Here is a 115,343-nt window from a genome sequence, read left to right as displayed (position 1 = left end):
TATTATTTTGGGTTAGCTGCCAGCGAAATTGCTGAGAGTTATTTTTTAGAAACTGTCAAAACGAATTCCGATTTTAAATTCAACTCCTTTTGAGCGGCGTTCCCATCGAAGAGGCGACTGTCATTATAAATGATAACCATAAGTATTATACGACGCATTATTGGTCATGAAAAGTCTTTTAGAAATCATCCGGTTCCACTAAATAATGGAAATTTAATTGTCCGCAGAAATTGATCAGATCGTTGAAACGCTAAGCTGTATATTCGGATATTTTATTTGGCAGGCTGCATCCTGTCAACCTTATCTGTGATCCTTCCGATCTCTTTAAAAATAAAATCAGGATCAAATTATTGGCCTGAAGATTCATACAGCTGGTTTAAATAACCTTCCAATGTTGCCAGACTATCTGAAGGAAAATAGCTTGTTGCAGAAAAGGCCGGAATGCGCAAGGACTTGGCAATTACATCCTGTCGCTGCCAGTGGTGTTGAAGATCCAGAAATGTATTCTGGGCTACATCAAACTCACCGCGTCTGCATCCGTTGTTGAGATGGAATAAATATTGCTGGATTTTAATGATGCCTGACTGATATTGGGATTCAGTATGGTTCAGGTTATTGTTCGGCCAGAAAAAGGATAAATTTGAAATTATCATGAATAAGAAAATTAGTGCAATTGCGATTAGATATCCCGAAAAATTTTGAATTAATTTTTTGTAGCTCATTTTTTAAATTGTCGCCCGGTTGTCCCTCACGTTTTATTAGAGAGCAAAGGATAATTTTTTTCATGGCTAATAGTTTGGGCAAGCGGCATTATTTTATGGTCAGATTTCCAAATTCTGCACTGATCTGCACGTTGGCAATCTGGTTTTTAGAAAAGAAAGCGTCTTTAAAATCGCTGGTATTTCGTTTCCATTTGAAACCGTTCGGAAGTTTCATCGTTGTGTAAGCGCTATTGATGTCGTAATCAAATTGCTGCCAGTTCTTTGAAAACATTGTCACCACAGCCTTTTTGGATTGTATCGCTAGACTTGTCAAGCCGGAAGATGGCTGTATGTCTACATTTCCATACAAAGTATTCATTTTCACTGCTCCGCCGATATTTTCAAGACGAAGGTTCGTGTGATCACTGGTGAAGGTAAAGTTTCCCGAAATTTCAATCCCCCTCAGTTCTCCAAAAGTGGTTTCCAACAATCCGATTCCTTTGATATTTAATAGTGTAGTCGTGCAAAAATCCGCGTTCAGTTTCAGATTGTTTGTTAGTCCTTTCATCTGAATTGTCCCAAAAGTATTTTTCAAATCAATTGCGCAGGATGCCGGCAGATGGATGGTATACCGCGCTTTCAGGTTGGACAGCGGTTTGCTCTCTCCTTCTTTGAGCAAAATGTAATTTCTCAGAAAATAATCCTTACCGCTGCGGTCGGCGATGTATTGTAGCTTGGCCAGATCATTCGTCGCCGTTATTTTGTCGGGATGTCTTGCCGAAAGCTCCATCACAATGGAAATTTCCGTTTTATCCCAGGCAATCAGCTCTATATCGGCTTTTTCTGCATTGATGTGAAGTGTGCGTATAGCAGGGGCTGCCACGGTTTTTTCAATAGCTTTGGTAGCAACCTGCAACACATTTTGCGCCTCAGCCCATTGAAAACCATTTGAAACAACCCAATAGAGGAGGATTGTAAAAAGCGGTATTTTCTGAAAAATATTTTTGTCTTTCGGTTTCATAATTTTGTCCTAAATCATCTTAGCCATTTCATTCAAAACCTCTGTCTTTTCCTGTTCCACAATACTAAACTGACGGGTCAATTCCGGCTCTGTATTATAACTCCCCATCGCCTTTTGCAACTGCTGGGTTGCCGAACGTAGCGTCTCATATTCCTGCTTTAAACGCCTGAAATTTTCGTCTTTACAAACAACCGTTTCCGCCTCACAGTAGGAAACCAGTTTTTCGTACTGCTGATCAGTAACAGGTTCAGATTTAGTTTGCAAACGGATATCAATAACTTCCTGCGAGTATGAAATTTTAGAATCCGCCTTATTGGATTTGTATAAAAATCCGGTAAATCCGGTTGCCAGCAAAACGGCTGCTGCATACCACCAAACATTATTTCTGCTGTATGTTCTGCCAATTTTGTTTTCGATATTCTCCCAAATAAAATCCTGTGGCTCCTGCGTTGGAAGATTTTTTAAAGCATTCTGCAAAGGTTCTTCATTAAGATTCCTTTCGATTTCAGTCCAGATAAAATCAGCTGGCTGAAAAGAGGGAAGTTTTGCCAATGCGTCCTTTAAATTATTATTATGATGTTCCATATTCTTCAAATTCATCTCTGGGTTAACATGCTTCTTAATTTCCTCTTCGCGTGAAACAGCTGCGATTTGGATGTACCTTCCGAAATGTTGAGCATCACCGCTATTTCCCGGTGTGTGTAACCTTCAATTTCGGCCAGTACAAATATGGTCCTGAAACCATCGGGTAAAGCCAGAATCGCTGTTTGCAGATGTGCCACATTGATATCTATTTCTCCCCAGTTAATACTTTCTGCCGTTTCCTCTTCCACATTTTGCCAGATAACAATCCGCTTCTTTTTGGTGGATTTGCGCACAACAATCTGTTTGATCCAGGCCCCCAGTTTTGCTTCTCCCCGAAACTGGTCCAGGTGACGAAAAACCTCCATAAACGAATCCTGCAACACATCATTGGCATCATCGTAATCACCTGTAATCCGGTAAGCAAGTGTGTACATAGCGTTTTTGTAAAGGTCATACAAAAGCCGCTGTGCTGTTCTGTCGTGTAATAGGCAACCCGTTATCAATTCTGCCTCCGTCGTCATAGGAAGGGTTTAGGTGTTTTATAGTAAAGAGGCAAGTTAAGGAGGGAATGGTTGTATGGAGTTTGAAAAAAATTTACACCTACTTCTCGTTAAGCAATTGCAAGTAAGGTTTTTTTGACTCGTCTGTGGCTTTTTGGATTTTACTTGCCTCCGATTTCTGATCGACTAAAAAGCAAGTCGACTGCAAAGTTGGTTTTTAACCTGATGTGAGTAAGGTGGCTTAAAAAGAGCAGAATGGTTGTATGCAGAAGATTTATTTTAAATTTTTGTTTACTGCGTTAAAAGCAGAAGCGGTTAAATGCAGTAGCTTAATGAGTTATTTAATTCTTATTCGATACTGGATATAAAAAAACCAAAAGATTCCGGCTTGAATCATCTGAATAAGTTGAGCTGCTAGCTAATCAGCTTCAGGCTATATGGATAAACGTCCTCGTCGCCCCGTGTTATCTTGCTGTTTGTAAAAATGATAAAAATAGTATTGCCTGCAAACAGTGCCAGCATTATAAATAACATCGTAGAAGTATTGATCTGAATCTTGCCGCCAAATACACTAAAGTATGCCAGCCCATAGGTGATTAGAGACCAGGTAATCTGGAAGTTGACAATGCGTTTGCCGAGCTCTCTTACACCTTGAATTTGGTTTTTTCTGTAAATCCAGAGCGCCAGCGGAATAAAGATGTTGCCTAGCGGAATAAACCAGAATACTAATGCAGAAAGATTCATAAGTTTTAAGAAACCAGGATCTTCCTCAATCGATGGAGAAAGCGGAGTGTCAACAGGCAGCAGCTCTTCAATTGTAACATTCAGGGCTTGTGCCAGCATTCGTAAGGTTTCTCCTCTCGGTTCTACATTACCAGTTTCAATGCGCTGCAAAGTACGCAGATTGATTCCTGCATTTACTGCCAGTGCTTCCTGTGATAGTCCTTTGTTTTTACGCAAAGTCCGGATTTGATCGGAGGTGGTTAATCTGCTCATTTGTAAAATTTTTTGAACCAAATGTAGAGATTCCTGAGTGATTTGATTGCGGCGTTTTTACGGCATTTATACGAAACTGTGCATTCTGAGATATAATGTAGTTAAAATGGTGGATTGAATTATCCATGTGTTCTTTATATCTATATAGGAAAGGTCATAAATCTGGTTTTTTAATAGTGTTTGTTCTGTCGTTTATTGAGAAAAATGACGATATCCTCAACCTAAATAACGGTCTTTGAAATGCTGCTTATCAAACTTATTAGTTTGTAAGTCTGACAATATTTTATCAAAGCTGACATTCTGTTTTTTCGCCATAGGTTTCGAATCATGAACCAACGAATAAACTTCTAACCTTTCATTAACTGCTAAATAGTTTCCATCTTCCAAGTCATTAAACGCATAATAGACACGACCATTGAACTCAATTTCAAAAAGATCACTTGGCATAATTCTCTGTTTGATATTTAAATCTAACGAATTATAAAAAAGATCAATTTTTTCAGGCATAAACTGAAAATCCAGTTTATGGATGCTATCTGATTTAAACTTAAGGGTACCAAATTCACTTAGGTAATATTCAGAATTAGTGATCTTCAACCCATTCACCAAATTGTTTTTTACTAAAATCTCAATATCCTCAAATTGATTTGTACGACTTGAATAAAGCTGAAATCCTAAAATTTTAAAATTCTCTCCCCTCTTATTCCCGCTAGTCCATTGTGTTTGAGAATAACTCACCTCACAAAACTTGAAGTCCGGATATTCTTTCCATTCACTAAATCCAAAAAATTTCCCGGAAAGGGCCACTTCCTTAATCGAGGCCATGCTTTCAGGTAGAACAGAAATAATTGCAGTAAAAAGTTGGCCCTGTTCCCTGCGAAGAACAGCAAACTTGTATGGCGGAAAAATTATCCCCAATATTTTTTGAAAAACATTCATTTGCGGTGGTTTGTCATCTGAGTCGGTACATTATCCCAGGTAACTAATTCATTCCCCTATGCGAAGGTGACTAAAATGAATCAGCTTTATCATATCTGTCTCATCCTTATTTTGATTCACTCCTTTTAAATTAAAAGACATAAAATTCTAAATGACCCAATAACACTAAGTAACAAGTCAGGCAAGCTTGATGACTCAGCTATATTAAGCTCCGTATCACACAGGCTTAATACTATTGTTACTATCATTTAAACACACTTTCATTTCGCCGTTTAAAGTCCAAGCGAATGACGATTTCTCAGATATTTAGATCAATTTCAATTGAATCATCATCAAATTTTCCGTATTCAAAAGTATACGTTTTGATATGATGACCTATCTGCTGTTGAAACAAGGGAACTCCTCTTTTAACCAAAGAATCGCCCCAAATCGGTAAATCTCTTTTATCAACAGATCCTTTCGACTCATATCCACATCTATATTTACCCTTTATCCCTTGCTTAAATATGAATATCAACTGCTTTTCTGAATGTGCTTTTAAAAAAATAATCTGAGGACAGTCTTTGCGATTAGTTATATATTGATAAAAGTTCTCAACAAATGTTTCTAAAGAAAGACCATTATGGATATTTTTAGCCTGGGTATGAAGTGAATAATCCAATTTAAAATCAGGTATTTGCCTCAAATACCTGTAAGGAACTGTAACTATTTTCATCAAACCTATAGGAGTGTCTTCCTTAAAAGTATAAGCTTTATGGTCTTCACCGTCCAGACGACGGAATGTAAACAAAGTAGGAACAATAAGATTACTATCAGTAGAATTTTTTAAATTCCATTTAAGAAACATTGTGTCACTAACCAATTATATCGTTGGTTTAATGGAAACATTTTTCAGGTAATTATCCTCATTGCAACTAAATGTTAGCAACATTACTACCGGAAATAGTACAGTAATTCTCATAAACTTAATTCGTCTTCTTACAAATTTATCACTTATTGCATTGCAGCAATCAAAACCCAAGCTAGGCCCAGGCCAAAGGACCAAGAATTTCCGTCGCTGCGTACCCCCCAATTACATAAAGCGAGATATAATCTCCAAGAAATAACCAACTATACAATAACACCAAAAACTGTCTGTACTTGCTTCAAAAATCATATAGAATATTGTTTGAAACTATTTAAATAAAATTAGTCTTCGTTTTTTGATATTATATAACATCAACCTAAACCGGTTCTTCTTTGTTTAAACATTTGTTACGACCGGCCAATTAGTTACGTATCGTTTCCGCGGGATTTTTATTTGCCGCTGGGTCCATGGGATTATATATACAGGAAATCAAAAATAAGTATCCAGCTATAACTATTGTCACTATCGTTGAAAGGATACCAAGTCCCAACAGACGGATCCAATTCACCCCTTTGTCCTGACTTTTACTCAATAATTGATTTCCCAAAAAGGTTAAACTAGCGATACAAACTAATACTCCAATAAAATATGCATAGAAAAGAAATCTAAAAAAGTATACAGAATACCATGTCATATCACCTCCGATTAGCGCCGTCGCAAAAATCGAAAAAAGCAATCTTGTTCGAGGTTTGTCTTGTATGCCCAACTTAAAAGTTACCAATGCCAGAAGGAAAACACAAATTGTAGGAAAAATTACAAATGCTTTCATAAACTTTCAAAAGTCTTTGACTTAAAAAATATAGGCAGCTCTTTGCTTATCCTCATATTAAGTCACTGCGAGTTAGCCTGATGATTATCCATTTTGAGAGGCCTGTGCTACTTATAATTACCCTTCTATTGCTCCAATTCAACAATTGAAAATTGCTTTTTATGTGCCATTTGTTTTTATACAATTTCTGTCCAAGGAAACCTTTTTTAATAAGATGGTCAAATATAAATATGGTTATGTAACCGCTTTCTTTCTTCAATTCATGTTTTCCCGAATTTCCCCTAATCCATATTCGACCCTCCCTCCTATAATACGGGCTGCTGAGTGAGGAGGTTTTTTTACCTCCAATATCTTTAATAATAATCATCAAAGCACTTATGACGCGAAGACCCTCACAACCCAAATCCATCATCATAGGTTCTCTCAGCCCAATAAGTCGGCTTCACTTGTATTGAATGCCAGAAACGGAACCAATAGTCGTTTCAATTCTCACTTTGAAATAATTCTTTTAACTCTGCTTTTGAGGACGACTTTCAAATTCATGTAGCTTATCCGTTGCCAGTTCACGCAGATCAGAAAGTCGATGGCTTATTCGATTATCTCAATATCCAAAATCCAACGAGCAAGGCACAACGCCATAAAAATCACTCAACCGCTTCGGCTTAACTTTATATCTTTTGTTAATATTCATGAAATTTTATGAGATAATGAAAAATCCAACTTTTGAACGACTATTCTCTTCCGTGGCCAGCTAGAATAAGCTTGATAAATTCCCAAATACTTCCAATGGTTACTGCAATTCCGATTCCGCCAAGCAAAAAATACAACACAGCAAAATGTCGGACATTATCTGATCCTAAAAGAAAGGCTCTGTCACTGCCCTTGTCATAGTAAACCTGAATAGTATCAACGCCAAGCAAACTTCGATAATACTTTCTTCCCATTTCAAATTTGTAAGTTTTGCCCTGGTACTCAGCATAAATATTGTCAGGATATTTCACCGTTCCAGCCCCCTTGGTACCATATGCAATTTTCATGCAAACCGTCGGACTACGGGTTGACATTTTATCTTTCCAGGCAGAATCACGATACATTCCACACGTGATTAAAAGCAAAGATGGCCCTAATCCAAACATCATAAGGAAAAACCATATCCCTGGTTTCCGCCTATTTTGATCTTCTTGCGTCTCCATACTTTATCGAATTTTAATAAAAGGGAGTAAACCTTATTTGCAACAAAGAACTTCGCTAAAAGTGATTTTTAAAATTACCGTCTGTAAATCTTATTACTTAATTTGGAAGTATTGTATTCGCTGAATAAATTTTGCCTATACAATTTCATTCGAACCGGTCCTTTCTAAATAGGCTTAACTAGCAATTTTCACGACGTAGTTGATGTATTTATAACGATTAAGGCTAAAATCATACTCAATCGTAAAATTATTTCTACAAATCCATACCTTTGGCCCCGAGTTTTATCTACATTTTCTTCCATCATTTTATTTTTCAATTCATTTTATGAAGCGTTATTTACTCTTTTGCCAGCTGGCCCTATTATGTTCTTTCAATGTCACGGCTCAATTTAGCACAGGAGCAGAGGGCTTTTACGCTTCAGTAGGTACGGACGTTTCTATCAATGGGCTCACATTCCGGCCGATGGCAGCTTTCAGTATCGAGAATAAGACACTGACAATCTCTCCAACGGCACTATCAGGAATTCCTCCCAGTATTGCACGCGTGTACTCTTTTGATTCTCCGGTTTCTTTTGTGGGCCGGCTCGGACAGTTCTATCGTACCTCAGAGCTCAATGGGAATACTGAAACGATGCTGCAGATCGTTTACCAAAATTCAGCGCTTGTTACCATAGCTGGCAGCGTCGTCAATACGACTACACATTACATCTATAATGATCTTCAAGCTCCAATTACATTTAGTGCCGTAACAGCAGCACAGACAGGGCCTCTTCCGGTAACTCTATTAGAATTTACAGCTAAAAAGGAAGGATCAGTTGCCAATCTTAACTGGTCAACTACTTACGAGTCGAACAGTGACTATTTTAACGTGGAGCACAGCAGTAATGCCAAAGACTGGAAAACGCTTTCAAAAATCACGGCAGCCAATCAGAGCAGTGGCTTGAAACATTATGATTTTTCGCACGGTTTGCCTGCAGCAGGTGCTAACTACTACCGGCTAAAAATGGTGGATAAAGATCAATCATATGCATACAGCACAATCCGTGAGCTCCATTTTGAGCAATCTTACCAGGCCGCTCTCTTCCCTAATCCTGCCGTTGAGAAAGTCGGGATCAGCATGGATCACTGGGAGGACATTGCCACTGTCAAACTTTTAAATGCTCAAGGAACCACTCTTTTAGAGTTTCACAAAAAACCGCTGTCCAAAGAAATCAATATGAAGGATTTTTCTGCCGGTCTGTACGTAGTACAACTGCTTTTGAACGATGGCAGTACAGCAGCAATTAAAGTCATCAAACAATAATTATTTTAACTTATCAAAAATGCAAAATTTATATACAGCACATTTTCAGGCTGAAATGCGTCTTAAGTCATTAAATCATCTGGCAGCACTACTCATGCTGCTACTTATTTCATTGCAGGCCCAGGCGCAGGTTGGGATAGGTTTAACAGAACCCAAAGCCTTTTTAAACGTTCTGGAAGGAAAAACAGTGCTATTTGGAGCCGATACGGCGGGTGTACAATCACAGATACCAAGAACCTCTCCAAAAATGATCTGGTATGCAAACGTCGGTGCCTTTCGCGCAGGCGGGATCTCTAATAGCGAAAACACATATACTAATTGGGACAAAGCGAATGTCGGCCGTTATTCCTTCGCCAGTGGTCAAGATACCAAAGCAAATGGGGATTATTCAACTGCTACGGGGTTTAACACGCAGGCAAGCGGGTTATTTTCAACTGCCACAGGTAATAATACAACTGCCAGCGGAGACTTATCAACGGCTATGGGTTCTTCTGTTTATGCAGATCATATAGGGTCATTTATTATTGGAGATGCTAGCAGTAGTTTGGGTTCCTATTACAGCACCACAGCCAACAACCAGATGATGATGCATTTTGCCGGTGGCTATTTTTTGTATACGTCGAGCGCACGTCAGGATAACTTACCATCCGGTGTACAGCTCTTTCCCAATGGCAATGCATGGTCCGTGATATCCGACTCAACACGGAAAGAAAACTTTCGTGCCACCGATGGGCCACTGTTTCTCAAAAAGATTAGCGGAATGCGGCTGGGAAGCTGGAATTATAAGGGACAGGACGTCAAGCGAGACCGTCATTACGGCCCAATGGCTCAGGACTTTTTTGCAGCCTTTGGGCACGACGAGTTGGGGATAATCGGTGAAGGTAAATCTATTAATCAGGCCGATTTCGATGGTGTAAACCTGATTGCAATTCAGGCTTTAATCAAAGAAGTTGAAGCTTTAAAATCAGAGAACAAAAACCTGAAACAAGCAGAGGCGTCAATAAAAGCTGAAACTGAGATCCTTAAAGCGAAAATGCAGCAATTTGAAAATCAGCTTTCCACATTAATGGCCTCAGGCACCATTTCAACGATATCGAAATAAAGAATAATTAAAGAATTGCGGGGCTGAACGAATAGCCAGCCCTACGCAAAATCTTACACGACTTCAGTTAGATACAGAGGAAAGTGAGATATACATTAGTCCCTGAGAGATTCAGTAGTTTATATAATAATTGTAGTTTATAAAACTTCCAACTATTTACCACAATACGGCAATTTCAATTGCTCTCCTTGTCTTTGGTAAAATCTGAAACTTTTCTTAAAGACTAATGTATATTTTTCGCATCATCTTATATATGTACTTAAAATCAGACAGTTTCAAATTACACGGAAACCATGATTTCTTAAAATTGTAATTCTCCGCTATCAATCTTAAAAAACAACCGTTAGGAATTAAGCATTATTCAATAATTCACTCAGCAACCGCCTTTGCGAGGGGCACGTTTATAAATTATGTTACCGTCTTGTTCTACATAGTCGCCTGACACTATTGGATATGAATATTTCGGCGCGTGCGATACGTTATGGCTTCTAATAATTATCTTGTCGTTAACTTTCAGGCTGTGCAATTGCTTAAATTCATTATTAGAGTTCAAAAAGTTCTGGTCAAACTTTTCTGGCCCAAAACTAAGAATATAATCATCCCCATTAATTCTGACCATCATTCCGAAACCTAATCGTGAGCCTGGCGGAAGAGAAAGCGAGGTTACGACAGCCTCCATATTGGAAAAAGCGCTTAAATCCCTCCTTATTTTCGCTTCACCGGCAAAGACTTTTCTTCCTTCGGGAGACGCCTCCCATTTCTTGTACTTTATACCGTCAGGGGTAGCCTCCCATTTTTTCAATGCAGCTTTTCTTTCAGCAGCAGAGAGTGGCTTTGAGGTTGACTTTTTAGAAGCCTCATTTTCAATTTCACGATTGGCAAATACCAGTCCGCTTACCACAACCAGCGGTAAAATTACCGCATAAACGATTTTTTTCATGTTTTTGTAAGTTTAAATAGATAGATATCCTGATAAATCGGATCCTTTAAGGAGTTCTTTTTGTTTTCAAGAATTTCAACCACAGGGGTGGCCACCAGTGCGGTAAGCCACAAAACTACAAGTTTCTAACTCGTAGGCTTTTAATTACCTGTAAAAGAATGTCAACGAAATGTAAAAGTTGTTTGGGTACCCTAAAAACTCAATCAAATAGGGCTAATTAAGTATATGACATCGATTAGAGTCAACCCAAATCTTGTAAAGCGGAGGCTGGCTTTTAAGGAATAGCCATATTTCGAACATTTCTGCATAATTTGTTTCAAATAGCTTCTATTTTTCAACGAGATCGCAATCTGTCACTAACCCATCGGAGGTCAGATGGACAAGTATATAGATGTCCGGTTGATTGGACTTTAATTGATAAGTTATAATTTCGCTCACGTCGCTGTCATGGCGTTTAATTCCCCGGCCTGCGACGTTTTCTGAATGAATAAAAGTTAATGATTTCAACGTTTCCGGCTCTCGCATGCCTCCTGCAAAATCGCGTTTGGCTCCCAAGGTTATGCCTGATGCTTCTTCCAATATTTTACCACCTTTTACCATAGCCTGCAAAGCAGCTATGATTTTGGGAGTGCGTGAAGGATCATGATCGGCATTGGCTTTATGTGCATGGGCAAGCGGCCCAATACGTGGTACTGTTCGCTCATAATGTTGATCATTGTCCTGAAGCGTGAAGCCAGTTACTTTTCCATTAGCGTCGGGATTGAAGGTCACAGAAATATTGCGGTCAGTCGATGTAAACTTATTGTTAGCGACGGGCACAAATTCTTCATCAACAAAACCATCTTCCAGGGTGTAGAGTCGCTGATTATCAGCTTCAAAAGTGATAATTCGATTGTTAAATAATTCATATCGACCTTCGAAAGCCGTTAAAGTTTTGGAATCCACATCCACCGCGATCGGTTTAGCGGTCTTTACCGGAAACCCGTTCCAATGGTAATAGTCAGCGATAAAATCAACAATTCTGCCCATCATATGCGAGTTGTCATTCGCATTGATCATGATCACAATTCCTTGTCCTTTGTCCACGCTAGCGGTAAGTAAAGCATCAAAACCCTCGTCGCGCCCACTGTGACTGAAGCGTAGTGTAGTACTGTCACCCTGCAAAAAAACACCAAGTCCATCCCTGTTTTTCTGATCTGTCAACATTTGGCGGGTCATGTAACGGGATAATACACCCCCTGATTTTCCAGCATAGGCATTCTGAATACTGATCGCGAATCGGGCCAGGTCGGACGGCGTAGTCCACAATCCCGCTGCTGCCATCTCAGGATAAATATGCCAGCGGCCTTCCACTAAACTTCGATTGTTGTAGTGACCGGTTGCCGTCAATTTTGCCAGTTCCGGAGGTAAGGGTTGCTGGTAGGTACTGTTTTTCATACCCAGTGGCGAAAGCACATTGTTTTTCATGAACTCCGGAAAAACAGTGCCGGTCACATCCACTATCAGTTGCTGCATAACGGTATAACCGCCGCCTGAATACCTCCAACGGGAGCCCGGAACAAAGTCTACGCGAACCGGTGGTGTATTGGCCGGGGCTGTCCCATCCAGAATCTGAGCTACCGAAGGGATCTTCGCGCCCACAGCGTACCCTGGGAATCCGTGCACTGTAAGACCGGTAGTATGACTGAGTATTCCGCGCAGTGTAACCTTTTTGTCAGTTGTAAATTCATTATCAGGAACTTTCCAACTTGTAAGTTTTACGTTCACATTCTCATCCAGAACAAGTTTATTCTGTTCAACAAGATACAGAGCGCCTATGGCCGCAACCGATTTACTAACCGAGCCTGCCTGAAACAAGGTGTTCGTCGTAACAGGCACCTTTCCATTCTTATCAATAAATCCGTATGACCGAGCCTTCAGGATTTTTCCGTCCTGAATGATAGCCAGGGACAAACCGGGAATGCCGCGCTTCTGCATTTGGCTCCGGATAAAATCGTCCAGATCATCCGCCTGAACGTGAAATGCAACTAGTAGAAAGAAAAGAATCAGAAAGAGAGGTTGATTTTTCATGGATGGTCTAATTGGAATGGTCATTTATCTTAAATGTTAAATTAATTTCCTTTTTTATTTTTAAGGATTTCCACCACAGCGGTGGCCGCAAAGCTAAAAGTTTCTATGTTTTCGTGCGTTAATGACCTGTAAAAGAAGGTCAACGAAATGTAAAAGCCACTTTTACGGACTGCTACGAATTTTCGCTCCCCAGGAAGTTGGGGATATTATTCAAAATGTTTCCTATGTAACTGTCTTGCACAAACGTTGATTTTTTGAAAGAATACTTCTTCATAATATATCTCTCAAATACAACTATTTTTAAGTACCTATATACCGATTTGTTGTAAGGTTAAATCAGGAATATTGAACACAAGCGAGATCTGTCGTAACTATACACTAACATTTTAATGAAAAAACACCCTGTCCTACTGTTTTCAAGTTGTTGATATTCGTTATGAAATACCAGATATGTCTGCTTTTTATGGTTTTTGGATGTGCTGGAAGGATCACCCACCCTGAAAAGATTGACAAAAAGGTATCGTTCTCAATCATATTTGGCTCTTGTTTTAGGAATGATACCGTCTCACTTTTTGTGAATGACAATCTGTTAGTTAATAATTTAACCATCCAGTCGGATACTGTAACCAGACTTGCAAAGTTGTATAAATCCCAAAGGTTAGACACCAACTCTATCCTGATCCGGTATAATACAAAAGATTTTTTTTAACCACCCATTTTATTCATGCCTGCTTTTAATCTAAAAATCTTAAAAGGGCAGGAAACCTATTATTTTAAGATAAATCTAAAATCAGGTCGATTAATTTTGGTAGACGGGTGTCAAAGTAAAATAATGATCCGACAGTCGAAAAAGGAACTTTGGTTTGAATGAAATAGTCTCATCATATTCCTAGATCATGAAACAGTAATTCTCCGCCGGATGTCTCAAAAAGTCCCAGCTTGCATCGAAGTTTGAAGAGAAAATTATGTACATCATTTCTGATCCTCTTTCTTTTTAAAGTCGGTAATGGTATTTCCATCATACCGATATACTCCACCGGAACCGAACCAAATACTGCCATCATTCGCTTCCGATATCCCGAAAATCATTCCTAAATTTGGCCTTATTTCCTTTACTGCGGGCTTTTCAGATGACAACGAATTTTCATCATAACAGGAAAGTATCCAACTTCCGTCCTTAACATTTCGTGAACTGGTCCAGATATTTCCTTTTTTATCTTCGATGATATAACCAACAAAATCCTGTGTCAAATTGGTAAATGTGCCGCCATCATAGCGCCAAAGCCCATCACTGCCACCCAGCCAAACAGCCCCCTTTTTATCTTCGATGATCGAACGAACATTTGTAAAAGGTTTGCCATCATGGGTTATAACGGTAAATGTTTTTCCATCATACTTGCAGGCACGGCCCTTGGTGCCAAACCAGAATTTTCCCGTTTTGTCTTCAATAATCGAATTAACTTCATTATGGTCATTGGGGCGAAATCCTTCAAAGTCTTCATTCATCAGATAGTTCCGAAAGGATTTCCCATCGTACCTGCTTGCTCCGCTTACAGTACTAAACCAAACGGCACCGGTTTTATCTTCATAAATATAAGTAACCTGATTACTGGCAAGGCCATCCCTGGTTGTAAAATTTTGAAAGGCTTTGCCGTCTGCCTGTCTGGGATCGTAATAATAAACCCCTGATCCAACCGAACTAAACCAAAAATTTCCTTTTCGGTCTTCCAAAACAGAAAAGAAAGGGGCTGAGCTCACTTGACTGGTGATATTGGTAAACGATTTTCCATCGTACCGAAAAACACCACCAAATGTGGCAATCCACATATTACCCTTTCGGTCTTGCGTGATCGTACGAGTGACGCTGCTAAATTCGCGGGAAGTGATATCGGTTTCTGAATTGGTAGTAGCCTTTGGCAGGTCAGTTTTGTTTTGTCCTTGACAGGAATTGTAAAAAACAGCTATCACCAACAACACATAGACGGGTGCGTATTTCATTGTTCTTTTGTTTAGTACCAATCCGTTATAACAAACTTACTATTTTTTGTAAAGTGCTTTAGTTAATAGTCTGTTAATGAATTGATGAAGCATACAAACCACTTTTTGCCGGCTGCCTGGAATTTTTGCTACTAAATGGTTGACCTATGGTTCAAAAATGTTGTTCAATCCACATGTTTTCTTATGTATTTTGTGTTAACCAAGAATGGTTTTATTAAAGCAACTTCCTTCAGATTAAGCAAATATATTAAGCTGCAAATTTTAGGACGCAGTCCGTTCAGCCATTTTATCATCAGTAAAGCTACCTGGGACGACTACTTCTTTATTCCAACTTGCTTTGTTGATACAGTGGCTTTTTTGGGTCATTACGATTCTGCTCTGGGCATCCTTCCAAATTCGACGTGAAACAATTACTAAAAGACCAACCGGCTTTAAAATTTAACCAAAAAATCCTTTTTTCTTCCGAAAAATAAATAATTCCTAATGAATTAGGAATACTCCTAATCGATTAGTAGTATTGAATAAAAAAAGCTATTATGCTAAAATTAGGAAAAAGAGAAGAGCAAATCATGCAGGTAGTCTGGCAGCTCCAGCATGCCTTTATCAAGGATATCATTGAGCAGCTTCCCGCTCCCCAGCCGCACTACAACTCGGTGGCAACCATGGTCAAAATCCTAACGGATAAGGGCTTTTTAAGCGCTGAGAAAATAGGAAATACGTATCGGTATTCGCCGGTTGTAACCCTGGCCGAATACAGGGAGCAGGACGTAGCCACCATAAAACAAAAATACTTTGGTAACTCCCTGACTAAAATGATAACACATTTCGCAAAGGAGGAAAACTTGTCCGATCAGGAATTAGACGAGCTGATACAAGTCATAAAATCGCAAAAATCATCTTAAAACTCATTTGTTATGAACGAGTTTCTATACAAAGCTTCTATTATTACAGCAGTCGCTTTTTTATTTTATAAGATCTTTCTCCAACGGGAAAGCTTCTTTACCGCCAACAGAATTTACCTGATTGGCTGCCTTGTCCTGACTTTTACTTTGCCCTTTTTGAGCTTGCCCGCGCTTATCAACCATCAAGGCTATTTGGCCACCGTATTGCCGCAGAATAGCTCAACTGAGGAAAACAGTGCAAGGGTAAATGCAAGGCAGTTGGCTGCGGAGCGTTCCGTTCAGCATACTTCCGCTAACCCGTCTGTTGCTGCGTCAAAGTTGATTTATCAGGATCCAGCCTTGCCGCAAGAAGCCAGCCAGCAACCCATTGCGACAACAGAATACAGCTTTGGTTTTTGGCTTTTTACCCTTTATCTGTTTGGAGTGGCTGTTTTCAGCGGAAGCCTGTTAGTCCAGCTGGGCAATATTCTGTACAGGATTAGACAATCTGCTGATAAAATTCAGGATGGTACCATCGTAATTGTAAATGCGACACAGCCGCAAGCACCTTGTTCTTTCTTCAACTTTGTTTTCATCTACCCAGATGTTTACGATTTTGAGACCTATGAGCACATCATTTCCCACGAGAAAATACATGCCCGGCTTTACCACAGTCTTGATCTGCTGCTGGCTGAAATTGCCGCTATATTACTATGGTTCAATCCCTTTATCTGGTTACTGAAAAAAGAAATAGAAAAGAATAACGAGTATCAAACCGATGCCTTTATGGTGGAGAAAGTGCAGGTGAACAAACAACAATACCAACTGAATCTGCTTCAAATCGCCGTGCCGAACAGACCACTTTCTATTACAACCAATTATAATCAATCTGTACTTAAACAAAGAATTATGATGATGAACGCAAAAAGATCTACTCCGCATGCGTACTGGAAATACAGCTTTCTGGTGCCGGTGTTTTTTGGAACGCTGCTGCTGCTTAATAAACCTGCTTCCAGCAGGGAAATGTCCGGCAATAACATTCAAAACAACCCTTTGCCCGTAGAATCCGCTGACCCGCTACAAAAAGCAAATCCGCAAAGTGAAAAGCAGCCTAATGCCCGTGATGAATCCAGCATTGGGAATTACACGGATTCCAAAACCGATATGTCATCCGGTTACTGGTACAGCCATCAAGACAAAGAGAATTATTGTCTGGAATTTAAAGGCAGCCAGGGCAACTCTCAATGGAATATGAGTCGGTGTTTTCGGAAAGATAGTTTTAAAAAAACCGGAGATAACAGTTTTGTATTGACAAAAGATGCTGGTACGATGCAATTAAACGGAAACCTGTTGGCCGAAGTAAGCCAGGGAAAATATACTTTCACAGAAAACAAAGATTTTGCAAACTACTTAGCTGCCAATAGTACGCCCTCCCAGGAGAAGAATCTTGTACTCTTTTTGTTCTTTGCGGACGTGAACCGTCAATATTTAGAATTCCTAAAAAGCCATTATCAGACGCTCGATGGGCAGCGGCTGCTGGAAATTGCCATTCACGACATCGGCCTTACCGAATTCCAGGGGTATATTGCTTTATTTGAACAATACAACCACAAAAAGCCTTCAATGTCCGAAATAATTGAAGCAAAAATACATGGCGTCGATCAGCAGTATGTACAACAAATGGAAAAGATGGGCTTTTCCGGACTTAGTATGAAAAAAATAATTGAGGCTAAAATTCATGGCATTGAGCCTGGTTACGTACAGCATTTAAAAGACGCAGGCCTGGCCAACCTTTCCCTGGATAAAGTAATCGAGGCCAAAATACACGATGTCAACCCAAACTCAGTGAAAGAATTGAAGGCATTGGGCTTTGCAGATCTGAACCTTACTAAAATGATAGAGCTGAACATTCATGGGGTTACTCCCACTTACATTCAGGAACTTCAATCGGCCGGCTTGAAAAATATAACGCTTCAACAGGCCCTGGAAGCTAAAATACATGGACTGGATGCTGGTTCAATCAAAGAACTCCGGGCTTTGGGATTTACAAATGTAAGCTTTGATGAAATCAGAAATGCGCGGATTCATGGGGTAGATGCATCTTTCGTTAAAGGACTTAAAGAAGCGGGCTTGCCTGGTCTGACCATCGAAAAAGCAATAGAAGCTAAAATTCACGCGATTGACGGAACGTTTATTCAGGCTGCCAAGAAAAAGGGATACGATTTTACCAGTATTGATAAATACATTTCACTCAAAATCCACAACCAGGCCATTGAATCATTAAAAGAATAAAGTATTATCCGGATGCATTGCAGCCAGATTAATTAACAGAAAAGTCTGTTGCGGACTGCCCGCAACAGACTTTTCTGTTAAATTCTTCATTATAAAAACAACAATTGTGCTGGTGAGCATTCTGTTTTCTGGTTCTATTATTAAACCGTATCAGAATGAGTGGAGAATGAATGCGTAATCAACCCGTCATTAAGCCAATTAGATATCCAGAATGGCGGTGAGTCTATCAGAACTGACTGGAGCTGACGTATGCTGATGAATCACCTTCCAGCCGTATTCAAATTTTGAAAATCCAAGTGTTATCCGATTCTTCATACTTCGTAAAATGGCACCATTATCTGAGATGGCTTGGAATTGAATCAAAGCGCTGGCAAAACCTATTTTATCTGACTGATGAATCTGTACCATTTCAAATTCAACTTTTACATTCTCTTCGTTTAAGGAACCAAGCCAGTCTTCAATAATTTTAAACCATGCCAAGGCGTTTAATTCATAGCCCCGATCCCACATATCAAATACAATGACCTGTTCATCGTAAAGATTGATCATTGCCATTGTATCCTTATTCCAAGCAGAGGTTTGGTAAATTTCGAAAAATTCTTTGATCTCTGTGAACCCTGATTTACCTTTCATAAGCATATATTATATTGACTACCAACAACTAAGGACTGCACCATCCTTCTTTATTTGACCACCTCACTTACAAAAATGACAGGACTAATGTTGGTATAATTGGAAAAATCGGCACGAATGGAATCTCTTTTGGGCCCAATAGCCGCTTGATAGTCACTTAAACTTTGTACATAAAATGTGCCGATTGCCATAAAAGGCAGCGGTTGGTTAGGAACGCCATTGGCAAGCCCCTTTTCGATTGTGTATTTAACCAAATTTGGTCCTAAAAACCCGGCCACCATCGGCATATGTCTGGTTTCGTAGTACTCCATATTAAAGGTTTTACCTTCAGCATACGGATACATGATGGCAACTTTTATAATACCTTTTTCAACAACAGCTGTGGTGGGCTTTCCCTGACTAAGCGCAGCAAAACCAGTAGTTAAAAGAACAAACGTTACAATCAGTTTGAATGTCATATCTACTTGATTTAAAGGATAAAATCTTCGATTTGGCGCACAAAATTAACTTCCTACTCTTCTTGTAAATCCCTTCAAAACTACTACTGCTTTAAGAAAAGAGAACATGTAGAATGAGACAAATTAAGGGGGCGATTGCGCCATCTTCCTGGCATGTTGTGCCAGGAAATTGAATACCCTCTTTCCTCAGCTGACTAGTTCTCATGGCAGCCTTTGGTAACTGAAAACAATTATAGAGGTTCCAATACAGATTGCAGTTACGATTATTACCTGTTAATCTTTCTATGCGTAAATTCTAATAGCTAGTGTTTGAACGAATGTCTGAATGCCAGGGGTGAAAGCTGCGTTTTCGCTTTAAACAACCGGCTAAACGATTGCAAATGTTCAAATCCTAATTCATAAGCGATTTCGCTAATAGAAAGCTCACTGGTCGATATTCTTTCCTTGGCCTTTTTAATCAGATTTTCATGTATGTAGTGCTGGGTATTTTGCCCCGTATGAATTCTTAACAGGCTACTCAGGTATTTTGGGGTGATATGAAGCATGCTGGCCATATCGTTTACGGTCGGAAGACCTTTAATAGCAGGTTGGCCGCTGTTTAAATAATCATTCAATGCTTTTTCGAGGCGATCAAGTATCTGGTGATTAGCCTTTTCACGCGTAATAAACTGGCGGTTATAGAAACGCTCAGCATAGTTGAGCAGGCTTTCCAACTGTGATATGATGATCTGCTTGCTGAATTTGTCAATATTAGCATGTGTTTCGCCATGTATATTCTGAATGATCCTGATGATAATATCTTCTTCTTTTTCCGAAAGAAATAAGGCTTCGTTTGCAGCATAATCCCAAAACTCATATCGTTTTATATTTCCGGCTAACGGTGTGTTCCAAAGGAAATCAGGATGGATAACCAGATACCATCCCGACTGCTTCACTTCGATGTCTCTTTCGATGGCAAGGCTTGTTACCTGGCCGGGTGACAGAAAAGACAGAATCCCTTCATTAAAATCATAGATCTGCTGTCCGTATTTCAATTTGAGATCTTCTGCGCCCGTAACCCGTTTTAAAGCGATACAAAAAAAGTCGCAAAAAGAGGTCACTGTATCGCCACTGCGCATCATGGTGGAAACATCTACCTTGATCACACTGATGAGCGGGTGTTCAGGCTTTGCCAGATGCCAGGCCTGAAACCATTCGCTAATAGATTTATAGTGTACCATATATTTTATTTTTCCTGACGAATTTCCAGCACAATTTTTCCCCGGGCATGTTTCGTTTCTATATCCCGGTGTGCATCGGCTGCCTGCTCCCATGGATAAACCTTACTGATTACGGCCTTCACTTTTCCAGCGTCAACAAGCTTTGCTACTTCGTTGAAAATTTGCTGGTGATTAATATCAACCCCAGCCATGGAAACAGTCGCATTTTTACGGGCCAATAATTCCTTAAATTCCTCGCTAGGCCACCCCCCATGCGTGCATACAAAGATACCGCCTTCTTTTAAAACTTTAACAGACCTTAGACGTAATGCTTCATCAACAGTGGTGGTATGGGTCGCATTGAATACCACATCGATATCTCTTAAAATTTCCTCAAAGTTTTGGGTGTTATAGTCAATTACTTCATCAGCACCCAGCTCTTTTAAAAATTCAGCATTATGCGCAGATGCCGTACCAATAACATAGGCACCATAGGCTTTTGCAAATTGCAGCGCCAAATTTCCAATACCTCCTGCCGCACCATGAATCAGTACCCGCTGGCCGGGTTGCACCTTTGCCTTCTGTACCATACCGTTATAGGCCATACGCGCGCAGGCCGGTAATGAACCGGCTTCGTTGAAGTTTAACGTGCCTGGCATAAGCCCGAATTGGTTAGATTTCGCTGCAAGATATTGTGTGTAGCTGCCATCCAAATAATTAGGAACTCCATAAACCCGGTCACCCTTTTTAAATTCTATTACTTTGCTTCCCACCTCTTCTATAATGCCTGCCGCATCAAGGCCTAGTCCCAAGGGTAATTTCAAAAGTGGTTTCAGACCCTCATTTCCACCTTGTCGTACAATGTAATCTGCCGGGTTTACACTTGCAGCGTAAACTTTTACCAAAATCTCATCTGCTGCGGGAACAGGACGTTCAACCTCAACAATTTTCATCACTTCCGGTCCTCCAAACTCCTCAATTCTAATTGCTTTCATCATTGCTTTTTTTATACAAAAGTCCGCAATGACATTGTGATAAATTCAGCCAAAATGCCCTTTGTTTTAACCAAATAGGTGACTGTACTTGACTTATACAATTAAGTTTATTCAAAGCCTTCCGAGAGGTTGTTGTAATAATGTCGGTATTTTAGTGATATGTAATGATCGCAAAAAGCTGAGAAAGACACATTGAAAATATTAAATGCCAACCATTCGGTTGAGTCATAATCCTACCCGTTCCAGATTGGTTTAATAAACTCAGGGAATAATTGACAACGAACAGAGTTGGTTCCCTGATATAACAGCTTATTGTAAGCACTGAGAACAAGTGACCTTCCCTTAAAGACCCCAGGACTTCCCGAAACTGTCTTCTTCAAAAGCAAGAGATCAACTCAGTCTCTACTTTCCGGATCAGTAGCAATCCATCATTCCTGTTGTCTGCCAGCGAACAGTCCCTGTGGATTCAATAAAGTAGAGCCCATTTTTTGTACGGAAGTTATGTTTAATTAGGAAGTAAATTTGCTTTCATTGTTAATATATTGATCAACAATGGCTAATGATCGGGCTGGCTGTAAACTTGAAATTTAAAAAAAATGAATTTCTAATGATCTCATTTAATTCATCATCCGGTAATCATTTGGCGTAACGCCTGCTTTTTGTTTGAATAAACGGGTGAAATGCTGCGGGTATTTAAAGCCAAGTTCGTAGGCAATTTCACTCGAGGATTTATTCATGTCAAAAAGCCTCTCTTTGGCCACATCTATAACTTTTGACTGAATATATTCAAGAGCAGATGTCCCGGTTTCTTTCTTGACCAGGTCACCAAAATAGTTGGGTGATAAATGTAAGGCTTCGGCGCAAAAAGCTACGGAAGGCAAGCCTTCGTTCTGCGGTTTATCGGATGAAAAATAGTCTTTCAACAAAGATTCAAAACGTTCCAGAATTCCTTTGTTTGCCATGTCGCGCGTAATGAACTGACGATCGTAAAAACGGGTGCAGTAATTGAGCAGCAACTCTATGTTGGATGAAATCAGTACTTTGCTGTGCTTGTCTATATTTTGATCGAGTTCATACTGGATTTTTAAGAAGCAGTCAATCACAATACTCTTCTCTTTATCCGACAAATGAAGCGCTTCATATACATCATACGAAAAGAAAGAATAATCCTGAATGTGTTTGCCCAGCGGAGTTCCGTTTATCAGGTCAGGATGAAAGAGCAATACCCAGCCTTTTGGGGCAAATGGTTCAACGCCGGGTTGCACGCCTATCACCTGTCCCGGCGCTATAAATATCAAACTTCCTTCCTGGTAGTCATAGTGCTTTCTTCCATAGCGCAACTGGCCATAGTCTGTTTCTTTCAGGCCCACTGCATACAACCCAAAGTTGAATGTTTTGGCAGGCATCGGCTGCGCTTTCGAGAGGTCAATCACTGTAACCAGGGGATGTTTAGTCATTATGCCCCTTATGGCATTGTATTGCGCGACGCTGCGAATTTTTACAATCTCTTCCATGTCTTATTCTTTTAACGTTACAATATTACAAGTTCCCGCAAGCTTTTTTACGCCTGCCTTTCCAATCAGTAAAACTGGTAGTAAAACCCGTAATCTGTATACAAAACGGCTCGCCCTACTTTCACTATTTTGCCAGCAGGAAAACATACAAAATTACAAATGAAAACACGACAACTAGGAAGCTCAGGACTAGAAGTGTCCGAAATAGGTTTTGGCTGCATGGGGCTTAGCGTTGGCTATGGTCCTGCAACAGATGGAAACGATGCAATTGCACTTCTTCAAAAAGCTTATTTTTCGGGCGTTACTTTCTTTGATACCGCAGAAGTGTATGGACAAGGAGCCAATGAACAGTTGGTAGGAAAAGCATTGCATGATGTACGTGACAAGGTAATCATCGCTACCAAGTTTGGCTTTAAAAACGGCAAGGTCACAGCTGGTTTGGATAGTCGTCCGGAGCGCATCAGGCAGGTAGCGGAAAATTCGCTCCGAAATCTGCAAACTGATTATATCGACTTGTTTTATCAGCACCGCGTAGATCCGGATGTGCCTGTTGAAGACGTTGCCGGAACCGTAAAAGATCTTATTGCCGAAGGCAAAGTAAAATACTTCGGCATGAGCGAAGCCGGTCTGGAAAGTATACGAAGAGCGCATGCGGTACAACCCGTGACTGCCCTGCAAAGTGAATACTCCATGTTCTGGCGCGAAACTGAAACAGAAATCATTCCATTGCTTGAAGAATTAGGTATTGGTTTCGTTCCGTTCAGCCCGTTGGGAAAAGGATTTTTAACCGGTAAGATGAATTCAGAAACTGAATTTGACAAGACCGACGCCAGGAATATCTTTCCCCGGTATTCCAAAGAAAACCGCGAAGCAAATCAAACCATTGTTGACCTGGTAACTAAGTTAGCGGAGGAACAGAAAGCAACGCCGGCGCAGATTGCATTGGCCTGGCTTCTGGCTCAAAAGCCATGGATTGTACCGATTCCAGGAACTACAAAAACGACTCGCTTGGAAGAAAATATCGGTGGTGCAAACATTTCCTTAAGCGGTCATGATTTAGCCAATATCCAAAAGGCTCTGGACAATATCATCCTTCAGGGAGAACGCTATCCTGCAAGCATGGCAGGCTTGCAAGGCAGGTAGGCAAATCATAAAAATTTATAGAAAAACATACAGATACCAGTAATATGATGAACATAACGTTAAATAACGGCATAAAAATGCCGCTGCTTGGTTTTGGTACTTACCTGCTCCGGGACGGCTTAAAATGTGAACAGTCTGTGCTCAATGCTTTAAGCTTTGGGTACAGACTAATCGACACAGCTGCGGCATACTATAACGAGGAACCAGTGGGCAGAGCGATTAAAAAAAGTAATATTAAACGAGAGGAAATCTTTGTGACCACCAAATTCTTGCCCGTGAATCCCGGCTATGAAAACGCAAAGCGCGCCTTTGAAACATCGCTAAAAAAATTGGGTCTTGACTATATTGATCTGTACTTGATTCACCTCCCACAAGGAGACGTAAATGCCGCCTGGGCAGCGATGGAAGATTTGTATAGAGAAGGTAAAGTAAGGGCTATCGGTGTAAGTAATTTTAACATGAATCAGATTAAGGATTTAATTACACAGCATAGGGTCATACCAGCAGTCAATCAAGTGGAGACACATCCATTTTCCCAGAAAACAGAAATGCAGAAAGATTTGAAATCTGAGGGCATACAGCTGGAGTCATGGGCTCCCTTTGCCCAGGGCAAAAACAATCTTTTTAATAATGAACTTTTAAAAGCGCTTTCAAACAAATACAATAAGAGGGTTGCCCAGGTGGTTCTTCGGTGGTTGGTTCAAAAAGAAATTGTGGTTATTCCTAAATCAGCAAATGCAAAAAGGATAAAAGAAAATTTCAATGTATTTGATTTTGAGTTATCCTCCGATGATATGACAACTATCAAATCGCTGGATAAAGGTAGCGGGCTTATTTATCATGTTTAAAAAACCAGCTCGTCCTGTTTTAAATCGGGATTGCTATGACTTTGCGTTTAACGCGCTATAAACATCCACTATATTCCGCCGGTTGAAGCGGCTTTTCTCGGGCCGAAGTTTTCCAGTTCAACATTTTCATTAAATAAGCCTATCTAAAATCAACAGCTTCTGTAGTCGGATAAAACGCGAATTACGCACCGCCGGGGCAAAGCTCTATAAATCATCCCGAATCATCCGGATTTTATTATGACGCTCCTGGTTGCACCCCCGAATTATGGATTTGGAACGAGCGACTGCAAAAATTCATACAAAAGAAGGCGAGATAAACTGCCGCAATTAAAAAAGAGCAGCGAAATATTCGCTGCTCTTTCTAAACCCTCCTCTATCAGAAATATTGCTCTGATAAACGTAAAGGTAGCATTATAATCAAAGATTAATAAATTCCAGCTTTTAACTGTTTATAACAGTATCAAAGAAACCAAAGCTTTTCTTTTTGCGCCGCAAAATATAAAAATTGGCTTAGGCCAAAGCTTACTCCTATTTTTATTGTTGGTCATTTTAGTCTCAGGGATGCCCATTACCACCGGCAGCACCATAGATCTGCCCGGTTGCAAAACTCGCCTCTGCATCTGCCAGCTGCACAAAAATAGAAGCTAGCTCGGCCGGCTGTCCCGGTCTACCCAGGGGCGTGGCCCCGCCGAATTTTGTTATTGCTTCTTGTGGTTGGCCTCCGCTTACTTGGAGCGGTGTCCATACCGGGCCAGGCGCTACACCATTCACCCGAATACCCTTGGGACCCAACTGCTTGGCCAGTGATTTGACAAAGGCAACATTGGCAGCCTTTGTCTGGGCATAGTCAAATAAATTTTCGGATGGATCGTAAGCTTGTACCGACGAAGTGGAAATGATCACAGATCCTGCTGCAAGGTGCGGCAGTGCGGCCTTGGTAATCCAGAAAGGAGCGTAAATATTCGTCTTGATTGTAGCATCGAAACCCTCTGATGTAAGGTCGAGCAAAGAGTCCACCGCCTGCTGGTGCCCTGCATTGTTGACGAGGATGTCCAAACCACCCAATTTCTGTACCGCTTCTTCTACTAGTTGTTGACAAAAAGTCTCGCTTGTTATATCGCCGGCGATTGCATATCCATTTTTACCTTCCGCTTGAATGAGGGCAATCACTTCGTCAGCATCTGACTGTTCCTGTGGCAAATAATTGATAACAACATCAGCACCTTCGCGGGCATAAGCAATGGCGGCCGCCCGCCCTATCCCGGAATCACCTCCGGTTATCAGCGCTTTTCTACCTGATAGCCGTCCTGATCCTTTGTAGCTTTTTTCGCCGTGATCAGGCCTTGGATCCATTTTCGAAGCCAAGCCCGGCACTTGTTGGGGTTGTTTATTAAAAGGCGGTTTGGGGTATCTATCAACCGGATTTTGAAGTGATGCGTTTATTGAATCAGCCATAATTATTAAATTAAGTTAAATAAATAGGATATAATTATCCACATGTTAAAAAAGCCATGCGCTTAAACTTGGCATTACAACTTAAACCCTCTGAAATCGAGGCGCGGTTTAAGGATGAACCTCTCTGGGCCTGTCCCTTAATAAAACTTTGCCAGTCGTTTAAGGGATCATCAAAAAATTTTATTGGCGGCTGTCGCCCGGTAAATATTTATTTCTAAACTAAAACCATTAAGCCTTTCCGAATAGAAACAATAGTTGGAGATGAGTATACTACTCAAATATGGCGGCAGCATAAAATCCTGCATCTTCGGGAGTAATAACATCATTTACCAAAGTGTCTAGAAATCAAGTATTTATCATTGTTCCAGTGAGTTGATCTTGGCACTGTAACTGGTTTAGTTCCGTCAGTATAGTTCTTTCCGTTGGCGCCTATTTACCAGGAATGAACAAGATAGATTCGGATGGCAGCAAAGTTCACACGACAAAGAATTTTTTGTTGGACCTGCTCATTTATACAAATTGTTCATAGTTTTACGTGCTATTAGGGTTTGAAAAGATGATGGCGAAGCGCAAAATCAAATAAAATGAGTGAAATACGATGGAAATTTAAACTATACACTTTTGGGAATAGTCATAAATCCATAACAGCTTTTGAAAACTTGAAACTTTACTGCAAAAATTACCAGATAAATTATGAGATAGAAGTCATTGATTTGAGACTATCGCCACAGTTAGCAGAAAGGGACAGTATAGTGGTCATTCCGACACTGGTCAGGCTAGCGCCCTCCCCCGCAATCAAACTTATCGGGGATTTATCTGATGAGCAAAAAGTTGTTAAGCTATTAAAAGTGGTTTAAGTATGAACCGCTGCTGGATTTGCTGGATGGTAGTTCCTTGAACCTGAACCGTCTTTTAATCGATCATTCAACGAACGGTTGGAAATGCCGCCCTTCGCAATTACAGGTTTTCATACCCGGCAAATAAGAGAATTACCCTCAGGGAAAAATACTCTTGACGCCCAAGATCAGCGGTTGATGAATCAGGATTTTAGCGCGATGATTTGTGAAAGATTTATCCACGCAGTTTTTCAGGTGATCTGATTGCTCATTGTATAAAAGATCGGCTCATGCTTGCAGTGCTCTTCGTTTAAGTCCAAATGTTTACCTTCGCACTACTACCACAACGCCCGTTATGAAAAAATACAAACCTGTCCTTGGCGTGCTCATCGCCACTTTACTAACGGTTGCAGTACTTCCAGTCAGGATTTCAGAAGGACAGGGAAACGACCCATCCAATCTGGTTGGATCCGAGCTCGTGATTTGGACAATGTGCTTTACTACCTGGTGCGTCACTTATTTTGCCCAACTTCAATCCAAGCTTCAAAAATGGCAGAAGATTGCTCTTTCGCTTTTATTGTGTGCTGTCATCTCAAACATATTTTATTGGACATTCAATCCTTTCTTTGAAGATTACCCGACAACGCCAATGCGGCATTACCCACTTGCTTTTGCCACACTTCGTCTTTCAATCCGAGGGTTATTGGTGGGTTTGGTGATCGTTCCAATAGCTTTTCTTTTTGAAAATGAGCGTCAGTCACACTTAGCAGAGCTCGATGCAGAAAAAAGACGTATGAAAGCCTCAGAAGAGCAAAATAGGTTGCTTGAAACCGTGGTAAGCGAACGTACGAGAACGCTTGAGAATACACTTTTTTCACTAAGGGAATCAGAAAGCAAACTTGACAATCAGGTTTATTTACTTTCCCGTTTGGTAGCATCGGTAACACACGATGTGGGCTCACCTTTGACTTATGTGATCATTGTTGCGAACAAAATAAATCAACTTTTAGAGACAGGCCGGTTTAATGAAGCAAGCCAGTTTAGCAAGGAATTACACAAAACATTGATCAGCATGTCCGCTTTCATGAATAATCTTCTTGAATTTACAAAAACACAGGTACGCAGCGAATCGATCTTGTTGACACACATTGATCTTCCTGCACTTATCAATGAAAAAGTCCTGTTGTTTGAAGGAATAATTAGCCAGAAAAACAACAGACTTCTTTTAGATTTCGAAAATGACCTAACCACATATACCAATTACAACCTGCTTGCAGTGGTGCTACATAATCTTCTTGACAATGCTGCCCGGTATACCCAAAATGGAGTCATTTCGATAAAAATGAAGACAATAGATGGAAAATATACACTGTTTATTGAAAATAGTGTCTTAACAATTCCAGAAACGTTTGTAGAAGACTTAGATACCAGAGCCGCTTCACAATGGCAAAAAAGACCTGACCAAAACGAAAATCAGGGCATTGGTCTAATTCTGGCCAGAAACATCTGTACGCTGCTTGGTATCAACTTTTCAATCGGGATCAGCGAAGGTTTGGTAACCGCCCAATTAACTTTTAACGAGATGGGGAAGAAGGTTATTTAATCAAACATTTTTTAATCTGCTGTTAAAATTAAAGTCAAAGACGAACAGTTTTAACGTTTTTTTAAGCTTGGATTCACCATCTTTCCGGCCGTGTCTTCGCTGCCTAATCGTTTCACACCAAAACAAATATTCCTTATAATTTTCCAACGTATCCTGATTACCGGCAGCAAAATCCGGGACAAATCGTAATCAAATGAAATCTACAAAACTGTGCGTTTTTTGTCGCAAATACTATCAGAAATATTTCTATTTAAGTCATAGTCATATGACTATTTATTTAGAGCATAAACGTTAATAAGTTTGCCTGGTCAGATCCAAACTAGCGCTAATACATCGCGGGTGGCTGCAAATCTCACAGATAAAAGTCCGTGCACAAATCCTTGCTGGTTTTGTAATTAAGCGGATATTGGTTCCTTTTTAAAACAAACGATTAATTCAGCGAACAAGGATACTGATATTAGAATGCCACTGTTTACACTACTCAACGACACTATGAGACAATTATTTCCCGGCAAGGCAGCAGAGCTCATCTCCCAACCTTATTGTGATCCATTTCAGCAGCCAAGCTCAACGCGGAACGTTGCTACTGAAAACTGTACTTTCCAAGTTCCCGTATTCAAATATGTCTCAAATTGGCGCTGAAGGGGATGAGGGAACACTTAAATTCTTTTCACTGGACAGACAGTAGCGCTGTGATTACAAACGCAAGGTACTTGTCTGCCAAGTACATTTATAGAGTTCGGATCATGTGCGGCAAACTCATTCAAATGCACCAGTTTGAGAATTTTCAGCGCAAAAATTATTCCCTACTTCACATATTTTAATCTTTCCATTTTTTACTTAACACTTATGAGAAAACATTTCCGTCGAAAAAATAGCATAGCGCTAAGGCTGGCATTTCTATTCCTTATTCTATCAAGTCCTTCTTTTGCCTTGCATTATATTGATGTACAAGTTGAGGGGAAAAGACAAATCTTAGAAGCATTAAAAGCAGCACAAGCTGGTACACTGCATTTCGTCTCACACGGACGGCCCGGACAATTACTGATTGACGGCCAATGGCTCGATGCTCCAAAAGTTGCCACATTGCTGTGTAAGGAAATCAAAAAGAACCCAGGTATCAGACTGATCAATATTTATGGATGTGAGTATGGAAAGGGCATTGATGGTCACGCAGCTGTTGCATATTTGCAGAAAACCCTAAAAGTAGCTATTGCCGCCTCGGATAATATTACCGGCAAAAGCGGGGACTGGGACCTGGAAGTTGGTTCGCCCGGCGACCAGGTATTGAATCCTGGCAACTACCCATTTGATTTACAGCAAATTCCTAATATTGATTCTGATCAAGACGGTATACCAGATTCGCTGGATCTTGATGATGATAATGACGGCATATTGGATAGCGAAGAATCGGTGACGCCGGCACTGGTCTGCAGTCTGCACTATCCGGCCAGTGCAACAACAGATATTGTTTCGTCCACTACCGAATTTCCGGTTGGAAGAGAGCTGGTCAATACCTATGACAATGACCTTGGAACGTATGGCGGCGCGGCGCAAAGAACAGCTCAATTAACAGGAACTGTTCGATACACCTACAACACGCCACTTAATAATGTAACAGAGTTTCAATTCTTTTCCAATGGCGGCAGCGTTCTTAATGACGGGCAAGTAACAAACATCGCATCAATCAAATTTTACAACAGCGCCGATCAGTTGCTATACCAGGAAGATAATGTGATCATTCCTCAGGCCAGCGTATCAACCCCTTATGTGCTTACCTTTCCTACCCCTATACAGGGGGTGTCATCATTTACCCTGACTGATTTATCAGACCAGACACATGGAGGCTCGAGTGAAGCCATCTGGAAAGAGGTCAATATCAAGACCTGCGTCATGTCCAGCGGAGACATCGACACAGACAACGATGGTATCGTCAACCGGCTTGATCTGGATAGCGACGGTGACGGTTGTCCGGATTCCCAGGAAGCAGCCGTAGTGGCTAGTTTCACACGAATTCCTTTTGCAAGCACCAATGTAACCAACATTGGCGGAACACAGGCTGCGCTATTGTCGCAAATTAATCTAGGCACTTTCCAGGATAAAAACAGCAATGGGTTTGACGACAGACTTGAGACCTCAACCGCTGGCTCGTATGCAGGGACCTACACTTACACAAAGGCCACCGATAACTCCAACGCCGCCTGTATCACACAGCTCGACAGCGATGCAGATGGAATTGCAGATTCAGTCGATCTGGATGACGACAATGATGGCATACTGGACCTGGCCGAATCGACAGTATCTCCGTGCAGTTTACATTATCCGAGTAACGCCTCAGCGGCCATTGTTTCCCCGGTTAATGCCTTTCCGACAGGAAGGGAGCTAGTTAACACCTATGATAATAAACTGACTACCTTTGGTGGCAGCCCGACCAATAACGCAAACCTGATCGGGACGATAACCTATACCTATAATACACCGCTTGATCAGGTTACCGAATTTCAGTTCTTTTCCAATGGCGGCAGCGTTTTGACTGACGGGCAGGTAACAAACATTGCTTCAATCAAATTTTACAACAGCACAAATCAGCTGCTCTACCAGGCTGACAACGTAGTTATACCACAGGCCAGCGTAACCACTCCCTATATCCTGACATTGCCAACAACTTTACAGGGTGTGGCATCCTTTACTCTGACTGATTTGTCCGACCAAACCCACGGAGGTGCTAGTGAAGCCATCTGGAAGGATGTAAATCTTAAGAGTTGCCCGCTGCCAGCAGACCTGGATACAGACAATGACGGTATAGTCAACCGACTTGATCTGGACAGCGATGGTGATGGTTGCCCGGATTCGCAGGAAGCAGCCGTAGTGGCTAGTTTCACAAGCGTGCCCTTCTCAAACATCAGCGTAAGTAATGCTGGCGGCGAATCTGCTGCATTGTCCTCACAAGTTGCCGCTTCCAGCTTCCAGGATCAGAACGGTAATGGGTTTGATGACCGCTTTGAGACCGGGGCCGCGGGGGTTTATGCGGGCAGCTATACTTACGAAAAGGCCATCAACAATGCCACTGCTGCCTGCACACCTTTGCCAGTGACGCTGATTTCGTTCACGGCCAAAACCAGTACGGAGGGCAACATGCTCGAATGGGAGACGGCTCAGGAAAAAGGTTTTGACAGGTTTAGTATCGAAAGAACTTTGGATCTGACCGCAGGTTTTACAAGTATCGGCAATGTCAACGGCGGTTTGAACCGGTACAGATTTACTGATATTTCAGCCGGTAGGGGCCATAGTTATTACCGTCTCAAAATGATCGATCTCGATGGCAGCGCGGCTTATTCGCGGATTGTGCAGGTCTACCGGCCGTACGGAGAAAATGAACACACCATCTTTCCGAATCCGGGTATAAAGCACACAGTGTATATCTATAATTATTTCGCAATTGAATCTGTGCAGATTAACGATCTAAAAGGAAACAAAGTAAAGGTAAAAACCACCAAACATGCCGACAAATACCAGTTTGATATTGATCCAGTAGCATCTCCGGGCATTTACATTATTCAGTACCGTGTGGGTTCAGACCTGATACGGCGAAAGTTTAGCTTAAACTAAGCATAGTCAGATTAATTAATTTCTAAAACCGAGCAGACTCAATTATCTGCCTGGTTTTAGAAATTAACCAGAGCTGTTAACATTACGGTGGTTAAGATTGATAGCGATCCACTATTCTAACCATATCCACTATGTTTTCTACGGCCAGCTTTTGAAAAATTTTCGTCTTCTGGGTACTTACGGTTGAAAATTTCAGATTCAGCTCATCGGCAATTTCCTTGGTCCATTTCCCGGCTAATAGAAGCTGAAGAACCTGATTTTCACGTGCGGAGAGTGATTCAAGCGGGTTTTTCTCTTGATGGCCTTGAAGGGCGTCTCTCAATATCTTTTGCTGAACCAATCCGCTGACATACTGTCTGCCTTCTATCACCATACCGATAGCCATTAGAACTTGTTCATCGCTGCTGCTTTTATGAAGAAAGCCGTTCACACCAGCTGCTATATAAGGTACCGCAAAAAGCAGTTCATCTCTGCCAGTACAAACCAGAATCCGTACATCAGGCTGCTGTTTGCGCAGAGCTTCTATCATCGCCGTACCATGGCCTCCCGGAATTCCAAGATCAAGAATAACCAGCTCCATTTGAGTTGTTTGAAGCTGAGCAAGGGCACCCATAAAAGAATCTGCAAAGAAAACCTGAGCCTTTTCGACCACTCTTTCTAAAAGTATCGCCATGCCCAGGCAAGTCATTCGATGGTCATCGACTATTAATATTTTACGCATAACAGCTAATGTCCCTTATGAGACCAATCCTTCAATATGATAAATTAATACGCGCTATTAAAAACAACGTGTCCTTTTAAATTTTCACTTTGTAGCCAGTCAGGAAGAAAGAATCCAATCCTGTATTACAAAAATTAGCTATTTGAGACAACAGTGAAATGCTCACTTCAAAATTGCTGGCTACAAAAAGCAACGATACGCAATATAGATTTTGTTCCTAAACCTACAACTTTAAGTTGTAAAATTGCGCTAAAAATCCTGTCGTGAAAACTACCTCAAAATTTTAAACAGCTTTTCGGCCTTTTATTTTGCAGCAAAATCAACTTGAAATCGCCATCTTTAACGACAGGCCCCGCGCCGCCAAAGCCGAATTTTGTGAAAGAAATTTATAGGATGCTGATCAGATCATAATTTGTAAAACGATAATTTCACGAACTGAGCCGCAGCGGGTGTCTGCAATTTTACTTATTTATTGAATTAATGAAGAATTATCAAAACAAGGCTGGTTTAATTCTTGCCGCCTCTATTCCAATTTTTGTATTACCTGCCAGAATTTCAGAAGGACAGTGGAAAGATCCCGTTAATTTATTAGGGTCCGAGGTTGTGATTTTTTTAATGAGCTTAACCTGTTGGCATTGTATTGTTGCCATCCAGAAAAACCTAAATCTTGCTCTATGGCAAAAAATAGCCTTATCGTTACTTTGCTGCTGCGCACTTTCAAATATATTTTTCTTCACCTTCAATCCTATTTTTAAAGATTTCCCTTTCAGAACAGCAACTAATCCCTTATTTGTGAGAATTCTGATGTTATCCAGCAGGGGTGTTTTAATGAGCATCATACTAATTCCGGGCGCGTATTATGTCCAAAAAGATTTGGAGGCCCGCACGGCTCAGAAGGAAAAGCAAAAATTAGCGATGCAAAAAGTTCAGATACAAAACCGTTTGCTGGAGAACGCTGTCTTAGAACGGACACGAGCCCTTCATCAATCACTTGTTTCTGTACAAAACTCCCAAAAAGAACTTGAACATCAGTTGTACATTCAATCCAGGTTGCTTGCCTCGTTTAATCATGATATTAAAGGGCCATTTAAATTTGCTGTAACTGTCTCAGAAAAGATTGCTTATTTGGCAGCTGCAAAAGAAGATTCTGCTACAATTCAACGATACGCTGACGAGTTAAGCAAATCACTTAAAAATATGCTGGTTTTGATTAAAAATAATTTGGACTTTGTAAAGCTGCCAGTCAAACAGCACCTGGAAACGGCAGAAAACATTATTTTAAGGGATCTGATCGAAGATAAGGCTTCGGTTTTTGAGGGGAGCATCTTAACCAATAAAAACATACTGGTTATCAAGGTAGATCCTACCACAATCGTTCAGACTAATAAAAATCTTTTGGGAATAATTGTTCACAATTTGATTGATAACGCCAACAAATACACTATTGAAGGCAGTATAAAAATTCACTCAACGACTACTGACGATTTTACCTTGCTTACCATAAGCAATCCAGGAATTGAGATCTCCAGCCAAATCGTGGCATGGATAAATATGAAGACCAATACTGATAATACCATTACCCCAAGTGATTTAACCGAGATTCAGGGCATAGGTCTTTTACTTGTTAAAGAAATTGCCGGCATATTGAACATAGGCCTACATATGTATTCTGATCCGGAAGGAATTCATGTTGCACTTCGTATTCCAACACCAGGCGAAAATAGCTGATGGCATTATCTCCTGGTATATAAATTAGTAAGCCAAGTGATGAAATCGATTTCGCGCATTTGACAGAGGAAGATCTTAATACTGTGGTTGCAACCCGGATTTTGCAACCACCTTCGGGTATGGTGGTTCTCAGGGTTAACTTTGAAAACCACCAGACATAAAAACCCTGATGTGTTATTTCTTCACTGCCTTTAACTCAGCAATAAGTTCCAGCGCTTCACTACCATCCTCCCCTTCCGCCCTGGCCACCGTTACAGCTTCTTTCGCTGCTTTTAAGGCCAGGTCTTTATTCCCGACTCTGTTTTGTAGAGTTGAATAAATGCATAAATGTTCATAGTTTTTGTGCAGTTGTAATACCTTGTCCATAATCTGCACACCGATTTTTAAGGTTTCTTTATCTTTGGCAAAATGTTTCAGATATGCGCCTGTCTCATACATCGTCTGCCAATCATTGGCACCGGCTGTTTTTCCATACTGCAAAGTTGCCTTTGCATAACTTTGCCAATCCTGTTTTCCTCCATAAAAATAAATCCGGGTCAAAGACAGCAGTTTGGATGTATCTGTAAAGCTGGTGGCAGCAGTGTTTTTCAATTCATTCAGCAGGGCCAAATTATTTTCTCTTCCTGCTGTGAATGCCGCCTGCGTTATGATTCTTTGGCCTCTCTTATCCACATCGGCTTTTCCAAAAATCGGAATAAATTTTTCCTGGGATTTTAAAAAATATTGACTTGCAGGCGTTTTAAAGTTCGTCGAATTTGCAAAAATGAATTTGAGATTTTTTTCCGATTCCAGTTCCTCTGCCGATTGTGTACCCAGGTACTGCGCTACAACCTTTTCTTTCGGACTGTCTTTTACCATATAATAGCTCAGCGCATTGCTTAAATTTAACAGCATCTGCGGAGATCTTTCACCCAACTCGTATTTTGATAGCAACGGAAACAAGGCGGTAGCTGGATCAGAAGCATTTTTACCATCCTGAATGAAATCGACCGATGGTTTGAAAGCTCCAGTCTGATGAGACCTCTTGCCCTCTTTGTCAAAATACACATAAGTAGGAAATCCCATAATTCCATATTGTTTCGAAAGGGCTTGACCAATCCCTTCTTCTTCAATATCTATTTTAAAACTGATAAAATTTGTGTTGTAAAAGTCAATGACCTTTGGATCGGTAAAAACTTCCCGCTCCATTTGCCGGCAAAAACGGCAGGATTTGGTCTGGGCATAAAGAAAGATCTGCTTTCCACTTCTCTGTGCATTCTGCAAAGTCTCATCCCAGGAATCTTCTGTAAAATTAATGCCAGCCTTGGGCTGTGCGTAGGAAACAAAAACGGAAAAAATCAGGATAATTGTGTAAAAAACTCTTTTCATGGCGATGACTTTATAGAATATTGGCTATTAAATAAAGCTAGCGAAAAAATTTGTAATTAGGGCGTATTGATCTTTTTTGGTAACAATAAATTTACTCCCTTTGTCGGTTTTTTTTGACGAATCCGCTTTTGTAAAGTTTATAACGCGCCGCTTTTGGTTCATTGATTTTACACCGCTGCAAGACTTCACAAATTGTTGATTTTTGAGATCATTTATTAATATACAGATAAAACAGGTAACCGTAATTTTGTAGAAACTTAATCCGGTCTACAAAATATGAAACTTAATTTACCTTCGCTTCTAACGTTTTCAACCGTTATGCTGTCTTTGGGATGCACAGATCACAACATTGAAAACACTACTTATCCAGAGATGGCAGAAGCCACCAACCCGGTTGTGCTCACCACTGCCAATGGCATCAATGTTTACAATGGCGGCTTCGGCTCAGCGCTGGTTCAGGACCCAAAGGATCATAACGTCTTTTATCTTTTGACGGACCGCGGCCCAAATATTGATGGTACGGTTGCTAATTCCAAAGTGTTCGCTTCGCCAGATTTTGCCCCACAAATCGGAAAATTCAGATTGTCAGCAGATCAGCTTACGCTGGAAAAAGTAATTGAACTTAAAAATGAAAACGGAAACAAACTAAACGGTCTTCCTAACCCGGTCGGCCAGGGATTTAGCGGGGAGATAGCGCTGGATCTGGCAGGAAAAACACTCTCTAACAGCGCAGATGGTCTGGATTCGGAAGGTATGGCTATGGCGCAGGATGGAAGCTTCTGGATCAGTGACGAGTATGGTCCGCACCTGGTTCATTTTGATGCCGATGGTAAAACCATCGAGCGTATCAATCCTTTCGGAAGCGGTAAAGGCGGCCGCAAAATCCCTCTGGTTTTTGCCAGCAGAAGACCCAACCGCGGTATGGAAGGCTTAACCATAACTCCGGATGGCAAAACACTTGTCGGGATTATGCAGTTTCCATTGTACAATCCTTCTGCTGCGGCTGTAACAGGATCTTTGGTAACCCGCATTCTTGCCTACGATATTATGGAAGGAACAAGCAAAGAATATGTGTATCTGATTGACCGCGCTAATCTTCAGGCCAACAGCGAAATTGTAGCAATCAGTAATACTGAATTTTTGGTACTGGAACGTGACGGTGAATACGCAACAGACGCTAACAGATCAACGGTTATTAAAAAAATCTACAAAATTAACATTTCCGCTGCCACAGATATTTCCGATCCTTCCAATGGCGCGAAAGGTAAACTATATGGCAGCTCCACTGTTGAAGAGCTAAAAACAGCAGCCGCTCTATCATCAAACGGTATTACCCCAGTGACCAAGACGCTGGTAGCAGATCTTATGACTGATATTTCTTCCCTTTATCCTCATGATAAGGCAGAAGGTATGGCAATCATTAATTCAACCACAATCGCAGTTTCAAATGACGATGATTTTGGTGTTACAGGAACTGGCACCTACATTTCGAAAATCCTTCCGGCGACGGGAAAAGTCGATAAAAACAGGATCTATTTTATTAAATTAAAACAGCCGCTTTGGTAAAAACACTGGTTTGAAAAAATGATCATGACCGCTGGCGAAAATGATTCATCAGCGGTTTGATCTTTCTGATGTACCTGAATAAAAGCTGTGACCGGATGTTTTTGCGCCTTGGTGAACGTCCGCAGACGATGGTAAAATAACCTTATTCAGGATACTCACATTACCAGGGCATGCAGGCTGCAATAGGATCACGATTTTTCAATTCCCGCATTAATAATCAAATGATCAAGCCTTTCATTTATCTATTAGCCTGTATTACGGCGGTCACAGCTATTTACCTGCTCTGGAAAGCTCCCAAGTGGCCCTGGCAGCAAAAATCAGCTATCCACCTGCGTACAGATCCTGAAAAATTCTCCGGGGCAGATATAGTCATATTTTCAAAAACAAATGGATATCGCCATAAGTCCATTGGTGCTGGCATCATGTCCATTACCAGCGAAGCCTACAAGCGCGGATGGTCTACCTATGTGACAGAGGACGCGGCCTTTTTTAGCAGAAGCAACCTGGCATCTGTAAAGGTGGTCGTCTTTTTGAACACAACAGGTTCCATATTAAAAGACGATCAAAAAAGAGTATTTGAAAATTACATCGAATCCGGAGGTGGCTATGCAGGAATCCATTCCGCTGCTGACTGCGAACACCATTGGATCTGGTATACGAGCCTGCTGGGCACACGCTTTAAAAGTCATACCCTGATTCCAAGTCAGATTACTTCCGCTGAAATTATCACCGAAGAGAAAAACCATCTGGCGACTAAACATTTACCGGCACGTTGGTATAAGAAAGATGAATGGTACAATTTTAAAGACGTGATCAGAAACAGAGCCAACATTCAAATTCTGCTTTCACTAAACGAAAGTTCATACCGCTCGATCTGGCCACAAAATATGAAAGGAGATCACCCGATCTGCTGGACTAATTTAATCGGAAAAGGACGAATGTTTTACTCCGCAATCGGGCACACCTCCCAAACATTTGAAGATAAGTATTCACTGGAACATATCATGGGTGGTATACAGTGGGCAGGGGATTTATGATTAGCAATCAGATTATTATAGCTTCTGGGCTCAGCTGGACCACAGGCCAAAAACTTTATAAAAATGAAAAAAAATACTGGACAAAACTGCCCAGTATTTTCTCATTACTAATTTCCTCTGAATTTATTTTAATTGGCCTGATAGAACTTCACTGTCCCATCGCCCTCATTACTTGAAACCAGCATTACTTTTCCATTTGGACTTTTATCGGCGGCTACAAACAAAATTCCTTCCGGAGCGTCGCCCGTTTTAATCATCTGCAAAAATTTAGGACTTGCAGGATCACTCAGATCATAAACTGCGATGGCATCAACGCGCTCAAGCGCGATGAATGCAATTGGTTTCCCATTCATCACACTCACAGTAACGCCCTCAGGCTCTACGCCTTTATCGTCAGAACGGTCATCATCATAGATATTAGCCTTGATTACTTCCTGCTCCAGACCTTTTCCTGACTCATAGGTAAGCTGGCCGCTGGCTGCATTAAAAATGCTAAAACCCCTGCCTCCAAAACCATAAAGAACATCATAGTCGCCGTCCTTATCTGTATCACCCATGGTACTGGTTACACGAAGACGACCGAGATTTTCAGGTAATTTAAGTGCTGCTGCGTTAGGGAAAACCGTAGCATCAAGCTTTAAAGTGCTCACCCGGGCCTGCTCATCGAAAGCGGCATATTCACGGGCATCTCCTTCATTGGCTGTAATAAGATATCCGGCTCCGTTGACAGAAAAATACGATATTGCGTCAGGTAAAAAGAAAGATTTTACCGGCCATTGTCCCAGCTCAACTTTGTTGTCCTTGTCACTTGGGTCAACTGCATTTGAAAGAATATTAAAGTCCTTGGTACCCAAGGGATTGATTTTTAAAATGACTCCATTGACAAGATCAATTTCAGCAATTCCGTTATTTTCCTGAAGCGTGACAAATGCCTTCTTCGAATCGGAAGAAATTGCAACGTATTCTGGTTCTACGTCCTGTGCAAAACTGGCTTCCGGACCATAAATGCGGAAGCCGTTTGCAGCCAGCTGGGTGTAAGAACTGGCAAAACCACCAAATGTTAATGTTTTAACAGCGTAGTTATCCTGAATGTCAATAATGGAAACAGAACCTTCCGGATCAACGCTGTAATCCGCGCTGGGTTCACCTTCATTTGCAGTCACGATATACCTGCCATCAGGACTGAATGTTACCATGTCAGGTAGAGCGCCTACTTGAATTTGTTTGATCTGAGCAAGCGTTGAAGTGTTCACAACAATAACACTTCCGTTAGCCTGTTTGTTGGTTGCTTCCAAAGCGATTGCCAGTTTCCCCTCAGAAATGGCTACACTATTGGCAACACCACCTAAGGCCGAAACATTGATTGGCTGCAGTTTGGTAATATTAGGAAAAGATGACAGGTCCAGCACATCCACAAGCGCAGAGGCCTCGTTATTAACTGTAAAGAGCCGTTTGGTCGACGGATCATAAGCTGATATTTCAGAAGCCGCGGTGCCGCCAAGGTCTATGGCCGCCACTTCTTTAAAAGAAGCCGGATTTTCATTGACAGGCTCCTCGATATGATGATCGGTACATCCGATCACTAAAAGGGCAAACAAAGTAATGCCAGGAATGGTAATTTTTTGCAACATGAGATTTGTGAGTAGTTAAGTCTCAAAAATACTCATGGTGCAGTTTGAAATATTTGAATCTCAAAAGCGTAACAATTTTTTAATCTTACTAAATCTTTTTGACAGGCTTTGCTATCTTTTAATTAACCTGTTTATCAATCAAGATAGTTCAGCTAGATTTAAAACAAAAATTAGTTTCAAAACATACGCTGCAAAATCTTTATGGCCTCAGCCTGGCAGTGCACCGAATCTTAAAAAGACAAAGCTTAACTGCTGCAACCATTACAAAATACGCATAAAAGCAATCAGCGCATTTTTTTCGGCGTTTGACAGATTCAGCCGGTCAAACGGAAGGGTTTGATTTGAGAGTTTAAATCCAAGACCATTTCCCCCACCCTGGTCATAAAAGTCTACCACCTGCTGGAGTGTTTTATATACGCCGTTATGCATGTAAGGGCCTGTCTTTGAAATTTGTCTTACTGTCGGTGTCTTGAAAGCATAGCGGTGAGGTTCCCTTTTGGTAAGCATAAATTTGCCAAGGTCCGCATCGACGTTTTTGCCGGAGACAGTCGCGGGAACACCCAATACCTCACTTTCTGTCTCCTGGTAAAATGGTGGTACAGTCCCGTTGAACAAGGGAAAAAAGTGACAGGTGGCACATTTGCCTTTACCCATAAAAACGTTAAAGCCCTTTTTTTGCTGGATGGTTAACATGTCTGGCCCGCCCTGAAAATACGTATCAAGACTGGACTGTGGCGCAGTAAGCGAACGGATATAGCTGGCAATTGCATTCTTAAGGTTTGATTCAGTCACCCCATCCTTGTAGTGTTCAGAAAATAAACCAGCGTACTCAGGGTTCTGTCTAAGCGCTTTTACTGCCAGGGGAAGCGAGCCATGCATCTCCTGTTTATTCTGTATCACATCTGTTGCCTGGTCTTCCAGAAATGCGACCCTGGAATCGGCAAACTGAACCGCCTGCAGTCCTGCATTCAGAAGCGTCGGCGCATTACGGCTGATACGCCGCCCGTCGGTGCCGATTGCAAAACTTTTCGTTTCGCCATCACTAAAAGCCTTCTCAGGCTGATGACAACTCGCGCAGCTGCGGCCCGCACCTGAGGAGAGAACCGGGTTAAAAAAAAGCATCCTGCCCAGTGTAACTTTACCCGGCGTGGCACGCTGCTCATCCAGATTGACGAAATAATTGGTGTTGTAAACACCCGAGTCTGTGAGCGTTCTGGCCGATGGAGCCAAAAGACGGTTCTCGGAAAAGACAGCAATGCCCAGAGTGTTTTGTGCATCCAACAGAAGAGCGCTTAAAGCGTTTGCATCATTTTTTATAAAATCAAGCCTGTCAAAGGAGTCAAAATCGGTTGCTTTTTGAAGCTTTGCGACCGCTTTATCAAAAGCATTGTTTAGTCTTGCAGCAAGGTTCCTGTCTTTTTTTTCCAGCTCATAAATGTGCAGCTGGCTTTGGAGTGCCTGCAAGGCACTGGCAGCCTCAGGCATGGAATGAAAGGCTACGGGTGAGTCAAACCCGGTGATACCCAGTGTTTGTAGCCGGAAGATTTCCAGCCGCATTGCATCAAATACATGACTGTCAGTCAACTCATTGCTTTCTGAAATTTTGCGGAGCCGGTTGATTTGGGAGCGCAGCACAGTCACAATTTCAAGCGCCTCTGACCTGGAACCGGGTTCAACAGCCGGAAATACAAGCTCTTCCAGCACCTGAAATCCCTGAGGCGGGTTCACGCGCAGATCGTCATCTACCTCAGGAATATTAGGCCCGTTAAGCGCTTTTGTTGTTTCCGGACTGTAATAAGCGGAAATAAATTCAATTCTTTTATAGGCAAGTCTTGCTTTGCGAAAGGCGTTTTGAACTGCGGTATCCGCCCGGCCCGTTTTTAAATCAGAATAAAGTGTGCTGGCCGCAGAATCAAGTTTGTTTAAATCCTGCATAAAAACCTGCTTGACCATTTGGGCGCGGGTGGGCATGCCGCCTGAGGCCGGGTCCTTGCGACAGCTGGCACAAAAGGCAAACAAAAACAGGATTAAAATCCAGCAGTTCCGGCAGTTGCTTAGCACCTGCAAAGACTTAGAAAACATAGATCGTCTGAAAGTAATGAATGACTGTTATAAAGTAGTGCGCCTGACCGGCACAATGTCCAGTCAGGCGCAGCAATTTTCTTGCAGCCTAGCGCGGCAAACCTTCAATAAGTATTAACTGACTTGCCTGGTCCTCATTTTTGCGGACCGAACCTCCGTCAACACCTTTGTACTTGTCGCCTCTCCAGGTATGCGCCTGAATGCCAAGCATAAAGGTATTCGGCCGGCCTGTCACATCAGAAACGTCGATCATTCCACTGGATTCCCACGAGCCGAATTTAGAAGTACCGCCTACGTTATATTTTGCAGCATCTGCTTCGGTGCGGCGGTGGTCAATTTCAATAATGGGTGTTAGTTGTCTTGTATTTAAGTTATATTGATAGACATACCCATCATGCTTTTCATCACCATAACCATTAGGATCTTCCATAATGTATACATAATTGGTCGTCACACAAACATTATCAGGATCTTGAAATGTTTTGGCAATACCCTGGCGGTCATCGCCATCCAGTAATACTTCCAGTTTTCCCTTGGCCGGGTCCTGAGCATCCATCACCAAACGGTATATACGGCCGTATTTTGAGCGTGAATAGTCGGCGTTCACACCGGAATTATCCTGGCCTGTTACTGCGAAAATCACTTCACGCCCGTTCGCTGCCGAACCCTTACGGTAATCAACATCTTCAACCCTGCCAAATTTTATACCCTTCAGCTCATTGACCTTTGCATTAATCTGCGCTCCTGTCAGAGTCTTATGATTATCAATTTTTGTAAATTCGACGTCATAAACCGATCCGGGCTTCATGTCCATTTCCTTTTGATTATTATCTGAACGTTTCAGCATATAAAGCGTTCCGTTTTCAAGATCACCAACGGTATTGGACGCATACATGGCAAGTTGTCCGCCGTTTACATCCGAATCATCATCACCGATCAGGATAATGGTTTTCCCCGGGTAAGCTGTTTTGGGTAATGGCAGCGCATTCTCTGCGCTCCAGCGGCCAAGTCCTGCCACTTCCCTGGAAATACCGGATTGGTTTGCATCAGCGTCTACCCGAAGCGCGTGGGTGCGCGACTCCTGTCCGCTTTCTCCACAGGTTAAAAAGACAGGACCGAATCCATGTTCAAGCGGTGTTGCAAGCGTTGCAGAACATAAACGCCAGGTACCTCCGTCAGAGTTTAACACATACTCACCCTTAACAGGTTTAAATGTTTTGTCAAGTGTAATGCGTGATACTGCAAAGTTGTCCTCGTTGTTAACAAGAATCGTATAATTCCCGTCCGGATTTTGGAATATTCCTGCGCCATCGGCCGAACCTCCGAATACATATTTCGGGGATTGTTCCAGCACGTCATCGCTGCTTAACAGCGAGTACATCGAAAGTCCGCTGGCTCCAATCCGTCCATTCGAAGCGCCAGGTAGAAATTTTGCAAGAACCGGGGTAACTGAGCGGTTTTGCACTACGATGTCCGGACTATCGGCCATACGGTGGTCTTCACAGCCTGCCAATACCAAAAGGCTTAACAAGGCTGCGGAAGGAAGTAGATTTTTTTTCGTGAGCATGGTGAGTTTTGTTATATTACTCACAAAGTAAATGTATTGCAGCCGCTGAAAAATCAAACCAGTATTATCAGTTTGTTAAGATTAAAATACCATTAAAACAAAGGCAAAGTAACTGTTTTTAACGCAGTTGGTTTACTTAGATTTTGTAACAGATGCGCTAAGCCAGTCAAGATATTTCTTTGATGCCCAAGACTGGAAGGTGGCTTTCTTCGACCACGACGCTGGCCTGGCTGTCGGGGGATGATTTGCCGGGTTTTATCAAATCCTATAAGGATGCAACTGAGTGAGTCTTGAATTTAAACTGCAACATAGGAGTTAAAATTGTCAACTGCATCTTTTTTCGTTTGATGATAACAGTATCACCGATTGGATGACCCTGGTGTTTGCAAGCATCGGCTGCCTTATCTTCTTGGATCATACAGGGGGCAAATGGCTTCTTAAATCATCCCGGAAAATTCCCAAAGCACATAACTTAGGTCCGAAAGCTTTTGCCAATTCCACATCACTGATTTGGCTTCTGAGGACCGGCTGCGCTATTTTTTCTGGCTGGCAGGCTTCTATTCAAATCTACACCCTACAGGAATTTAGTATCTAATTTCAAATTAAGTATATCTTTATGCTGGCATAGTATTTGAAAGTCATACAGTACACTTATTCCTTAGCGGCTGATGAAAAAGATTTTAATAATTGAGGACGATGAGGATATGTTGGAACTGTTGAAAATTGTTTTTCGCGATTCCGGCCATGATGTAATTTATTCCAGGGTCGTTCTGAGTACAGACTATATTCAAATTCTTCATCCTGATTTAATTTTACTTGATGTGAGACTAAATGGTGTTTCGGACTCGGGCGCTTATCTTTGTAAACAACTCAAAACCGCCGGGGAAACAAAAAATCTGCCGGTGGTCCTTGTTTCTGCTGAATATAATCTTGCTGAAATTGCCAGTGAATGCCAAGCAGATATGTATCTAAAAAAGCCATATGAGTTAACAACGCTTATGTCACAAGTTAACAAATACCTATCCTAAAATATGAGAGATACCGATCAGATGGACGTTGATAAAGCGGACCTAGAAAAATTCTTCATTTTTCATCTTAATAAAATTTATGCAGCCAAGAAGTTACTGGTAGAAGAATTGCCTTCTTTATTGACAAGTGTGCATTTTTCCGACCTGCAAGAGGCTATCAAGGATACGATCGAAGCCGTCAAAAAGCAGATTATACGGATGGATAAAATATTTCAGATTCTTTCGACCGATTTTAGCAGTGGCCATTCTGCTGGATTACAGGGACTGCTTGAAGATTCTTTCAATGACATTAAAGTATATCAGACAAATCCGGAATTAAGAGATATGTCGATCCTTTTTTATTTACATAATATTGAAAGTATTGAAATGGCTTCCTTTCAAATACTCGAAATGGCGTCTGTCAAATTAAAAAATGACCAAATTAAAGATCTGATAAAACGTAACTATCAGGATGCCAAAGCAGACCGGACGCTGTTTCTGCTTATCAATGCAAAATATATTTCCACTGTGTGATTAAATCATAACCGTACTCGCTTTTTGAAGCGTATTACTTTCATATAGGGTTAACAAAAGAAGGACTGCTTAAATAATATATACATAAATGTAAATATTTGCGCTAAAACAATGTCAGCCCTTTGTTGAAAAGAATTGTAGGCATGTCCTGCGGAGCCGCTGCAAGGTGATGCATTTGTCTTTGACCATTACACATTGTCATTTGATACTACCTAAAAAGGCTTTCAGCCAAGTGAAATATTCCAAACAAAAATAAGGACAGCCGCCCATCATTGACGACTGTCCTTATTTTGAGTAGTGAATAGCCCTAGATCTTTATTACAGCAAGACTACCAGGCGACCGCCTTTTTATCTCTAAAAAATTCACCGGTAGGTCCATCATCTTCCAACGTTGCCGCCCAGACTACACCTTCGACACTTTCCCGCACCGGCCTTGCGCCCATTTCTTCCATTTCGGGATAGGTCGCTGTGAAACCCGGACAAACAGCATTTACCAGAATATGATGATCTTTAAACTCTTTGGCCATTTTAATGGTAAGGCCGTTCAAAGCGAGCTTGGTGATTGAATACGCAGGTATAGGGCCTCTGCTGTAATCAAGTAATCCCCAGCCCGGCTCGGTAATGGATCCCATGGTGCTTGATATATTAACAATCCGCCCATGATCACTTTTGATCAGAAGTGGAAGGATATACTGGGTAACTCTCCAAGTCCCTGTGATATTGGTTTCTAGTTCCTGTGATAGTTCTGCAAGGTCTTTTCCGGCAATCGTGGCTGTGGAATGCAGCATCACTGCTGCATTGTTGATCAGTACGTCAATTCTTCCATACTTCGCTTCCAATTGTTTCGAAGCGGCGCCAACGCTTGCTTCATCCGTCAGATCCATTTCAACAGCATCCGCGTCTATACCCAGTAAAATCAGTTCAGAACATAATGCGCTGGCTTTACCTAATTGCCTTGCTGCTATTACTACCTTGTAATTTTTTAAACCCAATTGTCTAGCCGTTTCAAATCCGATGCCCTCTTTGCGGCTCACCCCTGTAATCAATGCAATTTTCATGATATTTTTATTATTTGTTCCGGGCAAAACTACTTATCTTCGCTATTAAAAAAGCAGTAGTAATATAAAGGATAGTACTATCCTTTATAATAGTTATCATTATGAACCTTGAAGATTGTAGCCCTGGCAGCGCGCAGGAAAATTCCTGCGCTATTTATCTCAGATCAATTGCAGACACGTTTTATGCTATTGGCGGAAAATGGAAATTGCAGATCATTGTGGCCTTGTCGGAAGGGCCGTTAAGATTCAATGTTCTTCAGCGCAAACTTGGTAATATCTCTCCTCGCGTACTGTCAAATGAGCTGAAAGATCTGGAATTAAATGGTTTTATACATCGTAATGTTACGACTGCTGCTACCCCTGTAATCGTGGAATACCAGTTAGCTCCCTATAGCAGTTCGCTTAGGGAGGTTGTTCAGGCGATGATCCGCTGGGGAATCGGTCACCGGGAGAAAATAATAATTAATCACCCTAAATAAAGGGTTGATTTTGCTTTCGGGTTATTTTGGCACAATGAGTGTTTTGGCCGCCTGGATATAAGTCTTAACGACACCCAAACGACTTGCAGCCAACCTAATGACATGTTTTATTCCTCTATTTCTAAATCTAATAATGGCGTATGAATTGGCAGGAAGGTCTTAAGCTGGCGCAGAACCACTAGATACCAGGGTGGCCTTTTGAGTTTATAGTCCGCGGGTTCAGCTGGTGTGCTGCTCGCTGTCAAAAGGCCCAAGAGCGTGTAGGTTTCAGCCGGTGGCTGGCGGGCTTTAAAATCTTTCAGTTCTATATTTGCCTTAACAGGTTCTGCGCAAGGATCGATTACTGGTAAGATCAGCGTTTTGTTATCTTCGCTTCTGGCCGTCGTAATGTCCAGACTATATTCAACGCCGCTTTGAACAGGTCCTGCCTAGCTGCATTAGAACGCTATCTGCGGATTTTAATCTGATAGAAAAAAAATGGCCGAACCCATCGACACCAGAGAAATTCTTGCAATCAAAATCCAGGATTGAACGGCATTGGTAGTGTTAATCATCTGGTCACAGCTGCTAAGCTGGCAAAATTGAGGAAAATATCTTTGTCAGATACCTAACCTAAAAATTTACCGTTTACTTGTCAACAACCATGGTGACCATACCTCTTGCTGGAATAATTACCCTTATGCCATTTTTTGTCAAGGCAGATTTCGCTTTTAAGGTCATATAATCTGACGGACCGCCAGCTAGGCCTAACGGTCCAGAGCCGTTGATCAATACTTTTCTTGAAAACTCGCCATTGTCACTGCTCCCTTCAAGACTATACCAATAGTAACGGTCACCTTTTTTTAGATTTTCAAATTTCACCTCAACACTCTGAGAAAAGTTAGAAATATTGACAAGCGTTACATTTGCTTCTCCGGAAGAGAATGTGGAAGCATAGGATTTAATGGCGGTATTTCCTGCTTGCACCACGGATTTCACCAGTCTGTCTCCGATGGTTTTTTGAAGAAAATAAAGGTAATAAAATGAGGGTCTTGGTGTCCATTTGGCCACGTTTGGCTCATTGCCGTCACTAAAAAGCCCATGATCATCTCCATCAGCCCAGAAATTGAGCAGATCCCACCGGGCGGCAAGACCATATTTATTGACAAGCGATTCGCCAACAACAAGCGCGGCGAAAACACCGCTGACATTGGAAACCTGTTGTTTGGAGCTTTTGGCCCACATGTTCCATTCGGTCATCGCAATGGGTTTTACCGCAGCCCCACTTGAAGTAATGGTTTGGGTAACATAATTCATCATTTTTGCCGGCTGGGAAAGTGCAGCGTCCAGAATAACCGCGGCAGTCGAATTTTGCTCGTAGGGTGTAAAATAATTATGGACAATGTAAAAATCCGGTTTATCAGCTGCCTCGGTAAGCATTCCCCCGTTCCATGTTTTGACGGTGTTGGTCTGCCAGGATTCAGGCTCTGATTCGTACATGACAGCACCAATACTGATTTTTGCACCTACTTCCGCAGCCGCCTTCCGCATGGAATCGGCAAAAACTTTGAAGTGCTGCGCGTAAAGTTTGCCGGTCAAATATTCAGGCTGTCCATCCTTATTTTTCGAAACATCAATGCGGTATCCCCACTCCCAGTCGCCATAATTTTCGTTACCGATTTCCCAGTACTGTGTCCGCCCTTTATCATATCGTACCCAATCGGCTGCAAGATGCGCGGCTGTTGCTACCGGATTGGCACTTGTTCCGTAACGGGCATAACCATAATTCATGGTCAACACGCCTTTGCTACCGCTTTGTCGCAGCACATCATAATAATTATCCAGCGACGCGCGCCAGTTATCATTTGTTTTTCCAAAACCATAACCCGGGTCTTTTTTAGTGTTATCTTTATCGGTTAGCAAAGTCGGGACATCTGCTGGTAATGAACCGGGCTTTGCATTCCAGAAGTAAACATCGCTTCCGCTTCCTGCCGGAAAACGGATGATGTTAGGTTTCAGATTGGTAATATGGTTCATAAAAACAGGCTCGGTTACCATCGGCGTCATCCAGGTATTGGCATTGTGGCCAAAACTGGTCGGTAGAATTTTAGTCATGACTTCCGAGGCATCGACCGTAACCGTTACAGCTGCTGACGCAGGGATATCAGACTGGGTAAAACCCGGGACCATGAAAGTCTTGGGCAGCCAGCTGTCTATAAAAAGTCCCATGGTCTTGGCATTTTCCGGATCTTTTGCAGGTTTTATCTGCTGATCCGTTGGCTTGGGATCCTGTGAAATCACATCTGTCTTTTTACAGGAAAAAATAAGAATCATTAGCCATAAGGGCAGCATGATTCTTGATAAATATTTCTTTGCAACCCGCATCGTTGAATTGATTTTAAGCCGGCGGTCAGCCAGCATTATTTAGGTAAGGGCGTAGGAATAGTAGAAGCAAAAGGTACCAAAGGTACCCTTTGCCTATTCTTAGAGAGGGTAAGCGTAAATTATCTCAAACCAATATGATCCAGGTAAACAGAGCCAGACCAGCCCGTTTCCTGAAACATTAATTCTGTGATCGTGGCAGGATTTCCAAGATCAGACTTACTAAGTTTATATTCCGTCCAGACCCCTTCTTTCAGGATAATTACAAAAGGACTTGCTGTATTGGCAACTACGTTCAGTTTTTTCCCTTCTGTTCCCGGAAGACCAAATACTGAGAAAGTAATCTCTGAATAACTGGCCGTCGCAACACTTGCGCCTGCAAATTTCAAAGCGCCCCAGGCACCGGTGAACGTCATTTTTGCAGCATTGTTACCTTCCCGGACGTTGTCAGTACTGGCAAAATCTGCCGTGCTTCCCCATCCCCAGTTTGACCAGCCGTTCATTAGGGCATCTTCATAAATGGCATATTTTAACGGCGCAAGATCAGGCAGGTCTCCAACAAATTTTAAAGCATCCGCCGATTCAATTGTGATACCTGAATAAGCAACCAATGTAACAATTCCTTTATTAGCTGTTTTAGGGATTTTTATCACGAGTTGCGCAGCAGTTTTTGATACAAACTCAGTAACAGGCGCTGTCAGACCTTTTAGTAAAACCCCTTGTACCAGGTCCAGATTTGTACCGGTAATAGTCAGCTCTTTTTCTCTTTCAGCGGGATTTGGCGCTATTGATTTCAGCGTTGGCAAGGCAATAACCAGATCCTTTTCCGTTTCAATGGTCAAAGGCTCTGTACCACCCGCTGAAAAAATAAGCGGCCCGGTCTGCGCGCCAAAAGGGACGGTTACTACCAATTCGTTTAAAGTTTGGCTTACGAATTTAATGACGGCCGTGTCTTTTGCAAAACGCACTTCTTTGATCCAGTTTAGATATTGACCTTTGATGGTAATATTTTCACCGGGACGCGCCGATACCGGTACTGACTCAATTTTAACAGCAACCTCAAAACTCAAAATTGTTTTAGACACAATATCTCCCGCAGAAGTTTTCAAAGTAACTGTTCCTTCCGATGTCTCATTGGGTACAACCAAAACGATCAGTTCTGAAGACTGCTTCACAAAAGCAGAACTTGGCACCGTCGCATTTTTAAGTTCGATGGCCGTTACTTTATCAAGATTAGTACCAATAAAACTGATCTGCTCACCAGGTTTTACACCGGAGGGACCGAAACTTAAAAGCTTAACTTCATTGGTTTTAGTAACATCATCTTCCTTGCAGGCCATGAAAATACCTGCAAACATGATCACGCACAGGATGCTGAAAAACCGCTTGTTACTTACCTTTTTCATGTTGATATCTGGACAGGGCTATTTTTTAATTGTTTTTGGAACGACACGGAAATTGTCTAGCGAAATGTCCGCATCAAGATCTCCTCCTCCATGAAATAACAACCTGGTATAATAGCCAGCCGGACTTACCGCCATTTTCACACCGGCCGCTTCGTAGCTTGCAGCAATTTGTTCAAAAGGTATAATTACTGTCCTCCATTCCCCTTTGGTGTCATATGGCGGGGCCCATTGGTAAGCATCTGTGACAAAATCCTTGCTCAATCCTACATTGATTTTCAACATGTTATTATTGTAAGGCTTCACCGTATTCACCTCAAATTTCAGGTTGTAATCGGAAGGTTTAAGAATCGCTTCGTCGGGTACGTTTTTGCTGATCGCACCCATCGCATCCGGAGGGCCGCCGGCAACTTCTTTCCATGCCCATCCGGCAATAGCCTCCTTAACCCGGATATAATTTCCATTAATAGCCACCGGATCACCTTCTGCTGGTTTGGTAACCACGTACTTCTCATTCCACCAGCCTGTAAAAGGATCGCTGCTCAAGAAAATATTGCGGTTATCACGAAACCAGAAATCTGATTTTGTTTCTCCAAAATTGGTGATTACCGTAATTTGTCCGGCCGCAGCGCCTGCGGGTACACGTACTCTTATCGTTTTGGCTTCAACAGAAACAATCTCACCCTTTGCACCACCTGCAAACGTAACGGTCAAAGGCTCATAAAAATAATCTCCGCTGATGGTCGCAACTTCACCCGCAGCAACATATTCACAAGCCATACTGGCCAAAACAGGCTCACTGATCTGCACTATAAAATCGTGTTCCAGAACCGCTCCGCCCGAAAATACGATCTTCATCTTGTTGGTAATATCCTTCGGAATTACGCTAGGGATACTGACCAGAATGGATTTGCTGGTTACATAAGTTGGCGTCAAGGTGGCCCGCTGGTCATTGAACCAAATTTCCGAAGCGTCCTGTAAATTCTCACCCACAATCGCAATCAAGGTCCCCTGAAAAGCACCTACCAAAAGCGAGTCAGAAGATTCAGGTTTTGTAACACGCACGTAGCTGATACTCGGAGCACCGCCATTTGGCAGATCATCTTCCGAACAGGAAATTGTAAAAACGGCTGTTGCGCATACTATGGCAAACAGCACAGTGAATTGATATATCGTTTTCATTGAATGATTCTTTTTGATACAAAAACAGAAATTATTTTTTGTAATAATCAACTGCCGGTTTTTGAAGATTAGGCGCCTGGCTCAACTCTGCCGAAGGAATCGGCAATAGGAAATTTCCGCTGTTTGCAATAATCGTCCGCTCATTGGTCGCCCAGGATGTCTTGGTAAACGTCCAGGAAGTTGGATTTGGAAACTGATCCGGGGCGGTAAAGAAAAGACCACGGTCTTGAGCATTTAAGATGGCATAAGCCTTGGCCGGGTTGTAATAATGCAAACTGACCAGATCGTACCACGCCATGCCTTCCATCGCAAATTCGAGCGTTCTTTCTTTGAAAATTGCGTCAAAAGTCAAAGGATCTTCCACAGCAGGAAGGCCGGCTCGTGTATGCACCTTGTTGAAATAGGCAAGCGCGGTGGCATCGGCTGTAGAAGCGTTATTACCCAAAACCGCCTCAGCATAAATCAGATACATTTCCGCAAGACGCATCATATAGGTATCATTCCCATAATTTTGGGATGCGGAAAGCCCGCCAACATCCTTTGCTTTTCCTGTTATATATTTTTTGATCGAAACAAAATTATTATCGGTGCCTGTGAAAGGAAAAATCAGCTTTTGTTCCCCTCCCGGAATAGTCTGGGTAATTTCAGGATATGATGCACCGGGAAGCATGAAAGTCGCTTTTAATCTTTGGTCGAGCGTTCTTCCCTGCATACCGGTAGCCGTTGTTTTGATACCATCGTATTGGCTGATCATCCACCAGGTTGCACTTTTATCACCTCCCCAGCCGTCTCCGTTAGCAATGTCAGAACTGTAAGCCAGGTAAGCAGGAGATGTATTTTGTGTTCCATACGCGCCGGGAGAATAAACCCATTGCAGCGAAAACAAAGATTCCGGATTGTTATCATAAGGAAAAAGAAAAAGATCCGAATAGTTTTTCATCAAAGAAGCACCGCTTTTGGTGATTACCCTTTCCGCATAATATTTTGCGCTGTCCAAAAATGCCTGGTTTCTTTGTCCGGATCCGTTTGATTCCACACCTGAGCGGCTCAGATAAAATCTTGCCAGCATCCCTTCTGCTGACCATTTCGTAACCCTTCCGGTGCGTATCGGTGTTTCAGGAAGATCATCTGCCGCCAGACGCATTTCGCTGGTAATGAATTTCCACACACTCTCAGGTGTGTTGCGGGTAACTGTGGTATCAGACAAAAGTTTCAGATTATCTTCAATGACCGGAACAGCGCCCCAGTTCATCACCAAAAAACGGTACGCAAGTGCGCGGATAAAGCGGGCTTCTGCGATAGCCATTTTTTTAATGGTCGGCGAAACGGCTGCTCCGGCAAACTGGTTAATGTTATTGATTGCCAGATTGGATTGGCCTACTACAATAAAGAAAGATCTCCATGCCGCGCCGTTTTCTGGGGTATTTCCTGTGGTGTTGAAAAGCACATTACCCCGGTCGTTGTACGCAGAAAATGCAGTTCCGGCCCGAAAATCTCCCAGGTTATAGGATGCTTTATCATTGTAATCAAACCAGACTTTGCTGTACAGAAGCGCTGTGGCGGCAAGTACCTGATCATCTGTTTTATAAAAACTGGCATCTACGATCGAATCCTGTGGCGGTCTTTCCAGAAAGTCTTCAGAGCATGCCGACAAAATGAAAATCGGTATTAAAACCGCAATCCAGTAGTATATATGTTTTATTGGTTTCATGTTTTTCGAAAATTAAAAGTCTAGGCCCAAACTAAAAGTATAAACCGGCGTCAGCGGATAGCGCCCGTAATCAAGACCAATCGCCTGGTTGGAAGGGCTTGCATCTCTGGATACGTAGGCGCCGACCTCCGGATCAAAACCGGTGTATTTGGTAAATGTCAAAACGTTCTGCGCACCAAAGCTCACCCTGGCTCCTCTCACAATTTTTTGTTTTGACAAAAATGCCGAAGGCACATTATAAGTCAGCGACACGTTTTTCAACCGAATAAAAGAGCCGTCTTCCACCCATTTATCTGTATGACGCGTGAAGTTTCCATTCGGGCCGTTTGAAATCCTGGCTACATCTGTTCCCGGGTTGGCAAGTACAACTTCGCCGTTTTCGTTGGTAATAGGTTTTGCATAATCCATCGCATGAACCAGAAGATTCCGGCTCAAATTGATATTGCTTGCATTGGTATTAAGCTTGCCCAGATAATTATAGATGTCATTTCCATAAGTGCTGGTAAACAAAAGACTAAGATCAAAACCTTTGTAGGAAAATGTATTGGTCAGACCGGCGAACATTTTAGGCCAGGGATTACCAATGGCCGTCTGGTCATTTTCATCGATTTTCCCATCGCCGTTCAAGTCTTTAAACTTGACATCACCCACCCAGATATTGTCTACGTTTGTCGGAAGGCGGTTTCCGTTGTTATCGACAGGCACTGCGCTGGCATCAATTTCTGCAACGGACTGAAACAAACCTTCTTCCTTATATCCCCTAAAAAGCCAGGGTGCTTTTCCCACTTCTGAGCGCTGTGTCCAGTCCTGCATCCACCACGAAGTGCGGTCTACGAAAGCGCTTTCAGAGTAAAAGGATTTGATTTTTGTTTTGAAACTTGAAACGTTAAAACTTGTTTCCCATTTAAAACCTCCCTTGTTGATGTTGGTTGTATTGATCGTAAAACCAAAACCTTTATTTTGCAATGCACCGATGTTGACCGTAGGAGAACCAACCGCGCCGGTTCCATTGGTTCCCATATACCAGGGAAGCGGTTTTTCCATCAGCAGGTTATCTGTATTTTTGATATAGTAATCCAGCTCAAACTGGATGCGGTTATCAAGAAGGCCGACATTGATACCAAAGTTGTTGGTTTTGGTTTCTTCCCATTTAAGGCCAGGATTGCTGTATTTTGTGGGTAGAAATCCGGTTGAGGTTGGCGTCGCACCTGTTCCCATCGGAGAATAGATTCCGCCGCTTCCTCCCTGATTTCCTGTAATGCCGGTCTCAAATCTTAATTTCAGCTCACTGATGGCTGGTACATGGAAAAATGCTTCCTGAGAAAGCCGCCAGGCGGCCGAAACCGATGGAAAAAAGCCCCATTTATTATCCTTTCCAAAATTGGCAGAACCATCCCGGCGTACGGTTCCCATGACAATATATTTATCGGCATAATTGTAATTGAGCCTTCCCAGGTAGGATTCCATTGCCCAGTTGCCCGAACCACCCGAGTTGCTTGAAGTCAGCGCGTCACCCGCAGCCAGGTCATGAATATCGTTGGTAAGAAATCCTGTTCTTGTCGCGCCTACGTTTTTCCAGGCAGATTCCTGCGCCTCGTGGCTGACCATTACATTGATATTATGTTTGCCAAAGGATTTTACATACTCCAAAAGCTGGTTCCAGTTCCAGTAGGTGTTTGTTCCGGTCCCGTTGGTAAGGGAAGCAGATACATTTTTCGCCCAGCCAATTGAATAAGTCGGAATATAGTACTCAGAATTAGAATAGCCTACATTGGTATTAAAGGAAGATCTGAAATTAAGTCCTTTTGCAATTTCGATTCCCAGATTCAACCCGCCCAAAAACTGCCTTCTCAACAATTTATTGGTAGTAAGGTTGGCAATCGCAATCGGATTCACGGGCGCAAACTGATTTGCTCCGTTATTCAGATCCCCTCCACCCCATGAGCCGTCCAGATTTTTGACCGGCACCTGTGGAGTTAACTGCAAAGCACTGGCGATCACGTTTTCCTGGCTGGTGGTCAAATTATCATTCGTCTGGTTAAAGCTTAGATTCGCTCCCAGCGTCGCCCATTTTCTTGGTTTGTTATCCAGATTAAGACGAAAACCATAACGCTTAAAGCCCGATCCAAGTGCTACGCCATCCTGTTTGAGATATTCTCCGGACAGATAATAAGTTGTTTTATCATTTCCGCCGCTCAAACTCAGCTGGTGTTTGTTCATCGGGGCACTTTTGAAAAGCTCTTTTTGCCAGTCAGTTCCTTTGCCAAGCAAAGAAGGGTCCAGAAATTCGGTCGGGGTGTTTCCCCCGGCAAGCAGATGATACTCCCCCACCATCTGCGCATACTGCTGCAAATTCATCACTGTAAGCGGCTTTGGCGCAGTTTGCAAACTATACTGATAGCCATAAGAAATCTTGGTATCACCAGATTTTCCACGTTTGGTTGTCACGATCAGTACCCCGTTGGTAGCCCGCGAGCCGTATATAGCCGTAGCGGAAGGACCTTGAAGTACCTCAATGGATTCGATGTCAGCAGGATTCAGCCCTGCAAGCGGATTGGAAGAACTTTGGGATCCGTAAGCCACAGACTGCCCCGGAATCTGAACTCCATCAACGACGTAAAGCGGCTCATTGCTGCCACTAATCGAGTTTACACCGCGGATATTTACAGAAATACCACCTCCCGGCTGACCTGAATTTTGTGTTACATACACGCCGGCCGCTCTTCCTTGAATCGCTTGTTCGATCGTTGTATTTACGGTTCTGCCAATATCTTTTGCTGAAACCGAAGTCTGCGCCGTGGTAAGATCGGCCCTTTTCATTTGGCCATAACCGACTACTACAACTTCTTCCAGCGCTTTTGTATCAACCAAAAGCGTTATATCCAAAACACTTTTATTGCCAACCGGCACTTCTTTGGGCAAATAGCCAACGAAAGAAAATATCAAAACCGAGCTCGTACCCGGAACTGAAAGCGAAAATCTGCCATCGGCAGACGTTGTTGTTCCCTGGGGTAGACCTTTGATCACGATACTTACCCCTGGCAGCGGCTCGCCTTTTTCGTCAGTCACCCTGCCGGAAACATCAACGGCCGTTAAAAGATATCCGGACACTTTATTGGTCAGAAGATTGGTTGTTCCAAGGTCACTTTTTGCCAAGTTAGCGGCCGGCAAACTGCTCTGCGTGTTGGCGGGAACATTATTTTCTGCTGCCGGTTTCCTTTTTTTAACAACGATCGTTTTATCGATGATAGAATAACTCAGCGGCTGGTTTTCAAATACCCGGTCCAGAACAGATTTCAGTTCTTCTCCATTCACCCGGATATTTACAGGTAATGTATTTTTTAACAAGCGGTTGTTATACAGGAAATTATATCCTGTTTGCTTTCTTATTTCATTAAATACTTTTTCCAGACCGCTATTATTTTCGTTCAGTCTAACGGTTTGTGAATATACGCCAGCGCTGACCTGCATAAATGCTATCAAAAAAAGCAAAGCGGTGAGCTTCATAATTCGTCCTATTTTGAGTTTTGAGCCGTCAGGCACCACGCTCAGTATTGAGCAGGCGCGATCTGGAACTATGCGGGCAAAGCCGCATTGATAAAGTAAAGCATATTTCATACTTTTACGTTGTTGAGGTTAATGGTACATGTTTCGTGTTTCGCAATAAATACCGGGCTGGATTTTAACCTGAATCTTTGGGCTGCACTTTTTTCCTGCCAGGGAATCAAGTACAGCTGATTCCACTTCGGACTCCACTCCGAAGTGTTTTTTTTGGTCATCCTGCAAACTTCCGTCAGCTGTCGTCCATTTTTATGTTGGGTTTAAAATTTTAATCGAAGTTGTTACCTATCAGTTATTCCAAAGCACTCACCTCCACCTTTTTGTCTTTTACATTAAATCTCACTCCGCCGCCTTCTTGCAGAATATTCAGTACACTTGAAATGGCCACTTTTTTAGACACATAACCTGTAAACTGATCCTGCGGAAGCGGTCCTATATAGACAACATCCAGATCATACCACCGTGAAAGCTGGCGCATCACTTCCTCAATATTGGTATCCTTAAATTTGAAGTAACCTTTCTGCCAGGCCACTGCGCTTTCTGTATCTACTTTTTCGACGGCAATGGCGGCCTGTTTCGGTTTTACGATGGACTGTTCGCCTGGTTTCAATTTCACCGCTTCCAAAGAAATCTTTCCGTTTGCAATGGTAGAAACCTTCACACTTCCTTCCAGCAGAGTTGTTTTCACAACAGACTCATCCCGGTAAGAATTGACATTAAAATGGGTTCCGATCACTTCAATGATCTGGTTATTTGAAACGACCCTGAAAGGAACCCGCTTTTTATTCAGACTGACTTTGGCCACTTCAAAATATACCTCTCCGGTGATTTCAACTTTTCTTTCATCCGCACTGAAAACTGCCGGAAACCGGATGGACGAAAGAGAATTCAGCCAAACCTTTGTACCATCCGAAAGGCTGATCTGATATTGACCGGCTTTGGGTGTGGTGATCTGATTGTAGATTCCGGCTTTATTGTCAATGCCGCCACCATCTTCCAAGTGCTTTCCATAAACCAACTGACCGTCGGTTACTTTATTGATGTTGATACCAGACTGGCTTGCGATTTGTCCCTCACCGGCTTCGTTCAAATTGATAACAGACCCATCCGCAAGCGTCAGCATAGCTTTATTTCCGCCCGGAGCCGCATCGGTTGCAAGTGTCTGACTGGCAATATTTTTGCTCTGTTTTGATTTTCGCAGCACGGTATAATAACTTCCGATTCCTATCAGCACCAATACTGCGGCGACAGCAAACCGGCGGAAATACCACCAAAGACTTACAACACTGGCTTGCTGATCATTTTCATAATCAAAAACCTGTTCCTGCTCGATTTTATTGATACGGCCTTCTATTTTTCGGATCAGATCAGCATGTGCATTTGGACTGACAGGATCTGCATAGTTTTTTAAAAGAAGCTGATAGCGGTCCATCACATTCCGCGCTTCAAGAGGGGAAATAGAATTAAACCAACGCAGAAACGCCTGATGCTCTTCTTCGGTATGGCGGTTTTGCGCATACTTTTCAAGAAAGGGGTAGTAATTTTCTTCCATATACTGAGAAGACGGATTGCCCCGGCAAAAGAACCCCTTGCTATTGAAATTATTTTTACTTTTTTTTGAACTTATTGAATACCAGACAAGAAATACATGAAAATAACCATATCTGTTGTCATTTCCCCATGTTTTCTTAGGTAATCTTTTACAAAGCTGGTCGCCGCATAAAGCTGTTTTTTTACAACGGACTTTGAGATTGAAAGCTTTGCGGCAATCTCGTCGAGCGATAATTCCTCTTTTGTTTTAAGTTCAAAAATCTGTTTCCTTTTTTCAGGAAGCTGACTTATAGCATCTTGTGCAAGTTGAAAATATTGACCGTAGATAATGTCTGAGTCGGTCTGATCTGTGCTTTCCTCAGAAAAAGGGCCCGTCAGATTCCGATATCTGTTTTCTGTCTGCTCTCTGCGCAGATGATCCATCAAAAGATTTTTTGCGGTTTTAAAAATATAGGGCTGGAAGGATTGTACATACAAAAGACCTTCTTTTTTCTCCCAGATCTTTACAAAAACATCCTGAACAATTTCTTCACTAAGCTCCCTTGATCTTGTAAAAAGAAAAACATACCGGATTAATGAAGAGAGATGACAAGTATACAAACTTGCAAAAGCCTCTCTGTCGCCGCCTGCGCAGCGCTCCAAAAGCCCTCTCTCTTCTGTAAATTCGGTCATGGGTTGATTAGCCGTCAAAATATTTTCATGCATTGAAATATAAAATCATTAAGCTGGCGATCAGGATTCAATATCCTTGTCATAAAATAAAATCAAATATTATATTTATTCTGCAATTAGTTCTATTCAATAGAAAAAAACTGTATTAAAGTGGAAAGAAAATACGAGCAACAATCTCCTCAATCATGCAGCAGTGTATTTATAATGGATAAAAATGTATTATAGAACAGACAGTGGTCATCACATAATTTTTAATGTCGGCGGGTTTACGGGATCATCAAAGTAAGCATGGGTCTATTGGTTGCTAATGGATTTCTAATTTCTGCAATAAAGAACAAGTCGCTAAAAGGGAATGTGCGCTCTGTAAAAATTAAATCATAAGCAAAGGTGGTACCACTCTTATACTAGCCATCTATCATCTTGAAAAGGTTTGACTGGTACCGTTCCTGATTGACAGAGGGGAAATTGATAAATTTTTCAAGGGGTCTATGCTGAATGACTGCAAAAATTTCAGATAAGTATCAAAAAAACAAGAATTACGGATTAAGGCGCCATAAGTTTTGGAATTCAGACTAAGTTCATTTTATACTTTGGTAGCATTTATCAAATGAAAGCTTTCCCATTTCTTTGCCTTGCTGATGGGTAAGCATATTTGAAATGCATCCGGGCATTCAATAGCTGCAAATTAAGGCCCTCTCTCAAACAAATCCAGATAAAAGATTATTGAAATTGCAGAAAAGCGAGTCGTTCAAATACACATAGTTTGCAAAAAAATTAGGTTATCCCAGCACAATACTTTGCGTTAGGATAACCTTCTCAGATTGAGCAGAATGGCAATTTAAAATGATTATTTTCTGGCGACCTGTGTATTATTCTGCGATGTACCGGCCACATAGTAAAGTTCGGCTACCGTTTTCTCATAACTGGAAATTAGCTCAGCCATCTTAAGTCTCATATCAATGAGCTTGGTTTCGCGGCTGTTGATCAAAAAAAGTGTACTTTCTCCCAGTTCAAATTTGGAAAGTTCTCCCCGAAGCAATAGCTGCTGATTATCAATACTACTCGACTGGATAGCAAGCTGAACTTCGTATGCTTTTAACTTATTGTAAGCATTAAGAATGCTGGTCGAGATCTCTCTTCCGGTCTGCTGAAGATCATAATCCAGCGCCATTTGTTTGACCTTGATCTCCCGAAGTTTCCCCCGCTGTTCACGTAAAAACAAAGGAAATGAAAAATCGACCCCTATTTTATAATTGCTCCATTGGAGCTGGTAATTATCAGCAACCTGCGCACCAAAAGCAGTCCGGCTGGTCAGCAGTGATCCGCTCACACTGAGTTTGGGCTTTAACATTTCTCTTCGGTAATTCCCTTCCAGTTGCAGCTGCAAGCCTTTGTTTTTCAGCATTAATATCTCAGGATGATCATTGGCTGCATTACTAAGCAGAGTATCAATCTGCCTTCTGCTGGAGCTGATCGTATTTTGGTCGGGATTCTGCGGAACACTATACTCAGGCAGCTCCATTGGCTCAGTCTTATCACTCCAAAGGTGGTTTGAAAGTACCAGCCTTGCATTCAAAAGCTCCACCTTGATCTTTTCCAGCTGCAAACTGCGTTCCTGAAAAGTGATGGCGGCTTCCACTGAATCAATGGGCGGCTTGTCCCCAATCAGTGTTTGATTTTTTAAAGCTTGAAATCTGGTATAAGCAAGATCCGCACCTTCCCTGATTAGTCCATACTGCCGGTGCGCATAAAACCAGTTCCAGTAGTCCTTCACGGCATCAAACCAAACTTTGTTAATCTGTTTGATCTGCTCAGCTTCCGCGTAATTGACCATGACTCTGGATTGGCGCAGGGTATTTCTTCTGGCATCAATCAAAAAGCCCTGACCCAACGGAATGGCAATTCCGATTCCTGTAAGACCTGGCACGCCAGTCTGCGTTTCCGGATTGGTGTAGGTTCCCACAAAACGGTCATATCCAATTTTCAAATCGGCTCCTGCAAGCCAAAGCGGAACCTTCAACTCATTTGACCAATTGTTATAATATTCGGTATTGCCAAAAGTCTTTCTGGCAAAATGACTTTTTAAAGCCGGATCAAAGCTCCCCCAGGCCTGCATTACTTTTGCCCTGGCTTCTTCACTTAAAAGACCAGCCTGTTTAACAATCGGATGATTAAAAAAAACAATTTCTTCCAGATCTTTCAAAGCGAATACCCGGGTCGAATCAGCCCCTTGTTTTTGCTGCGCTAAGCTTTCTGAAAAAGCGGTAGCAAGCAAAAAAAGCAGACAGACAATGAGTATTTCTTTATATGTATGCTTCATTGTAAGCAATTTAAAATTCAATATAAAACTTATTTGGCGCCCACCTGCACGTCCGGTTCCGCTTCCAGACTTGGCGGGAAACCATTTAGCTGACGCCAGATTTCATACCATAACGGTACTGACCGGAGTATAACCCGTCCATAAACACCCGACCCTTGCCTTAATTGAAGCGGCCAGGGCTGGTCATTGGCCGGCACAGGGTTTGTCGGCCGGACCAAAAGGCGGTATTTTCCACCCTGGCTGCTTACCAGATCGATGACAGATACCTTACCCGAAAACGTGCCGACAGCCACTGAGGGCCAGCCCGAAAACTGAACCGATGGCCAGCCTTCAAACTGGATCCTTACTTCACTGTTATTCAATATCAAGGGAACATCCATGGCATCTACGTAGATCTCTGCGGCAACCTGAGGGGTTTCAGGCTGGAGTGTGGCGATTGACTCCCCTTCTTTTATATTCTCGCCAATCCCTGCCTTCAATGTTTTGACAACAAAACCAGTTTGCGGAGCCCTGACTACATACAAACCTCTCCGGATATTGGTATTGGATATCTCATTTCTAAGCTTGGAGATCTCACCCTGCGCGCCGACTTTGCTGGAAAGTGCAGAGCTCATATCAGACTGCGCCTTGGCAAGCGACTGTTGATACTCTGCCTGAATGTTATCCAGCTCAATGCGCGCATTCAGCAGTGACTGCACAGAATTATTCAGCTTATTCTGCTGACTGATCACTTTGGCATTATCTTCCTGAAGCTTCAACCTGCGGGATTCGATATCAGTCAGTGAGAACAATCCATTTGTATAACCGGCTTCATAACGCGCCAGCCGGGACTTGCTGATCTCATAAAACTTCTGGACTGCTACCAGATCGGCGCTGTCGATGTCCACATAATTTTCAGCCTGCCGCACCTTGTTTCTCGCCGAATTCAGTTTGATATACAAACCTTTTGTCATGGCCCTGATCTGCGCCGAGGTCGCCTGCATTTTTTGGGAGGCCGCATCCTCACTGCCTACTTTGGCAGCCAGCTGCTCCTGCAGTCGAACCGGCAGTTCGGGGTCAAAATAGGACTGGCTGGTTTCTGAAATAATCAGGATCGTATCGCCTTTCTTCACTTTTTGACCTTCTCTGACAGCCCAGTGCTCAATTCTTCCACCGATCTGATTTTGGACGGTTTGCGGCCTGTCCTCCGGTCTTAGAGCCGTCACCCGGCCACGGCCGGGAATGGTCTGCCGCCAGGGTAAAAACAAAATAATAATAAAGATCACCAGCAGCAGCAGCATAACCCTGCCTAAAAGCCGTGGCCCTCTGGTTTCCAAGATTTCACGACTGGAAATTACGCCGAGCTCTTCCCATTTTCCCTCTTCGAAATAATTTTTCGTTTCACTGGTCAAGAAATTGTTGTTTTCACTAATCATGGCCCACCTCACTTTCTTCCAGTTCAAGGTCCGTCACAGCGGCCAGTTTTTCACTTCCTGTCACCATATCAAAAATTGTATTCAGGCTTGTCATAAATTTCTCTACTGCATAACTGATCTGCACGATAATAACTTCGGCAGCCACAAACTGCCCTAAGGTCATCTGGCGTTCCACCACATAAAAAGACCCCAGAAGCAGTAATCCTCCCATCAAAATCGTCCTAAGCGCGACCGAGCTTGCAAAAAACTTTTTCAGGATCTTAAAATGATCATTACGTGCCTTTAAATATTTAGCCGTAATCTGATCGGTACGGTAAATTACGTCTGTGAGCTTTTGGGGCTGATTTCGGTAATTGTCAAGATCAGCAGCCACCTCTTCAAGGTAGGCTACTACCTCATACTTGTGTTCAGATTCCTTAATACTGGTCTTGACAGCAATTTCGTAGAATAAAAAAAGCATCAGCAGTATCACCAATACTGTAAAAATACCAAAAAGCATAAAGACAGGGTGATAGAACGATAGCAGTATGGCAGCAAAAAAGATCTGCACCGCAGCTGCAACCACATCAACGAGCAGTTTGGTGAGCCCTTTCTGGATGGTTATTACATCAAAAAAGCGGTTTACCAGTTCTGCGGGATTTTCTCCCTCAAACTCCTTTTTTTTGATTCTTGGAAAACGGTAAGCGAACTCCACGGTTGCTTTGGCAAATATCTTCTGCTCAATCATCTCTACCAATGTGAGCTGTCCGATCAGCAGCAGACCTCCTACCGCAACACCTAATAAAACAATCCCGATTAAAATATAGGTTGAACTGTAAAGCGCACCATTGGAAAGAAAGTTAAAAACAGCTGTTGTGCCAAGCGGAAGTGTAAGACCGATAAGACCAATCAGGCCTGCATAAACAAAAATGTAATTGATTGTGGTCCGCTCCACGTAGAGCATACCCAAAAGCCGTTTCCAAGGAGTTGGCGTATCGGCTTTATGTTTCTTTTTCATCAGGAGTGCCGGGTTAAATCGTGTACCATAAATTTTTTATTTTTAATGGAGTAATGCCACATATCCATTACATCCGGCGCAAAAATGAGCCCGAGTTATGAGAATGAGCTAAGAATGGGATTAGAATCTGATTAGCAGCAGGTGCATTCGTTTCCAGGATTTTAAATCAGAATCATTTTATAAAGCGCAAGGGCTTGAACTTTCCTGGATCACTGCGTGCTGTAAGAAGCGCTGTTTCTTGTAAAATTTTCATAGTAAACTAAGATTTATCGGATGAGTAGTGAACTGATCTCAGTTAGCTAAAAATTTGTGCCATTAAAATTCGATGGTCATTTTCTTAACAAAAGAGCTGCTTGCCTGAATCCTAATTATCAAGGATTCAGATTTATACTGGCATGTAAAGTTTTAAGTCCGGAAACTCCCCCAAGCAGCTGGAGCTCTAAAATTCCAGCTCATCCAAAAAATATTTTATACCTCTAATAAGCCTGGAACATATTTTTGTAGAATTTGAGCAGATGTATATAAAACCAATTGGTCAGGTAACGCTATGAGGCTGGCCATTTGTGAAAAGCCGGTAGTCGATTATGAAAGCGCATATACAGCCAGGCGGTTATATGTTATACTTTATGTTCATCTCCCCGCGATGCAAACCCCGATTATTTGGACCATAAAGCGGCTGAGATTCAGCATCAGACTGAATACAGAATTAGCCCGTTGTCATCTATCTTTTAAGCTACTATTCTTACGATATACGAAGCGAGACAAGGGCTTTTACCCACTCCTGCTTTTGACATCTTGGGCACTTTAAACTCCCACTTTGGATGTGCTGAACATTGCCGCAAAAGCTGCAGGCATATTCACTTTCTTCGCTGATGTTTTTATGTTTCTGCTTATAAAGTTTGGGCATGACCGGTAGACCTGGCTTTACCTGCTGGTCTTCATAAAAAAGAAAACTTACATTGCCATTAGGTTCCAGAACTGCGGTGCGTACCTGCCCCAAATGCTCGATGCTTTGCTGGCGCATTTCAGAAAAGAACTCATCTTTCGCGTAAGTCTGATCGTCTGCATCCAGGTTAAACATACCGTCTTCAATGATATAAACAGGCTCACCCTCGAGCAAACCTTCAAACTTTTCATTTTTCATGGCAAACCAGGTGATCATCCTATAAAAGCCCAGTATGGTAATAAAAACCAGCAGAGCAGGTAAGATGGCGTTATCTTTGTTGGACATCGGATCGCCTGCGGCAGAGCCAAGTCCAATGATGATCGCTACTTCAAAAATCGAAAGCTGCCTGACGCCTTTCTTTCCTGAAATTCTTAAAAAAATCAGGATAACCGCAAACATGATAATGGTACGGATTACAATTTCAAGTGCAAATTCCCAGTCCAGGTCGTTGATAAACAATGATTGCCAATCCAAATGCGTAGCTGATTAAATGGTTGAATTCTTTTGTTGTAAAAAGAACCATACCAAGAAAACCGCAAATCTTAACTTCACTTCTGGCTGAAAGGATTCTGTTGCTAATAAATCGGTGGCAAGCATTCGCTCAACGCGTTATGTGTCATGACTGATCATGAGCGCCGCGCACTTGCCTTGGAGCAGAAATTAAATAAAACCGGTGAGCGTTCAACAGGTCCGGGTTATCTTATTGAGTGACTTTTCAAGACAGACTTAGCGCCAGGATACCAGCCAAAATCAAGATGCTGCCCAGAATTCTTCTGCGGGTATCACTTTCACTAAATACTTTCGAGCTTACCCATACACCCAGTACAATGCTTAGTTCACGGGCAGGGGCGACAACAGTTAGCGGAGCATATTTGAGCGCTTCCAAAACTAAAATGTAAGCCGCAGGGCTCAACAGGGAAATACCGGCAATGATCCATCCATGTAATTTGAATTCTGTTTTTAGCTGCGCTTTTTGCTTAACGATAAAAGGGAAAAGCAAAATAACGCCAAAACAATTGGTGCAGAAGGTAAGCAGAACCGGAGACAGCTTATAGCTTTTAATGCCAATAGCATCGTTAAAAGTGTATGCTGCAATGAAAAGGCCTGTAAAAGTACCGTATATTAATCCTGTGATGATTTGTTTATCGAGCTGTGTTCGTAATTTTAAACGGGTGATTACTAGTACGCCTGCAATGATGAGAACCAGCCCAGCCGCTGAGGGCCATTTCAGGGGCTCATGCAGGAATAAAATGGCTGCTACCGATGCAAACAAGGGCCCTGATCCCCGAGCCAGCGCGTATACAACCGAAAGATCAGCACTCCGATATCCTTTTTGCAAAAATATATTGTAACCAACGTGCAGCACCGCACTACTCAGGGAAAACCAAAAAAGCTGTTCTGTAAAAACAAAATCGCTGTTTTGAATTTTCATAAACAGTACCGGTGAATAGATAACCGTACTACCCAAGTATATCAGCCATATGAAAGGCGTTTTGCCCTTTGTTTTTTTTGCAAGCAGATTCCAGCATGCGTGAAGAACAGCGGCGGTCAGAACAAGTGATAAAACAGATAAGCTCATTTAAAGTACTCAGATTCAGATCACAGCATTAGACAGACGAGTAACGAAGTAACCGACCAGACACTCAATACCTACTTGCAGATCAATCAGGCTACCGATCACAATAGAAGGACCTGCTTTATTCAGCTGCTTTCAGTATCACAGCCGTTAAGATACCAAAGATTTGCTGAAGCAAAAACACTTTTGAGCGCGGCGCGTTCGGGACTAAAACGGTCATCCTAAACACAATTACCCAGTTCTTATATTTCAACGCGGCTTGCATATCTGTGGCCGTTTCGAACGAAGTATTAACCTGCGTTGCAGGCCCGCTTTCAGCAGCCACCAACTATGCTGCGCTCTGCGCCGGCAGTAAACTGGAAATTCCGGGATAGTTAAGCGGAAAAAGTGGCTCTCATTGATCCGGAATATCCAAGTAAACTACTTACAGGTTTTTTAATTTATGATTTAGGGCTATAATTAGTTTAAAATGAACCGATTATTCTGATATATCCCTTTTTATTTCACATCTTAATTGTTTGAGGTTTCGTTGCTAATAAAATGATTCCGAATACAGCGCAGATGATAATTGCGGTAATATGTGGCACCGCTTGAAGGACACCGTTGTAGCTTTTGCCAAGCACAACAAGCATATCGGCAACAGGGATGATTGTTCCCGTTAGTAAGGTCACGCCCAAGACCCTTCTTTCTTTCAGAAGCACAAAGATGCAGATCACAAGCCCGGAAAATAGATCCCGGATACCTTTGATATAATGAAATGAATAATCACCGTTGGCATTGAAATGAATCCCATAACCACTGGTTGCCACTTGGGGAGAAATAAAAAAGCGTACGCCAAGGAAAATCATTCCCAGGCCCAATAAAAATGCGATAGCATAAGAAATTCTGGTTGTCATGATATTTTGTCTCAATTGTTAAATGATGACACAAAACTATCAGTACAACAGCCGGCATTAATGCACCTGGGTTAACAAATCAATATGGGCTAAAAAATTCTTTTACGGATACGGCTCAGCGATTGCGGTTTGACGCCCACAAATGAAGCAACATGATACTGGGAAACCCTTTGTTGCAGGTCTGCATGTTCTTTTATAAACCGCTCATAACGGAGCTTAGACGTTTCTGTATAAAAAGAACTAATGTCCTTTATCATTTGTAGAAAAACGGCCTCAATCGCAATGCGGCCATAACGTTCCCCCTGGCGAACACTCGCATAAAGTATCTGCAGGTCACTATGTGAAATGACAAAGACGTCACTGTCTTCTAATGCCTGAATAATTTTTGAAGATGGGCTTTGCGGAAGAAAACTTTCATAATTGCATACGTACTGGTTTTCCTGGGAAAAAGAATAAGTTTTTTCTTCCCCATCGTGATTAATATAGTATCTCATTAATCCTTTGGCAATAAATCCTACCTGTTTACAAATTTGCCCTTCGGATAAAAAAAATTCTCCTTTTTTGTAAGTTTTTTCTTTAAAAAGAGAGCTTACAATGTCTTTCTCTGACTCGCTAAGCGTGATCAGATGTTGTATGTTATCAAGTAAGCTGCTTATCATGGAATGGTATAGCTTTCAAAATAGTCTGTGGCTCATTTAAAGATTATGGTACTTAAACTTTCAGCAGCCTTATCTGCAACCTGGTAATTTCCTTTTTTGACTATTACATTTAAACAGCTAGTGAGTATAGCTGATCTGCACCCTTACGAAGGCAAATCCAAATTTAACTTGTGACGATCTTTCTTTTATGGTTCTGGCCCCAGCGGATCATTGCGTCAATGACTTCCTTGAGTGTCGCCGCATAAGGAGTTGCAGAGTACTCAACGGTAACTGGTTTTGTGTCGCAAACTTTTCTGCCGACCAACTGGTTGGTTTCAAGCTCCTGCAACTGCTGGGATAGAATCCGGGTGGAAATTCCAGACTCCTTTGCCAGCTGGCCGAATCGTTTTGTACCCTCATTAACCAAGATGGAAAGAATTAGCAACTTCCATTTTCCATTGACAACATATAAGGTGTCCTGTATTGCTGAATGCACATTTTTGCATGCTATCTCTGATTGATCTCCCATATACTTACCTATTTGTAACTACTTACCTTTATGTAATTGGTTACAAATATACCCTATTAATGGACAACCTTTGCAACTCAATCAAATACTTTCAAAATGGAAAATTTCAAAGACAAACTCGTTGTCATAACGGGAGGCAACAGTGGAATTGGTTATGCCACAGCAAAAGAATTTAAATCGCAGGGAGCCACCGTGGTCATAACCGGGAAAAGAGAAAACGCATTGGATCAGGCCTCAAAAGAACTTGATGTCTACCATAAGTTGACCGACCAGAGAAATTTATCGCAAATAGATGATCTTGTAGCGTATATAAATGATTCGCTGGGCAAAGTAGATGTGTTATTCATCAACGCCGGCGTGGCTTTCTTCACTCCGCTTGCCTACACTTCAGAAGAGCATTTTGACACAATGGTCGATGTCAATTTTAAGGGAAGCTTTTTTACACTTCAAAAATTTCTTCCGGTCCTTAATGACGGCGCTTCGGTCGTCTTTTTATCCTCTGGCAACACGGCACTTGCCATGGAAAACAGCGCTGTGTATTCAGCAAGTAAGTCCGCGGTCAGTCATTTGGCAAAGATCGCAGCAAAAGAGCTTGCTCCAAGAAAGATCAGGGTGAACATCGTTAGCCCCGGGCCGACTGATACGGAAATGCAGACAAAGTTTGGTATGGATCAACAGGTTTTGAGCGCAATGAAAACACAGATCATCAGTCAGGTTCCCCTCGCAAAAATGGGAGTACCACAAGATGTAGCTAAAATGGTCGCCTACCTTTCTGATAACGCTAAATCCTCTTTTATCACCGGGGGTGATTTTTTCATTGATGGTGGTATGGCATTATAAAAAAATAACCGGCTAGAAAATGACAGCAAAGACAAAAAATATTATCAGCTGGGTGTTAAGCGGAATCATCGGCTTAACGCTTGGCGCATCAGCGGTAGACAAGATTACAGCAAGTGAACATGCTTTGCAAATGGGCGCTTCGTTTGGGCTATCAGCAAGTACTTATTCGCTCCTGGGAGTCATCGAGATTTTATCGGTCGTATTATTTGTGCATCCAAGAACAGCAATACTGGGAACACTGCTGCTGTCTTCTTATTTAGGCGGCGCCATTGCTACGCATCTGCAGCATCAGCAAAACATTAAATTCCCTATGGCCATTGAGGCCTTGGTATGGATAACGGCTATTATCCGATTTGAGGAATTAACCAGTAGAATTTTAGGTAAGTCAAAGTAAGCTCAACGAGAGGGCCAGGTCAGATTCTTAAAATTATAACATCGATAATCTCACGGCCTAAATTACAGCTTTGGCCATTTGGTGAAGCATAATAAGCCAGTTAATCTACACCAGCACCAGATTGATTCAAATAAGCTTATTTCCCAATAATATTGAAAGCTATTAATCAAAGCAGTGAAAAAGCCTGGCCTGGTTGTATCCAAGGTAATGCGGATCTGCTTTGTTCCAAATGCTTTAAAAGCAGAAACCTCAGATTTCAAAGCGTAAATATAGGATTCGTCCCACAGATTAAAAATTCATTACATGGATTATAAGATTCGAACATCAATCTTATAATCAGACTGTTATGAACATCAAAACGCACCAATTTTTCATTTTAAGAAGGCCTCTTCTTTCCATGCAAGCCTATTATGACTTTCAAAAGAAGATCTCAGAGAATGAAAACGCTTTGGAGCTCGGACTTAAGACGATCTTTTCCGACCCGATCCTGCAGCAAGGAATTTATCTTGCCTCCCCACAGCTTCATGATCTGATGCTTGCTTTTCTTGGAGATGAACCCATTGGCAATAAGAAAAAGGTGATCTATACGCTTTACAAGTATTTGATAAGATCTGCCACACGCTGTACGCCATTTGGTCTTTTTGCAGGTTATTTCCCGGGTAGCTTTAAGGAAGTCACCCATGTACGCTTTCCTAAAACAGATCGACTGATATGTTTTACAAAGGCTGACATGCAGCTCGCATATGAGCTGACCAGCCAGATAATCAGTAATGAACCGCTAGCTGACACAAATTCCAAATACTTCCCAAACACTTCTCTATACAGGGTGGCTGGCTATTACCGTTACCTGTATAGAGAAGTTCAGGGAGCACAGACAGATTTTATACTTTCTGAAATAAACGCAGATGTTTTACTGGAGAAAATCTTATCATTTGCAAGAAACGGTGCTACGCCCGCTGAGCTTATTGATATCCTACTGAAGGAAAAAATAAATCAGCAGCAGGCCTATGATTGGATAGCAGATTTGATCCAGGCGCAGCTGCTTGTCAGCAGTCACATGCTTAACATTACCGGTGAGGATTTTATTGAGCGCTTTGTGCGCACCTTTCAGAGTCATCACCAATCCCGCGAATCCGAGATACTTAAAACCTTTCAGAATTTTCTCTTAAAGCCGGAAGCAATCGAAAAGCAGCACACAAAGCTTAAAGATATGCTTCAAAAAGCATTTCCTTCATTTAGCGCCAAAAATCTGATCCGGGCTGATGTTCGCTTTAAAACAGAATTATGCACACTTAGCCAACGGGTGATCAGCTTGATTTTAAAAGATATGCAAGAGCTAAGCCCACTGATGCAAAAACCATCATTTACAGACCTTGACAATTTTGCCAGTGCTCTTTACGAACGCTACGGGCAAAAAAAGGTTCCGCTTTTGCAGGCGCTTGATTTTGACTATGGCGTAGGTTATGGCACTTTAAAACCCGGTGCACGAGGAATCTTTCCGCTCTTGGAGGGATTACAGCAAAATCCGGCAAAAATCTCGAAAGAACAAAAAGTAAATCGCTTTGCTCAGGAAGCCTATCAGAAGGCGCTTTCAAATAACGAATGGAGCATTAGGCTTACAGAGTCAATATTGGCTGAGCACAGCGTGAAAGCAAAGGATAATTTTCCTTCTGAATTTTATTTGTTTGGAAGTATTCTGGCGCGTACTGAAAAGGAAATGGACCAAGGGTATTTTAATTTCGAATTTAAGGGTATGGGCGGCCCCTCATCACTGAATTTAATCAGCCGTTTAAGCAGCAGCGACAAGCAGCTTGCAGGCCTTTTGAAGCAGGCTACCGGCACGCAGCAGACCGCTTTAAAAGATGCTGTCTATGCAGAGATCAGTCACTTTCCAGGTTTTAAAGAGGCCAATATTATGGCAAGAGCTGAAATAAGAACCTACGAAATCCCTTATCTTTCCATAAGTAATAAAGATCTGCATTTTCAGATCACCCCGGATGATCTGATGATCAGCTCCGATGGGAAGCAGCTTTTATTGACCAGCAAGCGGCTTGAAAGGCATGTCATCCCAATGCTTACCAGTGCGCACGATTATAGAAACGGCCTTCCCCTTTACCGGTTTCTATGTGAATTCTCTCAGCACAGCGCAGGCGCCTACCTGCATTGGGATTGGGGATCGCTTTCGCAGATGCCAAGGCTTCCCAGAGTCAGCTACAAACACTGGATTCTTAGCAAGGCCTGCTGGAACCTTGATAAAACAGTCCTTGAAGAGTTCATCGAGACCACAGCAGAACCGGTGGCAGCCTGGCAGAAAATAAGCAGAAAGCTTAGTATCCCCCGTTATTTTCAAATCGGCGAGGCCGACCATCAGCTTCTGATCGATGCGAAAAGCATACCTGCAATGGTGCTGCTAAAAGAATTTGTAAAAAAAAACGGACGAATCATCCTGACCGAGTACCTGCAGGGCTCCCGCAGCTGGCTAAGGGATCAGGGCCAGGCTGTTGCCAATGAAATTATTATCCCTTTTAAAGCGGCAAGTTCACAAAACCGGCTTGGACCGTCGTATACAAAACAAAAAGCCACAGCTCAGCAAAACGCCGGTGTAGATTTTAGCGTCGGAAGCCAGTGGCTTTATGTAAAAATTTACTGCTCTCAGGGCAACTCAGACCAGATTCTTGAAACTTATATAGCGCCGCTTTGTAACACGCTGATTGAAAGTAAGCAGATCGAAAAATGGTTTTTTGTCCGCTACCAGGATCCGGCACCACATTTAAGAATCCGCTTTTTTCATGGAAGCAGCCCCGATTTCTGGATACTGGTTTTATCCCGCCTGCACCCGGTCATGGCTCAGAGTCTTCGTGAGCAGTCCGTTTCAAAAATGCAAATAGAGACTTACCAAAGAGAGTTGGAACGCTATCACATGCTGGATTATGATGCTGTGGAATCGCTATTTTTTTATGACAGCATATTTGTCAGCCACGCTTTGCCGCTACTTCGGCAAAATATAGACCCGGATACGTACTGGCTTGCAGCGCTGCGCTCAGCGGACGAGCTGTTTTCTGCATTAGGCCTTGATCTGGGTTCCAAAATTGAGCTTGTTAAAAAACTTCATAAAACCCTGGCAGAAGAACTTGACACTGCTGAGGATCTTGTGGTTATGGACCACAATTACCGGCTAGAAAAAATAAAGATCTCAGCAGTGATGAGCGACTCGGCTTCGCTCTTATCTGACGATATCAGGCTCAGTAAACTTTTTGAAGACAGAACCAAGGCGTTCGGTTTAATTCTTCAACACCACCACAAGCTTGATCTACCGGCAAGACATGAGCTCACTGCTCATTTAATACACATGCATCTGAACCGCTGGTTTAGTGCTGAGCAGCGGCGCCAAGAATTAGTCATCTATCACTATTTAGAGAAGTTTTACGACTCTGCATGGAAATATTACCAACATCTGAAAATTTCAGTATAATTCGTTTGCATGTAACCGGTCAACTATTTAAATTCACTTATAGACCATTAACCAGACAATTAGCCGCAGCATTCGTAGAAACTATTAACTTAAACGAAGTAAGCGATGAAAGAAGATGAAATCAAACCTTTACAATGTCTGATCATTGATGATGAGCCGCATGCGCACAGCACACTTAAATTTCACATGGAAAGCGTCCCCTGGCTGGGGTTTGCAGGCAGTTGTCTGAATGGGGTCGAGGCTCTTGAGGTGCTTTCCCACTTCACACCCGACGTAATTTTTCTGGATGTGAATATGCCCTACTTGACAGGACTGGATCTGCTGGAGATTATTGACAAGCAAAACGTGCTGGTTGTGCTAACTACGGCACATGTCGAGTACGCTGTCGACGGATTTGACTACGATGTTGCCGATTTCCTTTTAAAACCGGTCACCTCAAAAAAGTTTGTAAAAACGGCGCATAAGCTACTTAACAGATTTACCCAAAGAAAAATATCAGGATTTCAACCGGAGCCGCCCCTGCCAATTGTGCCTGCTGATCCTGTTGAAACTGTAAGGGCGGATCATCAGGAAAATAAAAAACAAGATCCCGCTGCACTAGCTACAGACCATGTGGTTTTTAATGAGAAAACGCTTTGGATTAAGGACCATAAAAAGCTTATTCCGATACTATACAAGGAACTGGTGCTGATTGAAAGCAAAGCCAATTACGTACACATTTACAACCGCAGCCGCTTTTACACAACCAGGCTGACGATGAGCAGTCTAAGTGACGGCCTTCCGGAAAACTTTGTGCTCACGCACCGTTCTTACATTGTAAACCGCGATGAGATTTCTGAAATTGAAGGCAATGAGCTGATTATGAGCAATGGTAACCGGGCCAAGATCACGGCCGATGCCAGAAACGAAATTTTTAAAAGGCTTATGTAATATTATGGATAAGTTCTCACAGGACTTTGCTGGAAGATACTTGATAGAGCGTCAGAGTGGCCGGCAAAGAATAGCAAATCATTTGCTGTTCTGGCTGGCCTTCCTGGCTTTCCATCTGGCATTTTTTGTGCCCCATTATAAGGATATTGATTTTAATAAGGTCTGGATTGTATCATACAGCTTTTATTATTTTAGATTCATTCCTGTTTTTTATCTCTCAACGGCAGTCTACCTTTACCTAAGACGCTACATCAGTGGTGGCAGGCTCTTTGTGGCCACACTGCTTTCAATGGCGGCGCTGATGCATCTTTTTACCGCGCTGGTTTTTAACCTGCTCGATCAGCTCTATGCAGTAGGCAACCTTTCTGCTGGCTTTAAAATTCTTCAATCCGTTTATGGTAAACCGTTCTGGCAACGAAGCGGGGTGGAGTGGCTCTACTTTATTTACGATTTTCAGGAAATACAGGTGCTTTTTTTACCGTTAGGCCTTAAAATGATCAAGCTTGGCGTAAGGGCTCAGCTATTGAGCCGTGATCTAAAAAATCAGCAGCTTCAAAATGAACTTGTCGCGTTAAGATCACAGCCATCACCCCATTTTATTCTCAACGCCCTTGATGCGGCCTATACCGAAATTCTTCCCATCAAAAAAAGCGTAGCAGAATACCTCGAAAATCTGATCGATGTACTGCAGTTTTCACTGCGTCAGTCCAGAAATCAGTGGACCAGTCTGCATGGTGAATTTGAGATTGTCCTTAGCTACGTGAAGCTGGAGTCAAGGCGCTTTTCAAATCGGCTGGAAGTATCCGTGTTTCAAAACGGACCGCTCACAGAGCAGCAACAAATCCCAACACTGGTGCTTTTGACGTTGACCGAAAACGCCTTTAAGCACGGGGTATATCCCAACTACCTGTCCAGCCATCTGCAAATAGAGCTTAAAACCGAACCGGGCTGGCTCAGCTTTAAAATAACGAATTCAATCCCGACGCACCCGGTCAATAAAAAAAAGGAACGAGGCTCTGGTATTGGTCTTAAAAATACCCGAAAAAGGCTGGAAATGTATTTCCCCGGTAACCACTCCTTCGAAATCACCAAGACAAAAAGTGATTTCTCAGTGCACATGCGCATTCCAATCCGGGAAACTTCTGCATGACATTTACTTTACATTTCAATTGTATCCGGCGCCAGATCAAAGTGCCGAGCGTGGCAATCTGACTACAAAAGAGCACCCAGCGGAGCCAGAAAAGGCAGCTCGATAAGAGGCCTTAACTGATTGCTTGCATGCATAGAAAGAAAAATGCCCGCTGAAAATCTGATTAAAAGATAAAGCAAAGCAGCCCAGCCTAAAACCGGGATAGACAAACCACCTCTTTCTGTCTGCGCGAAATGGCTAGAAATGGCTCTATCATAGCGGCCGGTATCAAAAAAGCAGTCTTCGACAGCGTCATATCCAAGGATCCTTCCTTCTGGGTTAACAATCTGTACATCTGAAAAATGCAGCTTTCTAACCAGCAGAAAACACTGCTGATCGGCATTACTGCCGCTGATTAAAGAAGTCCAAAGCGGTTCTGATATACAGAAATAATCGTCTGGGATAATCATATTTTCCATAACATATAATTTTGGTACCGGTTATTTTGGTCCGGACCGCAGATTTCACTGCTGTGCTGTTAAAAGTTTATACCGTTAAAATCTGATTAGGACTATTTCAAAGCCGGAAAACCAGCTTTGATCCCTAAAATTTAAAGCTCCGTCTTTGCACTGCTTGTTTTGTGTGTTGATTTATCATTCACTAAAAGTTAAAAAATCATGAAACAAGACGTCCGTTTAAAGCTGGAAAGAAAAATTATTTGCCGTTTTAAAGGAGCTATCTGGCAGGGCCAGGTCAGGCCCGTTGATACCAGCGCGATCACCACCAGTGGTCTGGTCTGTACTTTTACAGCAATCAGGTAAGGTTCCAGGATTCGCTTTGAAGGCAGCTGCAAACAAAGCAGCTGCCTTTTGCATTAAACCGCCTACCCGCCCCAGCACCGGCAGCTTTCGTTACCTCCTTCCTCTGGTTTTCACCTAACCTCAGTTAAATGAAAATTTTAAGTTTAAACCAACAAGGTGCCCATGATCCCAAGAACATACACGCTGGACTGGCTGGATTTTATTATCACAGTTGCTCTAAGCACGTCCCATCAGCAGCAGCCTATGCTGACGCGCAATCAATCTGAAGCAATAAAAGATAAAATCGATGAACAAAAACATCAATACTTTTCCTACCTGAATGCTGTGGGTCTGCAGCTTTCAGGCAGACAAAAGCTAGACCAATTTGTACGGCAGCAGCACATCCGGCTGCTGGCACTACTGGATCTTGCCTGTGAAAATGCTTTGGCAATCCCTTCCGAAAGTGTTCTTATGGTTGCCGTTTCAGATTATCTTAAAAGCAGTATCTATGAGCTGCTTACTTTTCTTGAGACCCGTTTCAACGGAATGATACCGCCTCAGGAAATTGTTCCGGCTGCCTACCTTGCTGAAACCAAAAAAGAGATCGCTTTACAGGCCAGCCATTTACAATCGCTTTTTTTGAACCAGGATGGCAATCAGGATCTGATCGGCATCCTTCTGAGCACACTCACCCATTTTGAAAGCACGCTGCCCGGTATCACGTTCGCAGAGATCTTTTACAAAAAAGAAATGGTAAAAAATCTTCGTCAAATCGGCCTTCTGGAAGAAAAGAGCCAGATTCACAATGCGCTGATAGACATTTCGGTTTATTTAAATTTTAACAGCCGCGCCTTTATTCGGTATTACACAGAAAGTATTGCCCGAAGAATAGACGATGTTGGACCCATCCCTCAAAAAATTGAGCAGCTGCTTTTGAGCCGCAAGCAGTTCAGCCAGATGCACCGAAGGATCGGTGCCCGCTTCAGCCAGGACGAACCAGATCTTGCCAAAACGGTCGATCACTGGTTCAGCCAGGAGATCCTTTATCTGGAAACAAAACAGCAGTGGCAGATGAAACCGCTGCCATCTGAAGAGCAGCCCCCTGAGCCGCAGCCCTTTAAGGTTATGTGCTTTCTTTCGGTTGATCAGATCGCACTCATTCTACGGGCTCTGGACTCACTGCGTATCATCAAGGCGACTTCAATGAATGCAGTTTTTCATGCCATTGCACCTTTTTTATCCACAGTCCGAAGACAGCACATCAGTTGGGAAAGTATGCGCTCGAAAGCATACACTTTCGAAGAGCGCGACAAGGTAATTGCAATCCAGACGCTGGAATCCGTAATCAAATGGCTTAAGGAATATTAATAAATCAAATATGAAAAAACAAAAACTCACCGCTTACCTATCGGGCTTATACATGCTGAGTTTGCAGTTCAGCGCTGCACTGGAGGCTGCCATTAGCAGCAAAAACCTGAAAAAAGGTCAGGTACTCAGCCATACCGCTGCCATCCCCGGAATCTGGTTTATTGAATCAGGCCTGGCGAAAGGCGTTTATTATGATCAAAATGGAAAAGAACATATTACACGTTTTTGGAAGCAGGGCGAAATCATGCTGCTGGCCAAGGGAGTCCAACCGCCTGCATTCACCGCCGAACACATTGTGCTTCTGGAAGACAGCCGCCTGGCCACACTGACCAGCGCCAGTCTGATTTTCCTTTACCACACTTTTCCGGAAGCCTCCAAACTTTCGGCAAAAATGCTTCTGACCGACCGCAACCTTGGCGAACTACGGTCCTACCTGTGCTCGCTTGGCGGCCGGGAAGCTTACAGGATCTTCAAGCAGCATTTTCCTTCGCACCGCCTTCTTCTTCAGGACATTGCAAGTTATTTGGAAATCTCCCCGGGCCGTTTGAGCGAAATCAGAAGAAAATCAACATGAATAATATCCGCCCATAAGCAAAAGAAAGTTTGATTCACTTATGAAACAGGAAGTTAACCGGCACTTTTTCAATCTAGTTTTATTGCAGGCCGGCTTATTGACGTGCTGACCAAACCAACTTTAAAATACAAGCGCAATGAAATTGACCATGCTCCGACTGATCACTGCTCTTCTGGTTTTTCTATTCTTTTACACGGCGATAGCAAAACTAACCGACCTTGGCACATTCGAAAGGGAGCTGCTAAACCAAACAGTTCCGCGCTGGTCCGTTCCACTGCTGCTGTGGCTAATTCCTTCGGCAGAACTTTTGTCTGTTGGCCTATTGTTAAGCCCGCCTGTACGCATTTTGGGACTATATCTATCAGCATGTATGATGCTTGTTTTTACAACATACATGGGCCTTGTGCTTTTGAAAATATTTGAGCGCGTTCCCTGCAGCTGCGGTGGCGTACTCAAGTCGATGGGATTTGGGTTCCATTTTATTTTTAACATGTTTTTCTTTTTGCTTTCTCTTACCGGGATCTGGCTGATGCGCAGCATGCGCCGGCGGCAGCACCCGGACTGATCTATATCATCAGACGCGGTAGGCCCAGCCGGGAGGGCTGCCCTACTGGCGCCAGGGAATGGCCTGCACGGGCCTGCTGAAAACCTGAAAACAGAGTAAGCACCAATTATGTGTATCATTTTTAAAATTTTAAATCTTTTAAGTTATGAAAAAGTTAAAGTTTGATTTGCTGTTTGCAGCAGCACTGATGCTGGGTGGTGGACTGGCTGTGGCTCATTCGGCTACAACCGTAGCAAACACAGTATTTTATAATGACGCTGCCGAAGGACAACCAGAGCACTGGCAACCAGTACCGTCCGGCAGAACCGTGAGTTGTGATGAAAATCCTGACAACGAATGTACCCAGACGCGCAATGAGTCCGGTATTGTGATCTCATCGCAAGCCGGAGACGCATCGCTGTTGTAGTAATTTAATTTTCGAGCTGCCCGAAATATACGGGCGGCTCGAAAACAATCAACTGACTGTCAATGTTGCCTGTTAGGGATTCTGTGCAACCACGCCAAATGAGACCTGGTCCTCAGGAATTTTAAACTGGTAGCGCTGCGAACCGGGCGCTAACACATAGTTCTTCCCAGATATCGTTCTTGACAACGTTACCGCAAAGGCCGGGTCCTGATTGAGTCTTTTTAGATCAGCCCACCGGATTCCACGTCCAAGCAGCTCCTTTCTTCTCTCCAACAGAATGATCTCCAGCGCCTGGCGCGCAGAGGCTGCCGAAAGCGGCTTGAAATCTTTTTTTGCCCACCGCTTTTCCAGCAGCGCATTGAGCGTCTGCATCGCCTGATCTGTTTTTCCCAGTCTTGCCTGACACTCGGCCTTCACCAGATAAACCTCATCGGTAGCAAGACCAGCAAAGGGATATAACGTGCCTGTGTAGCTTCCTTTAAAATTTCGGCTGCTGTTAAAATAAAGTACCTTTCTTAAATCCCCGGGCTGGTATGAATTGTAGAGCGATGAGTCAACCGTAATAGCGGCATTCCCCAAGAGTGAGGAGCGCATCTCTGAGAAAACCAGAAGCTCAGTATTACCCTGATTGAAAGCAAGCGGAAAGGGAGCGGCGCTGGTTGCTGTCAGGGTATTGTAATCCAAAAGCCCACCTTTTAAACCCAGACACTGCTCAGCATAAGAAAGTGCCTGACTATAATCCTGCATAGTTAAATACACCCGGGCCAAAAGCGCTAGGGCTGCCGGCTTACCAGGCCTTGAAAGATAAGCAGCTACCGCGGGCAAAGATGATTCTGCGAGCGTCAGATCGGCCAGAATCCTATCATAGGTTTCTTTCACAGTGCTTCTGCCCAGCTGCTGATCAACATCTGCCCGCAGCGGCAGTACAATCCCGGGGGCACTGTTTTCTCCGCCGGCGATGTATCCTGGGGCAAACTGAAGGGCCAGCTGATAAAAGGCCGATGCCCTGTAAAATAATGCAGCAGCTTTCAGCTGGGCGTAATCCTGACTTTGCTGCTGATCCTTTCCAAGCTGAGACAGGCCATCCAATGCCACATTACAGTTAAAAATCTGCTTGTAGGGCGTATCCCATCCCGGCAGGGTGCGCTGAGCCTGATCACTCCAACTATAGGTGTCCCGGTTCAACTGGCTTTGGCTTAAATAATACGCGTCGGTCAGTTTAAAATCTCCGTCCGCAAGCAAGGTGTGGTAAGGCACTGTATTCATCAGCTGAAGTCCATTATCAAGAAGCGCCTGAAAATCTTCAAGGCTTGTTGGTACCAGTAATGATTTTCTGGGCTTTTCATCAAGAAAATCACTTTCACAGCCTGGGAGTGTACCACCCAGGACTAAGATCAATAGGAGATAAAAATATTTTGCTTTCATAAACAGAGGTTTAAAGATCAATTTTAACGCCCAGACTCAAACTGCGGACCGGAGCAAAAGCCGCCTGCGCATAATCCGGATCAAGTTTTCCTTTGTAGGATTTCCACAGAATGCCAATGTTATTGGCATATAAATAAAGGCTTGCCGAGTGAAACGGTAATTTTTTCAGCCCACCGCCTGTAAGGTTATAGCTCAGGTTAATATCCTGTAAACGGATATTATCTGCCTTTTTAACCAGCGGCTGCGCGTAAGCATAAAAGTTATCCCGGTTGGTGTTTGAAATCTGAGGGCTTGAAGGCACCTGAGTGGTAAGCTCATCTCCAGGCTTCTGCCAACGGAGCGCGTAATCACTATGGGTAACCACACCATTGTTTAGATCGGTATAGGAAACCGAGCGAAGTCTGAAATAATGTCCAAACCTGTAATTGATATTGACTGACAAGGCCAGTGATTTCCAGGAAAAACTGTTGCGAAGGGCGCCAAAAAGTTTAGGCCGGGCCGGGCCATTGTAAACCAGCGTGGCAGGATCCGCTTTCAGAATCGAAGCGTAGTCCTTGCTCACTTCACTGCCCAGATACCCCTGTGGGTTTCCTGTCAGCGGGTCAAGCCCCGCCCATTTCAGGCTATATACGCTGTATAACGGCTTTCCTTCCAACGGATAGATGGAAGTCCCATCCCCATTGCCCAAATAATCCGTTGAAAGGGCCTTTACATCATATTTTGTGACCTTATCTGCCGCGCGGCTAAAAAGCAGATCGCTTTGCCATTTAAATACTTTGTCAAATATTCTGGCGCTCAGCGTCACATCCAACCCGCGTCCTGACGTTGAGGCATAATTGCCCGTAAAGGTTTTAACTCCCGAACTTCCCGGGTAAGGCATACTGCCAATTAAATCGATACCTTTTTTAAGATAGTATTCCACAGTGCCCGACAGAATCCGGTTGCGGGTTTCAAAGTCCAAAGCAAAATTAAGGTTTTTTACTTTTTCCCAGCGAAGGTTGGAGTTGGGAGGATTACTGATCACAGCATATGGCGCGCCGGTATAATAATCAGTCCCTTCGATGTAGGCTGTCGTATAGGCAGACACATTCGTATTGCTGTTGCCACTATACCCAAAGGTGGATCTTAATTTTAAATACGGAAGCCAACCCACATGGAAAAACCTTTCCTGGGACAAGTTCCAGGCAGCGCCCAAAGAGTAAAGCGGAACGCTTTTATCATTTGTTTTTACGCCAAAAAGATTACTCTGGTCTTTTCTGGCGCTAGCAGAAAAGATATACTTTTTTTTCAGGGTATATGAACCGTTCACATAAAAGGACAAATACCGGTCGGTCGTTCCATATCGGCTGTCAACAAAGGGAATGCGCAGTGTGGTGGCCGGATTGACAAAAGATCGGAATGCGGTGGTATAATCCACCGGGCTATTGGATGCATACCGCTCATCGTAACCATAATAACGGCTGCTTCCTCCTTCGGTAGAAAAATTTCTGATTTCCGCGCCTGCAAGAACTGTCAGCTCGTCTGTACCGAAAAGTGTCTGCTGGTAATGCAGCTGGGCCCGCCCACTATGGGAAGTGTAAGCGCTTTCAGACTGATCCAGGATTCCGCCCAAAGGAAGATTTCGTCTCACAAGACCCGCGCTGTCAACAGAGGTCAGCTGATTGATCAGGTTTCTTGCCATGTAGGTATTTTGACTGTAAAGATTTCTGGACACAGTGATTCCTCTGCCATACTGGTAAAGACCCGAAAAAGTAAGTGAAGGCAGTATCTTATATTCAGTGCCCAGATTTATCCTGTAATCGGTCAGTTTTACACTGTTGTCCGCCGCAGCCATTTCCTGCAGCGGGCTGTAATCCCAGTTTAAAAGTCCCTGCTTTTGAGCCTGCCCGGTAAAGGAAAGACGGTAATCCTTGATAATGCTAAGCGCATTACCGTTCTGATCTGCCAGCTGTGCGTAAGGATAGATCGCCGTAGAGATATTGCCTGTAAGCGGATTGGTATAGGTCAAAGCGCCCGGGTTATTGGTTTTACTTTTGGATTCAGCATAGTAGATACCAGCGGAAAATTCCAGTTTTGGGCTTAAGACAAAGGTATTGTTTGCATTAAATGTTAGCCGCTGGGAGCTATTTCCCACCTCGCTTGGCCTTGTCCTGTCATAACCTCCCGAAACAAAGTAGCGGTGCTTTGGGCTGCCGCCTTTAAAAGAAAGTGCATACTGCTGGCTGATACTGCTTTGGTAAAGGTATTTTTCATAATCATTACGCACATCGTAGCTGGTAAGTTTCTGAATCTGCGATTCGGCCTGTTCAGCAGAAATCACTTTATCACGCTGGGCGATTAAAAGCTCAGATACCGGCGTAAGCGGATAATGAGATGCACTTTTCTCAGCAGAACTGTAACCTCCACTTTCAAATAAATGACGCTCGTTGGCAATATAATCAGCCGTGCTCATGCGGGGCTGGTAAAAAAGATCCGGCTTTGCTCCCACGGTCAGATTGGAGTTTAATGAAATCTGCACCGCCCCGCTGCCGCTACCCTTTTTGGTCGTAATTACGATCACACCATTACCAGCCCGCGAGCCCCAGATCGAAGCGGCTGCGGCGTCTTTTAAGATGGTTATACTTTCAATGTCATTAGGATTGATGGTATTTAGATCACCCGCATAAGCAAAATTATCAATGACAATCAGAGGCCGTGCGGCCGAATTGATCGTACTCTGACCGCGTATGAGCAGACCCTGAGCGCCGCCTTTGCCCCTGTTGTTGATCAGTCCCGCAGCCACATCGTCAAGCCTGCTGACAATGTCCGCCCCTACCCTTCGGTTCAAAAGCGCGTTATCCACAAAAGAGAAGGAACCTGTCGCCCGTTCCCTGGGGATCTTTTCATATCCGGTGGAAATGACCACCTCTCCCAACTGGTTCTCATCGGGCAATAGCCCTGCAACCACCAGGTTGGGAGCTGGCAAATGAAGCCTTAGTTCCCTTGGTTGAAACCCGATATAGGAAATCTGAAGGCTGAGCGTATCAAGCTCGGTAACCAGGGTAAACCGTCCGTTTTCATCGGTAGTCACCCCCTGATTTACACCTTTCAGCTTGATAACCGCCCCAGCCAGCGCAGCACTGTCAGGTAGGGAAACTACCCTACCCTTCAGTACAGACTGTGCGCTGAGGGTTTGTAAGAGGCCTAGGAAAAATAGGGTTAAAAATAATCTCATGGTAAAGGAGTGTTTGAAAAATTAATAAGTTGAGCTGGCAGATGCCTGCATAATCCGGTCTTTGATGACAAGCACCGGCATGTCAAGAAACTTTTCTTCCAGGGTAAGATCATAGGGTGCAAGTGCTTTTTTTACCGAATCGATATCGCTGAAATCAAGCTCCAAATCAAGATCGATCTTACCTTCATAGCCGGTCTGATTCACAAGCGGCCACGGGCTTCGGGCCATGTAATGATTTTCTAATCCCATTACAAATACTTCCATGCTGCTATGACGAAGGTGATAGGCAAAATTCTGGTAGCGCTCAGAGAAGACGTTTGTTTTGGATTTAAACTTTTCCATCTGTGATGTTCTCACCAGAGCGAGCACCTTTCTGGTTTTGGTTTCAATCAGCGCTTCGTAAGCCGGGAAAAGCTGCCGAAGATCATCCTGAAAAATGTTGAAGGCATTGCCTGCAAGCGAGGCGGGTACCACCAGCTCATAGCACAGCGTGTTTTTAGGTATCCAATCACGGAGCGCAGCGCCTTTAAGCCCGCTAACAAACTTTAAACTGTCCTTGGTCTGGATAGAAACAGAATGTTTGGCAATAAATCGTTTGCCCTCCCCATAAGCCATCGAGTAAAGATGGAAAGGTGTGATGTTGGTAAAGGTGACGCGCCAGCGGTCCACACTGTCGCCGGGCTGCTTTAAAATAACCAGCCCATGAAGGCCTGCCATATAAGCCGTACTAAAGGAATGATAGCGCATCTTCCCAAAACTCTCAGCCCTTTGTGGCGCTATAAAATCAAGGAGCTGGGTTTTCATCCCGTCATAACCCAGCTCCTTTTGATCAGCTTTCACCGCCATACTGATGTTATGATCATTTAAAAAAGCCTGGATTTTGACTGCATTGATTTCTTCCCATCCGGTCACAGCCCTTAGAATTCCCTGCGGATCTATCCACACGTAATGCGGTACACCCTCATGCGGAAACAGCTTCCTTAACTGCTCGTCCAGTATTACTTCCGGTGTATCTATACGCAGTCCCTTCCGCTCGGCATATTTTTCGCGGAAAACCATTACTTCCTTTTCAGTCTGATAGGTTACAGGAAGCAGCACGAGCTGTCCGGCGAAACGTTTTTCCAAAGAATCCATCCTGGGAATCATGCTCACGCAGGGTTTGCACCAAGTAGCCCAAAAATCAAGGATCAACACCTTTCCTTTAAAGTCCGATATTTTGGCTGATGCGGTTTGATAGCGCAGCACATGTTGAATGGCCACATCAGGAACCTTATACCCTATTTTTACGGGTCCGATCAGGTTACTGCTTGTTTGCGCAGCAGCAGGTTTCCAGCACCAAAGAAGAATCATTAAGATTGAAAAATAGATCAGATAAGGCAATAGTTTGCCCATAGAGCAAAAACGAGCGTTCATTGCAATGCATATTAAATTAGGAACAATAAGGTTAGATTCGTTTTAACAGGATAAATTCCTGACAACGATAGACTTTAACACCGCCAAGGACGGATAGTGTTAAGCCAAAATGAAATACTGGATTTCAATCGGGTGGACAGATCACCAAAGTAAGAATGGACATCATCGGCGCAATTTGGTTTGTGCTGCAATGCAGCGTGAAACAAAAGGCAATAAAATCGGCGGAGTCTCAAATTGTGCGGCGGTGGAACCTAAGAAGGCGTGAGACTCAACTTGTTTCATTAGAGGTACTGGTAGAACCCTGGAACGACAAGCCGAACCCACGCCTAGGTCGTGAGCGATTCAACTTGGTCCCGTTCCAAAAATTACCAGTTTTCTAATTAGGACACTAAACGAATGCTTCTAATTTCTTTTTGAAGTTTCGCTATAACTAAGTTTAAAAAAATAGAAAGTGAGACTTTTGTAAACTCGATACAAATATAACATAATTTTTATTTTGACGTACAATCATACGTCAAAATATTTTCAAAATAACTTCACTTTTCCCGTATGGAAAAGAAGGAGATGAATCAGTTAAAATTTGCTAAGGCCATTTTAAAAGCTGCTGAGGAAAAAAATTTGAGTTTAAGAAAGCTATCAGCAGCATCGGGGCTTGAATTTTCGCAGGTTCAAAGGATTGCGAAGGGAAAAGTTAATTTAGCTCTATCAACAATCATCTCCTTGGCCGAAGGCTTAGAGATAACACCATCAGAATTATTCCAATACTATGAATAGTCGTTGGCTTATGGTTTTGACCCAGCCTCAAGCTATGCTACTTGATCATAAGGATCATGATATAACATCATCTAATCTAAATTCACCCCTCGCATACCTTGTCAATTGATTTGCCTGAACGGTCACATCTGTACATGCAATATTATTGCTTTACTGAGATTCTAAGCATAACAGATCCTGCCATCTTTCGGTCTGAGGGGTCAAAATCTGACATTCAAGAACATGCACTGGACGATATTATTGAAAGTATTCAAGTCAAGCCACAGAAAATGTAGCAATAAATGATTCATTCTAATAGATCAAATTCTGCCCCTTACAGACCGTGATCTAAATAAGATTTTCTTATGCCGATAAGGATCTGTTTGCTGTCCACTTTATTTTCCGTTTTTATTTATCTTATTAACCTGCTCCTGCACGTTAAGCAGAATTTTCATCATTTGATCCTGACCGTTTGCTGTGCTGGGAAGTGATTGACTAAGAAAGCTACGGTACTTCCAAATTTCTATTACATCCTCCGACTTAACGATATAGGGTTCGTACATTGCGTTCAACGAACTAAGCATCAGTGTCCCATCCTTTCCAACTGTTACCTGCTTAAAAACAAAATCCTGCTCCCCTTTCAAAATGACGATACAAAGCGTATCTGGCTTCAGACTTTTCCAGTCCTGAACATATTCTGCGATAATATCACTTTTCTCAGGGATCGGAAGCATTGAATCCCCTACGGTCGGAAACATCCTGAATGTTCCTGACTTGGGAAGATTGGGCAGGCTAAACCTTGGAAGTTTGGACAGGTACTCAGGATCACTATATCCGCTTCTATAACCTGCCTTCGCCTTCACAGGTACATACTCCACATTCTCTTTATTTTGCTCATTGACCGTGATGGCAAGAACCCTGATATTGCTGCCGGTCATATACACATCATTACCCGCTTCGAGCTCCCGAAGTTTGAGCTCAGAAAGCTTGGCAAGGTTCACCCGCAAAAGACTATCCACACTGATTTTAAAAAAATCAGAAAACCGAAGGTAATCATCCGGCTGGGGTGCTTTCGTGTGCCCATTTTCCAGGGCGTTGAGCTTTGAGCGTGTCAGAGACAGCTTTTCGGCCAGCGATTCCTGGTTCATTTTGCGCCTTTCCCTGAGGAATTTGATGTTGCTTCCAAAAAAAATGTTTTGACTATTCATCTTTAGTTTGTTATCATTACAATCAACACTTTGATACAAATCGTATCAAATGTAAATTAAATAATCAACTTATGAAACAACCAGCCATCAAAAACGACATTTTTGAAAAACTGCAGAAGCAGATTTTTTCCCTGCAGGGATTCACGCCTCCCAGTGAGGGTAAACAAGTCAATTTTGGGCTGGGCGCTGCCGAGCAGGGTTTTCCTAACCATGTCTTCCCAACCGGTGCTGTTCATGAGCTAATTAGTGACGGGCAGCAACACGCCGCCGCGACCACGGGATTTATGGCTGCGCTGCTTGGAAAACTGATGCAGGATGGAGGTCTTTCGCTATGGATAAGCCAGAAAAGAACGCTTTATCCGCCGGCACTTAAGTTTTTCGGCATCGATCCGGACCATGTCATTTTCATCGATGTAAAAAATGAGAAAGACCTTCTTTGGATGACCGAGGAAGCACTTAAATGCCAGGCGCTCTGTGCAGTGATCGCAGAAATAAAGGACCTTGACCTGACCGCCTCCCGCCGTTTGCAGCTTGCCGTCGAGCACAGCCGGGTAACCGGTCTTCTTCACAGGATCAACCCAAGAATGCTGGGCAATACGGCCTGCGCATCCCGGTGGAAAATCTCGCCAGTCGCCAGCGTGCTGGAAGATGATATGCCGGGAATGGGTTTTTTCCGTTGGGATGTCCAGCTTTTGAAAGTCCGTAATGGTCAGACCGGCCAGTGGCAGATACAGTGGACAGCCGGTTTGTTTGAGCACGTATCAATAGCAGTGCAGGTTGCTACGGGTAAGGACCTTTTAAAAACAGGATGATATGGCAAACAGGTATGTCTCAATCTGGTTTCGGCACCTTATCACCGACCGCTGGGTAATCCGGCATGCAGCGCAGAAGGACACTGCTTTTGTGATGGCCTGCCCCGAGCGCGGCAGAATGGTCATCAAAGCAGCAAGTGCAGAAGCTGAAAAGCAGGGCATAGTTACAGATATGGTACTGGCTGATGCGCGTGCCGTGCTGCCCGAACTCCAGGTCTTTGAGCACCGTGCTGATCTTGCCGAAAAACTTTTAAATGGATTGGCCGAGTGGGCGCTTCGCTATTCACCCGTGGTGGCCACTGATGTAGCCGGCAGCGGACTTATCCTTGATATCACCGGCTGCGCGCATCTTTGGGGCAGCGAAAGAGCGTATTTGAAAGATATTACAAACAGACTTCGCGGCTCAGGTTATAATGTCAGAGCTGCTGCCGCAGATACGATTGGCACCGCCTGGGCAATCTGCCGCTACGGTAGGATCACGCCTGTGATCGAGCCACAGACCCAGAAGCTGGCATTGGCGGCTTTACCGCCAGCAGCGCTCCGATTGGATGATGCCATACTTGAACGCATGAGCAAACTCGGGTTTTACCAGATCGAAAGTTTTATCGATATGCCGCGCTCTGTACTGCGAAGAAGATTTGGACAAGCGCTTTTAAGCCGCATGGACCAGGCCCTTGGCGCTATGCAGGAAAATATTGTCCCGATCGTGCCCATCGAACCCTACCAGGAAAGACTCCCATGCCTGGAACCGATCCGGACCGCGCCTGCTATCGAGATAGCGCTACGAACACTTCTGGAAGCCCTTTGCTCCAGACTTGCCGGCGAGGGCAGGGGAATTCGAAAAGCGGTTTTTAAAGGATTTAGAATGGATGGGGCGCAGCAAGCCATCGAGATTGGTACAAGCAGTGCTTCCTGTCATTTAGAGCATCTTTTTAAGCTCTTTCAGCTTAAAATTGCAAGCCTTCGCCCCGATCTGGGTTTTGAGCTTTTTATTTTGGAAGCACCTGTTACCGAAGAACTTGATGCTGTTCAAAAAACGCTGTGGAGCGTTTCCGGCAGTGGTGATATGACCGAGATTGCGGAGCTTTTAGACCGGCTTACCGGCCGTGGCGGAATGGATATCGTTCACAGGTATCTGCCAGAGCAGCACTATTGGCCTGAGCGTTCGATAAAAGCGGCGGCTTCACTGATCGAGCAGCCAAGCTGCGCCTGGCGGACAGACCGTCCACGGCCGGTTAGCCTTCTTGCAGCTCCGGAGCTGATTCAGGTAGCTGCGCCGGTTCCGGATTATCCTCCGATGCTTTTCCGCTATAAAGGGACCGTGCACCAGATTAAAAAAGCGGATGGGCCTGAGCGCATCGAGCAGGAATGGTGGATCCAGGAAGGCCTTCATAGAGATTATTACTGTGTTGAAGATCAGGATGGCGCCCGGTTCTGGATCTTTCGGGCTGGTCATTATGGTGAGCATAATCCCGACTGGTTTATCCACGGATTTTTTTCATGATCAATTAAGACGTTATGAGCTACATTGAACTTCAGGTCACATCCAATTTCAGCTTTCTTCGCGGCGGCTCGCATCCCGAAGAGCTTGTCGAACAGGCCTTCGAGCTTGGTTACGAGGCGCTTGCCATCACCGATCACAACACACTGGCCGGTATTGTAAGAGCCCATGCGGCTGCGAAGCTTAAAGGAATCAGGCTCATCGTTGGCTGCCGGCTAAATCTTATTGACGGGCCGAGCCTTCTTGCCTACCCTACTGACAAAAATGCTTACGCAAGACTTTCGGGCCTTCTGTCGTTGGGCAACCTTCGGACTGAGAAAGGAAAATGTGATCTTTATCAGGCGGATGTTTTTTCATATGCAGAGGGGATGCTTTTCATCGCCGTTCCACCTGACCGTCTCAATGAGTATTTTGATCTTGACCCATCTTTTGAAAAAAATCTTCGCAGCTATAAAAAAGCGCTTGGGGATTCGCTTTTTCTTGGCGCAAGCCGCTCATACATGGGTGACGATTCAAAAATCCTGTACCGTCTTAGCAAGTTAGCTGACCGGCTTGGGATTCCGATGGCCGCTACCAACGATGTTTATTATCATCATCCGCTCAGAAGGCAACTCCAGGATGTGATGACCTGTATCCGGGAAAAATGTACGATCTATAATGCGGGTTTCCGCCTTCACCAAAATGCAGAGCGTCACTTGAAAACCAGTCAGGAGATGCAGCGGCTTTTTAGAAAATATCCGGATGCGATCTTGCGCGCACGCCAGATTGCTGAGGCTTGCCAATTTTCACTGGATTCTTTAAAATATGAGTATCCCGAAGAAATTACCAGTGATGGCCGCAGCCCGATGCAGGAGCTTCTCTTTCTTACATGGAAGGGCGCAAAAGAAATTTACGGGGAGGTCCTGCCCGAAAAGATCGTTTCATCGATTAATCATGAGATGAAATTTATCAAAGAAATGGACTATGCTGCCTACTTTCTGACCGTCTATGATATTGTCCGGTTTGCAAGGGAGCAGAACATTCTTTGTCAGGGGCGCGGATCAGCGGCCAATTCCGCTGTATGCTTTTGCCTTGGCATTACCTCGGTCGATCCGACAAAATTTGATCTTCTGTTTGAGCGCTTTATTTCCTCTGCCAGAAACGAGCCTCCGGATATTGATGTGGATTTTGAGCATGAAAGGCGAGAGGAAGTTATCCAATATATTTACAGTAAGTATGGCCGTCACCGTTCGGCGATTGTAGCGACAGTCACCCAACTGCACCAGAAAGGTGCGATCCGTGATGTGGCCAAGGCAATGGGTATGTCAGTAGATGCAATCAACCGGCTTTCGGGCTCGATCTGGGAGTTTACTGATGAGTGGTTTGAAGGCAAGCGCATCAGCGAACACGGTTTTAACCCGGATGATCCGCATCTAAGAAAAGTCCTGGATCTGACCTCACAGTTTATGGGCTTTCCAAGGCAGCTTGGCCAGCATACGGGCGGCTTTGTGATCACACAAGGAAATATTACGGATCTGTGTCCGATTATCAATGCAAGAATGCCTGACCGTACCAACATCGAATGGAACAAGGACGATATCGATGCGCTTGGTTTTCTTAAAATCGATGTGCTTGCACTGGGCATGCTGACCTGCATCAGAAAAGCCTTTGATCTGGCCAAAAAACATTATGATCTGAATCTGACCCTTGCCAATGTTCCGCAGGATGATCCTGCCGTCTATGAGATGATCAGCCATGCGGACACAATCGGCGTATTTCAGATTGAAAGCCGGGCTCAGCAGTCGATGCTTCCAAGGCTGCGTCCGCAGTGTTTCTATGATCTGGTTATCGAAGTTGCGATTGTCCGTCCGGGGCCCATTCAGGGTGATATGGTACACCCCTATCTTCGCAGAAGAAATAATGAGGAAGCTATTACTTATCCTTCCAAAGAGCTTGAAGATATTTTGGGAAGAACACTAGGTGTTCCCTTGTTTCAGGAGCAGGCGATGAAGATTGCCATCGTTGCCGCAGGGTTCACGCCCGCGGAAGCCGACGGGCTTAGGCGCAGTATGGCCACCTTTAAAGCCAAGGGGCTGGTTGTGCAGTATGAGAAAAAGCTCGTGGAAGGCATGGTTAAGAACGGGTACACGGAAGAATATGCCAGAAGGGTTTTCAAACAGCTTGAAGGTTTTGGTAGCTACGGTTTTCCTGAAAGCCATGCGGCCAGCTTCGCGCTTTTGGTTTACGTATCAAGCTGGATCAAGTGTTACTATCCCGAGATTTTTGCCGCCGCGCTATTGAACAGTATGCCCATGGGCTTTTATCAGCCCGCCCAGATCGTGATCGACGCCCGTAAGCATGGCGTGCAGGTCAGGCCCGTTGATGTAAACATCTCTTTTTGGGACAATGTACTGGAAGAAAAATCCGGTAAATACCATGCGCTGCGGCTTGGATTCAGACAGGTCAGAGGCCTTCGTGAAGATGAGATCTGGACACTCCTTACCTGCCGGAGAGCTCCTTATAAAAACATACACGAGATCAGAGATGCAGGCGTATCGCAGGCTACGCTTGAAAAACTGGCGGAGGCAGACGCATTCCGTTCCATGGGTATGGACAGAAGAAAAGCCATGTGGGAAGCTTCTGCGCTTGCGGACAGGCCTATGGGACTTTTCAGAGGCCAGCAGTCAGCCAGCGGCTACGAACCCGATGTAAAGCTTCCTGACATGAGCGGTTCCGAGCATGTGGTGCTTGATTACGCGTCGACTTCACTTTCTTTAAAAGCGCACCCGGTAAGTTTTGTAAGGGACGGGCTCAAATCCCAGCATGCCGTTCAGACCGGTAATCTTTCAAATTACAAGGACGGCATGATTATCCGGGTGGCTGGCCTTGTTCTGGTGCGGCAGCGGCCAGGCACAGCAGGAGGCGTATGCTTCATCACCATAGAGGATGAAACAGGCTTTGCAAACCTTGTCGTTTTTCAGAACCTTTTTGAAACCTATAGAAAAGAGATTCTTCGGGCAAGGCTTCTGATGGTCGAAGGAAAACTGCAAATAGAAGGTGAAGTCATGCATGTGATCGTCAGGAGATGCTTTGACATGTCACATCTTTTAAGGGACATGAACCAGACCCAGCAAGATCCGCCGGTGCAGACACTTTCCCGCGCTGATGAGAAAGACGAATATGCTTCCCAGGCTGTGAACCGAAAAACCCAAGGTAGAAAACCTGTGCAGACTGAGATTTTCCCTTCGGGCCGAAATTTCAAATAAGACGGCTTTCCTAACCAAAACCCGGGACATTCTATACTTACAACACACAATCCATTTTATGTCTGTACCCTACAACCCGTTTGAGCTTTTAAATCTTCCGCTGATAAAAGAGTTGCTCCGAAAAAATACTAATTTCCTGGTAGTCCAGCGTCTGCAATGGCCAGGGATTCCAAATAAAAAGGGATTTATTGCAACGCCTTATCAGCAGCAGAAAGCAGCTCGAGAGCACGAGCAAAAACTGGATTCAAATGAAGGCCGTATGATTGATTTGCAATTTGAGCTGGATAAGATTTTAGCACTGATTGAAAGCCCTAAATATCTTCTCTTTTTAAATGCTTACCGAGACCTTGATTGGCAGGACAAAATTTTGAAGCATTACCAGAAAAACATCCTTTCAAAATTAGAAATAAGCACCCAGATTCAGGCCATAGAGGATGTTAGTATTGATCTTAGCTTTAAGTTTGGAAAGTTAACGGCATCAATTCAGTTTGGAGAATCAATCCAAGAATTTGGTTTGCTGGATTTAATTAAATAGACGTCTTAAATAATAATTAATTTTATGATGGGCCAATTGTTGTTCAATGAACCTCAAAAAAATACTAATTTGCAGAATCAAAATATTACTCAACAACAATTTAGATAATGAATGACAGTGGTTTTGAATCATCCAGCATCCGGCAGTTGCTGTTAAAGGTTACTGGAATCAATATTTTAAGTATAAAAACCCACGGAGACAACATTTCGAATCAGGATGAAGATCCGCTCCTTTTGATTCATTTCACTTCCAATAATTATCCTGAAAAAGTATATGAAATGACTATCAGTAAATCAGCTTTGAACAAGCTATGCGAAGCGGACATGACTGTTTTCAAAGATTACTTCGAGAAATTTGCTTCTACCCAAGTTATCTGAGCAATTTGCATGTTTAGGTTTCAAATTCTTTATGCCAAGATTTTTAAAAGTTTTTCACTTACTGTGTCTACCGCCAAAAAAACAGGGAAGCCAGACAGATACCTGTTGCCAAACAAGCATTAAGGAAGCGGTTACTTCATATTAATCAGTGTTGTTTGATCACTATTGCATCATATTGATATATATCTGAAAACCACAACATTTTGCCAATTCACTTAACATGGGCTGCAACTACGTAGAAGATCTTCTTTTCAATGGCGCTGTGCAACGGGCAGACTCAAATTTTATTGAACACTCATCCCTGACTTAATCCTCTCATAAAATTCTACTCACCCTTAATCAAGCTGCTTCCTATATTGAAGGAAAAACAAATCAATTAGCACCATGGACATCGGTAAATTAATCAAGCGCATTCTCTCATTATTCAAATCCAATTCAGCACTTTGGCAGGGTGTACCCCTAATCAACATCTATTGCCTACGGCTTTTATACACATTAATGTTCTTGGTCCTTGGCAAGGATGTCTGGACTTACATCTTCACACATACAGGCGGCTGGGAACCAAATAAAGCTATGGCCTTTTCTGTGTGGGCCTCTTTTTCGTTGTTGGCTTTTTTAGGCATTCTTCAACCACTTAAACTGCTTCCCATTTTGCTATTGGAAATTGTATATAAGCTCATCTGGTTAATCCTTGTAGCCTACCCCTTATGGCTTTCAGGTAATTTGGAGGGTTCTTCCGCCGAAGGAATGACAGCCGCATTTGCCTGGGTCCTCTTACCAATCCTTTTTGTGCCTTGGAAACATGCATTCAAAACATATGTTTTACCTGAAAAACGGGATTATTCTATATGAATCTTCCATTTAGCAATTATACATCTCCCTGCTTCATACAGGGTAAGGATCTAGCCATATTGTCATCCACTTGTAGAATTTCTAACTACTTTAATTATATCACCATGCTGTTTGCACTGAAAGACTTTGACATTAATTTACAACAGTGATAGTGACCTACTAACATGTAATGCAAAAAGAATAAATTAGCATTTGCCACTTGCAAAAATCCCACAAAATATAAGTTATATTGTCTGTTCAAAACAATTTTCGCAACTTTGGTCAAGCAGATAATTCGGTTACTTTGACTTAAAACGATTTTCAATGTTATTCCAAGCCGACGACTTTGAGGTGGAGTTTGAAAGCATGACTGTCGCTGTCAAAGTGATGGATATGGCAGGCAGAACCGTCTTTCAGCTTAATTTTCCTGATGGCAGAAAACCCTTGATGATCAGCAGGGCCAAAGCTTTTGATGGCCGTAAGGTCTGGATGTCAATTCCGGAAGGCAGGCAAGCGGAAGCCATTCCTATTGGCGCGAAAATTGTTGAACATTTCCTGAATCTTAAAAAGGACTGATTATGTGTTACTACAACGGTCAGAAAGTGACCAGAGCCGAATATATACAACTGCTTCAAATCGAGAAGGCAGTCAAGGACTATGAATTTTTGAACCAGTCTGTTACCCTGGCTTTTGACTACGGTAAGATTGCAGTTCTCAAACCCCGTTACACGCGTGATAATTTCGACATTGTCCAGATGGAGTGGAGCCTATTGCCCGGTTATGTAAAGAACCGTGATCAGGTACAGAAATTCAGAAAAGGATATAAAAAGAAAGATGGCAGCTGGCAGAATGGCTACGATACCCAAAACGCTAAGGGGGAAGAGCTTTTATTTGCAGGTAAAATGTACCGCGAAGCTGCTATTGAGCGAAGATGTTTAATTTTATCATCGGGCTTTTACGAGTGGCGCCACGTTTTTCATCTAAATAAACGCACCGGTGAACCCAAGAAAACACCTGAAAAATATCCGCATTACATAGGTGTTAAAGAACACTCCTATTTTTATCTTGCAGGGATCTGGCAGGTTTGGACCGATCAGGACACTGGGGAAACAGTCGATACGGTAAGCCTTGTTACAACCAGGGCCAATGAGTTGATGGCAAAGATTCATAATTCCAAAGAAAGAATGCCAACCATCCTTCCCGATGCGCTCGCCTGGGAGTGGATTATGGATGATCTGGATGAAGAAAGGATTACTCAGCTTGCAACCTATCAGTTTCCGGCCGAACAAATGGAAGCATGTACGGTGCAGAAAGATTTTCTTAAAAATGAGGATCCAACTGTGCCGTTTATTTATGAGGATCTGGCTGCTTTGCATAAGCCTACTCCTCCTGCACAAACATCATTGTTTTAATAGCTAACCTTACTTAGAGTTAAAAAAAGGATTTCTATTTTGTTAAATAGGTAGACCTCATATTCGCAATTGCGATTTTTTCACTTGGAAGCCCCACACTATCATTTGATTATAAATTAGTTAAGTCCAGCAATATTTAATAAAACAACCTAGGAAAATCCGCTAACCGGAACAATTCGATTCCTGTTAGAGTTTGCAATTTGTCCGCTCTTGATGTAAGAATATGAAACATACTATCCACAAACATAAAGAGCTCCTGCAAGACCTTACAATTGAAGTGAACGACGTAACCAATGGGTTTGCAGTTAAAATTAATGATCAGATAAAAAAAGAAGCTTTTACCAATGAGCATTTTCGGTCCGATTACATTATTATGTGCCTGGTTAATTCCGGTAACCTGACTATCAGCCTGGATTTGAAGAAATTCGATATTCCCGCCAACGGATTTATTTTTGCATCACCCAACAACCTTAAACAATTCCTGCACGCCAGCGAGAATGCAAGGGTTACGCTCGTTAGTTTTACAGGGGATTTTTTAAACAAAATCGGGATTTCGACTCTAAAACCTGAGCTGTTCGAGTATTTTTCCAGCCAGCTTTCTCCCTATTGGCAACTCGACGAGAAAGCCGCGGAGGTGGTCCGCACCCTGATTCAGGATCTTGAACGCCGAAATCATGCGGCCAAAATACATCCATTTGGAAAAGAGTTACTGTTCAGCTCATTTCAGACTTTCCTGTATGAGGTTGCCGGATTAAGTAAAATTTATTCTGAGCCGGTAAGCGCTTATGTTTCAAGGAAAGAAAACATTGTTATGGAGTTTTTACAACTTGCTCAAAAGCACATTTCCAAACACAGAACCGTGACCACTTATGCTGAAATGCTAAGCCTGACACCTAAATACTTAACGGAAACTGTCAAGGAGATTACCGGCAAGAATGCCGGCGAAATGATTGACGATCTGGTAATGCTGGAAGCCAAATATCTGTTGAATAATCCCTCGTTGAGTATTGGACAGGTCACAGACCTTCTAAATTTTAGTGATCAGTCTTTTTTTGGAAAATTCTTCAAACGCCACCAGGGTATATCGCCAAAAGCATATCGAAAATCGCTCTGAAAAACTTCCCTTTAAGACCAATCAGGTTGAAATAAAAAATAGATTTTTTTAAAATTCCCGCTACAAGAAGTCGCTTTGTTTATTATCACTTAAATGAAATAAGTTATCTTCAATACACTTATTTCATTATTTTCAAATTTCAATTTTCTGCCTTTTATCTTTCTGCTTTTTCCACCCAAAGACAAAATCCGACTTTCAGACCAATTTCACCGATCTTCAAGCCTTTTAAATTCCTGCCTGGCGGTTCACCTTTGCAGACAACTTTTAAGGTAAATAATTTATACAAAATGAAAAAACATTACTTCGCAGGTATGGCTGTTCTGCCGCTCTCCCTCCTTGCGACATTGACCTTATTATCCGGCTGCGGGGCCAAAGAAGAAAAGAAAATAAAATCAGATGCCGTAAAAGTATCTATACTGGAAATTCAAAATCACGGGTATTCCGAGGAGCTTAGCTTTTCGGGTACAATCCAGGCCGAAAATTCGGTTCAGATCGGATTTTCAGTACCCGGCACCGTTCAGGCTGTTAAGGTAAATGAAGGTCAGCATGTCAATGCAGGCCAACTTTTAGCCACAATTGATGAAACCGAATATGCCAACGCACTCTTAATTGCTAACGCAGGTCTTGAACAAGCGGAAGATTTATTTAACCGACTGAACGGGCTGTACCAAAAAGGAAGTTTACCAGCGAAAGATTTTATTGATATAAAAACAAAACTTGCGCAGGCAAAGGCAAATAAAAACTTGTCTGTAAAGCGTGTTTCCGACACGAAGTTATACGCGCCCATGTCGGGAATTATCACAGCCAAATCCGTTGAGCGAGGCGCTATGGCCGCGCCTGGAGTTCCGGCATTTACAATTATTAAAACAGATCTGGTATATGCGCAGGTGACAGTTCCGGAAAGTGAAATTGGAAAAGTTGTGAAAGGTCAGACAGCAAAAGTTTTCGTATCGACACTTAATCAGGAGCTTACCGGAAAAATTGCAATTATCAATCCTCAGGCAGACCCGGTAACAAAATCATATTCAGTAAAAGTGCAACTGAAAAACCCCGGCAGAAAGCTGCTTCCCGGCATGATCACGCAAACTAAAATTTCCACAGGAAAATCGGTAGAAGCGATCACCATACCCTCAACCGCCGTGGTCCGGGATGCAGATGATATTACTTACGTCTTTGTAGCGGCATCGAATCAAAAAGTTGTCAGAAAAAGAATTACCGCCAGTGGCGTTCAGGGAAATGATGTGATTATCTCAGATGGCTTAAAGCAGGGCGACAAAGTTGTTGTGGCCGGCCAGACGCGTCTGAAAGACGGCTCTTCGGTGACGATGTAAAGTCATCTCTTTATCAAAAATATGCCAGTTTTTCCGCTCAGAATCTTTCCGGGCTGGCAGCAATCCTTGTAATCTAAATTTCTTTTTCGAGATGCAAAAACATAAAATGAACTTTATTGAAGCAGCCATGAAGTACAAGCAGGTGACCATTGTCGTCACTTTACTTCTGGTTTTGCTCGGCGCCAACGCGCTTTTGAATATGCCCCGCAGCGAAGATCCGAAAATTGATATGCCGGTTGCGATGGTTATGGCATTTTATCCCGGTGCAGATGAGCTGCAGATGGAAAAACAGGTAACAAACAAAATCGAACAATACCTTTTTTCTTTCGAAGAAATCAGGAAAGAAAAAACCAAGTCATCCACAAAAGATGGTCAGGTATTCATTACCGTCGAGCTCCACACCAGTGTAAAGGACCGGAAGAAATTCTGGTCCACATTGCAGCATGGATTAAACATGAACATGCGGTCAGCGCTTCCACAAGGCGTTTTAGGTCCAATTGTCAATAGTAATTTCGGGGACGTGGTGGCTCAGATGATCACCGTGTCCTCATCGCAGAGAAGTTATGCCGAAATTGAAAAATATTTGGATGATCTTGAAGATGGCCTCAAAACGATTCCCACTGTTTCAAAAATCAACAGAAGTGGCGGCCAGAAACAGCAGATCTATATCAAGGTTGACAACGGCAAATTACGTCAGTATGGTTTTGATGTAACTGTTCTTGCGAGGGCTTTGCAAATGCAAAATGTTACCGGCTATTCCGGTGAACTGACCATCGCGGCAAGCAACGTCCCCATCTTTGCCAACAGCCAGTACCGGACCGAGGCAGATATTGCCAACCAGATCGTTTTCAGTAATTCGGATGGAACGGTGATTCGCCTGAAAGATGTCGCGCAGATTGAGCGGAAGTATGAAGAAGTATCGTCGTATATCCGTATGGGTGATGACAAAGTGATGATGCTTAGTATTGAAATGCAGCCAGGAAATAACATTGTTCAGTTTGGCGATGTGGTTCAGGCAAAATTGAAAGAAGTAAAATCTACGTTTCCTGAGGATGTTAAAGTAACAACGATTGTGGATCAGCCCAAAGTCGTTGGAGACAGTATTTCGCACTTTATGGTTGAGTTTGGCATCGCGATCATGGCGGTTATTATGGTAGTTATGTTTTTGCTTCCGTTCCGCGTTGCCTCGATTGCTTCGGTGGCCGCTCCAATCTCCATCGCGATCACTTTCGGTATTATCAATATCATGGGCATTGAGCTGCATCAGGTGACGCTCGCAGCGCTGATCATCGTGCTTGGTATGGTGGTTGACAACGCGATCGTGGTGGTTGATAACTATATTGAAAAACTTGACGAAGGCGTCACCCCGTGGACAGCCGCCTGGCAATCAGCAACACAGCTTTCGCTTCCGATTTTCACAGCTACGCTAGCCATTATATTTGCCTTTGCACCGCTCGCGTTTTTCCTTGACGGGATCACAAAAGACTTTATCGCCGCATTACCTATGACAATTGCTGTTGCGTTGGTCGCCTCAATGCTTGTCGCTTTGCTTTTAACTCCTTACATGTGTTATGTTTTTATCAAAAAAGGGCTGAAACACCAGATCAGCGATCGTCCTATGAAGAAAAGCCTTTTGGATCATCTGCAAAATGCCTTTAATATAGGAGTCGAATTTTGTTTCCGTTGGCCCAGAGCCACAATGGCGGCAGCTGTTATATCTGTTTTTCTTGCGTTTCTGACTGCCGCAAATGTTGAACAGGAATTTTTTCCGAATTCAGAACGAAATCAGTTTAATGTAGAAGTCTGGCTACCAAGCGGAACCTCACTTCCGGCTACCGAAAATGTCGTCAAAAAAGTTGAAAATATTTTAAAAGAAGATAAAAGAGTTTCCGGACTTTCCAGTTTTATCGGTACCAGTTCCCCACGTTTTCAGATGACCTACGCACCTGAAACACCCAGAAGAAATTTTGCACAGATATTCATAACAACCATAGGTCCTGAGGCGACAAATGAAATGGTGAAGGAATATCTTGACAAATTCGATGGGCTGGTTCCCGACGGCTATGTCAGAGTAAAACAATTGAGTATGCAGGCAGGCTCCCCTATCGAAGTCAGGGTAATCGGAAATAACCTGAATGAACAAAAACAAATCGCCGGACAGATCAAAAATATTCTGGAAAAACAGGAAGGAACCAATTGGGTACGCAGTGATTATGAGCAGGATTATATGGGGGTAACACTCAAAATCAAGGAAGATGTTGCCACGCGCCTGGGCGTATCCAACCAGACGATCACTCAAACGCTGGGCGCCGGCCTGAAAGGTTATTCGGTTTCAACTTTATGGGAAGGCGACAAACCTGTTGACATTTTTATGCGCCTTGATGATGCCAGCAGGAAGGATTTCACCGATCTGGATAATCTTTATGTCAGCACACTTTATGGTGGAAAGGTACCATTGAAAGAAGTGGCAGAACTGGTTCCTGCATGGCATACGGGAACGCTCGCACACCGCAACGGGTTACGCACATTAACTATTCAGTCTGAGGCGCAGCTGGGTGTGAAAGCCTCTACTATCATGGCCCGCGCAATGCCGGAGATAGATAAACTGGAACTGCCGGAAGGTATCCGGATCGGGTATGGCGGAGAGCTGGAATCCAGCGGTGAAAGTGCTCCCGGAATGGGGATTTCACTAGGTGTGAGTTTGATTCTGATATTTTTGACACTGCTTTTCCAATTCAAAAATTTTGGGAAAACGATGATCATTCTGGCGACTTTCCCCTTAAGCTTGCTCGGCGCCTTTCTTGGACTTTACGTGACGGGCAATCCGATGGGATTTACTGCCTTCATGGGGATCATCAGCCTGATCGGTATCGTAGTGCGAAATGGAATTATTTTGGTCGATTATGCAGACGAGCTTGTGCTTGATCATGGTTATGCTATCAAAGCTGCAGCACTGGCCGCAGCCAAAAGAAGAATGCGCCCGATTTTTTTGACATCAGCCGCCGCAGCCGTAGGTGTTGTGCCGATGATCGTGAGCAAATCACCCATGTGGGGACCGCTTGGCAGTGTACTCGCATTTGGTTTGATCGTCTCGATGATCCTGACACTTTTTGTTGTTCCGGTACTCTATTACCGTTTCATCAAGCCAGTCCCGGATGCTGTTATGCCGACACCCGCAAATGAACAGATCCAGTACAAACCGTCACATGCTTAAAAGTTGATAATTTGGAATATAGTGTTGCTTAATTATTGTGGCAGCAGCTTGTCGCCACAATAATTTTCTTTCACCGAACTCCTGCTGGTCAACATTCATAAAAAAGGTTTCCCAAATAGCGTGTAGTGTAATTCATCATTGTAGGGGGCCGGTTTTCTGCCGCTTACAATTTTATACGCCGCACTTCAACTGGAAAACCGCCTACCCGAAATTCTCAAACAAATCGAAATTCACAAATGGGAAAATACTCTGCAATACTCAGGCATCTTGGCGCTGGATTTTTTTGCCTGCTTTTACTTTCGCAGCGCTCCGAAGCGCAGCAAAATATTTCACTGGCCCAGGCGCTTGAGCTGGCACGGACGCATAACAAAAAACTCAAATCCGCACAATGGGATATTGAAGCTGCAAAGGCCGTTCGGGAAGGAATCAATGGTGCAGACAAACCAATGATCGATGGCTCTGTGATGGGCTTTTATGTTGGAAAACCTCTTAATTCACTACTTCCCGAATATGGCGTAAGTCCTTCGGTCATTGTAAAGCAGTCAATTTACGCAGGCGGAAAAATAAAACTTGGGAAACAAGCCGCCGATAAGGGAATTGAAATTTATCAGGAGCAAAAAGTACTGGCAGAATCGGAGGTCATTTTCAACGTGCAGAAAGCCTACTGGCAAGTTGCAAGCATAAGCGAGAAAATTGTACTTGCCAAAACATTCAAGTCACTTTTAGAGTCACTTTTGAAGCAGCTTACCAACTCTTTTGACGCGGGGATGATTTACAAAAATGACATTCTCAGAGTTCAGGTTCAGCTTAACGAGGCTGAACTTAATCTGGTTAAGGCAAAAGACGGGCTGGTTATGTCAAAACTAAATCTCGCCCAGCAAATGGGTATGCCGGGCAATACGGAGATCACACTGGCCGACTCCATTGTTGGCACTTTCAACATACTGGCGGCGGATAGTTACCTGACCGCTGCTGAAAACCGCTCTGAAATCCGCCTGTTGAAAAGGGCACTCGAAGCACAGAGAATCCAGGAAAAACTTTTGAAAGCAGATTTCAAACCAACCGTAGGCTTACTTGCCAGCGGATTCGCAAGCATAGGCCCAAACATGAATTTTGAGAACGGCAACAACCTTCTTTCCTCCTATCTTGGGCTTGTCAGCGTGAGTATCCCGATCTGGGATTGGGGGCAAAAGGCGAGTAAGGTAAAAGAGCAGTCTTTCAAAGTACGTGCAAACCAGGTACAGATGGAGGAAACGCGTGAAATGATTTCTCTTGAAGCCCAGAATGCCTACCTACTTTTAAATCAGGCTGCTAAAAGAATAGATCTTTCACAGGTATCTGTGCAGCAGGCCAATGAAAATCTACGTTTGAACAATGATCGTTTTAGCTCAGGAACCGTTACCGGACAGGACGTTCTAGAAGCACAGACGCTCTGGCAACAGGCCAATAGTAACGTAATCGATGCGAAAGTTGAATATAAAATAAGCGAAGCGGCCTATCAAAAAGCAATCGGACACAACCAACAGTAGCTGCTTTATGCCCGTCATTCCGAAAACCAGGCCAGTTATTTTGTATTTGGACGACGAAATCCAGAACAGGATCTCTTTTAGTGCCATTTTTCGGCGCGACTACACGATAATTTTAACCAGTTCTATACAGGAAGCTTTTCAGATACTGGAATATGAACGGGTTGAAATTATCATTTGCAGTGAATATATCTGCCAAATGAAGGGCATCGATTTCCTGGAATTGACTTTCAGCAAATACCCGACTTGTTCACGCCTTCTTGTCTCAGACTATGCCAATACCGACCCCATGAACAAAGCGCAGATTTTCGGTTATCTGATAAAGCCGTGGGACGAAAAACTTCTAGGCAAGACTCTGGAAAAGGCGCACGAACTATTTACTATTAAAGAGACGATTTTTAAAAATTTTTGGTAAATTATTAACATCTTATATATGATGATTGAAACAGATCTGTGCATCGTCGGATCCGGCCCCGTCGCCCTATTTGCCGTTTACGAGGCCGGACAATTTGATATGCAATGCCATCTGATCGGGGAATATCCCGATCAGAAAGAGTCTGCGCCATCCGTTCAGCACGGACAATTAACAATGATTCTGATGGAAAAGATCACGGCTTATCGTCCAAGTTTTTCTTATGAAGAATGGATTGAAAATATCGTTCACATGAAAAATGAACATTACGTGATCACAACAAATAAAAAGACAAAGATCCTGTGTAAATCCTTACTATTTACAAATAAATCAGAGCCGTTTATCCAGGACTAATTTTACTTTGGACATCAAAAACCCGTCTGAGCCCTAGATTGTCAGCATGGAGCCTCATCCGCAGAAAATTCAAAATTTATCGAACTGTCTTATTGCTATCTATGAACCGGTTAATTAAGCTTGTAAAACAGAAAGGGAAAATCAAATCGGGCCTGATCTTTGATGAATTCCTACAATCTATTCTAATAATATGGACAGTATTGTCGTAACGGCAAGAAGTAACAAGGTTGCCATTATGTTGAGATTTCCTTTTTTTTCAAATTACACCGCAATGAAGAAACTCCTAAGTGTTTTTATCATTTTCATAACATCGCTCAATACCGTATTTGCACAAAATGACGGCCATCAATATCTAACAGTCGAGAAAGAGATTAACGCGGTGTACCAGAAAATCCTTCGGGAGTACAGCTCCGATAAGGAATTTATAAAGAATTTGAAGGCATCTCAGCGGCTTTGGATTCAATTTCGGGATGCAGAAATAAAAGCCAGGTACCCAAATCAAACTCCTGGTTACTATGGAAGTGTTTATGCCATGTGCGTCTCAAATTTAAAGACACAACTCACCAATGAAAGAATCAAAACACTGAAGGTATGGCTGGAAGGTATACAGGAAGGTGACATATGCTCCGGATCCATTAAAAGAAAAAATTAGCTATCAATAATTTTTATCGTCGTTACTATACATTGCTCCAACGAATAATCTTTACCAGTGGCTAACCAATTGCAAGTTTTGCACTGGTGAGAAACGCTACCGTTTTCATATCATAGCGGGGTGTGAAGGGAATTTCTTTCTTGACTGCTACAGCATGCTATTGTATTGAAAATGTTTGCGGGTCAGAAACTGCCGGTTGTATAACCGGTTGATATAGTTCAACAACACTTCCAGGTGTGAAACCATCAAATCCTGACTGAATTTATCAATGTTTGACTCATATTCCTGCTGGATGTTCTGTAATCCCCCGATCAGCATCGCTTACTTTTTCTGACAGGTGCAATGCTTCGTGTACGGATTAAGAAAAAAAACGTATTCCTTGATTTTTTTTACCAAGCGAATAATTCCGTATGAAATTCGGATGAAAATTCAGCCCACCGCCACAGGCTCCTGCATTACCTCAGCCACCGAAACCTGATTGGGTCCTAAAAGTGCCACCATTCCTGTGTCGCAATCGTAATACTGCTGCCCGTACTTGAGCTTATTGACCGCATTCCTTTAAACAAGATGCTGTAGAAGCTTGTAATCAGCCTGGTCTAGACTGAAATTTTTACCGTATCCAGTTCCATTACACTGATCAGCGGATGCATGGGCCTGGGCACACCCATAAACCGGTGCATTCTGAAATGGAACTGATTCGACAAGTGGTTTGCTGTCAGCCATGATCTAGAAATTATACGTGAGCTCAGTTGCAGATTCAGATAGTGCCCAGAGCCGTTTGGCAAGATCCACATCATATGATCTTTCGTTAGACTGCACAATCCCAGGTATTCCCCGCCTCGTAAAGCCGGATCGGTAGCCTTTCTGAGAATCGGCCAGGCACCCATTTCTACTTTTTGAGCGATAAATAAATTGGTAACTTTACCCAAAAGCCCCAGGTTCGCCTGCAGGTTTGTCGCCGTGAACCCGGATGCGCTGCGGTTGAAACCGCCTGAATACCATGCTGCTTGAATTGCCTGTCCAGCTCATAGGGAAAAAGCAAGTTGGCCAGTTTACTTTGCACGTAAGCTTTGTTGGTATCGAAGTCTTTATCAAAATTAATATCATCAAAATGGATATCTCCGTCAAATTTTTGTAGGGATGTTTTTTTTATGCATACCACGCTTTGGGTAGCTACCCGGGCGTTGGGTGTGGCTTTGAGCAAATCCAGCAGCAACCCCGTCAGAAGGAAAATGACCCAGGTGGTTGGTCGCGAATTGAGACTCAAACCCCGGTTTGGATAATTGGCGCTGTTTCGGATACATAATACCAGCGTTGCTGATTAAAATATCCAGCCTTTTGAATCTGCTATGAAACGCTTTTGAGAACGACTTCGCAGACTCGGTGGTTGGCTTGTACTTACCGGTGTAAAATACCGCCGTTCATTCTTTATTTATCCTCGGCAAACTCCCTCTTGATCTTCTCCCTGTGCTGCTTTCCCCAATCAACCAGCGACTCTACTACCTTTTCCAGCGTCTGGCTGTATGGGGTCAACTCATACTCAATCAGCACCGGGAAGCCGACCGCCACTTTTTTAAGCACAAAACCGTTTGCTTCCAGTTCTTTCAATTCGGCCGACAGCACGCGGCCTGATATACCGGCAATTTGCCTTTGTAATTCACTAAAACGCTTGTTCCCACGGGCAATGGATATGATGATCCGCAGCTTCCATTTACCACCAATGGCATACATGGCATCACCTACGGCATTCAAAATCACATTGCATTCTTCGGTGAATGCTTTATTGTTTCCCTGGCCCTCTTCTATTTTTTTCATAAGTAGTACGATATAATAAGCTGGTAACCTATTAGTAACAAGTAATAAAATGTAATCAAATATACTATAATTTTGCTCTCAACAAATTCATACAGCATTTATGAAAAGAGCAGATTCACAAAATCAGCAACCAAGCGATTGGGAATTCAATCAGTTAATAGAAACGATGTTACAGGATATTTATCTTTCGATGCCCTCGACAGGCGTCTATCCCTTTACGGTGATAAGGACTATCGGTACAGCGCTAATCAGTGGTGTGGTAGAACCCATGCCAATGCTGCGTTCACAGATACTGGTGTTGAGAAGAACTGATTTTGACTACTCCGATTTTACAGACTATGTGATAAATTCAAAAGAATACAACCGTATCCTTTCTGAAAATCGGGAAGCCTTTCTTGAAGCTTACCGGCTTAAATATCCGGACTTCACAGCCCTTGCCGCCTGGACAGAGCAGATTACAGCCTTTGGCATTGGAATACTTGGGCAACTTGCCGGGCAAAAGAACGTCAAGCTCACGCTCATTGAAACAGACTTGGATCAATGGGATACTCATTATGGACTCACTTACCGGAATCTGCAGGCTTACCAGGTTTTTGAAGCTAAGCCAATATTGTAAGTACTTGAAAAAAGATACCTCTACAATGGCCTGCGCACATTATTTAATTATCAATTGTCCTACTAAACAAAAAGGTCATGTCACAGCAAATTTTAAAAGACAAGGAAGAATTACGCAATCTAATCGATGCCTATGCTTATTTAGGTGATGAAAAAAAGATCTCTCAGCTAATGGATCTGTTCACTGATGATCTTCAATACAAAGTATATATGGGAAATGCCTTGGTGGTCGATGTTGAAGGCAGAGAAAACATGGAGAGAGATTTTGATGAACATTCTACTCAGGTAAAAACCTACTTCACTTTAAATGGGCAGCATACTGTCCAGATAGACGGACGTACCGCTACGGGTATTTCCTTCACACAGATCAAGATGGTCCGGGAAGCTGACGGAAAAGATAACATTACCGACTACAGTGTCAGATACGATGACCAGTATGTCTTCCAAGGTGAAAAATGGCTGATTAAGCAGCGTACTGCTCACTTTACGATCGTAGAAGCCAGGCCGTTTAATAGTTAATAATCCCAGATAAAAATACGCCAGGAAAGCTAAAAAAATCCTCACCGTTTCACTTACGGTGCTAACTACCGTGATGGTCGGTCTGAGCGGCCTTATGAAGGCCATACACCTGCCATGGTCGGTTGACGGTCTGGTCAAATTTAACTTACCCAAATCGGCAACAGTACTGGGATTGATGGAAATGAGCTTCATCTTATTGTTTGTTTTCCCAAAGACACTGCGCTTAGGCTTTATTCTTCTGTGTAGATATTTCGCAGGGGCGATGGCGACTGAATTGTCCCATCATGGATCCATGCTCAATCCTGCAGTTCCTTTGACATTGATCTGGATTCCCGCTTTTTTGCGAGATCCATCTTTGTTCACCGGTGTTCCAGTATCCGGAGTTCTTGAAAAGCAATGATTCTTTCCGACAAAGCTGCCCCTGTAACTACTTGGGAATAATAAGTTCACAACCCCGGTTCTGTTAAGAAAACGACAGGTACCGGGGTTAGTATGATTTAAAGTGCGATAAAGGGAATCGTCAATATTTCTTTCACCTAATACAAAGGGATTTAAATAAAACGAATGAAAGTCTTCGTTAGCAGCATTTACTCAATAGAAAATTCAGACAAATTCCGGGCTAAGTATTTGAAGTTTTGCGCATGCTACCTTTATATGGACAGGAAGTTAAGTGAAACTTTTATAACTTAACATTATGCCTGGAGAAAGAAGAGTATTTGATAAGGAGTTCAAACTGATGAGTGTTGAACTGAGCAATAGCCGCACAGATCTTGGTGCATTGGCAAAAGAATTGGACATTCCACCAGCGATGCTATACCGGTGGCTTAGAGAGTTCTCCGCAAAACAGAATGGCAGTTTTCCCTGCAATGGAAAGGTAATTTTGAGCGACAAGGAACAATAATTAGCTCGTTTAAGGAAAAACTTCGCGAAACCCAACTCGAACGCGATATCCTAAAATCCGTGTACAGCATATTGGCTGTTGAATAGCCAGAACAACTTAAGTTCGGCTCGAATAAATACCTTAATGTATTTTTCTGAACCAAGCCTCCCGCCTTTACTGGTACTTTGAGTCCTTCCTAAAATCTGGGCCGGAGCGTACCTTGCCCTTTCAAGGGTATTTGTTGAATAGCCTGGTGATCTTTATAGAATCCCGTACAGAAAAATCTTAACGAACCGCGTACGCTCCCAGAAGTCATTAACCAAAAACTGTTTATGGGATCACAGGAAATACCATTCAAAATCATTTATCCCCACGCTGCGGGAATTGATGTTGGTTCACGGAGTCACTTGGTGGCTATTGACCAAAACAAAGATAATGTTCGTGAATTTGGCGTTTACACCACAGACCATCAGAACTTAATCACCCATCTGCGCACCCATGGTATTACTACTATCGCTATGGAGAGCACCGGAAGTGTGCGACACGAAGTTGCACGTATTGAGTATGGATAAAATCCATTGGGTTAGTGCTCAAACCTATCTCCAATCCAAAGGGGCGTCATTGGTAACGATGGGGTCTGTTGCATGAGGATAAAGCCTAAGGCAAGGCTAAATCCTTTAGTCGAACCGGGCAAGGGGAAGACTGGAAGGGTGAATGAAAATGAACCTCTGATGAGGCCGCGTCATGCTCTGGTTACCGAAAACAAGGATTGATACGGTAATGATGGGATATATAGGAACATTCGGTGGTTCCGACGGATGGCAAGCACCCTAATCCCCGTGGTAAAAGAGGCACCCTAACCAGTCGCATCTCAAACGTGTGGAACGTGGTAACCCCAATGAGGTCCATAATTATGGTAGGTCTTACCGTGAGGAAAGACGGAATTCCTCAGTGGGAACAGGAAGACCCGAAAAGCGAAAGCCGGTACGCCGAAAGGCAAAGGGAATCAATAACCTGCCGGATAGGGCAATACTCAACCTGAAAAGGTGCAGACGCGGGTCTGGTGAATGACCCAAAGAATGAGTAATTAAATTTGAACGAAGTGACAAGTTAGATGCAAGGCGAAAACCTGGTAAACGGACACAATGGAGCAACACAATGGCATGCCATAAATTGGCGCAGCGTATTTCGTGTGCTTAAAAATTTAAGAGGCCGCATCTTTAGGGCTGCTAAGGAAGGCAACTATAAAAAGTTGCGCTCATTGCAAAAATTAATGCTTCGCAGCTATGCTAATATCGTAGTGAGCGTCCGCAAAGTGACACAAGTGAATGTTGGCAAGAACACTCCCGGAGTTGATAAGGCTATTGTAAAAACTGCTATTGAACGTGGAAAAATGGTAGATGACCTGTTATCACATCAGCCTTGGAAAGCTAAGCCTGCACGGCGAATCTACATCCCTAAAGCCAATGGGAAATACAGGCCCTTAGGTATTCCTGTGATCAAAGAAAGATGCCTTCAGACCATGATAGTCAATGCACTGGAGCCGGAATGGGAATCAAAATTTGAATCCAGCAGCTACGGCTTCCGGCCTGGCAGAGGTTGTCACGACGCAATTGAAAGAATTTACCGTTATGCACGGCCGAATTCCCTAAAACAATGGGTAATTGATGCCGACATCAAGGGTGCTTTCGATAACATTGATCATAACTTTCTGATAGAAAGGATCATAAACTTTCCTGGCAAAGCATTGATCAAACAATGGTTGAAGGCAGGATACATGGAAGGGAACGTTTTCTTCTCAACAGAAAAAGGTACTCCACAAGGAGGATGCTGCTCACCATTGCTGGCCAATATTGCCCTGCATGGAATGGAAGAAGTTATAGGTATGAAATATAACCGGGAAGGAACACGGACCTATGGGGAGCGCAAAGTTGTCAGATATGCTGATGACTTTGTTGTCTTTTGTGCAACAGAGAAAGACGCTCTGCAGACAGTAGTCTTATTACAACAATGGTTAAAAGAAAGAGGGCTTGAGCTTTCGCAGGAAAAAACACGCATCAGACATCTGACGGAAGGATTTGATTTTCTTGGGTTTAATATATGTATTTACCCAGTCAAGAACTCACGAACAGGATTTAAAACCCTGATCAAACCCAGCAGAAAATCCATCCTTAAAATCAGGGACCGTTTAAAGGAAGAATGGATGTCCATGAAATCACAAGGCATGGAAATAATCATAAGAAAACTTAACCCGATTATCAGGGGATGGGCTAATTACTTTCGCACCGGAGTGTCCAAAGAAATATTTGGAAAATTGGACATGTGGATGTTCACGCGACAGGTGCGGTATGTCAGAAGAATGCATCCAGAGAAGAACTATGCATGGAAACAAGCAAAATACTGGGGCAGATTAAATCTTGACCGCCAGGACTATTGGGTGTTCGGAGATAAAAAGACAGGAATGCACTTGTTAAAGTTCTCCTGGTTTAAAATTGAACGACATAGATTAGTGCAAGGCTTTGCATGTCCGGATGATCCAGGCATGACAATCTATTGGAGGGATCGTCAGAAAGCGAAAGCCTTCACCGAACTGGTGCCAAGCAAGCAAAGGATTGCAAAAAGTCAGAACTATCTGTGTCCGGTTTGCAAAACATCGCTTTTTAACGAAGAACAACTGCATGTACACCATGTGAAACCAAAAAGCCTCGGAGGAACTGACGCGTACAGTAATCTGAGATTGTTGCATGTCAATTGCCACCAACAAATTCACTCGAAACATCACACTGCCAGCAGCAACGAGTTAAAGCCAACGTAGTTAGTCATTTGCTTGAGCCGGATGTGTAGTAATGCACAAGTCCGGTTCTGAGGAGGGAAAGGAGCAGTGATGCTCCTGACCTATCCGACTATTGGCAAACTTTGTTCAATGCTTTACAGAAAGCCGGTTTTGAGGTATTGTTGGTTGGCGGTAACCAAACCAAAAATGTGAAGGGTCGTAAGACCGATGTGATCGACTGCAAGTGGATTCCAAAACTGCATGCGCTGGGACTTTTGTAAGGTAGTTTACTTTTGAGTGATACATTTCAGCAGCTACGCAGCTATTATTACCATCGTCTTCATCTGGTTCAGCAGTCAGCCCTTTACAGCAACAAGATGCAGAAATGTCTTCGGTTGATGAATATCCGGCTGGACGTTGTACTTAATGATATTACAGGACAATCCGGGATGGCTGTTATTGATGCAATATTGGCTGGAAATCGAGAGCCCGAATACTTAGCTGCCCAGATTAGTGTCCGTGTAAAGAAATCCCGTCAAGAAATTGCTGATGCATTGCATGGTTGGTGGCGAGAGGAATTACTCTTTGAATTAAGGGCCTGTCTGGATTTTTATCAACTATATGAACTCAAACTTAAAGAGTGCGATCAGGTGATCGAAACTTTTCTTATTAAATATGCTCCTTCCGTTGAAATATCCATGGAAGAGCAGAAGCAGTTGAAAAGCAGTAAGAAAGGGCAAATAACCATGCCCCATCTTTCAACTTGTCACATCTTTCCTATCAGTACTTCCAAACTGACTTGTTCGCTATATCTGAATTAGCTACAATGCGGTTTTGTGTATTTTGACAAATATGGGTCACGACATACACAAGTTTCCGACGGCCAAAAGCTTCTCATGCTGGCTTGGTCTTGTAACAAATATAAAATCAGCGTGGGCAAATTGATTGGTAACTGAATGCCTTCCGGAAAAAATTATATTGCCAAAGCATTGGGATAAGCAGCCAATTCAATCGGCAATCAGAAAGATCACGAACTAACGCCATTCTTCAAACGCGTTGCTTTCAAAAAAGGCTGACTTGCAGCTATTACGGCTACTGCGAGAAAGCTTGCAGTCATAATTTGGAACATGATTATCAAGGCCGAACCATATAGAAAGACTGAGGTTGAAAAAAATATTGAAAAGCAAAGAACGATCAAGTTGAAACATCTTGATAAAAGATTACATGCTCTTCAATTGACGAAAGAGGAACTGGAAAAATTAATTGTAAAACATTCTTTTTCAATGCTTTAAATCCGGTTGTACAAAAAAAGGCTGTCGGCATGCGATTCCCGGCATTTTCTCCAGGAGCGATGGCAAATATTCGGGTACATAAAGAATAACAGAAAATTATTTTCGATTGCGAAAAGGTGCACGGTATTTGAGGTAAGCAGGAGTAGGCTTTATATTTGGTTGAGCAACGAGTTATCGAATACAGCCATTGAAAACCAGATTCTTACTGAGAAAATCAGGGTTATTCATGGTATAAGTAAGTAAACATACGGAAGTCCCAGGATCACACAGGAATTGTACAAATTGGATGTAAAAGTTTCTTGTCTAAGGGTTGCCAGACTGATGAGGAAAGCAAAAATAAGGAGTATCGTTAAAAGGAAATTCCGTATCACAACAAATTCTGAGCATAAGTATCTGGATGCGGAAATAAGCTCAACAGGCAATTCAAAGTGGATAAAATAGCGACTGCGTGGGTATCTGACATCACCTACATTAACACAACCCAAGGCTGGCTATATCTCACTACAGTACTAGATTTGGCTGACAGGAAAGTAATTGGATGGTCACTAAGTTCAACAATGAAAGCTATTGCTACTGTGATACGTGCGTGAAAAATGGCTCAGAAAAATAGAACTATAACATCTGAGTTAATTTTCCATCGCACTGACCAGGGGATTCAGTATTCATGCAATGAATTCAAAAGTTTACTTGATAAAAATCCACTTGTAATTAGAAGCACGACAGGGCCACCTGGCGTCGTAAAGGAAATTGTTGGGATAATGTTGTTGCAGAGAGCTTTCGCATCGGCCGATTCCAAACTTTAAGAGTAGAATGTGTTATTAAAATAAGTTTGTCAATTAGCAGCAAGCGGCAGTGATAGTATTTGAATATATTGAAACCTGGCGGCGGCCGCTGCGGTACAATAAAAAAGGCTTCATTCTGCCTTGGGATATATGTCACCCAACGAATTTGAAGAACTTAAAAAATGCAGAAAATTGCGGCTTAACATTTTGTCCTCATTATTATTGCAATTCCACTGCCTGACATTAAAATTTGGTCAATTACAAAATTGTCCTTTATGGCTCTTTCTAACGTGCATAAACTAAACGTCACAGACAAAGAATTTCTTGATTTTTTATACAGCTCATCCAGTATCATAAGTGAAGCATCAGAACTTGAAAGTCAATTCAAAAAGTTATTTCATGCAAAAGAACCCGGAAGTCTACAAAAATGGATTGAACGAGCGATAAAGTCAGATTCAAGCCTGAAAACGTTTGCAAAAGGAATACTCCTGGATTATGAAGCTGTGAATCAGGCCGTCATATCGAGTATCAGTAACGGTCAAGTTGAAGGACAAGTAAATAAACTTAAAACCATTAAAAGAGAAATTTACGGTAGGGCTGGATTTGACCTTTTAAAGACAATGGTACTCGCAAATTAATTCACCAAAATTGACGAAGAACCCAACTTCTCCGAAATATCCAGGCCGTACACATATGCAATTTCTGACTTATCGAGAAGTGGTCTCAGAACCGTATCATGTAGTGTCATTTTTTCTGCTCAGCATAGTGGTTCCTGATTTCCGGAGCCGTTAGATTCACACAAATTGGAAATAGTAATTCAGCATTAGTTAAAATTCTTCGTTTTTTGAGACAAAACCCTCTTACTTGCTATGTCAATCTCATACAATACTTTTTCATTTTACCTTTTTTATATTGCATAATTTCTATACAGGCCTTATTAGTCCTCTCATTCACAAAATCATGACATCGTTATTTAATCGATTTATAAACGAAGTATAATAGCATGTTTTTGAACACAAGAAAAGTGGATTTGAACACGTAAGAGGCATTTAGTTGACTGAACTTTGCGTCAAAACTAAATGGTAAAATAATATGAAAATAGTTGTGACAGGTTCATTAGGGAATATCAGTAAGCCGCTTGTGGTGCAATTGATAAAACAAGGACATCACGTTACTGTAATCAGCAGTTCGCCCGCAAGGAAAGCAGAAATAGAGCAGTTGGGAGCATGGGCTGCCATTGGCGAGGTAGAGGATGATATTTTTCTAACTAAAACTTTTGAAGGTCATGATGCTGCCTACTGTATGATCCCACCCTTTAACTTTTTCGGAGATCAGAATCTTGATTATCGAGAACAGGCATTAAATATTAGTACAAATTATCTTCAGGCAATTCAAAAAGCTGGTATAAAAAAAGTAATTCATCTGAGCAGTGTAGGTGCAGAAAAACAGACTGGGGTCGGGGTATTGGTTTTTCACTATATTGCAGAAAGTGTTTTTAAACGACTTTCTCCAGACATATCTGTTACTCATCTTCGGCCAGGATCTTTCGATTATAATTTGTATGCCTTTATGGATATGGTTAAGGGCAAAGGTTTTTTGGAAGGTATTATCGGGAAATTGTTCTACCTTAAACATTATGGTCTCAAAGGTCTTGTGAAAGGATATTCCGGAATTATATTGTCGAATTATGGAGCAACCGACAAAATCGCTTGGGTGTCTCCCAATGATATTGCAACCACCATTGCAGAGGAAATTAACACTCAACAAAAAGGGAGAAAAGTGAGGTATGTTGCCAGTGAAGAACTCACATGTCAGGAAATAGCCTCTGTTTTGG

At 42.8% G+C, this 115,343-nt stretch carries 99 protein-coding genes and 1 pseudogene (1 of these 100 running past the window's edge); 53 read left to right on the top strand and 47 right to left on the bottom strand.

Annotated elements, in window-relative coordinates; genetic code table 11:
• Window positions 1-347: 347 nt before the first annotated feature.
• From IEE83_RS09805 to IEE83_RS09770, 8 genes are all read right to left on the bottom strand, one after another.
• Complete coding sequence (locus IEE83_RS09805; protein ID WP_194120408.1) at window positions 348-653, bottom strand: hypothetical protein; 306 nt, start codon at window positions 651-653, stop codon at window positions 348-350.
• A 157-nt stretch (window positions 654-810) separates the two neighbouring features.
• On the bottom strand, window positions 811-1,722 hold the full coding sequence (locus IEE83_RS09800) for a hypothetical protein (RefSeq protein WP_194120407.1): 912 nt from the start codon (window positions 1,720-1,722) through the stop codon (window positions 811-813).
• Window positions 1,723-1,731: 9 nt separating this feature from the next.
• The gene (locus IEE83_RS09795; protein WP_194120406.1) at window positions 1,732-2,307 is read right to left on the bottom strand and encodes a hypothetical protein; all 576 of its coding nucleotides are present in this window, start codon (window positions 2,305-2,307) and stop codon (window positions 1,732-1,734) included.
• 11 nt (window positions 2,308-2,318) lie between these two features.
• Window positions 2,319-2,828 (bottom strand): RNA polymerase sigma factor, encoded by a 510-nt coding sequence (locus IEE83_RS09790; protein ID WP_194120405.1) that lies wholly within the window; start codon window positions 2,826-2,828, stop codon window positions 2,319-2,321.
• 393 nt (window positions 2,829-3,221) lie between these two features.
• Entirely contained in the window at window positions 3,222-3,803 is a 582-nt protein-coding gene (locus tag IEE83_RS09785) for a helix-turn-helix domain-containing protein (RefSeq protein ID WP_194120404.1), read from the bottom strand.
• A 216-nt stretch (window positions 3,804-4,019) separates the two neighbouring features.
• On the bottom strand, window positions 4,020-4,742 hold the full coding sequence (locus IEE83_RS09780) for a hypothetical protein (RefSeq protein ID WP_194120403.1): 723 nt from the start codon (window positions 4,740-4,742) through the stop codon (window positions 4,020-4,022).
• Between the two features lie 298 nt (window positions 4,743-5,040).
• Window positions 5,041-5,604, bottom strand: coding sequence for a hypothetical protein (locus IEE83_RS09775; protein WP_194120402.1), 564 nt, complete (start codon window positions 5,602-5,604; stop codon window positions 5,041-5,043).
• A 1,545-nt stretch (window positions 5,605-7,149) separates the two neighbouring features.
• The gene (locus IEE83_RS09770; RefSeq protein ID WP_194120401.1) at window positions 7,150-7,611 is read right to left on the bottom strand and encodes a hypothetical protein; all 462 of its coding nucleotides are present in this window, start codon (window positions 7,609-7,611) and stop codon (window positions 7,150-7,152) included.
• A gap of 325 nt (window positions 7,612-7,936) precedes the next feature.
• Between IEE83_RS09770 and IEE83_RS09765 the strand changes: the two genes are divergently transcribed.
• Window positions 7,937-8,914: a T9SS type A sorting domain-containing protein gene (locus IEE83_RS09765; protein ID WP_194120400.1), complete on the top strand. Its 978-nt coding sequence runs from the start codon at window positions 7,937-7,939 to the stop codon at window positions 8,912-8,914.
• A gap of 19 nt (window positions 8,915-8,933) precedes the next feature.
• Window positions 8,934-10,016, top strand: a complete 1,083-nt coding sequence (locus tag IEE83_RS09760; RefSeq protein ID WP_228101753.1) for a tail fiber domain-containing protein — start codon at window positions 8,934-8,936, stop codon at window positions 10,014-10,016.
• Window positions 10,017-10,389: 373 nt separating this feature from the next.
• Here IEE83_RS09760 and IEE83_RS09755 read toward each other — a convergent pair whose 3' ends face one another.
• The 3 genes from IEE83_RS09755 to IEE83_RS09745 form a co-directional block, all read right to left on the bottom strand.
• Window positions 10,390-10,956, bottom strand: a complete 567-nt coding sequence (locus IEE83_RS09755; RefSeq protein ID WP_194120399.1) for a hypothetical protein — start codon at window positions 10,954-10,956, stop codon at window positions 10,390-10,392.
• A gap of 327 nt (window positions 10,957-11,283) precedes the next feature.
• Complete coding sequence (locus IEE83_RS09750) at window positions 11,284-13,026, bottom strand: serine hydrolase (protein WP_194120398.1); 1,743 nt, start codon at window positions 13,024-13,026, stop codon at window positions 11,284-11,286.
• A 972-nt stretch (window positions 13,027-13,998) separates the two neighbouring features.
• Window positions 13,999-15,024, bottom strand: coding sequence for a ligand-binding sensor domain-containing protein (locus IEE83_RS09745; protein WP_194120397.1), 1,026 nt, complete (start codon window positions 15,022-15,024; stop codon window positions 13,999-14,001).
• Between the two features lie 536 nt (window positions 15,025-15,560).
• Between IEE83_RS09745 and IEE83_RS09740 the strand changes: the two genes are divergently transcribed.
• Both IEE83_RS09740 and IEE83_RS09735 read left to right on the top strand, forming a co-directional pair.
• Entirely contained in the window at window positions 15,561-15,926 is a 366-nt protein-coding gene (locus tag IEE83_RS09740; RefSeq protein WP_194120396.1) for a BlaI/MecI/CopY family transcriptional regulator, read from the top strand.
• A gap of 12 nt (window positions 15,927-15,938) precedes the next feature.
• Window positions 15,939-18,197: a M56 family metallopeptidase gene (locus tag IEE83_RS09735; RefSeq protein ID WP_194120395.1), complete on the top strand. Its 2,259-nt coding sequence runs from the start codon at window positions 15,939-15,941 to the stop codon at window positions 18,195-18,197.
• A gap of 198 nt (window positions 18,198-18,395) precedes the next feature.
• Here the strand turns inward: IEE83_RS09735 and IEE83_RS09730 are convergent, their stop codons facing one another.
• The 5 genes from IEE83_RS09730 to IEE83_RS09710 form a co-directional block, all read right to left on the bottom strand.
• On the bottom strand, window positions 18,396-18,830 hold the full coding sequence (locus IEE83_RS09730) for a nuclear transport factor 2 family protein (RefSeq protein WP_194120394.1): 435 nt from the start codon (window positions 18,828-18,830) through the stop codon (window positions 18,396-18,398).
• 50 nt (window positions 18,831-18,880) lie between these two features.
• Window positions 18,881-19,288, bottom strand: coding sequence for an EthD family reductase (locus IEE83_RS09725; RefSeq protein WP_194120393.1), 408 nt, complete (start codon window positions 19,286-19,288; stop codon window positions 18,881-18,883).
• A 302-nt stretch (window positions 19,289-19,590) separates the two neighbouring features.
• Complete coding sequence (locus tag IEE83_RS09720; protein WP_194120392.1) at window positions 19,591-20,508, bottom strand: helix-turn-helix domain-containing protein; 918 nt, start codon at window positions 20,506-20,508, stop codon at window positions 19,591-19,593.
• Window positions 20,509-20,513: 5 nt separating this feature from the next.
• Window positions 20,514-21,485 carry an NADP-dependent oxidoreductase gene (locus IEE83_RS09715; RefSeq protein ID WP_228101752.1) on the bottom strand — a complete coding sequence of 324 codons (972 nt, stop codon included), beginning with the start codon at window positions 21,483-21,485 and terminating at the stop codon, window positions 20,514-20,516.
• Between the two features lie 614 nt (window positions 21,486-22,099).
• Window positions 22,100-22,996: a helix-turn-helix domain-containing protein gene (locus IEE83_RS09710; protein WP_194120391.1), complete on the bottom strand. Its 897-nt coding sequence runs from the start codon at window positions 22,994-22,996 to the stop codon at window positions 22,100-22,102.
• Between the two features lie 159 nt (window positions 22,997-23,155).
• On the opposite strand from IEE83_RS09710, the gene IEE83_RS09705 reads away from it, so the two are divergent.
• Both IEE83_RS09705 and IEE83_RS09700 read left to right on the top strand, forming a co-directional pair.
• Entirely contained in the window at window positions 23,156-24,139 is a 984-nt protein-coding gene (locus tag IEE83_RS09705) for an aldo/keto reductase (protein WP_194120390.1), read from the top strand.
• Between the two features lie 44 nt (window positions 24,140-24,183).
• Window positions 24,184-24,987 carry an aldo/keto reductase gene (locus IEE83_RS09700; RefSeq protein ID WP_194120389.1) on the top strand — a complete coding sequence of 268 codons (804 nt, stop codon included), beginning with the start codon at window positions 24,184-24,186 and terminating at the stop codon, window positions 24,985-24,987.
• A 555-nt stretch (window positions 24,988-25,542) separates the two neighbouring features.
• Here the strand turns inward: IEE83_RS09700 and IEE83_RS09695 are convergent.
• A complete protein-coding gene (locus IEE83_RS09695) occupies window positions 25,543-26,442 on the bottom strand; it encodes an SDR family oxidoreductase (RefSeq protein ID WP_194120388.1) in 900 nt (299 codons plus the stop codon).
• A gap of 584 nt (window positions 26,443-27,026) precedes the next feature.
• On the opposite strand from IEE83_RS09695, the gene IEE83_RS09690 reads away from it, so the two are divergent.
• The 3 genes from IEE83_RS09690 to IEE83_RS09680 all read left to right on the top strand — a co-directional run bounded on the left by IEE83_RS09690 (window position 27,027) and on the right by IEE83_RS09680 (window position 32,490).
• On the top strand, window positions 27,027-27,299 hold the full coding sequence (locus tag IEE83_RS09690) for a circadian clock KaiB family protein (protein ID WP_194120387.1): 273 nt from the start codon (window positions 27,027-27,029) through the stop codon (window positions 27,297-27,299).
• A 334-nt stretch (window positions 27,300-27,633) separates the two neighbouring features.
• Window positions 27,634-28,881, top strand: a complete 1,248-nt coding sequence (locus tag IEE83_RS09685; RefSeq protein WP_194120386.1) for a sensor histidine kinase — start codon at window positions 27,634-27,636, stop codon at window positions 28,879-28,881.
• A gap of 849 nt (window positions 28,882-29,730) precedes the next feature.
• Window positions 29,731-32,490 carry a DUF4347 domain-containing protein gene (locus IEE83_RS09680; RefSeq protein WP_194120385.1) on the top strand — a complete coding sequence of 920 codons (2,760 nt, stop codon included), beginning with the start codon at window positions 29,731-29,733 and terminating at the stop codon, window positions 32,488-32,490.
• Window positions 32,491-32,581: 91 nt separating this feature from the next.
• Here IEE83_RS09680 and IEE83_RS09675 read toward each other — a convergent pair whose 3' ends face one another.
• Window positions 32,582-33,211, bottom strand: a complete 630-nt coding sequence (locus tag IEE83_RS09675) for a response regulator (RefSeq protein WP_194120384.1) — start codon at window positions 33,209-33,211, stop codon at window positions 32,582-32,584.
• Window positions 33,212-33,814: 603 nt separating this feature from the next.
• Here IEE83_RS09675 and IEE83_RS09670 point away from each other — a divergent pair.
• Window positions 33,815-34,939: a sensor histidine kinase gene (locus IEE83_RS09670; RefSeq protein WP_228101751.1), complete on the top strand. Its 1,125-nt coding sequence runs from the start codon at window positions 33,815-33,817 to the stop codon at window positions 34,937-34,939.
• A 174-nt stretch (window positions 34,940-35,113) separates the two neighbouring features.
• Here IEE83_RS09670 and IEE83_RS09665 read toward each other — a convergent pair whose 3' ends face one another.
• The gene (locus tag IEE83_RS09665; RefSeq protein WP_194120382.1) at window positions 35,114-36,307 is read right to left on the bottom strand and encodes a thioredoxin family protein; all 1,194 of its coding nucleotides are present in this window, start codon (window positions 36,305-36,307) and stop codon (window positions 35,114-35,116) included.
• A 276-nt stretch (window positions 36,308-36,583) separates the two neighbouring features.
• On the opposite strand from IEE83_RS09665, the gene IEE83_RS09660 reads away from it, so the two are divergent.
• Together IEE83_RS09660 and IEE83_RS09655 are read left to right on the top strand one after the other, a co-directional pair.
• Window positions 36,584-37,873: an esterase-like activity of phytase family protein gene (locus IEE83_RS09660; protein ID WP_194120381.1), complete on the top strand. Its 1,290-nt coding sequence runs from the start codon at window positions 36,584-36,586 to the stop codon at window positions 37,871-37,873.
• Window positions 37,874-38,094: 221 nt separating this feature from the next.
• Window positions 38,095-38,910 (top strand): ThuA domain-containing protein, encoded by an 816-nt coding sequence (locus IEE83_RS09655; protein WP_194120380.1) that lies wholly within the window; start codon window positions 38,095-38,097, stop codon window positions 38,908-38,910.
• A gap of 128 nt (window positions 38,911-39,038) precedes the next feature.
• On the opposite strand, the gene IEE83_RS09650 is transcribed toward IEE83_RS09655, so the two are convergent.
• The 3 genes from IEE83_RS09650 to IEE83_RS09640 form a co-directional block, all read right to left on the bottom strand.
• The gene (locus IEE83_RS09650; RefSeq protein ID WP_194120379.1) at window positions 39,039-40,541 is read right to left on the bottom strand and encodes a choice-of-anchor I family protein; all 1,503 of its coding nucleotides are present in this window, start codon (window positions 40,539-40,541) and stop codon (window positions 39,039-39,041) included.
• A 261-nt stretch (window positions 40,542-40,802) separates the two neighbouring features.
• Window positions 40,803-42,476, bottom strand: coding sequence for a cytochrome c peroxidase (locus tag IEE83_RS09645; protein ID WP_228101750.1), 1,674 nt, complete (start codon window positions 42,474-42,476; stop codon window positions 40,803-40,805).
• 235 nt (window positions 42,477-42,711) lie between these two features.
• Complete coding sequence (locus tag IEE83_RS09640) at window positions 42,712-44,190, bottom strand: hypothetical protein (protein ID WP_194120377.1); 1,479 nt, start codon at window positions 44,188-44,190, stop codon at window positions 42,712-42,714.
• A gap of 668 nt (window positions 44,191-44,858) precedes the next feature.
• On the opposite strand from IEE83_RS09640, the gene IEE83_RS09635 reads away from it, so the two are divergent.
• Complete coding sequence (locus IEE83_RS09635; protein WP_194120376.1) at window positions 44,859-45,218, top strand: response regulator transcription factor; 360 nt, start codon at window positions 44,859-44,861, stop codon at window positions 45,216-45,218.
• 3 nt (window positions 45,219-45,221) lie between these two features.
• On the top strand, window positions 45,222-45,731 hold the full coding sequence (locus IEE83_RS09630) for a DUF892 family protein (RefSeq protein WP_194120375.1): 510 nt from the start codon (window positions 45,222-45,224) through the stop codon (window positions 45,729-45,731).
• Window positions 45,732-46,060: 329 nt separating this feature from the next.
• Here IEE83_RS09630 and IEE83_RS09625 read toward each other — a convergent pair whose 3' ends face one another.
• Window positions 46,061-46,789 carry an SDR family NAD(P)-dependent oxidoreductase gene (locus IEE83_RS09625; protein ID WP_194120374.1) on the bottom strand — a complete coding sequence of 243 codons (729 nt, stop codon included), beginning with the start codon at window positions 46,787-46,789 and terminating at the stop codon, window positions 46,061-46,063.
• A gap of 101 nt (window positions 46,790-46,890) precedes the next feature.
• On the opposite strand from IEE83_RS09625, the gene IEE83_RS09620 reads away from it, so the two are divergent.
• Entirely contained in the window at window positions 46,891-47,268 is a 378-nt protein-coding gene (locus IEE83_RS09620; protein ID WP_194120373.1) for a winged helix-turn-helix transcriptional regulator, read from the top strand.
• A gap of 627 nt (window positions 47,269-47,895) precedes the next feature.
• On the opposite strand, the gene IEE83_RS09615 is transcribed toward IEE83_RS09620, so the two are convergent.
• The 15 genes from IEE83_RS09615 to IEE83_RS09545 all read right to left on the bottom strand — a co-directional run bounded on the left by IEE83_RS09615 (window position 47,896) and on the right by IEE83_RS09545 (window position 69,026).
• The gene (locus tag IEE83_RS09615) at window positions 47,896-49,668 is read right to left on the bottom strand and encodes a hypothetical protein (protein WP_228101749.1); all 1,773 of its coding nucleotides are present in this window, start codon (window positions 49,666-49,668) and stop codon (window positions 47,896-47,898) included.
• Between the two features lie 83 nt (window positions 49,669-49,751).
• Window positions 49,752-51,035 carry a hypothetical protein gene (locus IEE83_RS09610; protein WP_194120372.1) on the bottom strand — a complete coding sequence of 428 codons (1,284 nt, stop codon included), beginning with the start codon at window positions 51,033-51,035 and terminating at the stop codon, window positions 49,752-49,754.
• Between the two features lie 18 nt (window positions 51,036-51,053).
• Entirely contained in the window at window positions 51,054-52,214 is a 1,161-nt protein-coding gene (locus tag IEE83_RS09605; RefSeq protein WP_194120371.1) for a glycan-binding surface protein, read from the bottom strand.
• 31 nt (window positions 52,215-52,245) lie between these two features.
• Window positions 52,246-53,925 carry a RagB/SusD family nutrient uptake outer membrane protein gene (locus IEE83_RS09600; RefSeq protein WP_194120370.1) on the bottom strand — a complete coding sequence of 560 codons (1,680 nt, stop codon included), beginning with the start codon at window positions 53,923-53,925 and terminating at the stop codon, window positions 52,246-52,248.
• 12 nt (window positions 53,926-53,937) lie between these two features.
• A complete protein-coding gene (locus IEE83_RS09595; protein ID WP_194120369.1) occupies window positions 53,938-57,543 on the bottom strand; it encodes a TonB-dependent receptor in 3,606 nt (1,201 codons plus the stop codon).
• Window positions 57,544-57,778: 235 nt separating this feature from the next.
• The gene (locus IEE83_RS09590; RefSeq protein ID WP_194120368.1) at window positions 57,779-59,038 is read right to left on the bottom strand and encodes a FecR family protein; all 1,260 of its coding nucleotides are present in this window, start codon (window positions 59,036-59,038) and stop codon (window positions 57,779-57,781) included.
• Window positions 59,039-59,109: 71 nt separating this feature from the next.
• On the bottom strand, window positions 59,110-59,709 hold the full coding sequence (locus IEE83_RS09585; protein ID WP_194120367.1) for an RNA polymerase sigma factor: 600 nt from the start codon (window positions 59,707-59,709) through the stop codon (window positions 59,110-59,112).
• A gap of 847 nt (window positions 59,710-60,556) precedes the next feature.
• Window positions 60,557-62,029, bottom strand: a complete 1,473-nt coding sequence (locus tag IEE83_RS09580; protein WP_194120366.1) for a TolC family protein — start codon at window positions 62,027-62,029, stop codon at window positions 60,557-60,559.
• Between the two features lie 29 nt (window positions 62,030-62,058).
• Entirely contained in the window at window positions 62,059-63,444 is a 1,386-nt protein-coding gene (locus IEE83_RS09575) for an HlyD family secretion protein (RefSeq protein WP_194120365.1), read from the bottom strand.
• Complete coding sequence (locus IEE83_RS09570) at window positions 63,437-64,441, bottom strand: ABC transporter transmembrane domain-containing protein (RefSeq protein ID WP_194120364.1); 1,005 nt, start codon at window positions 64,439-64,441, stop codon at window positions 63,437-63,439. Before IEE83_RS09570 ends, IEE83_RS09575 begins: the two co-directional genes overlap by 8 nt.
• A 742-nt stretch (window positions 64,442-65,183) precedes the next feature.
• Complete coding sequence (locus IEE83_RS09565; protein WP_228101748.1) at window positions 65,184-65,861, bottom strand: DUF421 domain-containing protein; 678 nt, start codon at window positions 65,859-65,861, stop codon at window positions 65,184-65,186.
• Window positions 65,862-66,102: 241 nt separating this feature from the next.
• Complete coding sequence (locus IEE83_RS09560) at window positions 66,103-66,966, bottom strand: DMT family transporter (protein WP_194120363.1); 864 nt, start codon at window positions 66,964-66,966, stop codon at window positions 66,103-66,105.
• Window positions 66,967-67,466: 500 nt separating this feature from the next.
• Window positions 67,467-67,859 carry a DUF4267 domain-containing protein gene (locus IEE83_RS09555; RefSeq protein ID WP_194120362.1) on the bottom strand — a complete coding sequence of 131 codons (393 nt, stop codon included), beginning with the start codon at window positions 67,857-67,859 and terminating at the stop codon, window positions 67,467-67,469.
• Window positions 67,860-67,948: 89 nt separating this feature from the next.
• Window positions 67,949-68,518: a Crp/Fnr family transcriptional regulator gene (locus IEE83_RS09550; RefSeq protein WP_194120361.1), complete on the bottom strand. Its 570-nt coding sequence runs from the start codon at window positions 68,516-68,518 to the stop codon at window positions 67,949-67,951.
• A gap of 163 nt (window positions 68,519-68,681) precedes the next feature.
• Window positions 68,682-69,026: a winged helix-turn-helix transcriptional regulator gene (locus IEE83_RS09545; RefSeq protein ID WP_194120360.1), complete on the bottom strand. Its 345-nt coding sequence runs from the start codon at window positions 69,024-69,026 to the stop codon at window positions 68,682-68,684.
• A gap of 96 nt (window positions 69,027-69,122) precedes the next feature.
• Here IEE83_RS09545 and IEE83_RS09540 point away from each other — a divergent pair, with 96 nt between their 5' ends.
• From IEE83_RS09540 to IEE83_RS09520, 5 genes are all read left to right on the top strand, one after another.
• A complete protein-coding gene (locus IEE83_RS09540; RefSeq protein WP_194120359.1) occupies window positions 69,123-69,866 on the top strand; it encodes an SDR family oxidoreductase in 744 nt (247 codons plus the stop codon).
• A gap of 19 nt (window positions 69,867-69,885) precedes the next feature.
• On the top strand, window positions 69,886-70,260 hold the full coding sequence (locus tag IEE83_RS09535) for a DoxX family protein (RefSeq protein WP_194120358.1): 375 nt from the start codon (window positions 69,886-69,888) through the stop codon (window positions 70,258-70,260).
• 346 nt (window positions 70,261-70,606) lie between these two features.
• Entirely contained in the window at window positions 70,607-73,732 is a 3,126-nt protein-coding gene (locus tag IEE83_RS09530; protein ID WP_194120357.1) for a lantibiotic dehydratase, read from the top strand.
• Window positions 73,733-73,837: 105 nt separating this feature from the next.
• Window positions 73,838-74,662, top strand: coding sequence for a LytR/AlgR family response regulator transcription factor (locus IEE83_RS09525; protein WP_194120356.1), 825 nt, complete (start codon window positions 73,838-73,840; stop codon window positions 74,660-74,662).
• Window positions 74,663-74,666: 4 nt separating this feature from the next.
• Window positions 74,667-75,812 carry a sensor histidine kinase gene (locus IEE83_RS09520; RefSeq protein ID WP_194120355.1) on the top strand — a complete coding sequence of 382 codons (1,146 nt, stop codon included), beginning with the start codon at window positions 74,667-74,669 and terminating at the stop codon, window positions 75,810-75,812.
• A gap of 62 nt (window positions 75,813-75,874) precedes the next feature.
• Here the strand turns inward: IEE83_RS09520 and IEE83_RS09515 are convergent, their stop codons facing one another.
• Window positions 75,875-76,270: a hypothetical protein gene (locus tag IEE83_RS09515; protein ID WP_194120354.1), complete on the bottom strand. Its 396-nt coding sequence runs from the start codon at window positions 76,268-76,270 to the stop codon at window positions 75,875-75,877.
• 198 nt (window positions 76,271-76,468) lie between these two features.
• Here IEE83_RS09515 and IEE83_RS09510 point away from each other — a divergent pair, with 198 nt between their 5' ends.
• The 5 genes from IEE83_RS09510 to IEE83_RS09490 all read left to right on the top strand — a co-directional run bounded on the left by IEE83_RS09510 (window position 76,469) and on the right by IEE83_RS09490 (window position 79,504).
• Window positions 76,469-76,612 carry a hypothetical protein gene (locus IEE83_RS09510; protein WP_194120353.1) on the top strand — a complete coding sequence of 48 codons (144 nt, stop codon included), beginning with the start codon at window positions 76,469-76,471 and terminating at the stop codon, window positions 76,610-76,612.
• A gap of 162 nt (window positions 76,613-76,774) precedes the next feature.
• Window positions 76,775-77,959: a hypothetical protein gene (locus IEE83_RS09505; protein ID WP_194120352.1), complete on the top strand. Its 1,185-nt coding sequence runs from the start codon at window positions 76,775-76,777 to the stop codon at window positions 77,957-77,959.
• A 10-nt stretch (window positions 77,960-77,969) separates the two neighbouring features.
• Window positions 77,970-78,533 carry a Crp/Fnr family transcriptional regulator gene (locus IEE83_RS09500; RefSeq protein ID WP_194120351.1) on the top strand — a complete coding sequence of 188 codons (564 nt, stop codon included), beginning with the start codon at window positions 77,970-77,972 and terminating at the stop codon, window positions 78,531-78,533.
• A 136-nt stretch (window positions 78,534-78,669) separates the two neighbouring features.
• On the top strand, window positions 78,670-79,098 hold the full coding sequence (locus tag IEE83_RS33570) for a MauE/DoxX family redox-associated membrane protein (protein ID WP_369009346.1): 429 nt from the start codon (window positions 78,670-78,672) through the stop codon (window positions 79,096-79,098).
• 145 nt (window positions 79,099-79,243) lie between these two features.
• A complete protein-coding gene (locus IEE83_RS09490) occupies window positions 79,244-79,504 on the top strand; it encodes a hypothetical protein (protein ID WP_194120349.1) in 261 nt (86 codons plus the stop codon).
• Between the two features lie 72 nt (window positions 79,505-79,576).
• On the opposite strand, the gene IEE83_RS09485 is transcribed toward IEE83_RS09490, so the two are convergent.
• Genes IEE83_RS09485 through IEE83_RS09475 form a run of 3 tightly spaced genes read right to left on the bottom strand, consistent with a single transcriptional unit; the run spans window position 79,577 to window position 85,556 of the window.
• The gene (locus IEE83_RS09485) at window positions 79,577-80,929 is read right to left on the bottom strand and encodes a RagB/SusD family nutrient uptake outer membrane protein (RefSeq protein ID WP_194120348.1); all 1,353 of its coding nucleotides are present in this window, start codon (window positions 80,927-80,929) and stop codon (window positions 79,577-79,579) included.
• A gap of 10 nt (window positions 80,930-80,939) precedes the next feature.
• Entirely contained in the window at window positions 80,940-84,143 is a 3,204-nt protein-coding gene (locus IEE83_RS09480; protein ID WP_194120347.1) for a SusC/RagA family TonB-linked outer membrane protein, read from the bottom strand.
• A 21-nt stretch (window positions 84,144-84,164) separates the two neighbouring features.
• Window positions 84,165-85,556 (bottom strand): TlpA family protein disulfide reductase, encoded by a 1,392-nt coding sequence (locus IEE83_RS09475; RefSeq protein ID WP_194120346.1) that lies wholly within the window; start codon window positions 85,554-85,556, stop codon window positions 84,165-84,167.
• A gap of 549 nt (window positions 85,557-86,105) precedes the next feature.
• On the opposite strand from IEE83_RS09475, the gene IEE83_RS09470 reads away from it, so the two are divergent.
• Window positions 86,106-86,330 (top strand): helix-turn-helix domain-containing protein, encoded by a 225-nt coding sequence (locus tag IEE83_RS09470; protein WP_194120345.1) that lies wholly within the window; start codon window positions 86,106-86,108, stop codon window positions 86,328-86,330.
• Window positions 86,331-86,704: 374 nt separating this feature from the next.
• Here IEE83_RS09470 and IEE83_RS09465 read toward each other — a convergent pair whose 3' ends face one another.
• Entirely contained in the window at window positions 86,705-87,517 is an 813-nt protein-coding gene (locus tag IEE83_RS09465) for an XRE family transcriptional regulator (RefSeq protein ID WP_194120344.1), read from the bottom strand.
• Window positions 87,518-87,588: 71 nt separating this feature from the next.
• Between IEE83_RS09465 and IEE83_RS09460 the strand changes: the two genes are divergently transcribed.
• The 15 genes from IEE83_RS09460 (at window position 87,589) to IEE83_RS09390 (ending at window position 104,833) form a co-directional block, all read left to right on the top strand.
• Window positions 87,589-88,329, top strand: a complete 741-nt coding sequence (locus tag IEE83_RS09460; RefSeq protein WP_194120343.1) for an ImuA family protein — start codon at window positions 87,589-87,591, stop codon at window positions 88,327-88,329.
• 1 nt (window position 88,330) lies between these two features.
• On the top strand, window positions 88,331-89,833 hold the full coding sequence (locus IEE83_RS09455; RefSeq protein ID WP_194120342.1) for a Y-family DNA polymerase: 1,503 nt from the start codon (window positions 88,331-88,333) through the stop codon (window positions 89,831-89,833).
• A 14-nt stretch (window positions 89,834-89,847) separates the two neighbouring features.
• A complete protein-coding gene (locus tag IEE83_RS09450; RefSeq protein WP_194120341.1) occupies window positions 89,848-93,075 on the top strand; it encodes an error-prone DNA polymerase in 3,228 nt (1,075 codons plus the stop codon).
• A gap of 58 nt (window positions 93,076-93,133) precedes the next feature.
• Window positions 93,134-93,610, top strand: coding sequence for a hypothetical protein (locus IEE83_RS09445; RefSeq protein WP_194120340.1), 477 nt, complete (start codon window positions 93,134-93,136; stop codon window positions 93,608-93,610).
• A gap of 107 nt (window positions 93,611-93,717) precedes the next feature.
• Window positions 93,718-93,987 (top strand): hypothetical protein, encoded by a 270-nt coding sequence (locus tag IEE83_RS09440; protein WP_194120339.1) that lies wholly within the window; start codon window positions 93,718-93,720, stop codon window positions 93,985-93,987.
• 384 nt (window positions 93,988-94,371) lie between these two features.
• Window positions 94,372-94,839, top strand: coding sequence for a hypothetical protein (locus IEE83_RS09435; protein ID WP_194120338.1), 468 nt, complete (start codon window positions 94,372-94,374; stop codon window positions 94,837-94,839).
• A 303-nt stretch (window positions 94,840-95,142) separates the two neighbouring features.
• Entirely contained in the window at window positions 95,143-95,394 is a 252-nt protein-coding gene (locus IEE83_RS09430; protein ID WP_194120337.1) for a hypothetical protein, read from the top strand.
• Window positions 95,395-95,396: 2 nt separating this feature from the next.
• On the top strand, window positions 95,397-96,230 hold the full coding sequence (locus IEE83_RS09425; RefSeq protein ID WP_194120336.1) for an SOS response-associated peptidase: 834 nt from the start codon (window positions 95,397-95,399) through the stop codon (window positions 96,228-96,230).
• 223 nt (window positions 96,231-96,453) lie between these two features.
• Complete coding sequence (locus tag IEE83_RS09420) at window positions 96,454-97,344, top strand: helix-turn-helix domain-containing protein (protein ID WP_194120335.1); 891 nt, start codon at window positions 96,454-96,456, stop codon at window positions 97,342-97,344.
• 287 nt (window positions 97,345-97,631) lie between these two features.
• A complete protein-coding gene (locus IEE83_RS09415) occupies window positions 97,632-98,675 on the top strand; it encodes an efflux RND transporter periplasmic adaptor subunit (RefSeq protein ID WP_194120334.1) in 1,044 nt (347 codons plus the stop codon).
• Window positions 98,676-98,766: 91 nt separating this feature from the next.
• Window positions 98,767-101,889 (top strand): efflux RND transporter permease subunit, encoded by a 3,123-nt coding sequence (locus tag IEE83_RS09410; protein ID WP_228101747.1) that lies wholly within the window; start codon window positions 98,767-98,769, stop codon window positions 101,887-101,889.
• Between the two features lie 236 nt (window positions 101,890-102,125).
• The gene (locus tag IEE83_RS09405; RefSeq protein WP_194120333.1) at window positions 102,126-103,418 is read left to right on the top strand and encodes a TolC family protein; all 1,293 of its coding nucleotides are present in this window, start codon (window positions 102,126-102,128) and stop codon (window positions 103,416-103,418) included.
• 7 nt (window positions 103,419-103,425) lie between these two features.
• A complete protein-coding gene (locus tag IEE83_RS09400; RefSeq protein WP_194120332.1) occupies window positions 103,426-103,830 on the top strand; it encodes a response regulator in 405 nt (134 codons plus the stop codon).
• Between the two features lie 18 nt (window positions 103,831-103,848).
• Complete coding sequence (locus IEE83_RS09395; RefSeq protein WP_194120331.1) at window positions 103,849-104,181, top strand: NAD(P)/FAD-dependent oxidoreductase; 333 nt, start codon at window positions 103,849-103,851, stop codon at window positions 104,179-104,181.
• 271 nt (window positions 104,182-104,452) lie between these two features.
• Window positions 104,453-104,833 carry a lysozyme inhibitor LprI family protein gene (locus IEE83_RS09390; RefSeq protein WP_194120330.1) on the top strand — a complete coding sequence of 127 codons (381 nt, stop codon included), beginning with the start codon at window positions 104,453-104,455 and terminating at the stop codon, window positions 104,831-104,833.
• Between the two features lie 147 nt (window positions 104,834-104,980).
• On the opposite strand, the gene IEE83_RS09385 is transcribed toward IEE83_RS09390, so the two are convergent.
• From IEE83_RS09385 to IEE83_RS09370, 4 genes are all read right to left on the bottom strand, one after another.
• Window positions 104,981-105,151 carry a hypothetical protein gene (locus tag IEE83_RS09385; RefSeq protein WP_194120329.1) on the bottom strand — a complete coding sequence of 57 codons (171 nt, stop codon included), beginning with the start codon at window positions 105,149-105,151 and terminating at the stop codon, window positions 104,981-104,983.
• 278 nt (window positions 105,152-105,429) lie between these two features.
• Entirely contained in the window at window positions 105,430-105,762 is a 333-nt protein-coding gene (locus IEE83_RS09380; protein WP_228101746.1) for a hypothetical protein, read from the bottom strand.
• Window positions 105,723-106,100, bottom strand: a complete 378-nt coding sequence (locus IEE83_RS09375; protein WP_194120327.1) for an SDR family NAD(P)-dependent oxidoreductase — start codon at window positions 106,098-106,100, stop codon at window positions 105,723-105,725. The genes IEE83_RS09380 and IEE83_RS09375 overlap by 40 nt, the downstream gene beginning before the upstream one ends.
• 161 nt (window positions 106,101-106,261) lie before the next feature.
• Window positions 106,262-106,648, bottom strand: coding sequence for a winged helix-turn-helix transcriptional regulator (locus IEE83_RS09370; protein WP_194120326.1), 387 nt, complete (start codon window positions 106,646-106,648; stop codon window positions 106,262-106,264).
• A 100-nt stretch (window positions 106,649-106,748) separates the two neighbouring features.
• Between IEE83_RS09370 and IEE83_RS09365 the strand changes: the two genes are divergently transcribed.
• The 12 genes and pseudogenes from IEE83_RS09365 to IEE83_RS09315 form a co-directional block, all read left to right on the top strand.
• Window positions 106,749-107,264 (top strand): hypothetical protein, encoded by a 516-nt coding sequence (locus IEE83_RS09365; RefSeq protein ID WP_194120325.1) that lies wholly within the window; start codon window positions 106,749-106,751, stop codon window positions 107,262-107,264.
• A 77-nt stretch (window positions 107,265-107,341) separates the two neighbouring features.
• The gene (locus IEE83_RS09360; protein WP_194120324.1) at window positions 107,342-107,782 is read left to right on the top strand and encodes a nuclear transport factor 2 family protein; all 441 of its coding nucleotides are present in this window, start codon (window positions 107,342-107,344) and stop codon (window positions 107,780-107,782) included.
• 58 nt (window positions 107,783-107,840) lie between these two features.
• Window positions 107,841-108,182, top strand: a complete 342-nt coding sequence (locus tag IEE83_RS09355; RefSeq protein ID WP_310588491.1) for a DoxX family protein — start codon at window positions 107,841-107,843, stop codon at window positions 108,180-108,182.
• A gap of 294 nt (window positions 108,183-108,476) precedes the next feature.
• Window positions 108,477-108,683, top strand: coding sequence for a transposase (locus tag IEE83_RS09350; RefSeq protein ID WP_194120323.1), 207 nt, complete (start codon window positions 108,477-108,479; stop codon window positions 108,681-108,683).
• Window positions 108,684-108,994: 311 nt separating this feature from the next.
• Window positions 108,995-109,234, top strand: coding sequence for a hypothetical protein (locus tag IEE83_RS09345; protein WP_194120322.1), 240 nt, complete (start codon window positions 108,995-108,997; stop codon window positions 109,232-109,234).
• Between the two features lie 542 nt (window positions 109,235-109,776).
• Entirely contained in the window at window positions 109,777-111,477 is a 1,701-nt protein-coding gene (gene ltrA, locus IEE83_RS09340; protein ID WP_194120321.1) for a group II intron reverse transcriptase/maturase, read from the top strand.
• A 101-nt stretch (window positions 111,478-111,578) separates the two neighbouring features.
• A complete protein-coding gene (locus IEE83_RS09335) occupies window positions 111,579-111,716 on the top strand; it encodes a hypothetical protein (RefSeq protein WP_194120320.1) in 138 nt (45 codons plus the stop codon).
• Between the two features lie 12 nt (window positions 111,717-111,728).
• On the top strand, window positions 111,729-112,256 hold the full coding sequence (locus IEE83_RS09330) for a hypothetical protein (protein ID WP_194120319.1): 528 nt from the start codon (window positions 111,729-111,731) through the stop codon (window positions 112,254-112,256).
• 726 nt (window positions 112,257-112,982) lie between these two features.
• Window positions 112,983-113,168, top strand: a pseudogene (locus IEE83_RS33565) (IS3 family transposase); the annotation flags it as partial.
• Window positions 113,156-113,317, top strand: a complete 162-nt coding sequence (locus IEE83_RS33560; RefSeq protein ID WP_369009345.1) for a DDE-type integrase/transposase/recombinase — start codon at window positions 113,156-113,158, stop codon at window positions 113,315-113,317. The pseudogene IEE83_RS33565 and the gene IEE83_RS33560, both read left to right, overlap by 13 nt.
• 467 nt (window positions 113,318-113,784) lie before the next feature.
• The gene (locus IEE83_RS09320; protein ID WP_194120317.1) at window positions 113,785-114,147 is read left to right on the top strand and encodes a transposase; all 363 of its coding nucleotides are present in this window, start codon (window positions 113,785-113,787) and stop codon (window positions 114,145-114,147) included.
• Between the two features lie 454 nt (window positions 114,148-114,601).
• Window positions 114,602-115,343: the 5' portion of an NmrA family NAD(P)-binding protein gene (locus tag IEE83_RS09315; protein WP_194120316.1), read on the top strand. Its footprint extends 239 nt past the window's final position; only the first 742 of its 981 coding nucleotides appear in the window; it begins with the start codon at window positions 114,602-114,604; the stop codon falls past the right edge of the window.

Source organism: Dyadobacter subterraneus (assembly GCF_015221875.1).
Lineage (GTDB): Bacteria > Bacteroidota > Bacteroidia > Cytophagales > Spirosomataceae > Dyadobacter > Dyadobacter subterraneus.
The sequence above is the reverse complement of the archived record's forward strand: the minus strand, read 5'-3'. Positions and strand labels throughout refer to the sequence as shown.

Bases quoted from the DNA above. Each gene is read 5' to 3' on its own strand.
- IEE83_RS09805 (WP_194120408.1), bottom strand. From the start codon at position 653: ATGATAATTTCAAATTTATCCTTTTTCTGGCCGAACAATAACCTGAAC.
- IEE83_RS09800 (WP_194120407.1), bottom strand. From the start codon at position 1,722: ATGAAACCGAAAGACAAAAATATTTTTCAGAAAATACCGCTTTTTACA.
- IEE83_RS09795 (WP_194120406.1), bottom strand. From the start codon at position 2,307: ATGGAACATCATAATAATAATTTAAAGGACGCATTGGCAAAACTTCCC.
- IEE83_RS09790 (WP_194120405.1), bottom strand. From the start codon at position 2,828: ATGACGACGGAGGCAGAATTGATAACGGGTTGCCTATTACACGACAGA.
- IEE83_RS09785 (WP_194120404.1), bottom strand. From the start codon at position 3,803: ATGAGCAGATTAACCACCTCCGATCAAATCCGGACTTTGCGTAAAAAC.
- IEE83_RS09780 (WP_194120403.1), bottom strand. From the start codon at position 4,742: ATGAATGTTTTTCAAAAAATATTGGGGATAATTTTTCCGCCATACAAG.
- IEE83_RS09770 (WP_194120401.1), bottom strand. From the start codon at position 7,611: ATGGAGACGCAAGAAGATCAAAATAGGCGGAAACCAGGGATATGGTTT.
- IEE83_RS09765 (WP_194120400.1), top strand. From the start codon at position 7,937: ATGAAGCGTTATTTACTCTTTTGCCAGCTGGCCCTATTATGTTCTTTC.
- IEE83_RS09760 (WP_228101753.1), top strand. From the start codon at position 8,934: ATGCAAAATTTATATACAGCACATTTTCAGGCTGAAATGCGTCTTAAG.
- IEE83_RS09755 (WP_194120399.1), bottom strand. From the start codon at position 10,956: ATGAAAAAAATCGTTTATGCGGTAATTTTACCGCTGGTTGTGGTAAGC.
- IEE83_RS09750 (WP_194120398.1), bottom strand. From the start codon at position 13,026: ATGAAAAATCAACCTCTCTTTCTGATTCTTTTCTTTCTACTAGTTGCA.
- IEE83_RS09745 (WP_194120397.1), bottom strand. From the start codon at position 15,024: ATGAAATACGCACCCGTCTATGTGTTGTTGGTGATAGCTGTTTTTTAC.
- IEE83_RS09740 (WP_194120396.1), top strand. From the start codon at position 15,561: ATGCTAAAATTAGGAAAAAGAGAAGAGCAAATCATGCAGGTAGTCTGG.
- IEE83_RS09735 (WP_194120395.1), top strand. From the start codon at position 15,939: ATGAACGAGTTTCTATACAAAGCTTCTATTATTACAGCAGTCGCTTTT.
- IEE83_RS09730 (WP_194120394.1), bottom strand. From the start codon at position 18,830: ATGAAAGGTAAATCAGGGTTCACAGAGATCAAAGAATTTTTCGAAATT.
- IEE83_RS09725 (WP_194120393.1), bottom strand. From the start codon at position 19,288: ATGACATTCAAACTGATTGTAACGTTTGTTCTTTTAACTACTGGTTTT.
- IEE83_RS09720 (WP_194120392.1), bottom strand. From the start codon at position 20,508: ATGGTACACTATAAATCTATTAGCGAATGGTTTCAGGCCTGGCATCTG.
- IEE83_RS09715 (WP_228101752.1), bottom strand. From the start codon at position 21,485: ATGATGAAAGCAATTAGAATTGAGGAGTTTGGAGGACCGGAAGTGATG.
- IEE83_RS09710 (WP_194120391.1), bottom strand. From the start codon at position 22,996: ATGGAAGAGATTGTAAAAATTCGCAGCGTCGCGCAATACAATGCCATA.
- IEE83_RS09705 (WP_194120390.1), top strand. From the start codon at position 23,156: ATGAAAACACGACAACTAGGAAGCTCAGGACTAGAAGTGTCCGAAATA.
- IEE83_RS09700 (WP_194120389.1), top strand. From the start codon at position 24,184: ATGATGAACATAACGTTAAATAACGGCATAAAAATGCCGCTGCTTGGT.
- IEE83_RS09695 (WP_194120388.1), bottom strand. From the start codon at position 26,442: ATGGCTGATTCAATAAACGCATCACTTCAAAATCCGGTTGATAGATAC.
- IEE83_RS09690 (WP_194120387.1), top strand. From the start codon at position 27,027: ATGAGTGAAATACGATGGAAATTTAAACTATACACTTTTGGGAATAGT.
- IEE83_RS09685 (WP_194120386.1), top strand. From the start codon at position 27,634: ATGAAAAAATACAAACCTGTCCTTGGCGTGCTCATCGCCACTTTACTA.
- IEE83_RS09680 (WP_194120385.1), top strand. From the start codon at position 29,731: ATGAGAAAACATTTCCGTCGAAAAAATAGCATAGCGCTAAGGCTGGCA.
- IEE83_RS09675 (WP_194120384.1), bottom strand. From the start codon at position 33,211: ATGCGTAAAATATTAATAGTCGATGACCATCGAATGACTTGCCTGGGC.
- IEE83_RS09665 (WP_194120382.1), bottom strand. From the start codon at position 36,307: ATGAAAAGAGTTTTTTACACAATTATCCTGATTTTTTCCGTTTTTGTT.
- IEE83_RS09660 (WP_194120381.1), top strand. From the start codon at position 36,584: ATGAAACTTAATTTACCTTCGCTTCTAACGTTTTCAACCGTTATGCTG.
- IEE83_RS09655 (WP_194120380.1), top strand. From the start codon at position 38,095: ATGATCAAGCCTTTCATTTATCTATTAGCCTGTATTACGGCGGTCACA.
- IEE83_RS09650 (WP_194120379.1), bottom strand. From the start codon at position 40,541: ATGTTGCAAAAAATTACCATTCCTGGCATTACTTTGTTTGCCCTTTTA.
- IEE83_RS09645 (WP_228101750.1), bottom strand. From the start codon at position 42,476: ATGCAGGATTTAAACAAACTTGATTCTGCGGCCAGCACACTTTATTCT.
- IEE83_RS09640 (WP_194120377.1), bottom strand. From the start codon at position 44,190: ATGCTCACGAAAAAAAATCTACTTCCTTCCGCAGCCTTGTTAAGCCTT.
- IEE83_RS09635 (WP_194120376.1), top strand. From the start codon at position 44,859: ATGAAAAAGATTTTAATAATTGAGGACGATGAGGATATGTTGGAACTG.
- IEE83_RS09630 (WP_194120375.1), top strand. From the start codon at position 45,222: ATGAGAGATACCGATCAGATGGACGTTGATAAAGCGGACCTAGAAAAA.
- IEE83_RS09625 (WP_194120374.1), bottom strand. From the start codon at position 46,789: ATGAAAATTGCATTGATTACAGGGGTGAGCCGCAAAGAGGGCATCGGA.
- IEE83_RS09620 (WP_194120373.1), top strand. From the start codon at position 46,891: ATGAACCTTGAAGATTGTAGCCCTGGCAGCGCGCAGGAAAATTCCTGC.
- IEE83_RS09615 (WP_228101749.1), bottom strand. From the start codon at position 49,668: ATGCTGGCTGACCGCCGGCTTAAAATCAATTCAACGATGCGGGTTGCA.
- IEE83_RS09610 (WP_194120372.1), bottom strand. From the start codon at position 51,035: ATGAAAAAGGTAAGTAACAAGCGGTTTTTCAGCATCCTGTGCGTGATC.
- IEE83_RS09605 (WP_194120371.1), bottom strand. From the start codon at position 52,214: ATGAAAACGATATATCAATTCACTGTGCTGTTTGCCATAGTATGCGCA.
- IEE83_RS09600 (WP_194120370.1), bottom strand. From the start codon at position 53,925: ATGAAACCAATAAAACATATATACTACTGGATTGCGGTTTTAATACCG.
- IEE83_RS09595 (WP_194120369.1), bottom strand. From the start codon at position 57,543: ATGAAATATGCTTTACTTTATCAATGCGGCTTTGCCCGCATAGTTCCA.
- IEE83_RS09590 (WP_194120368.1), bottom strand. From the start codon at position 59,038: ATGGAAGAAAATTACTACCCCTTTCTTGAAAAGTATGCGCAAAACCGC.
- IEE83_RS09585 (WP_194120367.1), bottom strand. From the start codon at position 59,709: ATGACCGAATTTACAGAAGAGAGAGGGCTTTTGGAGCGCTGCGCAGGC.
- IEE83_RS09580 (WP_194120366.1), bottom strand. From the start codon at position 62,029: ATGAAGCATACATATAAAGAAATACTCATTGTCTGTCTGCTTTTTTTG.
- IEE83_RS09575 (WP_194120365.1), bottom strand. From the start codon at position 63,444: ATGATTAGTGAAAACAACAATTTCTTGACCAGTGAAACGAAAAATTAT.
- IEE83_RS09570 (WP_194120364.1), bottom strand. From the start codon at position 64,441: ATGAAAAAGAAACATAAAGCCGATACGCCAACTCCTTGGAAACGGCTT.
- IEE83_RS09560 (WP_194120363.1), bottom strand. From the start codon at position 66,966: ATGAGCTTATCTGTTTTATCACTTGTTCTGACCGCCGCTGTTCTTCAC.
- IEE83_RS09555 (WP_194120362.1), bottom strand. From the start codon at position 67,859: ATGACAACCAGAATTTCTTATGCTATCGCATTTTTATTGGGCCTGGGA.
- IEE83_RS09550 (WP_194120361.1), bottom strand. From the start codon at position 68,518: ATGATAAGCAGCTTACTTGATAACATACAACATCTGATCACGCTTAGC.
- IEE83_RS09545 (WP_194120360.1), bottom strand. From the start codon at position 69,026: ATGGGAGATCAATCAGAGATAGCATGCAAAAATGTGCATTCAGCAATA.
- IEE83_RS09540 (WP_194120359.1), top strand. From the start codon at position 69,123: ATGGAAAATTTCAAAGACAAACTCGTTGTCATAACGGGAGGCAACAGT.
- IEE83_RS09535 (WP_194120358.1), top strand. From the start codon at position 69,886: ATGACAGCAAAGACAAAAAATATTATCAGCTGGGTGTTAAGCGGAATC.
- IEE83_RS09530 (WP_194120357.1), top strand. From the start codon at position 70,607: ATGAACATCAAAACGCACCAATTTTTCATTTTAAGAAGGCCTCTTCTT.
- IEE83_RS09525 (WP_194120356.1), top strand. From the start codon at position 73,838: ATGAAAGAAGATGAAATCAAACCTTTACAATGTCTGATCATTGATGAT.
- IEE83_RS09520 (WP_194120355.1), top strand. From the start codon at position 74,667: ATGGATAAGTTCTCACAGGACTTTGCTGGAAGATACTTGATAGAGCGT.
- IEE83_RS09515 (WP_194120354.1), bottom strand. From the start codon at position 76,270: ATGGAAAATATGATTATCCCAGACGATTATTTCTGTATATCAGAACCG.
- IEE83_RS09510 (WP_194120353.1), top strand. From the start codon at position 76,469: ATGAAACAAGACGTCCGTTTAAAGCTGGAAAGAAAAATTATTTGCCGT.
- IEE83_RS09505 (WP_194120352.1), top strand. From the start codon at position 76,775: ATGATCCCAAGAACATACACGCTGGACTGGCTGGATTTTATTATCACA.
- IEE83_RS09500 (WP_194120351.1), top strand. From the start codon at position 77,970: ATGAAAAAACAAAAACTCACCGCTTACCTATCGGGCTTATACATGCTG.
- IEE83_RS33570 (WP_369009346.1), top strand. From the start codon at position 78,670: ATGAAATTGACCATGCTCCGACTGATCACTGCTCTTCTGGTTTTTCTA.
- IEE83_RS09490 (WP_194120349.1), top strand. From the start codon at position 79,244: ATGAAAAAGTTAAAGTTTGATTTGCTGTTTGCAGCAGCACTGATGCTG.
- IEE83_RS09485 (WP_194120348.1), bottom strand. From the start codon at position 80,929: ATGAAAGCAAAATATTTTTATCTCCTATTGATCTTAGTCCTGGGTGGT.
- IEE83_RS09480 (WP_194120347.1), bottom strand. From the start codon at position 84,143: ATGAGATTATTTTTAACCCTATTTTTCCTAGGCCTCTTACAAACCCTC.
- IEE83_RS09475 (WP_194120346.1), bottom strand. From the start codon at position 85,556: ATGAACGCTCGTTTTTGCTCTATGGGCAAACTATTGCCTTATCTGATC.
- IEE83_RS09470 (WP_194120345.1), top strand. From the start codon at position 86,106: ATGGAAAAGAAGGAGATGAATCAGTTAAAATTTGCTAAGGCCATTTTA.
- IEE83_RS09465 (WP_194120344.1), bottom strand. From the start codon at position 87,517: ATGAATAGTCAAAACATTTTTTTTGGAAGCAACATCAAATTCCTCAGG.
- IEE83_RS09460 (WP_194120343.1), top strand. From the start codon at position 87,589: ATGAAACAACCAGCCATCAAAAACGACATTTTTGAAAAACTGCAGAAG.
- IEE83_RS09455 (WP_194120342.1), top strand. From the start codon at position 88,331: ATGGCAAACAGGTATGTCTCAATCTGGTTTCGGCACCTTATCACCGAC.
- IEE83_RS09450 (WP_194120341.1), top strand. From the start codon at position 89,848: ATGAGCTACATTGAACTTCAGGTCACATCCAATTTCAGCTTTCTTCGC.
- IEE83_RS09445 (WP_194120340.1), top strand. From the start codon at position 93,134: ATGTCTGTACCCTACAACCCGTTTGAGCTTTTAAATCTTCCGCTGATA.
- IEE83_RS09440 (WP_194120339.1), top strand. From the start codon at position 93,718: ATGAATGACAGTGGTTTTGAATCATCCAGCATCCGGCAGTTGCTGTTA.
- IEE83_RS09435 (WP_194120338.1), top strand. From the start codon at position 94,372: ATGGACATCGGTAAATTAATCAAGCGCATTCTCTCATTATTCAAATCC.
- IEE83_RS09430 (WP_194120337.1), top strand. From the start codon at position 95,143: ATGTTATTCCAAGCCGACGACTTTGAGGTGGAGTTTGAAAGCATGACT.
- IEE83_RS09425 (WP_194120336.1), top strand. From the start codon at position 95,397: ATGTGTTACTACAACGGTCAGAAAGTGACCAGAGCCGAATATATACAA.
- IEE83_RS09420 (WP_194120335.1), top strand. From the start codon at position 96,454: ATGAAACATACTATCCACAAACATAAAGAGCTCCTGCAAGACCTTACA.
- IEE83_RS09415 (WP_194120334.1), top strand. From the start codon at position 97,632: ATGAAAAAACATTACTTCGCAGGTATGGCTGTTCTGCCGCTCTCCCTC.
- IEE83_RS09410 (WP_228101747.1), top strand. From the start codon at position 98,767: ATGCAAAAACATAAAATGAACTTTATTGAAGCAGCCATGAAGTACAAG.
- IEE83_RS09405 (WP_194120333.1), top strand. From the start codon at position 102,126: ATGGGAAAATACTCTGCAATACTCAGGCATCTTGGCGCTGGATTTTTT.
- IEE83_RS09400 (WP_194120332.1), top strand. From the start codon at position 103,426: ATGCCCGTCATTCCGAAAACCAGGCCAGTTATTTTGTATTTGGACGAC.
- IEE83_RS09395 (WP_194120331.1), top strand. From the start codon at position 103,849: ATGATGATTGAAACAGATCTGTGCATCGTCGGATCCGGCCCCGTCGCC.
- IEE83_RS09390 (WP_194120330.1), top strand. From the start codon at position 104,453: ATGAAGAAACTCCTAAGTGTTTTTATCATTTTCATAACATCGCTCAAT.
- IEE83_RS09385 (WP_194120329.1), bottom strand. From the start codon at position 105,151: ATGCTGATCGGGGGATTACAGAACATCCAGCAGGAATATGAGTCAAAC.
- IEE83_RS09370 (WP_194120326.1), bottom strand. From the start codon at position 106,648: ATGAAAAAAATAGAAGAGGGCCAGGGAAACAATAAAGCATTCACCGAA.
- IEE83_RS09365 (WP_194120325.1), top strand. From the start codon at position 106,749: ATGAAAAGAGCAGATTCACAAAATCAGCAACCAAGCGATTGGGAATTC.
- IEE83_RS09360 (WP_194120324.1), top strand. From the start codon at position 107,342: ATGTCACAGCAAATTTTAAAAGACAAGGAAGAATTACGCAATCTAATC.
- IEE83_RS09350 (WP_194120323.1), top strand. From the start codon at position 108,477: ATGCCTGGAGAAAGAAGAGTATTTGATAAGGAGTTCAAACTGATGAGT.
- IEE83_RS09345 (WP_194120322.1), top strand. From the start codon at position 108,995: ATGGGATCACAGGAAATACCATTCAAAATCATTTATCCCCACGCTGCG.
- ltrA (WP_194120321.1), top strand. From the start codon at position 109,777: ATGCAAGGCGAAAACCTGGTAAACGGACACAATGGAGCAACACAATGG.
- IEE83_RS09320 (WP_194120317.1), top strand. From the start codon at position 113,785: ATGGCTCTTTCTAACGTGCATAAACTAAACGTCACAGACAAAGAATTT.